Origin of the sequence: Slackia piriformis YIT 12062, assembly GCF_000296445.1 — a bacterium.
Classification (GTDB): Bacteria; Actinomycetota; Coriobacteriia; order Coriobacteriales; family Eggerthellaceae; genus Slackia; species Slackia piriformis.
In genome coordinates this window covers 662318-777660 of sequence record NZ_JH815198.1, presented here as the reverse complement: position 1 = coordinate 777660, position 115343 = coordinate 662318, and the positions used below count along the sequence as shown (strand labels likewise).

99 protein-coding genes, 1 tRNA gene and 2 pseudogenes (2 of these 102 running past the window's edge) are annotated in these 115343 nt (G+C 58.5%); 30 read left to right on the top strand and 72 right to left on the bottom strand.

Translation table 11 applies throughout. The features are described 5' to 3' along the window. From HMPREF9451_RS03430 to rpe, 9 genes are all read right to left on the bottom strand, one after another. Positions 1–1927, bottom strand: the 5' portion of a protein-coding gene (locus HMPREF9451_RS03430) for an ATP-dependent DNA helicase RecG (RefSeq protein ID WP_040626002.1). 251 nt of this gene lie to the left of the window's left edge; the window shows 1927 of its 2178 coding nt (coding positions 1–1927); the start codon lies at positions 1925–1927; the stop codon falls past the left edge of the window. An 18-nt stretch (positions 1928–1945) separates the two neighbouring features. After that, positions 1946–3574: a DAK2 domain-containing protein gene (locus HMPREF9451_RS03425; RefSeq protein ID WP_009138916.1), complete on the bottom strand. Its 1629-nt coding sequence runs from the start codon at positions 3572–3574 to the stop codon at positions 1946–1948. A 30-nt stretch (positions 3575–3604) separates the two neighbouring features. Beyond that, entirely contained in the window at positions 3605–3952 is a 348-nt protein-coding gene (locus tag HMPREF9451_RS03420; RefSeq protein WP_009138915.1) for an Asp23/Gls24 family envelope stress response protein, read from the bottom strand. A 150-nt stretch (positions 3953–4102) separates the two neighbouring features. Continuing rightward, a complete protein-coding gene (rpmB, locus tag HMPREF9451_RS03415; protein ID WP_009138914.1) occupies positions 4103–4294 on the bottom strand; it encodes a 50S ribosomal protein L28 in 192 nt (63 codons plus the stop codon). Between the two features lie 99 nt (positions 4295–4393). Beyond that, on the bottom strand, positions 4394–5128 hold the full coding sequence (locus HMPREF9451_RS03410; RefSeq protein WP_009138913.1) for a zinc ribbon domain-containing protein: 735 nt from the start codon (positions 5126–5128) through the stop codon (positions 4394–4396). A gap of 2 nt (positions 5129–5130) precedes the next feature. Beyond that, on the bottom strand, positions 5131–6060 hold the full coding sequence (locus tag HMPREF9451_RS03405; RefSeq protein ID WP_009138912.1) for a Nif3-like dinuclear metal center hexameric protein: 930 nt from the start codon (positions 6058–6060) through the stop codon (positions 5131–5133). A gap of 42 nt (positions 6061–6102) precedes the next feature. Further along, the gene (locus tag HMPREF9451_RS03400; RefSeq protein ID WP_009138911.1) at positions 6103–6912 is read right to left on the bottom strand and encodes a histidinol-phosphatase; all 810 of its coding nucleotides are present in this window, start codon (positions 6910–6912) and stop codon (positions 6103–6105) included. Further along, on the bottom strand, positions 6909–8096 hold the full coding sequence (locus tag HMPREF9451_RS03395; RefSeq protein ID WP_009138910.1) for a cysteine desulfurase family protein: 1188 nt from the start codon (positions 8094–8096) through the stop codon (positions 6909–6911). The genes HMPREF9451_RS03400 and HMPREF9451_RS03395 overlap by 4 nt, the downstream gene beginning before the upstream one ends. A gap of 3 nt (positions 8097–8099) precedes the next feature. Continuing rightward, on the bottom strand, positions 8100–8789 hold the full coding sequence (gene rpe, locus HMPREF9451_RS03390) for a ribulose-phosphate 3-epimerase (RefSeq protein WP_009138909.1): 690 nt from the start codon (positions 8787–8789) through the stop codon (positions 8100–8102). A 251-nt stretch (positions 8790–9040) separates the two neighbouring features. Here rpe and HMPREF9451_RS03385 point away from each other — a divergent pair, with 251 nt between their 5' ends. Next, the gene (locus tag HMPREF9451_RS03385) at positions 9041–9511 is read left to right on the top strand and encodes a methylated-DNA--[protein]-cysteine S-methyltransferase (RefSeq protein ID WP_009138908.1); all 471 of its coding nucleotides are present in this window, start codon (positions 9041–9043) and stop codon (positions 9509–9511) included. A gap of 128 nt (positions 9512–9639) precedes the next feature. Here the strand turns inward: HMPREF9451_RS03385 and HMPREF9451_RS03380 are convergent, their stop codons facing one another. The 5 genes from HMPREF9451_RS03380 to metK form a co-directional block, all read right to left on the bottom strand. Further along, on the bottom strand, positions 9640–11736 hold the full coding sequence (locus HMPREF9451_RS03380) for a transcription antitermination factor NusB (RefSeq protein WP_009138907.1): 2097 nt from the start codon (positions 11734–11736) through the stop codon (positions 9640–9642). After that, complete coding sequence (gene fmt / locus HMPREF9451_RS03375; protein WP_009138906.1) at positions 11737–12690, bottom strand: methionyl-tRNA formyltransferase; 954 nt, start codon at positions 12688–12690, stop codon at positions 11737–11739. 54 nt (positions 12691–12744) lie between these two features. Beyond that, the gene (gene def, locus HMPREF9451_RS03370; protein WP_009138905.1) at positions 12745–13284 is read right to left on the bottom strand and encodes a peptide deformylase; all 540 of its coding nucleotides are present in this window, start codon (positions 13282–13284) and stop codon (positions 12745–12747) included. 220 nt (positions 13285–13504) lie between these two features. Beyond that, entirely contained in the window at positions 13505–15658 is a 2154-nt protein-coding gene (priA, locus tag HMPREF9451_RS03365) for a replication restart helicase PriA (protein ID WP_009138904.1), read from the bottom strand. A 144-nt stretch (positions 15659–15802) separates the two neighbouring features. Further along, entirely contained in the window at positions 15803–17071 is a 1269-nt protein-coding gene (gene metK / locus HMPREF9451_RS03360; RefSeq protein ID WP_009138903.1) for a methionine adenosyltransferase, read from the bottom strand. A 287-nt stretch (positions 17072–17358) separates the two neighbouring features. On the opposite strand from metK, the gene HMPREF9451_RS03355 reads away from it, so the two are divergent. The 4 genes from HMPREF9451_RS03355 (at position 17359) to HMPREF9451_RS03340 (ending at position 22210) form a co-directional block, all read left to right on the top strand. Further along, the gene (locus tag HMPREF9451_RS03355) at positions 17359–18093 is read left to right on the top strand and encodes a lipoprotein intramolecular transacylase Lit (protein WP_009138902.1); all 735 of its coding nucleotides are present in this window, start codon (positions 17359–17361) and stop codon (positions 18091–18093) included. Between the two features lie 85 nt (positions 18094–18178). Continuing rightward, complete coding sequence (gene gltX, locus HMPREF9451_RS03350; RefSeq protein ID WP_009138901.1) at positions 18179–19654, top strand: glutamate--tRNA ligase; 1476 nt, start codon at positions 18179–18181, stop codon at positions 19652–19654. A gap of 96 nt (positions 19655–19750) precedes the next feature. Next, on the top strand, positions 19751–20815 hold the full coding sequence (locus HMPREF9451_RS03345; protein WP_009138900.1) for a 4Fe-4S dicluster domain-containing protein: 1065 nt from the start codon (positions 19751–19753) through the stop codon (positions 20813–20815). Positions 20816–20824: 9 nt separating this feature from the next. Then, positions 20825–22210 carry an ATP-grasp domain-containing protein gene (locus HMPREF9451_RS03340; RefSeq protein WP_009138899.1) on the top strand — a complete coding sequence of 462 codons (1386 nt, stop codon included), beginning with the start codon at positions 20825–20827 and terminating at the stop codon, positions 22208–22210. 927 nt (positions 22211–23137) lie between these two features. Here the strand turns inward: HMPREF9451_RS03340 and HMPREF9451_RS03335 are convergent. The 4 genes from HMPREF9451_RS03335 to HMPREF9451_RS03320 form a co-directional block, all read right to left on the bottom strand. Continuing rightward, entirely contained in the window at positions 23138–24328 is a 1191-nt protein-coding gene (locus HMPREF9451_RS03335; RefSeq protein ID WP_009138897.1) for an AlbA family DNA-binding domain-containing protein, read from the bottom strand. A 1-nt stretch (position 24329) separates the two neighbouring features. Continuing rightward, positions 24330–25595, bottom strand: a complete 1266-nt coding sequence (gene dcm / locus HMPREF9451_RS03330) for a DNA (cytosine-5-)-methyltransferase (protein ID WP_148508493.1) — start codon at positions 25593–25595, stop codon at positions 24330–24332. 71 nt (positions 25596–25666) lie between these two features. Continuing rightward, positions 25667–26356 (bottom strand): Eco47II family restriction endonuclease, encoded by a 690-nt coding sequence (locus tag HMPREF9451_RS03325; RefSeq protein ID WP_009138895.1) that lies wholly within the window; start codon positions 26354–26356, stop codon positions 25667–25669. A gap of 393 nt (positions 26357–26749) precedes the next feature. Beyond that, entirely contained in the window at positions 26750–27598 is an 849-nt protein-coding gene (locus HMPREF9451_RS03320; RefSeq protein ID WP_009138894.1) for a hypothetical protein, read from the bottom strand. A 110-nt stretch (positions 27599–27708) separates the two neighbouring features. On the opposite strand from HMPREF9451_RS03320, the gene HMPREF9451_RS03315 reads away from it, so the two are divergent. Beyond that, positions 27709–27978 carry a hypothetical protein gene (locus HMPREF9451_RS03315; protein ID WP_009138893.1) on the top strand — a complete coding sequence of 90 codons (270 nt, stop codon included), beginning with the start codon at positions 27709–27711 and terminating at the stop codon, positions 27976–27978. Between the two features lie 76 nt (positions 27979–28054). Here HMPREF9451_RS03315 and HMPREF9451_RS03310 read toward each other — a convergent pair whose 3' ends face one another. Further along, the gene (locus HMPREF9451_RS03310) at positions 28055–28912 is read right to left on the bottom strand and encodes a class I SAM-dependent methyltransferase (protein WP_009138892.1); all 858 of its coding nucleotides are present in this window, start codon (positions 28910–28912) and stop codon (positions 28055–28057) included. A 38-nt stretch (positions 28913–28950) separates the two neighbouring features. On the opposite strand from HMPREF9451_RS03310, the gene HMPREF9451_RS03305 reads away from it, so the two are divergent. Further along, positions 28951–30768, top strand: coding sequence for an elongator complex protein 3 (locus tag HMPREF9451_RS03305; protein ID WP_009138891.1), 1818 nt, complete (start codon positions 28951–28953; stop codon positions 30766–30768). A 13-nt stretch (positions 30769–30781) separates the two neighbouring features. Next, positions 30782–31315 (top strand): LOG family protein, encoded by a 534-nt coding sequence (locus tag HMPREF9451_RS03300; protein ID WP_009138890.1) that lies wholly within the window; start codon positions 30782–30784, stop codon positions 31313–31315. A gap of 758 nt (positions 31316–32073) precedes the next feature. Here HMPREF9451_RS03300 and HMPREF9451_RS03295 read toward each other — a convergent pair. Genes HMPREF9451_RS03295 through HMPREF9451_RS03280 form a run of 4 tightly spaced genes read right to left on the bottom strand, consistent with a single transcriptional unit; the run spans position 32074 to position 36644 of the window. Then, a complete protein-coding gene (locus HMPREF9451_RS03295; protein ID WP_009138888.1) occupies positions 32074–32460 on the bottom strand; it encodes a NifB/NifX family molybdenum-iron cluster-binding protein in 387 nt (128 codons plus the stop codon). Between the two features lie 45 nt (positions 32461–32505). Continuing rightward, positions 32506–33417: a plasmid pRiA4b ORF-3 family protein gene (locus HMPREF9451_RS03290; RefSeq protein WP_009138887.1), complete on the bottom strand. Its 912-nt coding sequence runs from the start codon at positions 33415–33417 to the stop codon at positions 32506–32508. A gap of 42 nt (positions 33418–33459) precedes the next feature. Then, a complete protein-coding gene (locus HMPREF9451_RS03285) occupies positions 33460–34962 on the bottom strand; it encodes an ATP-binding protein (protein ID WP_009138886.1) in 1503 nt (500 codons plus the stop codon). Next, positions 34959–36644, bottom strand: coding sequence for a vWA domain-containing protein (locus HMPREF9451_RS03280; protein ID WP_009138885.1), 1686 nt, complete (start codon positions 36642–36644; stop codon positions 34959–34961). Before HMPREF9451_RS03280 ends, HMPREF9451_RS03285 begins: the two co-directional genes overlap by 4 nt. Positions 36645–36897: 253 nt before the next feature. Between HMPREF9451_RS03280 and HMPREF9451_RS03275 the strand changes: the two genes are divergently transcribed. Then, positions 36898–38592, top strand: coding sequence for a leucine-rich repeat protein (locus tag HMPREF9451_RS03275; RefSeq protein WP_187364029.1), 1695 nt, complete (start codon positions 36898–36900; stop codon positions 38590–38592). 96 nt (positions 38593–38688) lie between these two features. Here HMPREF9451_RS03275 and HMPREF9451_RS03270 read toward each other — a convergent pair whose 3' ends face one another. Further along, entirely contained in the window at positions 38689–39432 is a 744-nt protein-coding gene (locus HMPREF9451_RS03270; RefSeq protein WP_009138883.1) for a glucosaminidase domain-containing protein, read from the bottom strand. After that, positions 39432–43049 (bottom strand): transcription-repair coupling factor, encoded by a 3618-nt coding sequence (gene mfd / locus HMPREF9451_RS03265; protein ID WP_009138882.1) that lies wholly within the window; start codon positions 43047–43049, stop codon positions 39432–39434. The genes HMPREF9451_RS03270 and mfd overlap by 1 nt, the downstream gene beginning before the upstream one ends. A gap of 198 nt (positions 43050–43247) precedes the next feature. Here mfd and nth point away from each other — a divergent pair, with 198 nt between their 5' ends. After that, positions 43248–43910, top strand: coding sequence for an endonuclease III (gene nth / locus HMPREF9451_RS03260; protein ID WP_040625997.1), 663 nt, complete (start codon positions 43248–43250; stop codon positions 43908–43910). Between the two features lie 94 nt (positions 43911–44004). Here nth and coaBC read toward each other — a convergent pair whose 3' ends face one another. From coaBC to HMPREF9451_RS03240, 4 genes are read right to left on the bottom strand one after another with little or no spacing between them, the layout of a single operon-like run. After that, positions 44005–44541 carry a bifunctional phosphopantothenoylcysteine decarboxylase/phosphopantothenate--cysteine ligase CoaBC gene (coaBC, locus tag HMPREF9451_RS03255; protein ID WP_009138880.1) on the bottom strand — a complete coding sequence of 179 codons (537 nt, stop codon included), beginning with the start codon at positions 44539–44541 and terminating at the stop codon, positions 44005–44007. A 52-nt stretch (positions 44542–44593) separates the two neighbouring features. Continuing rightward, the gene (locus HMPREF9451_RS03250; RefSeq protein ID WP_009138879.1) at positions 44594–44932 is read right to left on the bottom strand and encodes an AzlD domain-containing protein; all 339 of its coding nucleotides are present in this window, start codon (positions 44930–44932) and stop codon (positions 44594–44596) included. Between the two features lies 1 nt (position 44933). Then, positions 44934–45644: an AzlC family ABC transporter permease gene (locus HMPREF9451_RS03245; protein WP_009138878.1), complete on the bottom strand. Its 711-nt coding sequence runs from the start codon at positions 45642–45644 to the stop codon at positions 44934–44936. Positions 45645–45678: 34 nt separating this feature from the next. Next, positions 45679–46743, bottom strand: a complete 1065-nt coding sequence (locus HMPREF9451_RS03240) for a deoxyguanosinetriphosphate triphosphohydrolase (RefSeq protein ID WP_009138877.1) — start codon at positions 46741–46743, stop codon at positions 45679–45681. On the opposite strand from HMPREF9451_RS03240, the pseudogene HMPREF9451_RS10235 reads away from it, so the two are divergent. Both HMPREF9451_RS10235 and HMPREF9451_RS10080 read left to right on the top strand, forming a co-directional pair. Further along, positions 46733–47921, top strand: a pseudogene (locus HMPREF9451_RS10235) (cation:proton antiporter domain-containing protein). The gene HMPREF9451_RS03240 and the pseudogene HMPREF9451_RS10235 overlap by 11 nt on opposite strands. A gap of 36 nt (positions 47922–47957) precedes the next feature. After that, positions 47958–49358, top strand: coding sequence for a TrkA C-terminal domain-containing protein (locus HMPREF9451_RS10080; RefSeq protein ID WP_009138873.1), 1401 nt, complete (start codon positions 47958–47960; stop codon positions 49356–49358). 75 nt (positions 49359–49433) lie between these two features. On the opposite strand, the gene HMPREF9451_RS03230 is transcribed toward HMPREF9451_RS10080, so the two are convergent. From HMPREF9451_RS03230 to HMPREF9451_RS03220, 3 genes are all read right to left on the bottom strand, one after another. After that, entirely contained in the window at positions 49434–51395 is a 1962-nt protein-coding gene (locus HMPREF9451_RS03230) for a carbohydrate-binding domain-containing protein (RefSeq protein WP_009138872.1), read from the bottom strand. A 2-nt stretch (positions 51396–51397) separates the two neighbouring features. Then, on the bottom strand, positions 51398–51916 hold the full coding sequence (locus HMPREF9451_RS03225) for a DUF4956 domain-containing protein (protein ID WP_009138871.1): 519 nt from the start codon (positions 51914–51916) through the stop codon (positions 51398–51400). Between the two features lie 165 nt (positions 51917–52081). Then, complete coding sequence (locus HMPREF9451_RS03220) at positions 52082–52906, bottom strand: polyphosphate polymerase domain-containing protein (protein WP_009138869.1); 825 nt, start codon at positions 52904–52906, stop codon at positions 52082–52084. A 308-nt stretch (positions 52907–53214) separates the two neighbouring features. On the opposite strand from HMPREF9451_RS03220, the gene HMPREF9451_RS03215 reads away from it, so the two are divergent. Beyond that, the gene (locus tag HMPREF9451_RS03215) at positions 53215–53883 is read left to right on the top strand and encodes a response regulator transcription factor (protein WP_009138868.1); all 669 of its coding nucleotides are present in this window, start codon (positions 53215–53217) and stop codon (positions 53881–53883) included. Here HMPREF9451_RS03215 and HMPREF9451_RS10075 read toward each other — a convergent pair. After that, the gene (locus HMPREF9451_RS10075) at positions 53872–54654 is read right to left on the bottom strand and encodes a hypothetical protein (protein WP_009138867.1); all 783 of its coding nucleotides are present in this window, start codon (positions 54652–54654) and stop codon (positions 53872–53874) included. The two genes, HMPREF9451_RS03215 and HMPREF9451_RS10075, sit on opposite strands and share 12 nt — an antisense overlap. A gap of 124 nt (positions 54655–54778) precedes the next feature. Here HMPREF9451_RS10075 and HMPREF9451_RS10065 point away from each other — a divergent pair, with 124 nt between their 5' ends. After that, the gene (locus HMPREF9451_RS10065; RefSeq protein ID WP_009138866.1) at positions 54779–55303 is read left to right on the top strand and encodes a sensor histidine kinase; all 525 of its coding nucleotides are present in this window, start codon (positions 54779–54781) and stop codon (positions 55301–55303) included. A 9-nt stretch (positions 55304–55312) separates the two neighbouring features. Here the strand turns inward: HMPREF9451_RS10065 and HMPREF9451_RS03205 are convergent, their stop codons facing one another. The 5 genes from HMPREF9451_RS03205 to HMPREF9451_RS03185 all read right to left on the bottom strand — a co-directional run bounded on the left by HMPREF9451_RS03205 (position 55313) and on the right by HMPREF9451_RS03185 (position 60703). After that, the gene (locus HMPREF9451_RS03205; RefSeq protein ID WP_040625995.1) at positions 55313–55561 is read right to left on the bottom strand and encodes a hypothetical protein; all 249 of its coding nucleotides are present in this window, start codon (positions 55559–55561) and stop codon (positions 55313–55315) included. A gap of 82 nt (positions 55562–55643) precedes the next feature. Further along, positions 55644–57362 carry an AMP-binding protein gene (locus tag HMPREF9451_RS03200; protein ID WP_009138864.1) on the bottom strand — a complete coding sequence of 573 codons (1719 nt, stop codon included), beginning with the start codon at positions 57360–57362 and terminating at the stop codon, positions 55644–55646. A 12-nt stretch (positions 57363–57374) separates the two neighbouring features. Beyond that, entirely contained in the window at positions 57375–57953 is a 579-nt protein-coding gene (locus tag HMPREF9451_RS03195; RefSeq protein ID WP_009138863.1) for a helix-turn-helix domain-containing protein, read from the bottom strand. A gap of 192 nt (positions 57954–58145) precedes the next feature. Further along, on the bottom strand, positions 58146–59975 hold the full coding sequence (locus tag HMPREF9451_RS03190) for an AMP-binding protein (RefSeq protein WP_009138862.1): 1830 nt from the start codon (positions 59973–59975) through the stop codon (positions 58146–58148). Between the two features lie 131 nt (positions 59976–60106). Then, positions 60107–60703, bottom strand: coding sequence for a helix-turn-helix domain-containing protein (locus HMPREF9451_RS03185; RefSeq protein ID WP_009138861.1), 597 nt, complete (start codon positions 60701–60703; stop codon positions 60107–60109). A 160-nt stretch (positions 60704–60863) separates the two neighbouring features. Here HMPREF9451_RS03185 and HMPREF9451_RS03180 point away from each other — a divergent pair, with 160 nt between their 5' ends. The 12 genes and pseudogenes from HMPREF9451_RS03180 to HMPREF9451_RS09800 form a co-directional block, all read left to right on the top strand. Then, positions 60864–61544 (top strand): nucleotide-binding protein, encoded by a 681-nt coding sequence (locus HMPREF9451_RS03180; RefSeq protein ID WP_009138860.1) that lies wholly within the window; start codon positions 60864–60866, stop codon positions 61542–61544. A 266-nt stretch (positions 61545–61810) separates the two neighbouring features. Beyond that, entirely contained in the window at positions 61811–62017 is a 207-nt protein-coding gene (locus HMPREF9451_RS03175; RefSeq protein ID WP_009138859.1) for a 4Fe-4S binding protein, read from the top strand. Positions 62018–62022: 5 nt separating this feature from the next. Further along, the gene (locus HMPREF9451_RS03170) at positions 62023–63093 is read left to right on the top strand and encodes a 3-methyl-2-oxobutanoate dehydrogenase subunit VorB (protein ID WP_009138858.1); all 1071 of its coding nucleotides are present in this window, start codon (positions 62023–62025) and stop codon (positions 63091–63093) included. A 2-nt stretch (positions 63094–63095) separates the two neighbouring features. Further along, positions 63096–63914, top strand: coding sequence for a thiamine pyrophosphate-dependent enzyme (locus HMPREF9451_RS03165; RefSeq protein WP_009138857.1), 819 nt, complete (start codon positions 63096–63098; stop codon positions 63912–63914). Between the two features lie 8 nt (positions 63915–63922). Continuing rightward, positions 63923–64459, top strand: a complete 537-nt coding sequence (locus HMPREF9451_RS03160; protein ID WP_009138856.1) for a 2-oxoacid:acceptor oxidoreductase family protein — start codon at positions 63923–63925, stop codon at positions 64457–64459. Between the two features lie 85 nt (positions 64460–64544). Then, on the top strand, positions 64545–65096 hold the full coding sequence (locus tag HMPREF9451_RS03155; RefSeq protein ID WP_009138855.1) for a helix-turn-helix domain-containing protein: 552 nt from the start codon (positions 64545–64547) through the stop codon (positions 65094–65096). A gap of 12 nt (positions 65097–65108) precedes the next feature. Further along, complete coding sequence (locus tag HMPREF9451_RS03150) at positions 65109–66785, top strand: AMP-binding protein (RefSeq protein ID WP_009138854.1); 1677 nt, start codon at positions 65109–65111, stop codon at positions 66783–66785. 2 nt (positions 66786–66787) lie between these two features. Beyond that, positions 66788–67585, top strand: coding sequence for an amidohydrolase family protein (locus tag HMPREF9451_RS03145; RefSeq protein ID WP_009138853.1), 798 nt, complete (start codon positions 66788–66790; stop codon positions 67583–67585). A 585-nt stretch (positions 67586–68170) separates the two neighbouring features. Beyond that, a complete protein-coding gene (locus tag HMPREF9451_RS03140; RefSeq protein ID WP_009138852.1) occupies positions 68171–69040 on the top strand; it encodes an IS1249 family transposase in 870 nt (289 codons plus the stop codon). Between the two features lie 115 nt (positions 69041–69155). Further along, on the top strand, positions 69156–70394 hold the full coding sequence (gene istA / locus HMPREF9451_RS03135; RefSeq protein WP_009138851.1) for an IS21 family transposase: 1239 nt from the start codon (positions 69156–69158) through the stop codon (positions 70392–70394). Next, positions 70391–71179 (top strand): IS21-like element helper ATPase IstB, encoded by a 789-nt coding sequence (istB, locus tag HMPREF9451_RS03130; protein ID WP_009138850.1) that lies wholly within the window; start codon positions 70391–70393, stop codon positions 71177–71179. Before istA ends, istB begins: the two co-directional genes overlap by 4 nt. A gap of 102 nt (positions 71180–71281) precedes the next feature. Then, a pseudogene (locus HMPREF9451_RS09800) lies at positions 71282–71414 on the top strand (IS256 family transposase); the annotation flags it as partial. Between the two features lie 291 nt (positions 71415–71705). Here HMPREF9451_RS09800 and HMPREF9451_RS03120 read toward each other — a convergent pair. The 12 genes from HMPREF9451_RS03120 to rpsO form a co-directional block, all read right to left on the bottom strand. After that, positions 71706–71782, bottom strand: a tRNA-Trp gene (locus tag HMPREF9451_RS03120). 15 nt (positions 71783–71797) lie between these two features. After that, a complete protein-coding gene (gene ppdK, locus HMPREF9451_RS03115) occupies positions 71798–74515 on the bottom strand; it encodes a pyruvate, phosphate dikinase (RefSeq protein WP_009138848.1) in 2718 nt (905 codons plus the stop codon). Positions 74516–74561: 46 nt separating this feature from the next. Further along, positions 74562–75467 carry a pyruvate, water dikinase regulatory protein gene (locus tag HMPREF9451_RS03110; RefSeq protein ID WP_009138847.1) on the bottom strand — a complete coding sequence of 302 codons (906 nt, stop codon included), beginning with the start codon at positions 75465–75467 and terminating at the stop codon, positions 74562–74564. Between the two features lie 195 nt (positions 75468–75662). Further along, positions 75663–77747, bottom strand: coding sequence for a glycine--tRNA ligase subunit beta (gene glyS / locus HMPREF9451_RS03105; RefSeq protein WP_009138846.1), 2085 nt, complete (start codon positions 77745–77747; stop codon positions 75663–75665). 1 nt (position 77748) lies between these two features. After that, a complete protein-coding gene (locus HMPREF9451_RS03100; RefSeq protein WP_009138845.1) occupies positions 77749–78660 on the bottom strand; it encodes a glycine--tRNA ligase subunit alpha in 912 nt (303 codons plus the stop codon). A 2-nt stretch (positions 78661–78662) separates the two neighbouring features. After that, positions 78663–79232, bottom strand: coding sequence for a signal peptidase I (gene lepB, locus HMPREF9451_RS03095; RefSeq protein ID WP_009138844.1), 570 nt, complete (start codon positions 79230–79232; stop codon positions 78663–78665). Between the two features lie 43 nt (positions 79233–79275). Then, a complete protein-coding gene (gene trmD / locus HMPREF9451_RS03090; protein WP_009138843.1) occupies positions 79276–80007 on the bottom strand; it encodes a tRNA (guanosine(37)-N1)-methyltransferase TrmD in 732 nt (243 codons plus the stop codon). Positions 80008–80011: 4 nt separating this feature from the next. Continuing rightward, positions 80012–80575: a ribosome maturation factor RimM gene (locus tag HMPREF9451_RS03085; protein ID WP_009138842.1), complete on the bottom strand. Its 564-nt coding sequence runs from the start codon at positions 80573–80575 to the stop codon at positions 80012–80014. A 1-nt stretch (position 80576) separates the two neighbouring features. After that, positions 80577–80834 (bottom strand): KH domain-containing protein, encoded by a 258-nt coding sequence (locus HMPREF9451_RS03080; protein WP_009138841.1) that lies wholly within the window; start codon positions 80832–80834, stop codon positions 80577–80579. A 2-nt stretch (positions 80835–80836) separates the two neighbouring features. After that, the gene (gene rpsP, locus HMPREF9451_RS03075; RefSeq protein ID WP_009138840.1) at positions 80837–81082 is read right to left on the bottom strand and encodes a 30S ribosomal protein S16; all 246 of its coding nucleotides are present in this window, start codon (positions 81080–81082) and stop codon (positions 80837–80839) included. 132 nt (positions 81083–81214) lie between these two features. Next, positions 81215–83437, bottom strand: coding sequence for a polyribonucleotide nucleotidyltransferase (locus HMPREF9451_RS03070; RefSeq protein WP_040626396.1), 2223 nt, complete (start codon positions 83435–83437; stop codon positions 81215–81217). A gap of 125 nt (positions 83438–83562) precedes the next feature. Continuing rightward, positions 83563–83850 (bottom strand): 30S ribosomal protein S15, encoded by a 288-nt coding sequence (gene rpsO / locus HMPREF9451_RS03065; RefSeq protein ID WP_009138838.1) that lies wholly within the window; start codon positions 83848–83850, stop codon positions 83563–83565. Positions 83851–84426: 576 nt separating this feature from the next. Between rpsO and HMPREF9451_RS03055 the strand changes: the two genes are divergently transcribed. Then, positions 84427–84837: a peptide deformylase gene (locus tag HMPREF9451_RS03055; protein ID WP_040625991.1), complete on the top strand. Its 411-nt coding sequence runs from the start codon at positions 84427–84429 to the stop codon at positions 84835–84837. A 121-nt stretch (positions 84838–84958) separates the two neighbouring features. Here HMPREF9451_RS03055 and HMPREF9451_RS03050 read toward each other — a convergent pair whose 3' ends face one another. The 3 genes from HMPREF9451_RS03050 to ileS are packed head-to-tail and all read right to left on the bottom strand — an operon-like array spanning position 84959 to position 89314. Continuing rightward, entirely contained in the window at positions 84959–85915 is a 957-nt protein-coding gene (locus HMPREF9451_RS03050; RefSeq protein WP_009138836.1) for an RluA family pseudouridine synthase, read from the bottom strand. Further along, the gene (gene lspA / locus HMPREF9451_RS03045; RefSeq protein WP_009138835.1) at positions 85908–86462 is read right to left on the bottom strand and encodes a signal peptidase II; all 555 of its coding nucleotides are present in this window, start codon (positions 86460–86462) and stop codon (positions 85908–85910) included. Before lspA ends, HMPREF9451_RS03050 begins: the two co-directional genes overlap by 8 nt. A gap of 5 nt (positions 86463–86467) precedes the next feature. Then, positions 86468–89314: an isoleucine--tRNA ligase gene (ileS, locus tag HMPREF9451_RS03040; protein ID WP_009138834.1), complete on the bottom strand. Its 2847-nt coding sequence runs from the start codon at positions 89312–89314 to the stop codon at positions 86468–86470. Positions 89315–89594: 280 nt separating this feature from the next. Between ileS and HMPREF9451_RS03035 the strand changes: the two genes are divergently transcribed. Next, positions 89595–90464: a DegV family protein gene (locus HMPREF9451_RS03035; RefSeq protein ID WP_009138833.1), complete on the top strand. Its 870-nt coding sequence runs from the start codon at positions 89595–89597 to the stop codon at positions 90462–90464. Positions 90465–90515: 51 nt separating this feature from the next. On the opposite strand, the gene dut is transcribed toward HMPREF9451_RS03035, so the two are convergent. The 3 genes from dut to HMPREF9451_RS03020 all read right to left on the bottom strand — a co-directional run bounded on the left by dut (position 90516) and on the right by HMPREF9451_RS03020 (position 93026). Beyond that, positions 90516–90962 carry a dUTP diphosphatase gene (dut, locus tag HMPREF9451_RS03030; protein WP_009138832.1) on the bottom strand — a complete coding sequence of 149 codons (447 nt, stop codon included), beginning with the start codon at positions 90960–90962 and terminating at the stop codon, positions 90516–90518. 140 nt (positions 90963–91102) lie between these two features. Next, positions 91103–91555 carry a transcriptional regulator NrdR gene (gene nrdR, locus HMPREF9451_RS03025; RefSeq protein ID WP_009138831.1) on the bottom strand — a complete coding sequence of 151 codons (453 nt, stop codon included), beginning with the start codon at positions 91553–91555 and terminating at the stop codon, positions 91103–91105. Positions 91556–91730: 175 nt separating this feature from the next. Then, the gene (locus HMPREF9451_RS03020; RefSeq protein ID WP_009138830.1) at positions 91731–93026 is read right to left on the bottom strand and encodes a dicarboxylate/amino acid:cation symporter; all 1296 of its coding nucleotides are present in this window, start codon (positions 93024–93026) and stop codon (positions 91731–91733) included. 673 nt (positions 93027–93699) lie between these two features. Here HMPREF9451_RS03020 and lexA point away from each other — a divergent pair. After that, positions 93700–94383 (top strand): transcriptional repressor LexA, encoded by a 684-nt coding sequence (gene lexA, locus HMPREF9451_RS03010; RefSeq protein WP_009138828.1) that lies wholly within the window; start codon positions 93700–93702, stop codon positions 94381–94383. Positions 94384–94485: 102 nt separating this feature from the next. On the opposite strand, the gene hflX is transcribed toward lexA, so the two are convergent. From hflX to HMPREF9451_RS02935, 15 genes are all read right to left on the bottom strand, one after another. Continuing rightward, on the bottom strand, positions 94486–95787 hold the full coding sequence (gene hflX, locus HMPREF9451_RS03005) for a GTPase HflX (RefSeq protein WP_009138827.1): 1302 nt from the start codon (positions 95785–95787) through the stop codon (positions 94486–94488). 89 nt (positions 95788–95876) lie between these two features. Further along, on the bottom strand, positions 95877–96839 hold the full coding sequence (miaA, locus tag HMPREF9451_RS03000) for a tRNA (adenosine(37)-N6)-dimethylallyltransferase MiaA (RefSeq protein WP_009138826.1): 963 nt from the start codon (positions 96837–96839) through the stop codon (positions 95877–95879). Further along, positions 96832–98187 carry a tRNA (N6-isopentenyl adenosine(37)-C2)-methylthiotransferase MiaB gene (gene miaB, locus HMPREF9451_RS02995; protein ID WP_009138825.1) on the bottom strand — a complete coding sequence of 452 codons (1356 nt, stop codon included), beginning with the start codon at positions 98185–98187 and terminating at the stop codon, positions 96832–96834. The genes miaA and miaB overlap by 8 nt, the downstream gene beginning before the upstream one ends. A 70-nt stretch (positions 98188–98257) precedes the next feature. Next, a complete protein-coding gene (locus HMPREF9451_RS02990) occupies positions 98258–98548 on the bottom strand; it encodes a stage V sporulation protein S (RefSeq protein ID WP_009138824.1) in 291 nt (96 codons plus the stop codon). A gap of 86 nt (positions 98549–98634) precedes the next feature. Further along, positions 98635–99720: an ATP-binding protein gene (locus tag HMPREF9451_RS02985; RefSeq protein ID WP_009138823.1), complete on the bottom strand. Its 1086-nt coding sequence runs from the start codon at positions 99718–99720 to the stop codon at positions 98635–98637. A gap of 127 nt (positions 99721–99847) precedes the next feature. Continuing rightward, complete coding sequence (gene rny / locus HMPREF9451_RS02980) at positions 99848–101380, bottom strand: ribonuclease Y (protein ID WP_009138822.1); 1533 nt, start codon at positions 101378–101380, stop codon at positions 99848–99850. Between the two features lie 215 nt (positions 101381–101595). Continuing rightward, complete coding sequence (locus tag HMPREF9451_RS02975) at positions 101596–102123, bottom strand: regulatory protein RecX (protein WP_009138821.1); 528 nt, start codon at positions 102121–102123, stop codon at positions 101596–101598. 38 nt (positions 102124–102161) lie between these two features. After that, entirely contained in the window at positions 102162–103187 is a 1026-nt protein-coding gene (gene recA / locus HMPREF9451_RS02970; protein WP_009138820.1) for a recombinase RecA, read from the bottom strand. A gap of 218 nt (positions 103188–103405) precedes the next feature. Beyond that, positions 103406–104542 (bottom strand): CDP-diacylglycerol--glycerol-3-phosphate 3-phosphatidyltransferase, encoded by a 1137-nt coding sequence (pgsA, locus tag HMPREF9451_RS02965; RefSeq protein WP_009138819.1) that lies wholly within the window; start codon positions 104540–104542, stop codon positions 103406–103408. Further along, complete coding sequence (gene rimO / locus HMPREF9451_RS02960) at positions 104532–105881, bottom strand: 30S ribosomal protein S12 methylthiotransferase RimO (protein ID WP_009138818.1); 1350 nt, start codon at positions 105879–105881, stop codon at positions 104532–104534. Before rimO ends, pgsA begins: the two co-directional genes overlap by 11 nt. A 14-nt stretch (positions 105882–105895) precedes the next feature. Continuing rightward, positions 105896–106393, bottom strand: coding sequence for a YajQ family cyclic di-GMP-binding protein (locus HMPREF9451_RS02955; protein ID WP_009138817.1), 498 nt, complete (start codon positions 106391–106393; stop codon positions 105896–105898). 115 nt (positions 106394–106508) lie between these two features. Then, entirely contained in the window at positions 106509–107795 is a 1287-nt protein-coding gene (locus HMPREF9451_RS02950; protein ID WP_232204106.1) for a helix-turn-helix domain-containing protein, read from the bottom strand. Between the two features lie 23 nt (positions 107796–107818). Further along, positions 107819–110662, bottom strand: a complete 2844-nt coding sequence (locus HMPREF9451_RS02945; protein WP_009138815.1) for an FtsK/SpoIIIE family DNA translocase — start codon at positions 110660–110662, stop codon at positions 107819–107821. A 54-nt stretch (positions 110663–110716) separates the two neighbouring features. Next, positions 110717–112696, bottom strand: coding sequence for a ribonuclease J (locus HMPREF9451_RS02940; protein WP_009138814.1), 1980 nt, complete (start codon positions 112694–112696; stop codon positions 110717–110719). Positions 112697–112941: 245 nt separating this feature from the next. After that, complete coding sequence (locus HMPREF9451_RS02935) at positions 112942–114744, bottom strand: ABC transporter ATP-binding protein (protein ID WP_009138813.1); 1803 nt, start codon at positions 114742–114744, stop codon at positions 112942–112944. Positions 114745–114894: 150 nt separating this feature from the next. Between HMPREF9451_RS02935 and HMPREF9451_RS10185 the strand changes: the two genes are divergently transcribed. Continuing rightward, entirely contained in the window at positions 114895–115017 is a 123-nt protein-coding gene (locus tag HMPREF9451_RS10185; protein WP_009138812.1) for a hypothetical protein, read from the top strand. A gap of 107 nt (positions 115018–115124) precedes the next feature. Here HMPREF9451_RS10185 and HMPREF9451_RS02930 read toward each other — a convergent pair whose 3' ends face one another. Then, on the bottom strand, positions 115125–115343 hold the end of the coding sequence (locus HMPREF9451_RS02930; protein ID WP_009138811.1) for a sodium-dependent transporter. The gene runs 1206 nt beyond the window's last position; only the last 219 of its 1425 coding nucleotides appear in the window; the start codon falls outside the window, past its right edge; it ends in the stop codon at positions 115125–115127.

Sequence of the window (115343 nt, the reverse complement as noted above, 5' to 3'; positions counted from 1 at the left end):
TACGCTCCATCGCCGAAAGGCGCTCCATGGCCTCAGCGTCGGAAGACGATGCCACCAAAAACGCCTGGCCGGGCTTCTCGCCGCGGCCGATGCGCCCTCGGAGCTGATGAAGCTGCGCAAGGCCAAAGCGGTCGGCATCCTCGACGATCATAACCGTGGCGTTTGCGACGTCCACGCCCACTTCGATGACGGTGGTGCTGACCAGCACATCGATATCCCCCGCCCTGAACCGCTCCATGACTTCGCGTTTTTCCGCGGGCTTCATTCGTCCGTGCAAAAGACCGACGGTGTATTCAGAAAAGGTTTTGGCCTGCAAAAACGCAGCCTCCGCCTCAGCTGCTTTCGGGTTGTCGTCGAGCATGTCGTAGTCGGAGTCGATGTAAGGCTCAAGCTCCTGCCCTTCGAAAGGCTCGGAATGACCCCCGCGGAAATGGGAAGGTCGCACGGCCTCCTGCGGGCGTTTCTTGCCAACCAGCGGGCAAACCACATACGCCTGCTCTCCCCGCCTGCACGCCTCAAGAGCCGCATCGTAGGCAACGCCTCGCTGTCTGAACCCCACGACGCTTGTCGTGCGGCCAGCCGCACCTCCCGGTTTCTGACGCACGTAGGAAAGCGCTGTGGCCCCGTAAAGCGCCAAAGCGAGAGAGCGAGGAATAGGCGTTGCCGTGAGCGAGAGGTAATCGGGATTGAGTCCTTTCGCGCGAAGCGCGTCTCGCTGCCCGACGCCGAAACGCTGTTCCTCGTCGATGACGACCAGCGTGCAGGACTTGCAGACGACATCGCTCTCGAGCAAGGCGTGCGTTCCGAACAGGACGCACAAATCACCTGAAGCCAGAAGCGCAAGAAGCCTCTGACGCTCTTCACGCGGAGTGGAGGCGCACAGCAACCCCCAGGAAATGCCCGACTGGTCAAGCAGCGGCCCCAAAGAGGAAGCGTACTGCTGGGCGAGCACTTCGGTCGGGCCCATCATCAAAGCCTGGGTTCCCGAGTCGGCGACGATGGCGAGCGCGAAGGCGGCAACGATGGTCTTTCCCGTGCCGACATCGCCCAACACCATGCGGTCCATAGGACGCTGGGCCGCCATGTCGCAGCCGATATCCTCTATCGCGCACAGCTGGTCGTCCGTGGGCTCGAACGGAAGGGCGGCAAAAAGGCGATCGAAGCACGGACCTCCCGGCATGTGGGCGCAGGAAGGCTTGCCCGACACGCGCTCTTTCTGCTCGCGCATCAGGTGCAGCTCGAGCATCAGGATCTCTTCGTAGACCAGCCTTCTTCGAGCCTGGCGAAGCTCTTCATTCGACCGGGGGAAATGGATGGCTCTTGCCGCATTCGTTCGAGACATAAGCCTGTAGCGGCTGCGAAGCTTCAAGGGCAGAGGATCGTGTTCGCCGGCGGTTGCCGAAAGGGCATTCAGAATCAGACGGCGAATCTGGCCCGCAGGAAGTTTCTCGGAAGCAGCGTGCACGGCAACGATGCGCCCGAAATCAACCGAGTCGCCCTCGTCGAGACGGTCCAAAAACGGCATGGTCATGCGCTTGAAGCCGTAATTGAACTCCACGACGCCTGCGACGCTTACTCTCATGCCGGGAGAAAGAGTCTTCGCAAGCCACGCTTGGCGAAAGAACGTCGCGATAAGCGTGGAGGTTCCGTCCACAAGAGTCACTTCGACAAGATCGAACTTCGGCTTGGGATGCTTGAGCTTGACCTCGTGGACCTGGGCGACAATCGTGGCCGGCTTGCCGATGACGGCATCGGCAATCGTGGCAAGGGCGGACATGTCTATATAGCGGCGAGGGTAATGGCGAAGCATGTCACGCACGCTTTGTATGCCCATATGAGATAAAGCCGCCGCTCGGGCGGAACTGACCCCTGCAATGGAGCTTGCAGGGGATTCCAGCCTTAAAGCGGCGGCAAGTCTGTCGATCATAGCGGGAAAGACGGCGTCTTATTCGAGCGAGAACACGACCGGGTACAAGGCCTGTTCGCCGCGATGGGGGTCGATCTCGATGTCTTCGTAGGCCTCTTCGATTCGGGCGACGAGAGCATCGAGCTCTTCGTCGGACATCTGCTCGCCCGCCAGGATGGTCATGGTGTCTGCATCGTCGGCGTCCATGGCCTCGAGCAAAGACATCACGACAGAAGCAACGTCGGAACCGACGCTTTCGATGGAGCCGTCGGCGATGCCGATGATGTCTCCGTCTTTGATCGGGTTGCCATGAGCGTCTTTTGCATCCTTGATCGCCTGGGTAACCTCGCCGGTCTTCACGTCAGCGAACGCCTCCGTCATGGATTCGACGTTGGACTCGAGATCGGCCTCGGGATCGAACCCGAAAAGCGCCGAGAACGCCTGAGGAACGCTCTTGGTGGCCACGACGGCGCAGGGTTTCTCCGAAACGTCTACGCATGCCTGGGATGCCATGATGATGTTCTTGTTGTTGGGAAGGATCAAGACCGCGTCTGCGTTGACCTTGTTGACAGCCGCAAGAATGTCCGCCGTGGACGGGTTCATGGTCTGCCCGCCCGAAACAACCACGTCGACGCCGAGGGACTCGAGAATCTTGGCGTTGCCGGAGCCGGGGGCGACAGCCACGATGCCGAGGGGCTTGCGCGCCTCTTCCTTTTCATGCTCAAGCTTTTCGGTGCGCTCTTCGCTCTGGAGCTGCATGTTGTGGATGTGGACCTCGGAAATCTGGGAATCATGGGTCAAAAACCATGCCAGAACCTGGTCGGGGCGGTTGGAGTGCACATGCACCTTGAAGTTCGGGTGCATGCCGACCATAAGGTCGCAATCGCCCATGGTGGGAAGGAACTCCTTCGCCGCGTCAACATCGACCGAATCGGAATGAACGAGGAACTCGGTGCAGTAACGGTAGGCGGAACCCTCCCAGTCGTTGATCTGCTCGATCTGGACCTTCGGAGCGGGACGGGCGAACGACATAGCATCGCCCACGAAGCCGTCTTTACCGGTAATGGAGGCGGCAAAGGCATCGATCAGGATGGCAAGGCCGAAACCGCCCGCATCCACGACGTTGTTCTCCTTCAGGACGGGAAGGAAGTCCGGCGTGCGCTGGACGGAAGCATACGCCTCCGCGACAACCGCATCGAGTGCCTCTTCGAGGGAAAGCTTCTTCTTGCGCGCTTTCTTGGCAGCGGCGGCCGCATCCTCGACCACCGTGAGAATCGTGCCTTTGACGGGCTTGCGTACGGCCTGGAAGGAGACTTCCACTGCACGAGCGAAGCACGAATCGAGCGCAACGGTATCGAAGACGTCGTGTCCCTCGTAGCCTTCGCACAGTCCACGAAGAATCTGAGAGGTAATGACGCCGGAGTTGCCGCGTGCGCCCATGAGAGCGCCCGTCGTTATTGCCTTGCGAATCTCGGCGTTGGACGCGCCGATGGAAAGCTTGGCAAGATTGTCCACCACCATCTGCATGGTGAGCGACATGTTCGTTCCCGTGTCTCCATCGGGAACAGGGAACACATTGAGGCGGTTGACCTCCTCTTTGCGCTCAGACAGAGCGTTGGTGGCGGCAGCTACCGCGTTGAGGACGTCGTTGGTCGTAGGATTACTCATGAGTATGTATATCTCCTTGGAAAGCCAAAGTTACTTTCGGACTTTGATGCCCTGGACATGAACGGCAACGCCTTCGACGGGAACCTGGGCGTGCTCGGTCAGTTCGTAGGTAACGTTGTCGATGAGGTTCTGAGACACGGCGTTGATGTTGGTGCCGTACTCCACGATGACGTACATGTCGACGTGGATGCCTGCCTCCTTGCCCGTCACGACGATGCCGCGACGAAGGCGGTTGGCGGGCAGGATGTTCGCGAAGCCGTCCGAGGCAGTGGGAGAAGCCATGCCGACGATGCCGTAGCAGCCCAGAGCGGCATTGCCGGCAAGATCGGCGAGAACGTCATTCGAGACATGGAGATTTCCGGAAACCTGCTGCGTCATGAATCCATTCCTTTCTCACGACTGCATTAGCAACCGTAAAGTATAGCCCTCATTGCGGGAAATGCGCTCGAAACGAAGGCGTAAAAGGCCTCCCTGTTCAAATGAACACAAAAAAGCCCGCATAAGCGGGCTTTCGGCTCATGGTAAAGACTATGCGCGGGTAACCTTGCCAGCCTTCATGCACCTGGTGCATACGTTCTTCTTGCAGACTTTGCCGTTCTTCTCGACGACGGTGATCTTCTGGATGTTCGGGCGGAACATACGATTGGTCACACGATGAGAGTGGCTGATGGAACGACCCGCAACAGGAGCCTTACCGCAAATTTCGCAAACCTTCGACATAATTCTTCACTCCATTACTATCAGATGTTATTTATCTGGGTGTAAGCATAAAGCCCGACTACTATATCATGCGATTTTGGCTATGACAAGAAAGTTTTTCTAACCTGCATAACGCTTATCGATGACCATAAGCCTTCCGCAGTGCGGACAGAACGAGAGCGGGTAGTCCATACGAAGCGAAAGAACCCTACTCTGGTCGAACGAGGTGCGACAGGTATTGCATGCGCCCTCGTTCAGATGGGCCAAGGCAACACCCTGCTTCGCCTTGGCGATGCGATTGTAATGGCCCATGATCTGCTCACCAATCGCGTCGGCGAGCGCTTCGCGCTCCTCCTTCAAGGACGCAACCTTGGCGAGGAGCTTGCCTCCCTCCTCTCGATACGAGACAATGAGATCCTTTTCCTGCTCGGAAAGACGAGCGAGCATCGTCTCGACCTGAGGCTCGAGAGACGAAATCTCCAGAATCTGCGTCTCTGTCGAGGAAATGCGCCCGCGAAGCGCCTCCAGGTCTTCGGCGTAGGTCGAAAGAGCCTCGCTGCTCGAAGAAACCTCTTTATAATCGGATGATGCGGCATTGATACGCTGCTGGGCTTCGTCCTGCCTTTTCACAAGATTCCTCTCCTCTTCGAGAAGAGATTCGAGATTCAGTTCGAGGTCTTTACGGCCGCCGATAAGAGCACGCTGCTTGCGCTGGATGGCGGACTGCTTCTCTTTCAGAGCGGCAAGGGTCTGCTTTTGAGGCAAGTCGTCCACCTGGCGCTCAATGTGCGCGATGGTCAAGTCGGTATGCTGGAGCCTGATCAGGCTCATAATCTGTTCGGACGTCGCTTGCACGCTTACACCCTCCTGCTCTCCGGATGATTCCAATTGCCGTCTTGAGAAAGCGGCACGATATTTTCTCGAGAAACGCCAAGCCTTGCAACGGCCTCTGACAAAACCGCCACAAACGGCAGCTCGGAAACGTCGTGCCCGAGCTCGATGATGCAAAGACCGCGCTGTGATGCATCGAGGGCCGCATGGTATTTCACTTCCCCGCATACCAGCACGTCTATCCCGCGCGCAAGGCAAAGCTCGCAGGCATCTCCCGCCGATCCCGTCCATGTTGCGATGCGGCATGCTTCTTTGTCCATATTGCCCCAGACCCGGGGAGCACGGCCGAAGACCGATGTACAGCGAAGCGCGAGGTTTCGAAGCGTCATGGGCGCGTCTTTCCGGGAAAGGACGCATACTTGTCCGTAGCCCCGCTCTCCATCGTAGGAAAGCGGCTCGAGAACCCCCACCCTGTCAAGCCCGAGAAGCCCGGGAAGCATGCGCTGCGCCTGGGCGCTCACATCAAGCGTTGTGTGGTAGTTCACCAAGGCTACGCCGCTGCGAACAGCCTCGAAAACAAGAGCGCCGCCCACCGATGCCCCGGAAGAAACGGGGGCGATACAAGAAGGCGCTTCGAGAAAGGCAGGATGATGCGTCAAAAGAACATTCGCCCCGTAATGCCTAGCCTGCTCAAGAGCCTCAAGAGTGGGATCGAGCGCGACGGCCACCCCGGACAAAGGCCATGAGGCGTCTCCCGCCAAAAGCCCGGTTCTATCCCACGACTCCGCATCCGAAGCGGGAAACATGCGCGACAAAGACGCCACAAGATCGCCCACCGTTTCGGGGAAATCGTCAGGGGTGTGCGCTAGAGGACCGCGATCGAAGGCGCGCAGGCCGTTTTCTCGCACGTCGGCCTCGTAGGTTCCTTCGACGGGTTGCTCATGTTCGAAATCCATGGAATCACGCTCCTTCTTTCGTATGCAGCGCAGCAACGCCCGCTACAGATCCAGGTAGCTCACGTCTCCCCCGATACGGGGAACAGCGACACAGCGATAGCCCGCATGGCGCATGTAGTCATACGCCTCGCGCACATCGCGAGCGATATGCGCAGCTTGATGCGCATCCGTGCCCACCGTGCAATCGACCCCGGCCCGCGCGAACACCTCGAGCATCTCAGGCGAAGGATAATACTGGGCGCACGGCGCGTATTTGCCCGAAGTGTTGACCTCGATCATTCGATTTCCTTCGCGAGCCGCTTCGGCCATGCGCTCGTAATGGGGAAGCAGGTCGAAAGACGGATAGAATCCGAATTTCTTCACCACGTCGGGATGCGACATGACCGTGAACGGCATCGAGCTTGCGGCGGCGTCGCACCACAAATCGATGTAGCGCCTCCATACGTCGTCGACGCCCACCTCTCCCCAGCGCTCCTTCGTGCGGGTGCTGTTGATGAGCCAGCCATCGACGAAATGCACCGAGCCCAAAACGATGTCGAAGCGGTCGAAGTCCTCGGCGGAAAGATTTCTGTCTTCATCGTCGCCGAGCCAATCGAGCTCGCAACCCAGCAGAATTTCCATTTCAGGATGCCGGTCGCGCTCTTCCAAAACGGCCTGGCAATACGGCTCGAGCCGTTCGAGGGGCATGCTTGCATGCTTGAACGGATCGAAGCGCTCGTTTACCGGATAATGCTCGGTCGCGGCCATCACGCGCACACCGGCGCGCGAGGCGGCATCCACCATCGCGTCCAAAGGGTCTTTCGCATGGCCGCAGAAGGTGGAATGGGTATGCAGGGTGATAAGGTCCGTCATGACACCACCTCCTTGAACGCCTCGACAAACGATGCCACGTCGGCTTCGTCCGTTATCTCCCCGAACGATATACGCAAGGAGCCCTGGGCAAGGTTGCGCTTCACGCCGAGAGCCGAAAGCACATGGGAGGGATCGAGCGAGTTGGAAGAACACGCCGACCCACCCGAAACGCAGAAGCCGCGCAGGTCGAGCTGCAAAATCATGGTCTGGCTCTCCATACCCGAAACGCAGACATTGACGATGTGCGGCGCGAATTCGCCCGATTCAAGCCGAACGGTCGCAGACACCTTCGGCAAGGAGCAAAGCTCCTGGTAGAGGGAGTCGCGAAGCTTCGTCGCACGTTCGGCGAACGCGGGCTGCAACGCCACGGCATGCTCGACGGCCGCGGCGCACCCCAAGATGCCGGCAATGTTTTGAGTTCCGCTCCTCATGCCGCGCTCCTGGCCACCGCCCGTCATATACGCAACGAACGGAGTGCGCGTCTTCAGATACATTATGCCGACGCCTTGCGGGCCGCCCACCTTGTGCGAGGAAAACGATGCGGCATCCACGCCGAGCGCCCCCACGTCGAAGGGAATCTTTCCCAGCGCCTGCACGGCATCTACGTGGAAGAGCGCCCCGTGCCGATGGGCCGTCTTGGCAAGGGCGGCAGTGTCGAGAACGGTTCCTACTTCGTTGTTGACCGCCATGATGCTTACGAGCACCGTGTCTTCGCGCATAACGCGCTCTAGCGCCTCCACGCCGATATGGCCCGATGCGTCGTTATCGACGAAATCGACCTCGAAGCCAAGCCTTTTCAGCATGGCTGCGCTGTGAAGGACGGCGTGATGCTCTATGCGCGACATGACCACACGCCCCAAAGCGGCGTTTCCACGCAGGCGCCTGCGATCGCGCTCCGCTAGAGCCATGCCTATGATGGCGGCGTTGTCCGCCTCGGTCGCCCCCGAGGTGAACACGATTTCGTCGGGACGTTGAGCCCCGAGCGCCCGGGCGACACGCACACGCGCGTCCTCAAGCTCCGAAAAGGCCTCGCGCCCGATGGAATGCAGCGAATTCGCGTTGCCGAACGCGCCGTCGGGAGCCGCCTTCATGTAAGGGGCCATAGCTTCTGCGGCCGCGTCGCACAAAGGAGTGGTGGCCGCGTTGTCCAGGTAAATGTAAGTACGATTCGAGCCGAACAGCATAGGTTACGCCTGAGCCTCTTGCGCAACCTTCGTCATGGCGGCAATAGCCGCCGCGCGGTCTTCGGCGCCGAAAACGGCACTTCCCGCAACGAACACGTCACATCCGCTTGCCGCAACCGCACGCGTCGGGTCGTTGGCGCCAAGGCCACCGTCGACTTCGATAAGGGGCGAAACGCCCGCTGCACGCGCCATCTCAACGACGCGTGCAACCTTGTCCTCGGTACCTTCTATGTATTTCTGCCCAGAGAACCCCGGATACACGCTCATGGCCAAGACCATGTCGAGCTTGCCGATGTAGGGCTTAAGAACGTCAACGTCCATATCGGGCTTTAAGGCGATGCAGGCCTTGGAGCCGGCTTCATGAATCATGTCGATCGCGCGGTCGAATTCGCCCGCGGATTCATCGAGGGCCTCGGCATGAACGGTCACGATATCAGGCTTGCACTCGAGGAACCACGGAAGCTGGTACAGCGGGTTGGAAATCATCAAGTGCACGTCGAGCGGAAGGTCGGTGATGCGCTTGAGCTGCTTGACGAAGGGAACGCCCAACGTGAGGTTCGGGACGAAATGACCATCCATGACGTCCACATGAACGAAGCTTGCTCCGCCTTGCTCGATCACGCGAATATCGCGCTCCATGTTCATGAAGTCGGCCGACAAAATGGACGGGGCTATTTTAGGGCTGGTAAACATGGGACTGCCTTTCGTGCGTACGCAATACGGTGTCATTGAACACGTCAGATTCTAACGCATGCATGCACACGGAGGGAGTTCGCGCGAAACCTCGTAGGAATTCGGGACGAAACCGCCAAAATCCGACTTCGAAGCCGGCAAGCACGGCGCTACGACGAAGGCGTACTATAATCAGGAGCAAGCGCTACGCAGAGCGCGCGCACGCGGTCGAGAGGCCGCGATGCGAAACGCCGAGCCGCGAAAGGACCGCCATGAATCATTTCGTCTACCCCATGCCGCTCGGACGCCTCACTATCGCCGCACACGAAAAAGGCATCGTCTCCATTCATTTCGGAGACGTCGAACTGGACATGCCTCGCAAACCAAGCACCCTTACCAACAAGACCGCAACTCAAATCCAGGAGTACTTCGCCGGCAAAAGACGCGAATTCGACCTGCCCCTCGACCCGAAAGGAACCGATTTCCAGCTCACGGTATGGAAGGCGCTGCAAACGGTTCCTTACGGCGAAACAAGAACATACGCCCAGATAGCGGAAGCAATCGGAAAACCGCACGCGTACAGGGCCGTGGGCATGGCCAATAACAAAAACCCCATCCCTATCCTCATCCCCTGCCACCGCGTCATAGGGGCGAACAACGCCTTGGTTGGCTATGCCGCAGGCGTCAAAATCAAACGCTATCTTCTGGGACTCGAGGGCGTGGACACGTCGAAGATGAGGTGACGGGCTCAAGCAAGCACAGCCCCTCTCCTGCTGAAGGAATTCAACTCGCGGCAAAAACGCCCGACACAAGAAAAAGCGGGCCCGACGGCGTGTCGGACCCGCTTGCATTGTGCGGCTTCGAAGCGTGGTTATCGGACGCGACGCAGGCGAACTGCGTAATGCGCGTCGGGGCCGGAAGCGCTCAGCGTGGTGGAAAGCGTCTCTTCGACCTCGAACGATTCGCCGAATTTGGTCTTGCGGAACCGTTCCACGACGTTTTCGTTCTCTTCGGCGAACACGGTGCAGGTGGCATAGGTAAGCGTACCGCCCGGCTTCACCATTTTCGCGGCCTCGGCCAGAATGTCGTATTCAACCGACGACATGTCCGTAATCTGAGCGGCGGTCAAGCGCCAGCGGATTTCGGGATGGCGGCGCAGCGTACCGACGCCCGTGCACGGAGCGTCTACGAATACGGCGTCGAAAGATGCCTCGGGAAGCTTCTCGGAAAGCTTGCGTGCATCCATGGTGAGCGGACGAACCGAATTGATGCCATATGCAGCAACGCGCTTTTCGAGCAGATCGCCTTTGAATGCATGATCGTCGACCGAAACCATGGGAATCGTGCGACCGAAGGCGCGAACAGCGTTGCTCTGCAGAAGGATGGTCTTCGTCCCGCGGCCCGCACCTATTTCAAGGAAGGCCTCGACGTCTTCCTTCGGGCAGGCAAGCGCGGCAATGGCCTGGGCGGATTCATCCGAAACGCAGACGCTGCCGTTTTCGAACAAGGCGCGCACCTCGGGCTTGCGCAGCACGCGCGCATCTTCCACAAGGTAACATCCTGCAACCGTCTCAGACTCCTTCATGAGGCTGCCGGCCTGGTCGAAAATCTCGACCACGTCTTCGTCTTTGGCCTTGATGGCGTTGACGGCGATGTAGACCGGCGCATCGGCGTTCGACGCGCGCATGAACGCGGTGGCCTGCTTCAAGCCCATTTCATTCATCAGGCGCTTCGCGAGCCACAGAGGGAACGCCTGCGAACGGGCCAGAACCTGAAGGCTCAAGTCGGGATTGCCGTAAGGAAACTTCTTCGCGCTCGTGGCCATCTTGCGCAGAACGGCGTTGGCAAGGCCGGATGCCGCGGGCGCGATAGAACGAACAAGCTCGACGCCCTGGTCGACGGCTGCATAATCGTCTTTTCCGAGGAACAGAAGCTCATAAGCGCTGACGCGCAACGCATCGCGTACCTCCGCACCGATATCGTCGGGAGACTTGAGGTTACGATCGATAAATTCGTCCAACGTGCCGATCGTAGCAGTGACGCCGCGGGCTATTTTCGTAGCGAACGCCGCATCCTCGGGAGAGATGCCCTCGAACGTCGCGAGAACGCTAGGGGTGATTTCCGCGGTAAAGGCATCACGCTCGCGAACGGTCTTGCCGATTGCGCAGGCCGCAGCACGACCGGGAGACAGACGCGGCTTATCCGAAGACTTCGGGCCACGACGATCGCCGCGAGGTCCTCGAGCGTCGCGAGGCCTGCCGCCGGCACGTTCGTCGCGACGAGGTCGGCCGTCGCGCGAAGCGGGTCGCCCGTGTTCGTCAGAAGCGGAGGCGTTGTTAAAAGAGGCCTCTTGACCAGCGGCCGCATCGTTGACGTTATGAACCTGAGCGTCGGCATCTACGCGACGTTCGGCATCGTTGAATTTGCGGCGGTCGAACGAACCGTCACGCTTGCCGTCGAAACGGCCCTGGGAGGAAGAGCCAGGCCCGCGCTGGCCGCCGTCGTATTTCTTGAACGGCTTGCCGCCGCGAGGAGCACCTCTGCGCTCGCCCGAGCGAGGACCGCCGAACGATTTACCATCGCGGGAGCCGTAGCTTTTACCGCCGGGCTTGCGGTCGCCGTACGGCTTGCCATCGCGGCTTCCGTAAGGCTTGCGATCTCGCTCGCCAGAGGGCTTGCCGTCGCGATTACCGTAGGGCTTGCTGCCGGGTTTTCCATAGGGCTTGCCGTCGCGGCCGCCGTAGGGCTTGCCGCCAGGCTTGCGGTCCCCATAGGGCTTACCGTCGCGTTTCGGCCCACCGTACGAGCCGCCTTTGCCGTCTTTACGATATCCGCCTTCAGAGCGGTCATAACGTCGCTCTCCGCGGTTTCCGCCGGAACGCTTGTCGAATCCGCCCTGACGAGGCGCGCGCGAATTGCCGCCACGACCCGAGCCGCCCTGATATCCACCCTTATGCTGGTCGGTCATTTATACCTGCCCCCATGTCTTCGTACCTGATTTGATATCTTGCACGCCGCTTGCAAACGATGCGGCGTCCATTTCCTTTTTTCCGTCTGGCTTTATCATGCAGACCTCAAGTGCTCCATCCGCGCATCCGATGAAGAGCCTCTTGCGAACGAACGCAACAGAACCAGCCTGTATATCCCTGATTCCGACCTCTTCCGCATCGTCGGAAGAAACCATGCTCGTGCGAATAAGCGTCGCCGTCTTGCCGGCGAGGGAGCATCGGCTCGGATGAGCGCTGCTCGATGCCTGGACGCGACGCTGGTTGGCGAACACCGTGGCGCTCGGGTCGAGGTTGAGCTCGCCTTTTTCAATCTTCGGCGCATACGTGGCGTCGTCATCGTTCTGCTTGGTCCAGCGAACCTGGCCCTGCTCTATCTCATACAGGGCGGACATGAGCGCACACGCCCCCTTGTCGGCAAGCTCGTCGGTGAGACGCTCGCTTGACATATCGCCGATTTCGCACGAACGGCTGATGCAGTAATCGCCCGTATCCAGGCCGGCCTCCATCCTCATGATGCAGATGCCCGCCTCGCGCTCTCCCGCGAGAATCGCGCGTTCGATTGGAGCCGCGCCCCTGTATTTCGGCAGAAGGGACGCGTGAACGTTCAAGCAGCCGTACCGAGGGATGTCAAGCACTTCCTGCGGCAGAATCATGCCGTACGCTGCAACGCAGATAGCGTCCGGCGCAAGATTCCGAAGCCGCGCAACCTCCTCTTCGCTGCGAAGCGTCTTCGGCTCGAAGACGTCGATGCCCGCTTCCAGGGCGACTTTCTTCACCGGCGATGCGAGCAGGGCTTTTCCCCGCCCTCTCACGGCGTCGGGACGCGTGTAGACCGCAATGACATCATGCTGCTCCTTGAGCTCCATGAGGATGTTCGCAGCAAAATCCGGCGTGCCCATAAAAACGATACGCATGCGTATCACCATCCTTACCGCGCGACCCGCAGAAGCGTCCGCGCGCAATCGACGCTAAATGCGGGTATCGCCGGGCTTCGCGCCGGCGGCTTTCGCTTCTTCGTAATCGTGAAGTGCCTGGATTCGGGCGGAAAGATCGCATGATTCGAACAGGGTCTTGCCGTCGAGATGGTCGATTTCATGCTGCAGGCAGCGACCAAGCAGGCCGTCGCCTTCGATTACCCATTCCTCGCCGTTAAGGTCGGTGTAGCGTACCACGGCGTATTCTTTGCGACGGATGGGGACGGAAATGCCAGGGCATGAAAGGCATCCTTCTTCGTCCACCACTTCGCGCCCGCGCGTTTCGAGAAGAACGGGATTGAGCATCACAATCGGATTCTGCTCGCCGTCTTCCTGGTCGCAATCGACCACGATGATGCGTTTGAGCACGCCCACCTGGGGTGCCGCCAGACCGCAGCCGTTGTTCTTGTACATGGTCTTGGCCATCTGACGAGCGAGCTTTTTGAGCGACTTGTCGGTGACATCGCACACCTCGCACACCTGGCGCAACGTAACGTCGGGGTACGTGACCACCTTGAACGTATCGAATGCCATTTCTAAACCTCTATCCGTATTGTCAATTCGCGTTAAAAATCGACCGAGAGTATATCAGATCGCAAAGCGCGCATGACCAGGCAAAGGCAACCCGAGGCAGCGGACGCGCGAAACAGCGGAATTCCACCATAAACGCACGACGGCAGGCTGCGAACCGCAATGGCCGCAAGCCGCACAACAGACGAACGACCCCAAAAGACCGTGTGCGGCGAACGAGACGCTACAGCAGGCTCACAGGGTCCACATCGCATGCGACGTTGACGCTTTTGTGCGCGCGCCTCTTGCGAATAACGGGCGTGATCGCGGCCGAGATATCGGCATCCGCAGGCGCCTTGATAAGAATATGCCAACGATAGTGCCCGCGCAGGCGCTCGATGGCGCACGGTGCGGCGCCCAAGCTTTCCCACTGCTGGCCCACCACGTCGCGGATGACCTCGTCGACCCGCGCGGCCAACGCCTGGGCAACCTCGCGCACCTCCGAAGAAGAATCCCCCCACACGAGGATATTGGCCAGACGCGCATAAGGCGGATAACGCAGGAGCTTGCGTTTCGGCAGCTCATCAAGGAGAAAACGCTTACGGTCGTAGGCGGCCGCGGATTGAATCGCACAGCTTTCCGGCAAGTAGGTCTGCACAAGCACGCGCCCTTCGAAATCACCCCGACCGGCACGCCCGGCAACCTGCTCGATAAGAGCGAACGTCCGCTCCGCGCTGCGGAAATCGGGTAGCTTGAGCTGGGTGTCGGCATTAATCACGCCCACTAGCACCACGTCGTTGAAATCCAGGCCCTTCGCTATCATCTGGGTGCCCAGCAGCACGGCTGGGCCCGGCTTCCCGAACTGCCTTAGAAGCCTCTCGTGCGCATCGCGCGTGGCCGTGGTATCCGCATCCATGCGGATGATATCGGTCTGAGGCCTGTCCTCGAGCAGCTTGCGAAGCTCCGTCTCCACCCGCTGCGTGCCCGCGCCGAACTTCTTTAAATAGGGGCTGCCGCATACGGGGCAGGTCGGCATGGCCGGCGTCTGCCTGCCGCAATGATGGCACACGAGCTTATTGCCCCGTTCGTGATAGGTGAGCGAGACGGAGCACGTGGGACATTCAGGCACATAGCCGCAATCGCGGCACAAGACGAAGTTCGCGAAACCACGCTGGTTCAGCAGCAAGACCGCCTTGCGTCCTGCATCGAGCGCGGCGAACAGCGCCTCGCTCAAAGAGCGCGAGAACATGGAGCGCGAGCCCTTCGAAAATTCCTTTGCCATGTCTATGACGTCGACCTCAGGAAGGGGCTTGCCGTTCGCCCGCTCGGGCAAGGCGATGCGGTGCCAAGAAGGATCGGCCTTGCAACGACAGAGCGATTCAATCGAAGGCGTGGCGCTGCCCAGCACGAGCGCGGCACCGCGGCGCTTCGCCATCCACGCCGCGACATCGCGCGCGTGGTAGCGCGGCGCGCTTTCTTGCTTGTAGGTGTTCTCGTGCTCTTCGTCGATGATGATAAGGCCCAGGCGCTCCATCGGGCAGAACAGCGCACTGCGCGCGCCCACCACGACGCGCTTATCGCCCTGGCGGACCGCTTCCCATTGGTCGAAACGCTCGGCGGCGGTCATCCGCGAATGCATGACGGCGACCGTACGCCCGAAGCGCCCTTCGAAACGCAAAACCGTCTGCGGGGTGAGCGCTATCTCGGGCACGAGGACAAGAGCGCCGCATCCTTTCTCCAGGCATGCGCGAATGGCGCGAAGATACACCTCGGTCTTGCCCGAACCGGTCACACCGTCGATGAGGGCCACTTCTCCGCAGCCGCGATGGAGGCATTCCGACACAAGCACGAAGGCCTTCGCCTGCCCCTGCGTGAGCTCGAACGATTCTAAGGCGCGCGCCCTGCGCGATATCTCCTCGTCGGAAAGCGGCGTGAAATCTTCGGCATCCTTCTTACGACGGCGCGCCGGCTTTTGCAGCTCCCACGAATCGCCTTTTTTCTGAACCTTCGGCGTGCGACCCACGGGCGTGAGCAGGTGAACGCACGCGCTCAGAGGAGCGATGTAGGTGGTTGCGATGTATTCGATAAGCGCCGCACCGTCTTCGTCGAAATACGGTGCGGAAAGCACAGCAAGCACGGGCTTGAGCTTCGAAGAAGCCGAGGCGTCGGCGGAGCGTTCCCCCTGAGCGTCCGCAGCCCCCGAGAACACGGCGTCCTCCTCCAGGCTGAAATCTTCTTCACGGACTTCCATGACATAGGCCACCGCGCGACGACGGCCGAACTCGACAAGCACCGCGCACCCGACGGCGACATCGTCCATCTCTTCGGGGACGACATAGGTGTAGGACGAATCCAACGCCTGGGTCTGTATGTCCAAAACAACCGAAACGGTGCGCATGCATTTCCTTCGAACGATCACGGTGGCCAATGAAAAGGCGCCCTTCGGAACAAGGCCGAAAGGGCGCCTGAAGTACGGCAAGCATACGCCATCTTGCCGCGAAAGACGAATTCGTCGTTTAGCGACAGAGGCCCTCTTACCTGGTTACGCGATACCGCATGCCGCGCGCAATGCGTCCACACGATCGGTGCGCTCCCACGTGAACTCGGGAAGCTCGCGGCCAAAATGGCCGTAGTTGCTGGTAAGACGGTAAATGGGACGACGCAGGTCGAGCGCGTCGATGATGGCGCCGGGACGCAGGTCGAAGACTTCGTTCACCGCACGCTCGATAGCATCCACGGGAACGTGGTTGGTACCAAACGTATCGACCAGGACCGAGACCGGATGCGCCATGCCGATGGCATAGGCAATCTGCACTTCGCAACGCTCGGCCAAGCCCGCAGCAACCACGTTCTTGGCAACCCAACGGGCGGCATACGCTCCCGAGCGATCCACCTTCGTGCAGTCCTTGCCGGAAAACGCGCCGCCGCCGTGGCGACCCATGCCGCCGTAGGTGTCGACGATGATCTTGCGGCCGGTCAGGCCTGCATCGCCCATGGGGCCGCCCACAACGAAACGACCCGTGGGGTTGATGTGGATGCCGGCGTCTTCGGAAAGCTGCACGCCCTCGGCGGCCATGACAGGTTTGATGACATGCTCCACGATATCAGCACGCAGGGTTTCGTTCTCAACATCTTCGGAGTGCTGCGTAGACACGACCACGGTTTCCACCGCGGTGGGAACACCGTCCACATAGCGCACGGAAACCTGGGTCTTTCCATCGGGGCGCAGATACGGCAACGTGCCGTTTTTGCGCACCTGGGTCAGACGCTCGGACAAACGATGCGCCAGATAGATCGGCATGGGCATGAGCGTGGAAGTTTCGTTGCAGGCATAGCCGAACATCATGCCCTGGTCTCCCGCGCCGACGCTTTCGTACGGATCGGACTCGACGTCTGCGCCGTGCTGGGCCTCCCACGATTCGTCAACGCCCTGGGCGATGTCGGGACTCTGCTCGTGGATGGCATTCATCACACCGCAGGTGCTGCCATCGAAGCCGTATTTGGCACGGTCGTAGCCGATGTCGGTCAGCACGCCGCGCACGATGTCCTGCACGTCCACGTACGCCTGGGTGCGAATTTCTCCGGCAACCACCACAAGGCCGGTGGTGACCAGCGTCTCGCATGCGCAACGAAGCTGCGTAGGGTCGGCAGGCTGGCCGGAAGGGGCGATGTAGCCCTCCTTCGCAAGATCGATTTCCTTCGCAAGGATGGCGTCGAGGATGGCATCGGAAATCTGATCGCAGATTTTGTCAGGATGGCCTTCCGTCACGGACTCGGACGTAAAGACGTAGTTTGAACGGGTATCAGTCAAGATTCCTCCTTCATCGCTGTTGGCCGGACCACCTTGGCTGATGCGCCAGGTTGGTGTCGGGATCAGCAAGCCAACCCTCTCCCCCGACTCTGGATAAACGGTCATTAATATGAAAGCGAATCAGCTGGACGAAACTCCAAATGATTCTCAAACTCCGAAAGAATATCGAAAATGCGACCCGAGAACAAGACAGAGCAATCCCTCCATGGAATCGCCAGAGGAAACCCGTACAATACGGGTTTTCGGCACAACGCCGCCAATCCACGTCCGCATCACGAAAGGCACTCATGAACGCATTGAACGCCCTAGCCCGCATCGTCGGGACAATCACCCTTTGCGCCCTGCTTATCGGCGCAGGGCTTTTCGCCTGCTGCCTGCGCCCCGCCACAAGCCTCATTGCCCAGGCAACGAGCAACCACGACGATTCTCCCTATTCGCAAGAAGCGCTGGTGGGCCTGGCCACGCTGACGCGCGACTACACCGTGGACGGCGGCGAGCGCACGGCCATGCTCGACACCATAGCCCAGGCAGCCTCCGACGCCTCCCCCGCGCTCAAAGGCGCAGCCGACAAGCAGGCCGCACTGGCCTCGTTGGGAGAGCGCTACACCTTGACCGACGATGCCCTGGACCATCTTGACGACGTCAACCGCGTCATCGGCGCAACGCGCATCGCCTTCGCCGTCATTGGCATCGCATGCGTGGCGGCACTTGCCCACGTGCTCGTGCGCTGCGGGAAGAAAAGCCTCGGCGGGGTGCTCATGGCATCCGGAGGCGCCGTCATAGCGGTCTTCGCCCTGTTGGCGTTGTGGGTGATGATCGATTTCAATGGATTCTTCGCGGCTTTCCATTCTTTGTTCTTCAGCGCAGGAACGTGGACGTTCAGCTACGATTCGCTGCTCATCTGCATGTATCCGCCCGATTTTTGGATTTCCATGGGCATCCTATGGCTGGTAACCACGCTTGCGGGATGCCTGATATGCCTTATTATTGGTAGGCTATTGAGAAAACGAAGCGCCGCATAGCGCTTCTTGCCAACCGGCGCCTGCACGCCGCTTTGCCGTCGCTCGCGCCGCAACCGAGTCGAAAAGACCTACGAGGAGTATCCGAATGACCGACACCGTACGCGTTCGCTTCGCGCCTTCGCCCACCGGAAAGCTTCACATCGGCGGCGCCCGCACCGCCATCTACAACTGGGCGTTTGCCCGCGCCATGGGCGGCAAGTTCATCCTGCGCATCGAAGACACCGACCCCGAGCGCTCCACCGAGGAAAACACCCAAATCATCCTGCGCGCCATGCGCTGGCTGGGTCTGGATTGGGACGAAGGCCCCGAAGTAGGCGGCGAATTCGGCCCGTACCACCAGACCGAGCGCTTCGACACCTACGCCGCAGCGCTTGAAACCCTCAAAGAGCGCGGCGCCGTGTATCCGTGCTTCTGCACCAAAGAAGAGCTCGACGCCAAGCGCGAGGCTGCAGGCGAATCCTACGCCGGCTACGACCGCACCTGCCGCAATCTCTCCGCCGAAGAGGCGCAGGCGCGCATTGCCGCGGGCGAGCCGCATGTCTGGCGCCTGAAGGTTCCCGAGAACCACGGCCCGATCGAATTCGACGACGCGGTATACGGCCACATGAGCTTCCCCGCCGACGTCATGGACGATATGATCCTGGTTCGCACCGACGGCACCCCCACCTATAACTTCGCCGTTGTCTGCGACGATGCCAACATGCAGATCACGCACGTCATCCGCGGCGACGACCATCTGTCCAACACCCCGCGCCAGATCCTGATCTACGAGGCGCTGGGCCTTGAAGCGCCCACCTTCGCGCATCTGTCCATGATCTTGGGCGCAGACGGCAAGAAGCTCTCCAAGCGCCATGGCGCCACCAGCGTGGAAGAATACAAGGCACAGGGCTTTTTGCCCGACACCATGGTGAACTTCCTGGCGCTTTTGGGCTGGAGCCTTGACGGCGAAACCACCATCATCAGCCGCGACGTGCTGTGCGAGAAGTTCAGCCTGGACCGCATCACCAAAAAGGACGCCGTCTTCGACGAAACGAAGCTCGAGTGGATGAACGGCCAGTACATCAAGGCCATGAATCCTGCACAGTGGGTTGAGCTCTCCCGCCCGTGGCTGATCGAAGCGGGCGCCACCGCCGAAGACATCGACGCGCGCCCCGAATGGTACGCCAAGCTCTACCCGCTGCTCGCCGAGCGCGAAACCAGCCTGACCGACGCTGCGGAAAAGCTGCCCTACATGTTCTGGGGAGCCAACGTCACGCTGGATGAGAAGAGCGTGAACAAGGTTTTGAAGAAGGAAGGCGCCCGCGCCGACGAGGCCCTGCGCGCATGCCGCGATATCCTGGCCGACGAAAGCCGCGCCTGGGAATGCGAAGGCCTGCAGCAGGCATGCCGCGACCTGTGCGAGCCCATGGAGATCAAGCCGAAAAACATGTTCCAGCCTTTGCGCGTGGCCGTGTGCGGCAACATGGTTTCGCCCCCGCTGTTCGAGAGCATCGAGCTGATGGAGCGCGCCGACGTCCTTGCCCGCATCGACGCCACCATGAACGAGGTTTTCGCCTCCTAGACCGCAGAACCACCGGGCGCCCCGTGTAAGCACATGCGGGGCGCCTTCGTATGAACGGGCCAAGCCCCACCGCAAGCAGACCACAGGAGCACCGCAATGGACATCATGACGATAGGCGAATACTGCGTACGCCCCCACGGCGGATCGTGCGAACGCTGCAAAATAGCCTGCCCCGCGCAGGCCATCTCCTTCGAAAACAAATCGGCCATACCGTCCATCGACACACAAGCCTGCACCAAGTGCGGCGTTTGCATGGGCGTCTGCGACGCGTTCACATCGTCCACCACCACGACGCTGCGTCTGTATGAGCATCTTCGCCGCGTTGCCATGCGCGGAGAAATCGTATACCTCACTTGCAAGGAAAATATCTTCCCCGATTTCCAGCCGGCGAAAAACGTCACGGTGCTTCCCTGCCTTGCCTGCATGCCGCCGGAGCTGTGGGCATTGCTTCTGGCGCAAAACGCCCCGCTGTGCATCGCGTGCGATCTGAAATACTGCGAAGACTGTCCCCGCGCAACCGGCCGCGGCGAGCTGCTATTCACCCGCGCGGTGGAAATGGCAGAGGCATGGAGCGGCGGCGGCGTACGCTTCGACCGCGAAATACCAGAGCTGGAAGAAAGCACCCACACCGTGGCACGCGATCAGTTCGGACGCCGCGAGGCCTTCGACAGCGTGAAAGACGATGCGATCGACATCATTTCCGGCAAGCGCCGCCTGAAGAACTCCGACACGCTTAAAGACGTCTACCGCAAAAAAGAACGCAAGCGCATGCAGGACATGCTCAACCTCACCGAAGGCGACGTGATCAACGAATTCGCCGAAAGCGGACGCACGCGCCAGACCATGCCGCCGCGCAGACGCATGCTGCTCGAAGCGCTGTGCGCCAAACCCGAGATGGCGTCCAATGTTGACCTGGTGGTAAGCGCCACCAACCACGAAACGTGCGTCGAGTGCCTGGACTGCACGAAGAGCTGCCCCACGGGCGCGCGCACGATCAGCGCAGAAAACGGTAGCCTGTCCTACGACGCGCGCTACTGCATAGGCTGCGGAATCTGCGTGGATACGTGTCCCACGCACTCGATCGACCTTGTGGAAGCCAATCTTGCTGATATGCTGCCGCAAGGACCGGGAACGCCCGCCATCGAACCGACCATCGCATAGGAGAGACGCATGAACGCGAACAAAGCCTATACCGACGAATATCTGCAGCACGTAGCGGCGCTTGACGGCGATGTGCAAGGCATGAAAGCCGCGCGCAATCATATGGAGCATTCCACCGCGATCTATCACGGCACCGTGGTGAACTCCTCCTACGTGCCGCGCTTCTTCGACCAGAAGACCTACGACTACTTCAAATACGCCTCCGAAACCACGCACCGCATTCTGGTGAAGGTCATGCGCGAGTATCTGGAAAACCCCGAATACCGCCATGTATACGACATCGACGAGCGCCTGGTTGATTTGATCCTGCTGTCGCGTGACTACGATGCCATTCTGCCCTTCGCTCGCGTGGACATGTTCCTGGACGAAGACGCCATGACCGCGAAGTTCTGCGAGTTCAACGCAGACGGCTCCAGCGGCATGAACGAAAACCGCGAGATCACGGCAAGCATGCAGGGCTGCGGTGCCTACCAGGCGTTTGCTGAGCAGCACAAGCTTGCCACCTGCGATAAGGCGCTGTTCCCCGGCTGGGTGGACGAGTTCCTTTCGATTTACGACACCTATGCGTTCAAGGTGGAAAACCCGCACATTGCCATCGTGGACTTTTTGGAAAACGCCATTACCGAAGAGTTCAAGATCTTCTCCAAGCTGTTCGCCGAGCGCGGCATTGAATGCTCGGTCTATGACGTGCGCGATCTGGCGTATGAAGACGGTCGCCTCATTGGCCGCAAGGCGTTCTACGGCCGCGACAATGCACCAATCGACGCCATTTGGCGCCGCAGCGTGACCAACGACATCATCGACAACTGGGAGGCTTCGCAGCCGCTGATCGAAGCCGTGCGTGCACGCAAGGTGGCGCTGATCGGCAGCTTCGCGGGGCATCTGGTGCACGACAAGCAGATTTTCCAGGTGCTGTTCAAGCCCGAGACAAAGGCTCTTCTGACCGACGAAGAGAACGCCTTCGTGGAAGCCACCGTGCCGTTCACGGCGTTTCTGAACGATAATGAAGTGGACTTGGATGCCGTAAAGCGCGACCGCGAAAACTGGATCATCAAGCCCGTGGATGCGTACGGCAGCAAAGACGTGTATGCGGGATTGGACTTCTCCGACGAAGAATGGGCGCAGATCATAGACCGCTACGCCAACGGCGCGGCCGGTGCGCCGTTTATTGTGCAGCATTACTGCACCCCGCACCGCACCATGGCACTCCCCCTGCGCGGCGAAGAGGGCGATTACACGGCAGAGCCGCAGCCCTACGCCAACCTGTCGGGCCTGTACCTCTACAACGGCCGCTTCACCGGCGTCTTCAGCCGCCTGGGACCCGAGCCGGTGATTTCCAAGAAGACCGGCGGGATTACCGCTGCGACTATTTGGGTTGATGCTGAAATCGATTAAGGCTTGACCGCCAGATAGCACAGGATTTAACAAGGGCGCTGGAAGACCTCCGGCGCCCTTTCTTTGAGAAGCTTCAGCGAGTTTCCGCTCGACTCAACGCTAGCTATCTTTTCAGCAGCGTACCTTCATCTAGTGGGAGCATTACCACCTTGGTAAATATCCTGAAAACCAAAATTATTATTGGAAAATGCCACTATCTGTGGGTCGGACAAGTAACAGGACAACTCCCCCTCGTCGCCTATAAACATCTTCGCAATTGATTCGAACGAGCGTTCGCTAAGTGTTGGCATCGCCCCGTTCTCCTTGCCTTATTGTTGACTTACCTGCCACTTGAACAAGTGCCGCCAGGAGTATTTGTCGCTTACAGTTTTCGATAGGACTATGCCCAGCGCCATCGCGTCATTCAGAGAGAATGCCAAATCCGAACCTATCTAATCTCATTTACAATCTTCGCGGTGCCCTCGGGCGCCTTTATCCCCAGCAAACAAAGCTTCACACATTCTTTCCGCAGAATCGCCGGCAATATCAGAAAAAACGCGCCTCGATCGAATCGAGCAGCGGGAAATCGAGGATTGAAATACAATAGCATCTTTTCCGACATGATCGTTCATGCGCAACCACGGAGTCGTTCACGATGCCGTCTTAGACAACGGCTCAACCCCTTCGTTAATCCCGATGAATGTCGCCCACGCATTCGCTTCAACGTATACCTAATGATGATACCCTCTTCGGCGGATTCCGTTCACAAAGCAACCTGAATCAAGCTTTTCGCGCTTTTCAAATCAGTGTTGACAAACATGCTTACGAACCTGAGGGAATAAAACACTGAGAATCGCAAGAGAAGAGCGCATCTCCCTTAAGTCTCCGAATGCCGTAACGCACCACCTTCAACTCTAGCGAGCAAATGACGAAAATCGATATGCCCGCTTATGCAAGGCTTCGATACTCGGTTAGAAAGTCTACAATTGTTGCTGACATTTTCGCCTGCCTCACAAGATCTTTCCCATAGTCATTTTTAAGTTCAGGAAATACAGTATCCTGAACATCCCAGGAACAGCGGAACCTATCCCATTCAGAACAAAGCCACGACTCGAAGCCCGTACGCTCCTCTTCAGATCTGAATACCGGAATCATACGCAGCAGTCTATCCCGAACCCATGCTAATGAATGCCCTTCTTTACCCAAATCAAACTCAAGCATTTTGATTTCTATTGAATCCTGACAATAGAATCCATAATTCGGAGGAAGCCATCCATCACTCCATTCCGACCTAGGAGAGCTCAACATACTTGCCGTAGGAATGGGAATGTAAAGATGGTCGGAGTAAGCCCCGTGGATTTCGCGCAACATCGTCTGATGATAATAAAAACGCGTCGTCCACCAAGAAGGTTCCCTGAAATAAGGGCTAGCAAGCATGAAGTATTCATAGGCATCCCTATCCTCATCAGGAGTTCTGGCGATAGTAAACTCAGGATAGTCCCTGTGATAAAAACAGCTTGCGAATGCGATGTCGTCATGAATACAAGACGGAGAGGTTTTCTCCCATTTTTCAGGATTGCTCATCAAGCAGGCAATCCGCTGCAATGGTGTTTTGTCCAAGCCAAACCTATTTCGCCACAATCTTTCGGCAACTAAAGCAGGAGCAGTTTCGTTTTTCCCAACATTTACGTCTTGAGACCTTGAATAAATCGCGCCCGCACGAACAGTCTGCTTCCCTCTTCCGAAATCCTTTATCAAAAAATATGGCAAGATATGCCAATCTGGATCAATCGTTATGATGTCGATATTGCGGCAAGCCAGATGCACCGTAGTAACTTCAACCCGTGGATAAGTTTCTGCCCAAATGGCCGAATGCAACGTGTCTATGAGCTGCTGAGTGTTCTTTCTTTTGCTTGCGTTTTCATTGATGCCCACTATTTGATAGCTTTCATCATCAACACCAAAAATCAAATAAGCTCTACGGGCTTCAGGGTTATTTGCCAAGCAGATAACATCGTGAACAAGATCTCCGTTGTCATGATGCCATTCAAGCTTGAAATCCCAGTAGGATCCTTCTTTTCCTGAGGCAATCAAATCGTTTACCAGGTCAACCAAAGAATTAGACGACGTGTTGTTCAAGCTATCTTCCTTCATGATTCAGCACAATGGGACAAACCTGCTCCATGTCTTCGGTGCGCTCAATGTAACCGAGTGATGCTAGGACGCAGCGACCAATGTGGTACCCAAGATTAACCGGAACGGCATTGCCAATCTGCTTATACTGGTCTGATATTCCACCAGTAAATTCCCACTCGTCAGGAAAAGTCTGTATCCTGGCATATTCACGTATATTTAACGGTCTCGTCTCTGAAGGATGACATCTCTCGGTTTGCTTTTGAGCTGGTGAGCAAGTCAGGGTTAAGCTGGGATAATCCCACGAGAGACGTCGTGCCATACCCGTCTTGCCACCCCCCAGATAATAGCTGCCGCCCATATATTCCCTCGCAATGTCGTCAGGCAAATCGCGCCAACAGCCACCTTCGGGAACCAAGTCCATAACCGCTTTTTTCTTTTCCGGATATTGCTGCCCATCTGAAGCGGGACAATCTTTTAAAGCCTCGCGAAGAGAAATGAAGTAATCCTTTTCCCGAGGGAAAAGGATAGGACAACTCAAATCCTTCCTAACGGCAAAGATAATCAAACGTTCACGTTTCTGGGGAACATCGAGATACTGGGCGCGTAACACTCGGTAATTTACATAATACCCAAGCTCATCAAGGGTATTCAGCATCGTTTCCAGCGTACGACCTTCATCGTGCCTCAAAAGACCTCGCACATTTTCACCAATGGCAATCTTAGGACGAACCTCTTCGATCGCACGTGCAAATTCAAAAAACAAAGTTCCTCGAGTGTCATTAAATCCTCGAGATTTTCCAGCATAGCTAAACGCTTGACACGGAAATCCCGCCTGGATCACTTCGGCCTTCATCCCTTTAAATGAGACATCTCTAATATCTCTATCGTCAACATTCCAACCGAGATTTTGCTTTTTGCTATTATTTCTTAGGGTTGCAGCTGCTTTCGCATTGAACTCATTCAAATACACGTGAGATAAACCGGCGTTTGCGAAGCCAAGCGCTGTTCCGCCTGCACCCGCAAACAAATCAATGCAAGTAGCTTTTTCAATAGCACTATCTTCTTTAAGAACCCTAAATGAAGCTTCTTCACCTTCGCCATTCAGTTTACGCTGCAGGCGCTGAATTTCTTTTAGGTTAAAAAGCCTTTTCCCGTTCTTGTCACGCGTTGCCTTAATAAGTCCGAGCTTATTCCATCTGCGAATCGTATCGGCCGAAACGTCAAGAGCCTTTGCTGCGGCGGTAACACTTACGAACTGCAATTGCATCATTCACCTAATATAATAACCTTTGCCTATGTAAAGGTTATTATATTATCAGATAGATACTAAGATAAATGAGATTAAGGCATACTTATCGAGTAATACTTCATCATTCCGCTTTTATCGTAGTCGCTATGAATAACATCGCTCAATATGTCAGGAAAGACATCATACAGTTCCTCGAGAGCGGTCTCCCGACCGAAGGCCCACGTATATGCCGTAGCTCCATCGCAACACCGTACGTTATCGCGCTCGGGACGTCCCGAGACCCTCCACGGCTTGTCGTACCTAACGGGGACTTTTGGCACAATTTGAACCAGATAAGAAACGCTTGCATTTGTTCGCGCGAGCATATCTAGCTTATCCCATATATCCTTTTCATCGGAAGCTTTGATGGTGTTGTATCTATTTTTCACCTCAACGTGAACAGGCTTCGAATAGGGAGTTTCATGCACGATTAAATCAACGACACCGCCATTCGAGCCAAGATTATCCCACCCGTCCGCTAAACCAAGGACGCTCTGATGAAGATTACCAACCGCATTGGAAATGGTTTTGTTTACACCCCTAAGTTTCTCGAAAGCCATCATGCTATCCGCTGGCTGTCCAAATAAAACTGCCTGAGCAGCAATGGTGAACGGATCGGGTGGAGCGGACAGCTTGGATGACTTCGCCTTCTCAATCGAATTTTCAAAAACATGCTTAACAACTTCATAAAGCGCGTCTTCGTCAATCCAATCGAGACCGTAACCGTGGTGAATGTCGGACATACAGGGACTCCCTAAACAGGTTTATAAATGCATCTTCAAAATATCACATCTTAAATACCGACTTAACTGCATAGATGATTTACGAAGCGAAACCGGCAAGAAACCTGACCACATCCAAAATTCCATACCCACACAAAGTGTGCGATTCTTGTCGCGGATAGCGCTCTTCGCATCCCTTGCTAGAAAGGCATTTACACCCATAAATTCCCATTTGAGACCTTACGAAAAATTGCAGTAAACCCCAATGCACCCTTCCCTTACAGCGCGGCCTTAGAGCAATAATTCTCAAAAAGTTGGCCGTGCGGTTAAGCATCATCAGATGGGTCAATCGGAACTTGATAATCATTTGTACGAGAGATCAAAGCGCCTGCAATTGATGGCATCAATGAGCCATTAACACCACCGAATCGGGTTTCCCGTCTCCACGGACGCAACCAGAAGCGACCTGATACGCTCCGCCCTGTAGTAACGCCCCTCGTACATGAAGGGAGCCTCCCGAGGTTCCACCCAAAACTCTCTGGCTACTTTAGGTGCGCCATGTGGACCAATCGAATCGAAAGAACGAATACGCTCCCCCGTTTCATGGAGCGTGATCGCCATTTCCTGAGAGCCATTCTCTCCCTCGAGTCCTATTGGGTCTTGCCTGAATCTTCGGCTCTTCAACGTGCGGCCCTTGCCGTCCACGAAATACGCCGCATTCCCCTCCATGCCCATTTCGAAACCAGGACCCATCAAGATAGGATGAGACGCATGATCTGCGCAGGACCAAATTGGGCTTTCCGAATCCTCGCAAACCAACGAATTGAAGACGAGACCTCTTGCAGATTCGACCAAATCGTCAATCTCCTCTATTGCCTTTTTCGCAAGCTCCGCAGGAAAACACCCGCCGTTGCTATCGGGAATAAGGCCGCTGAGAACCGGGTATCTATCGTTGCCGCCCAACTCCTCGACGACAGATTGGAATTCCCTCGCTCCGGCCCAGTTACCCACCCATTCGCTACAATATTCGCCATCCTCATGCTCGCAGGCATGATCGACCCAATCGTGAAAGCGATCGTTAAGCGCGGCATGACGATCTATATAATCAGAGTAACCAAGACTTTTTCGCAAACTGTCCAGCATATGAGAGCAGAGGAAGCCTTCCTCGTCACGATACACATCGTCCATCGTGAAGGGCTCCGGCGGATTCGAAAGCTTCCCCTCCTCGAAGCAATTGCAAGTCACGTACGCATCAAGACCCATTTCCATCATCCTCTCAACGTTCGCTGCGCATATTCTCCAATCAGCATTGATGTAATCCCGTAATTATGCGACATTCTGAAATAGCAAGACGTCGCATAAGAAGGAGAGCCATGCCTATTTGCGTTCCCATCAGGGACATGAAAGACGCCGCCGCGTTCGCCGAACCGGGGCATGCCGCACAAGCTCCCGCAATCGTAACGAAGAACGGGAAGGAAACCCTTGTTTCCATGTCTTCCGAAATACATGAAGGCCTGCGCCCCGAAGCTGCAAGGGCTCAGCTTTACGCCATCGTCGACAAAGGCATATCCGATATCGAATCCGGATGCTCAAGGGACGCCAAGACGCTCACCGCTGATGTAAGGAAGCAATATGACTTATGACGCTAGCATCGCCGAAGAGGCCACCAATGCATTTGCCAGGTCAGTCAAAAGTAGCCGCTCTTCGTCCGATAGCCCCTCAAATCCGCTGCAGCACCACATACCTGTTCATCGCGCCCGTACGGCCGTCGGCTTCGAAGGAATCAATAACGTGAGCACGGTTTGAAACCGCAGCGACCAATCGGCCAACTTCTTCGTCAGAAAAGTGATGACAATACCGCCAAGCACCCTCTACGTTTTTCCAGCCCAAAAGATAGTCGCCTTCGTCAAGCTTGCCCGGCGCAAGTCCAAGGGCTTTAATCGCTTGCGCATGCGTAACTTCGGCCTTTGCCGCCAGCGTGGAATTGTTCATGAACTGCCAGAGAGACACCGCCACGCAGCCTCCCGGACGCACGGCGTCTATCAGCCCTTCCAGCACACGCACGCGCAACTCTTCGCCCGGCACATGGTGCAAAAACCCGAAGGACACAGCCGCGTCACCTTGCGGCGCATGATGCAGGCAAGAGAGCGGCAAGCCCTCTATAAGGCCGCCAACGATGTCTGCGGATTCGTACGTCACAGGCGCGCTCGGCCCGTCGGCGGACGCGACCAGTTCGTCGCAGCTGTCCACCGCATAAATGCGCAGGCTGGCATCGGGCAGAGCCTCCTCAAGAAACCGCTCGAATCTCAGGTTGCCGCACGCAAGGTCGAAGACCGAAAACGCGGCGCACCCCGTCAAGACAGCGCCTTCGCAACCGGAGCCTTCGCCTGCCGAGAATTGAGTGCGGGCGTCGGAAGGCACACCGCGCCCTGCAACCCCAAGCGCCTCCGTCATCACGTCCACGCAGCGCGCCCAGCCGTGCCACGGCGCCGTGCGCGTAGCCGAAAACGACGCGGCCTGCGCGCGGTAGAAATCGGCGGTTGTCTTGCAGAGTATTTCAGCGGTCTTCGTATCCATAGTCATCCAGCCGATTCTATACGATAGACTGAACCGCTATGGATACTATTTTGCTTGAAATCATCGAAGAGATACGCCGCGGCACCGCCGTAGACCACAAGGTGCTCGCGCGCATCCTGCACGAACACAATAAGAACCTCAAAGACAACCGCGACCACTTCGCCAAAAAGCACCTGCTCCCCTACTACTTTAACGCGAAGAATACCAAGGAAGAGCCGTGGCGTTCGTGGAACGTGGACGAGCAGACCGAGCGCGCGCTGATCGCCGCGCTGCAGATGAAACCGCGTCGCACGGCATCGGGCGTGGCAACCATCACCGTCATCACCAAGCCCTGGTTCTGCGGAAGCGACTGCCTCTACTGCCCCAACGACGTGCGTATGCCCAAAAGCTACCTGCACAACGAACCCGCATGCCAGCGCGCCGAGCGCAATTGGTTCGACCCGTATTTGCAGGTGGCGTCGCGCCTGCGCGCGCTTTCGCAGATGGGGCACCCCACGGACAAGATCGAGCTCATTGTGCTCGGCGGCACGTGGGACGATTATCCCCCCGAATACCGCACCTGGTTCATGGCAGAGCTTTTCCGCGCCCTTAACGACGGCGACGTCATGGAAGAACACGCCGCGCAGCGCCGCGCGTTCTATCGCGAAGCCGGCATCTTGAACGACGAACAAGGACTCGCGTCGGCCGCGAAAGACCTGCAGGAAGCAGTCAACGACGGAAAGTCCTCCTTCGCCGATGCGCTGCGGGCCCTCTACGGGAACAACACGGCCTGGGCGAAAGCTTCCGCGATGCAGCACGCCACCCTGGAAGAAATAGACCGCCTTCAGGAGGAAAACGAACGCGCCCGGCACCGCTGCGTTGGTCTGGTGGTGGAAACGCGCCCCGAAACCATCACGGTGCCCAAGCTTGCCTTGCTTCGTCGCCTCGGCTGCACGAAGGTGCAGATCGGCATCCAGAGCCTTGACCAGAACATCCTCGACCTGAACAACCGCCATACCGACCCGCATGCCATTCAGGAAGCATTCGCCCTGTTGCGCCTGTTCGGCTTCAAGATCCACGCGCACTTCATGGTGAACCTCTACGGCGCAACGCCGGCGGGCGACAAGCTCGACTACGAAAAGTTCGTCACCGACCCGCATTATCTCCCTGACGAGGTGAAGCTCTACCCATGCGCCCTCGTTGAGGGAACAGGGCTTGTTCCTCACTACGAAGACGGCAGTTGGCGGCCCTATACCGAGGAAGAGCTCGTGGACGTTCTTTCCCATGACACGCTGATCACACCGCCCTATATGCGCATCTCGCGCATGATCCGCGACATTTCCGCGTGCGACATCCTAGTGGGCAACAAGAAAACCAACCTGCGCCAGATGGTGGAAGGGCATATCGAAAAGACAGGGCGCGCTGAGGACGTGCGCGATATTCGCTACCGCGAGATAAACAACCGAACGGCGGAGGCGAGCGACCTGACACTGCACGATGTTGAATACGAAACGGCGGTAAGCACGGAGCACTTCCTGCAATGGACCACCGAAGACGACCGCATTGCAGGGTTTTTGCGTCTATCGCTGCCCCGCCCAGACGCCCTGGCCGCACGTGAGAACCTGCCTATCGCAGCGGACCAGGCCATGATTCGCGAAGTGCACGTATACGGGGCTGCCGCAAAACTGCACGCCACAAGCAAGGGTGCCCAGCACATCGGCCTAGGCCGTAAGCTGGTGGAGACGGCGTGCGCCATGGCCGAAGAGGCGGGCTATGCATCCGTAAACGTCATCAGCGCCATTGGCACGCGCGAATACTACCGCAACCTCGGCTTCAACGATGCCGGCCTCTACCAGAACCGGCCTTTGCGCCAATAACGAAAGGAACCCCATGAACATCTGCGTGTTTTGTTCTTCTTCAAGCAATCTCGACCCCATGTACACCGAAGCCGCCGACGCGCTCGGTCGCGAAATCGCACGCCGAGGCCACGCACTCGTATTCGGTGGATACGACATGGGGCTCATGGGCGCCGTTGCTCGTGCAGCGGTCGAGGAAAGCGGCCGAGTTTTAGGCATTACCACCGAAGGCTTGAGCGCAAAAGGCCGCGCCGCGGTGGAAGGAATCGAGGAAGAATGCACGGTCGACCTCTCTGCTCGCAAAGAACGCATGGTGGAACTGTCCGACGCCTTCGTCTCTTTGCCTGGTGGTCTTGGCACCTTCGACGAGTTCTTCAGCGTCATCTCTCGTGTGAAAGCCGGCGAAATCGAGGCGAAGAGCGCGTTGTTTGACGTGGACGGCTTCTTCGCACCGCTTGCAGAGCTGCTCGATGATGCCACGGCACGCGGTCTGAACTCCACCGACTGGCGCGCACACTGCGGCCTCTTCGGCAATGCGCAGGAGTTGCTTGATTGGATCGAGGCCTAGATGAGCGCGCCCTCGCCGTACGAACGAGCGCTCGCTGCGAAAAAATGCCCTTCTGGAAGGCAGTTCTTCGCGAACCCAAGCTCCGCAAAAGGAATCGGTCCCAACAAAGCATGCGGCCACAAAGGCGGCATACGCAGACAGGGCTCGAAGCGAGGCTAAAGACCCTCGAGTCGCAACGCATCCCGATTCGGCAGCGCGTCAATCGTTGATGCTGCATCGAGGCATGTCGAAAAGCAACAAGGCCCTGCGACTTGGGCATGCTGACGGTACGCGCGCGTCCGTGGTGCGCGGGCCTATAGTGCGGCATGCCGCGCATCGTGCCCGACGAGCTGCGGAGACGCCTGGCATGCTGATGGTGCGTACGCCCATAATGCACGGTTTCACCCCCGCGGACTCGAATTTTGTACGAAACGTACCATCGACGAGGCTTCGCGAACCAAATGAGACAAAGATAATCTGCATAAATGCCTGCTCCGTTGATTAAGTCGGGGGTTTCGAACCTGTGCAGAGCCTCGATGCGCGGCGCTTTGATACATATCGTACAAAACTTGAGTTGTCAGCCACGTTTTCGTGCATTTTACCGCTTAGGATGCAGAATACCCAGGTTCACGGCTGCATGCGTTCGGCTATGCGGCCGCATGCGCTCATACAATATCAAGCACGCAAAAAAGGCCCGGAATGAAAATTCATTCCGGGCCCAGCATTCGAAGTCCGACTCAATGGTGAGGGTCTTCACTTACGCGAAGATGCCTTAATCCCTAATGACGGCACGCGTGCTCTGCGCCCATGACGGGAAGTTCCCCCGCTGCGGCCTTGAGCGCCACATCTTTCACGCTCGGGGTCTCGGCGTCGAAAAGAACCGTAATGCCCGCCTGCGCAAAGCCCTGCATCGGACGCATGCCCATGCCGCCTGCAACGATGGTGTCAGCGCCGGCATCGGAGAGAATGCCCACCGGACGCAGACAGCCGCCGCTTTCATGAGGGGGATTGTCGATAACGGAGACGTCCTTAATTTCGCCATCCTCGATATCCACCATGGTAAAGCAGTCGCTATGGCCGAAATGCGCCGAGCGCACCGCTTCGAGCCCACCTTCGCCCATAGAAGGAATTGCAAGTTTCATCTCTCCACCAGCTTTCTTCCTCATTGGATGATGCCTCTCCATGGTAGCGCTTTTGTTACCACCTCGGCATCATTTTTCCGAAGAGCTCGGCGAAACACCGTAAACGCCCGCCATAAAATCGGTTGTCATGCATGCGGCCGACGAAAGCTTCTCCGCCAGAAGCAGCTTGCACATCTCGCGAACGTCGGCCTCGTCTTCAGGTAGAAGCTCCGCCTCGTGCGAGTCGATCAGCTCGAGAGCGAACAAGCCGTTCATCTCGAAGATGTCGAAATGCTCGGGATCGAAACGACCCTCCGGCAAAAGGTCGTACCAATCCTGAGCCTCAGCGTGCAGAGGGTCATCGGGATGCGCCATCGCGTAGCAGAAATCCGTATAGCCAATCGCACCTCCCACTCCTTCAGGCGGAGAAAACCGCGCGCCGCCAAGCGCCACGGGCATGAACGGATACGGAGCCTCCTCGTCAGGGATATGACGCTCCACCTCTACCTTGATTTCCCAGTAGTCTTCCATGTCGTAGAAAAACGACATGCTCTCACCTGGCTTAAGAACCTCGTCGATGTGCTTCTCGCACGCGCCGACGTGGCGTTCCCCCTTCAAGCGCGGGATGTGCGCATGCTTTCGCTCAAGGTCGGGATCGTCAAGGAACAAAGCGTCCTTGCGGAAATAAAAGACCAGCTCTCCGCTCCAATCAAAGGCCACTAGAAGCGCATCGGCAAGCTGAGCGCACGAATCGTCCGCGGGAATAAGAAAACGACGCCAGATCGCAGGCTCGCAGTAGCAAAGCGTCGCCTTCACCTGATACACGCCGGGCGTGGAAAAACGCCCGGCGGCCGGTGCCTCCCCCTTTAACACGGTAGGTCTCGCGTCATCCGACGCGCCGGCTCCTGGCACGAAAGGACGAACGCCAGCGCCCGGCACACAGGAGCGAACGCGACCCGAACCGCCGCCCGCTCCTGGAAATTGAATCACGTTATTCGCCATGGGTATAACACCTTTCTTGGAAACCAAGGCCGCCTCGCAGCGCTACCGCTTCGCCATATCGCAAGCGCGTTCGCGCAAAGCCGCCCCGCGTTCTTCGAGCATGAGGTCTTCGCTATGCTCGAAGTAGCTCTGGCATCCGTAGCGGTTGATAAACGAAACCGCAGCCGGGTCGGCCGAGATGTCGGTGGTGAAGAGCAGAGTCTCCTTACCTGCCCCGAATGCCTCGTCGAGAAAAGCATAGGCGAAATCGACCATGGATGCGCAAGACTCTACCGAATTGTCAAGTTGGTAGGCGAAGTCGGCGAAGCGGGCCTGCTCTTCGGAAAGCGAGAGGGCAGCCGGCTCATCAGCCGCATCTCGCAGGAAATGCGCGGCGCTCGCAAGCGCTGCGCATTCGTCGGTGGACGCAAGGCGGCTTTCCCTCCCCTCGCGCGCCCGTTCGTCCAAACGCAAGGCGGCTGCGCCGCAGGCCGCGCGAACGTCCGATTCGTCCTGCTCTCCCGCATCGCAGCATCGGGATATGTCTCGCAGCTCTTCGTATGCGGCAGCGACTGACGAATCCAGCAGCATAACCTGGTGCAACTGCACAGAAATCGCGCTCACCAGAAGCCCCACCAACGCAAGACGCTCGTCAAAAGCGGCGGCCTTTGCCCTTTCGAACACGGCGCCGGGAGCTTCGCCCGCAAGGATGGCGTCCACGTGATAGTCCGCTCGGTACTTCTTGAACAGGTCGTAATACATCGCGAAACGTTTGGAGGTCCTTGGGTCTTGCACGTACTGGGCGATCAGCCGCTCCGTAACGGGAATGCCGCGGCTCTCGTACGCCCGTATGACGCGGGAAAGGTCGTCCCATCCACGGGCCGTGACGAACTGCTTGCCGTCAAGCGTCGTCTCAATGTGGTAGAAATCGTCCTTTTCAACGTCAAGATACGACGTGATGGCAGGATGCACGCGCGTAGCCAGGGCATATGCCTTCCATGCGCTGTAATCTGGGTCGACGTCTATCCGCTTCAAGCGATCCCACGTCGCAACGTCGAAATCATGCGTGCTGCGATTGAATTCAGACGGATTGCCGGCAGTGACGACCACCCAGCCTTCGGGAACCGCATGGCGACCGAATACCTTGTACTGAAGGAATTGCAAAATCGCGGGCGTAAGTGTTTCGGAGACGCAGTTGATTTCGTCCAGAAATAAAATCCCCTCTTTTCGCCCCGTACGCTCCATGCTTTCGTATATCGAGGCGATGATCTCACTCATGGTGTATTCGGAAACGCTGAATGTGCGATCGCCGAACGTGCGCTCGGCGATATACGGAAGACCCAGGGCGCTTTGGCGCGTATGATGCGTCATCGAATAGCTCACCAGGCCCACCCCCATCTCCTGGGCAACCTGTTCCATGATGGCCGTCTTCCCCAGCCCCGGCGCGCCCAGGAGAAACAGCGGCCGTTGACGCTCTACGGGAATGAGATACGATCCGTTGTCGTCTTTTGCCAAATACACCTCGACCGCATGGGCCACTTCCTCTTTTGCCTGACGAATGTTCATCTCTTATCCCCCTTCGATGCCTTGCGAAACTCCCCCGAATCAAGCTTGACGCGCATCGCCCACGGCGGCACGTCGGGCTCTTCGACATACGCCTCGTCCGTTAGCACGAAGGCGACGTCGTATTTCGGCTTGATGCGCGGATAAACCCCTTGGCCGTCGGTGAAATACAGAAGTCCCTTCAAATGGGCGAGCTCGCCCGATTCCACCAGCTCATCCACGTAGGAAAACACGGGGCGGAAATCGGTGCCGCCAAGCCCTTTAAGCTCCAGGTTTTCCAGATACGCATCGATGTCAGCCCTATTTCGAATGCGAACCACATCTTGGATCTGCGCGTCGCATTGGATCAGATAGATATTGAGCTCATCGGCAAAAAGACCCGATTCCTGCAAGATATCGTACGTGCACTCCACGAACGAGAACACCGTCTCGCCCTTCGTGGACGCCGAGGTGTCGATAGCAATCGCGAAATCTCGTATGCAGCCGTCGTCAGTATATTCCAGCGGCTCTATAAGCGGCATGTTCCCGAACACGTCCAGCCCGTAGCAGTAATACACGTAGTCGAATTCTTCGTCGTTTATGGAAAGCTGCTCGTCTCTGGAGACGAACCGACGAAGAAACTCCCCGTAGTCCACACGCTCGACGTTCGAACGCTTGAGCGCCAAGGAAAACTCGCCGCCGTGCGAGCCCCACAGCTGCGAGAAATCATCAAGCGACACATCTGCGCGCAAGGAAATCTCGCGCCACGTCTCGCGCATCGTTTCATCGAGGAAATCGTAAGACACCGGGCGTTTGCGCTGCTGAGGCTCAGGCCTTCCCGACGCCACCAGGTCGGGCGAAGGAACGCCCCCGTCTCCGCATCCATCGTGTACATCGCCTAAATCCTCGAGCCGACCGCCCGAAGAAAACGACATCAGCAGCGAAGCGAGCGCATCGTCGCTTTCAACAGGAGGAATCCTACCGTCGTCTGCCGGCGAATCCTCGGTCGCAGTGTCGTCGAGGCCACGAAAGTTGCTCCCTTGCGCATTTTGGCCGCCTGCTTGCTCGTTCGTCGGGGAAGCATCGCCCGCATCTCCCGAACCACCGAGCGACCCTTCGGGTCCGCGACCGCGAGCCCAGAAGGCATGGTCGTCAACAAAGAAGACACGCCGGGCGTCAATGGCATCCTGCTCCGTCATGCCTGCGTCCAAAAAACGGTAATACAGCGTTTCCGCAGTAACGTACGGCAACCCCTCCGACAGCCGCGCGTATGACGCCCTCTGCAACGATTCGCGGCGGCAGGACAGAGAACTCAGCCCAAGATCGCTCAGGCATCCTTCGACCGCCATGTCGCACGCCAAATCCCAATGAACGGCCGAAAACGACGGACTCGAAAACGGATGGCGAAAAAGGCAGTGAAGCACCATGTGCATGTAGTCGCGCAGGATACGCTGCGGCTCTTCGGCGAAAGAGCGGACGACGCTGCCTGCGTCGAAAAACAGCATAGCCCCATCTACGGCGAACAGGCTTCCAGGGTGCTCCTGTGCCTCTATCTGGGAAAACGCAGGCTCCAAAAAGCGAAGATCAACTAGCATCGATTCTCTCGCATGCTCGAGAATCCCATATGCCAACGCGCTCACGCCGTCTTCGTTTCCTCCCGCCGCACGATTGCGAGCATCTCCCCCGTATCCGATCTGCATACCCATGCGAACAGCCTCCCCTCAGCTTGCCGCGTCGTCCGTCCATCATACTCGCTGTCGCGCGTGATGGGCACTTCGAAACATCCTTGCATGCTCGGCTCGCGATACGCAAGATCCAGCGATGCCTGAAGCATCACGCGCCATCGCCCCTTCCTTGCGCTACCATAGGCCCCGATACACGCTCCGTTGCGAATCGCGGCGGAGGGCAACGAGTCCAGGAGAAGCAAAAGCGCGAAACGGAGGATCAATGGAAGCCCGCATGAGAAAGGCGCTTGAATCCGTGCTGTTCTTTGACGAGACGACGCCCGTGAAAGAACTCATAGGCCGCTGCGCGAACGAGCCGCTTCATCTTCTCGGAGAAGCCAGCACGCTGCTCGCCGGACCAGGCTCGATCTTTTCCCTGTGGCGCCAAGCGCAATCGTACTCCCTTCTTGCGGCCGACCTCCATTCGTTCGCGCGCGACGCAGGCCTGCCACGGTCGGGCCTTGTGCTGCGCCTGCCGAGCAGCATCGACGGGGTTCCTTTGACGCGCATATCGTCCGAGGCGTTTCGCTCCTGGCTTTCCTACGGCATATCGATCAGGATTCTCATCCTTCCCGAAGGTATGGAGGAAATCTCCGACGAGGCGCTTTCGCCGCTGTGCTTCGAGCATTGCCACCTGCCCTCTACGCTCGAGCGCTTCGGCGCACGAAACGTCCGCTGGAACAAGCTCACCTGCTACCCACGCCGCGTGCGCTATTCGGTTTCGGAAGAAAACACGTCGTTCTCGGCAAAAGACGGCTCGCTGCTCAGCGCCGACGGCAGAACCCTCGTGGCGCAGAGCTATCCCTTTTCCGACACCGTCTCCATCCCGGACGGTACCGTTGCGATCCGACCGGATGCGTTCATGCACACGCCCCGTCCTCCAAAAACCATCCTCTGCCCCGATTCTCTCGAAACGGTCGACGATTTGGTGGACGAATTCACGGTGTGGACGTGCAGACAGAACGGAAACCTTGCGCGAAGCATCCGCGCGCGAGGCGGCTACACCGTGTCCCAAGAAGGAGAAGAGGAAGACGGCATCGTGTACGACAAGGCGGGAGACACCGCTTCGCTTATCCTATGCCGCCCCGACCGTGACAAAACGACCATCCTTGACACGATCGACGGCGCAGCATTGCGCACTATCGGAGCGCGTTCGCTCAAAGGCGCGATAGAAACGCTCGCGCTGCCTGCGCACGTTCGCACCGTCGAGGACGGAAACGCCCCGCGCCCATGCCAGAAACTCGTCTTGAACGAAGGGCTTGAGATGATCGGGGACCGCTGCTTTTCCGAACTTGCCGCCGAAAGCCCCGTTCGCATTCCGCGCAGCGTTCGCACAATCGGCAAAGGCTCGTTTTCAGGGACGATGCTCGGCTTCGACGCGCTTGACGCCATTGTGGCCATTCCCGGCGGATCGCACGCCCTTTTTAAGCCCTGCCGATACCTTGAAAACGAAAAAGGCGAACTCGTATGTGCAGGGCCATGCAACAACGACAAAGAGGCCAAAGGGCCAAAACGCCCGGCATCGACGGAGAGCGAAACGCCCGGGCGTAACGCGTCCATCGTCCCCTTCGACATGAACGCCTACGACACTATGCTGCTTTCGGGCCGACACGTGAAGAACAAGAGCAAGGCGCTGCTCTTTCGCTTCGAAAGCGGCATCGCGCTTCCCGAGGCGTCTGCACGCGAGTTCGCGCGACTGCTTAGGGGCGATAACAAGTCGGTCCTTGAGCTTATCGCGACGGCAAGCGATGCGCCGCGAACGGTCAGACGTCTCGCGCAAGCGGGGTTCTACGATAACGACCTCGCCGAAAAGCAGTGCGAGATTCTTCGCCGCGCACGCAAGACAAAAGCACTCCATGTTCTGATGGAATGGATCGCGCAGCAATCGCCCCGCAAGCCCGAAAAGCCCTCCGCGCGCTTTGCGTTCTAACGCACGATGACGCACGACGGCACGTGGCCGAGCGAACGGAAAGCTCAGCCTGCGCCGCGCGCGATGCAAGAATAAGCACGGCGCGAACGAAAAGGACTATTCGTCGAACCGATACAAGTCGTACTGATCCATCAGCAAGACGAGATGCTCCGCGTACGAACTGTCAGTGGCCCATCCGGCATCTTGCAAGCCCCACGCCATCAGCGCAGAATTGCCCGTCTCGATCGCGCGTTTAATCGTGGGATTGTCGGCATAGGTGGAAGCCTGCAAAAACACGCTCGAACGAAACTCGATGCACGCTTTTTGGCTCTCGAAGCGGATGAACGTGCCCGTGATGGAGACCGTGGCGCCGTCGTACTCTTCGTTGGTGCCCCAATCAACCGGACCCACCACGCCGGGCTTGCCCTCGAAAGAAGCGGCCCATTTCATGCCGAACAGGTTGTTGTCCTGCTCGGCAAGGGCCGAAAGCCCCGTTCCCTGACCGCTTTCCTGAATGATTTGCGCCAACGTGCATCCGGCAGGATGGCCATACTGCTTCTGCATGTCCTGCGCGGTCTGCACCATTTCGTCGGTGATGTAGGAAGGCAGGCCGTCGGGGCGAAGCGCCGGAGTTTCCTTTTCGCCCTGCATGTTCGCAACCCCAAGAGCTGCAACAAGCACGAAGGCAAGCACGGCCAATGCGAGCAAGAAAGGCTTTGCGAAACGCCTCGGAGAAGACGCCCGAGCCGGCTTCGAGCGAGAACCCTGCGGGCTTTTCGACCTGGACCGAGACGAAGAAGTCTTCGACGCCGCTGCCTTTGCCTTGGACGAGCCCGTTCGCCCCGCTGCCGTCCGGACCATTATCGACCCCTCCTTGCAGAAGAGGGACGCGAGACATCCTTGCTCGGTGCAACGGTTCCTTCGGAAAGATTGACCAGGAACTCGTACGCGGCGGCAATGAGGCTCTCGTCCTCTTTCAAGCCGAAATACTTCAAAGGAAGCACAAGCTTGCCGCTTTGGGCGACATAGCGTCCGGAAGCGCGGCGCAGTGAAGCGAGGGCGTCTTTGGGCACGTCCACGGGTTCGACGGTCAGCTTGCCCGCCGACACGCCGACGAGCTTGACGCCGTGTTCGTTGGCCCAGGCGCGCACGAGCGATTTCGCGAACATGTTGGTGCAGGCCTGAGGCATGGCGCCATAGCGCTCGCTCGTCTGCTCCCGAAGCTCCTCGACCACCGAAGGCGTGTCGGCGCACGCGAGCTTTCGGTACAACAGCACGCGTTCGTCGGCATCGGATACGTATTCCTCGGGAATGTAGGTGTGCTCGGGGAAATTGACCGTGATGTCGGAAAGCGCAGGAGGCAGCACGGCATCTTCGCCGGAAGCCCCTTCGCGCGCGTTGGCGACGGCCTGGCTGAGCATCTGGGCGAACAAGTCGAAGCCGACGCCGCTCATGTTGCCGCTCTGCTCCGCTCCAAGCAGGCTGCCCGCGCCGCGAATTTCGAGGTCTCGCATGGCGACGCGCATGCCGCTGCCCAGATCGCGATGCTCGTTGATGGCGTCCAGACGCGCCATGGCCTCCTCGGTCAAGCTTACGTTGTCGGGGAACATGAAGTAGGCATACGCCTGCACCGAGCTACGTCCGACACGCCCCTTGAGCTGATACATCTGAGCCAGACCAAGACGCTGCGAATCCTCTATGATCAACGTGTTGGTATGGGGGTTGTCAATGCCGCTTTCGATGATCGTGGTGGCAACGAGCACGTCAATGGCTCCTGCGGAGAAGTCCTCCATAACGCGTTCAAGCTCCTCTTTCGTCATCTTGCCATGCGCCACGCCCACGCGCGCCTCGGCCGCGGCCGCACCGACGCGCTCGACCGCTTCGTCGATCGTGCGGACGCGATTGCTCACGTAATACACCTGGCCGCCGCGCTGAAGCTCGCGGCGAATGGCCTCGCTCACCACATCGACGTCCCATTCGCCCACATGGACCTCCACGGGGCGACGATTGTCAGGAGGGGTGAGTATCAGGCTCATATCGCGCACGCCCGACAAGCTCATCTGCATAGTGCGCGGAATAGGCGTTGCGGACAGCGTGAGCACGTCTATCTGCTCGCGGAGATTCTTCATCTGCTCTTTATGGCCGACGCCGAAACGCTGCTCCTCGTCGATGATGACGAGTCCGAGGTCATGCGGGTTCACGTCGCGCGACAACAGGCGATGCGTGCCCACCAGCACCTGCACCGTGCCTTTGGCAAACCCCTCGAGCGCAAGCTTCTGCTCGGCGGGGCTACGAAAGCGCGAAAGAACCTCAACGTGCACGTCAAAGGGGTCGAAGCGTTCTTTGAAGGTTGTATAGTGCTGCTGCGCCAGAATAGTGGTGGGACACAGCACCATGACCTGCTTGTTGTCCTGCGTGGCCTTAAACGCCGCGCGCAGAGCAACCTCGGTCTTGCCGAACCCAACATCTCCGCAGACCAGGCGGTCCATGGGCTTGGAAGACTGCATGTCGGCCTTCACCTCCGCGATAGCGGAGAGCTGATCGGGGGTCTCATCATAGGGAAACGCCTCTTCCATCTCGCGCTGCCAGGGAGTGTCGGGCGCGTAGCGGAAGCCTTGCACGCTCGCGCGGCGCGTGTAAACATCCACCAAGTCGAACGCAAGCTCCTTGGTGGCCTTGCGCGCCTTGGAAAGCGCACGCGACCAGTCGCTCGTGTTCAGGCGTGTACAACGAGGCGACGAGCCCTCGGGACCCACATAGCGCGTCACGCGATCGAGCTGTTCCACAGGGACGAAGAGCTTGTCGCCCTCGGCGTATTCGAGCAGCAGGTAATCACGCATCATGCCGCCGACGTCTTGGCGGACGAGGTCTTTAAACAGCGCGATGCCGTGGGCCGCATGGACGACGTAGTCGCCCGGGACGAACGGGAACGTGACCTCGGTCATGTCCACGCGACGGCGGTTGCGAATCTGCGCGTTGCGGCCCTGCGTGTCATGAACCGAAACCAGGCCGATCTTCGCCTTGGGCACGATCATGCCCAAAGGAACGTCCACATCCACCACGTTCACCACGCCGCGCTTAAGGCGGCGCACGTTGCGATGCCATTCGGGATGATCGGACCCAAAACGCGCCGAACCCCTGCGCGAGCGCCTCGTGCGCGTAGAAGCGCTATCGGAAGCGTCCTGCGAAGAATCATCAAGCTCGGCATCGAGCACCTCCACGACAGGCAGCGCGTTATCCACCAGAAGAAGCATCATGTCTTTACGGGCGCGAACGTCGGGAACGCTGAACACCGTGGTGAAGCGCTGGTCGACCAGGCTGCGCAGGCGGCCTATAAGCTTTTCCGCGCTGCCGGCGATCTCGGTGCGCTTCACCGGAAGCTGCTCGTCGATCATGCCGCCTACCTTCATGATGGACGAAAGCGTATAGCGCTGAGCGGACCCGAAATCGAGCCCGGTCGGAGGCAGGTAGAGCCCTTCGGGCGAAATATGGCTTCCTTCGGCGCGCTTGCATGCGTCGTCATATGTGCGGGAGGTATCGTCGAAGATGCTTCGCGGTTCGCTGAGCACCACGAGCGTCTGCTCGGAGGCGTAGGCGCACAGCGTTTCGGTTTTCGTGTAAAGAAGCGGCAGCAAGGCATCGGCCCCGGGAAAATCAGCCCCCGCTTGAAGACGGCCGAACATCTCGCGCCACACCGGATCGGTCTCGGCGCGTTTCGCCACCGTAGGCATAGCGCGCGCCACGCCCTTCTTCGTGAGGCGGTATTCACGCACCGGGAAGATTTCGACATCGGGAAGGGAGGTGATCGTCTGCCCGGTGGAGGGAACGATGCGGCGTATTTCTTCCACTTCGTCCCCGAAGAAATCAAGGCGAACAGGATACGGCACATTGCCCAGAAACACATCTATCGTTCCGCCGCGGACGCAAAACGACCCCGGGCCTTCGAGGGAATCGCCCGTATTGACGAAGCCGCGCGTCACGAGCGCATCGGCCACCGACTCGAAATCGAGCACCTCACCCGTAGAGGCATCGACCACTTCCGCCCCTTCGACCGCAACGATCGGCGCGAAGACCCTCGATGCGCACGGCGGAAGAGCGCGCACAAGCGAAGCCGCGGACGCCACAACGATGACGTCTTCGCCCGACTGAAGGGCCCAGGCCGCATGGGCCCGGCGGGCGACGAAGCGCGCATCGGGTTCTTTGGGGGCAAACGGATAATCGCAACGCATGGGGAAAACCGCGACGTGCGCATCCCCCACATACGCAGCGATGCTTCGGGCGAAACCGTCCACCGCATCTTCGCCCGGAATGACCGCCAGCATAGATTGCGGGTGCGCGGCAAAGCGCGCGGCAATCGCGAACGGGCGGGCGGAAGCGGCTATAGCCAGCGTTGCATCCTGGCCCGCGTCAAGTTTCTCGTAGACGGGCGCGAGCGCGCCGCTTTCTTCGATGGCGAACGCGAGCGAATCGATGAGCATACATTCCTCCATGAACCAAAAGCCCGCGCAGCATACGGGCGGAAAGACAAACACGACAAGGCCGCACAAGCGACCGGAATCTATCCGAATTGTAGCAAACGATTGTTCGCATTCTGCAATGCTGCGCACATTCTCGAAGAACCCACGAACCCGTCTTGGGCTACAATGCCGTCAAACCACCGTACGAAGGATGCGCCCATGCCACGCGAAAACCTGACCCAGAAACGAGAACGAGCGGCAGAGATAGAACGCCGCCTCTACGAATATTACGGCGAGGGCGAATGCTCCCTCGATCACGAAGACCCATTCACGCTCACCATCGCGGTAATTCTTTCGGCACAGTGCACGGACGCCGCCGTAAACAAAGTGACCCCGGAGCTTTTCTCGCGCTTCGGAACTCCGGAAGCAATGGCCCACGCCCGCGTAGAGGACATCGAAGCGATCATCCACCCGCTCGGGTTCTTTCGCTCGAAGGCGAAAAACATCGTGGCATGCGCGCAGACCGTGCTTGCAGATTTCGGCGGAACCATCCCCAACGACATCGACGCCTTGCAGACGCTTCCCGGCGTCGGCCGCAAAACCGCCAACGTCGTCATGTGCCAGGCATTTCGCAATCCGCAGGGCATCGCCGTCGACACGCACGTGTATCGCATAGCGCACAGGCTCGGATTCGCAACGCGCAACGACGATACACCGCAGAAGACCGAGGCCAAGCTCTTGAAAATCTACCCGCAGCACGACTGGCTGTTCATCAATCACCAGTGGGTGCATTTCGGGCGCGAGTTCTGCAGCGCACGCAACCCGAAATGCGAAATGTGCCTGATTAACGACTTATGCCCGAGCTGCGGAAAGGCGAAATAAGACCCCTTCGCAAAGCAAACACTCCGCAAAACGCAAAAGAGCGCGCAGCCGGGCTTGCGCGCTCTTTCTTTGAATCATTCCGAAGACAGACGGGCTACTGTCCAAGCGTCTCCATGATGGCGTCCACGATATCGTCGACCGGAGCAAGAACGCCCTTGGCAACGTCGCCGCAGGCAAGCTTGCCCACGCCAGGCCCGACAATCTTCATGCCACGCTCTTCGAGAATGCGCAAATTCGCTTGCGTGGCAGCATTTTCGTACATGTTGGTATTCATCGCAGGACACACCAACACAGGACACGTCGCCGCAAGAAACGTCGAAGACACCATGTCGTCGGCAATGCCGTGAGCCATCTTTGCCATGATGTTCGCCGTGGCGGGAGCGACGCAGAGCAAATCGGCCTCCTGCGCCAGAGAGATATGCTTGATGGAGGCGTCATAGGAATAATCGAAGGTGTCGGTGAACACCATATGCTTGGACAGGGCCTCGAATGTCAGAGGCGTGACGAACTTCGTAGCATTCTCGGTCATGATGACCTGCACATCGACGTTGCGCTTCGTGAGCTTGCTCACGATATCGCACGCTTTATAAACCGCGATGCCGCCCGAAACAGCCAGGAGAACCTTTTTCATCTTCCATTCCTTTCAGAAGAATCATCGACCCAATTGCCGAACGCGAGGCAAGCTACACAAGAGATGGGCCGTACATGAGAACGGCGAGGGAGCACACGCCTACGAGAATGCACCACGCGAGGGATTTCGTCTTCAGCCCGACACCCATGGTAATAAGCGCGGCAATAAGCGGCGCAAGCCACGACCACACATCGCCCGACGAAATCTTTGCGGGATCGAACAGGTCGTTGGCAACCAGAGCCGCGAATGCCGCGGGCGGAATGAAGTTCAGAGCACGAACCATGGTCTCGGGAAGCTTCTTGCCCTTCAGCAGGAATACGGGAAGGACACGACAAGCGAGCATGGTGAGTGCGCAGGAAACGAATACGATGAAGAAGTCAGAAATAGACACGCTACGCCCCCATCCTGATATCGGAATCGCCCGGCTCCTCCATCTTGAGGCTGAACGCAAGCGCAGCGCCGATGCCGATCAAGGCCCCGATCAAAATGGCAGGGCCGGAAAGGCCGATGCATTTACAGATTATGACGCCGAGAAACGCGCTTCCCGCCGCGACGAGGTTCGCGCGAGAAATTTTCTGCATGCACAGGAGGCAGATGAACAACGCCGTCATGGCAAATGAGGCCAGAGCCGTCGGAAGAGAAATCGCGGAACCTACCACGGCGCCCGCCACGTTGGAAAGCAGCCAGGTGGACTGGGAGAACAGATTCACGCCCAACGCCTTGCCGACCGACCAGTTGCCGTTGAAGAAGTTGGCGAGGTTCACGCCGAAGCTTTCGTCGGTGACCGTGGCGCCGAATATGAACGCCAGGCGCTTGCGGCACGTACCGCAGAACTGCGAGAGCGAGGCGCCGTAGAGCATCTGGCGCGTATTGACCAGAGACACGCTTGCGATGATGGCGGTGAGCGGATTGCCCGCCATGTACATGTTGGGAATCATGTACTGACCCGCCCCCGAATAGAACAGGGCGCACATGAGCGCGACCATCCAGACCTCCATGCCGGCGGCAGCGCAAAGGATGCCGCAAGGAAGCCCGAGCACGACGTAGCCCGCCATGATAGGCGCAGCCGCTTTGAATGATTCTTGCACGATCGATGTATTCATAGTTGCCCTATTATACGAAGATGCCCCCGCTTTTCTAGACGCTTTTACAAGCAGACGAGAAAAAGGCGGGCTGAGGAATGAAGAGGTCCTGATAGACCCTGGTAGCGTATCGGTCGGTCATGCCCGCGATATAGTCGGTCACCGCACGCACGACATCGCCTTCGGCGACGGCGAGGCATTCCGCCGGAACCGCTTCGGGATGCGATACGAAATAATCGAACAGCCCGGCAATCAGATGCTGGGCCTTGGCCACTTCGCGCAGAACGGGCTCGCTTTTGTAGACGGAATCGAAGAGGAACTCGCGCAACTCCCCCATGGCAGCAAAGGCCGAATCGCTCAGTCGTATATCGCCCGCCGCCGCAGAAGCCACGACCGCATCCGTGACGAGCGTCTCGATGCGCGCCGAGTGATCGGATCCAAGAACCGCATGGGTGCTTTCGGGCAGGTTTTTCTCTTCGAGAATGCCCGCGCGGATCGCGTCGTCGATATCGTGGTTGACGTAAGCGATTCGATCGGCCACGGCTACAATGCGCCCCTCGAGCGTTTCCGCGCGCACGGGACCTGTATGACAGACGATGCCGTCACGAACCTCCGAGGTGAGGTTGAGGCCTCTGCCTTCGTTTTCCACGAACTCCACTACACGCAGGCTTTGAACGTTGTGCCTATACAAATCAGCCACGCGCGAATCGTCCGCCGAAATTCCCCGATGTCTTCCTATGGCCGCCGCAAGAGCCTCCTCGCCGGTGTGACCGAAGGGAGTATGCCCCAGATCGTGGCCGAGGGCCACGGCTTCGGTCAAATCCTCGTTCAGGCCGAGCGCACGCGCGATCGTGCGGGCGATCTGCGCCACTTCGAGCGTATGCGTGAGGCGCGTGCGAAAGTGATCGCCCTCGGGAGCGATGAACACCTGCGTCTTGTGAGACAGACGGCGAAAACTCTTCGCGTGGATGATTTTGTCGCGGTCGCGCTGAAACTCGTTGCGCAGGAAATCAGGCTCGGCAGAACGCGCACGCCCTTCTGTCTCGCACGAGAGCATAGCGTCTTGAGAAAGACCGGCGCGCTCGCGCTCTACCTGGTTTTCACGTCGAATGATATGCATGCATGCCGCCTTTCCGCGTGCGATATACGCCACCGCAGTGTACCACGTTGAACCCTTCGCCCGGAAAAACATCGAAAGCAAACGAAGGCTGCTACAATCAAGCGGATACGCTATCAAGGAGGAGCCTGTGCAAAATCTTTCCCCGCTTGCCATAGGCCTCGCCCTCATCCTCGCTGTGGCCGCCATTGCCACCATCGTATGCAGGAGGCTTAAACAGCCCCTCGTGCTCGGCTACGTGCTGGCTGGGTTTCTGGTGAGCCCCGCCATCTCGTGGTTTCCCGACGTCTCTGACACCGAAAGCATCTCCGTCTGGTCCGAGATAGGCGTCATCTTCCTCATGTTCGGCCTGGAGCTGGAATTCAGCATCACAAGGCTCGCCACCGCGGGCCGCCCGCCATTCTGACGGCGCTCATCGAGATGGGGCTTATGATGGTCGCAGGATTCACGTGCTGCACCCTGCTTGGCTGGCCGCTTCTCACGAGCCTGTTTCTCGGCGGCATGATCGCCATCTCGTCGACGACGATCATCGCGAAGACGTTCGACGAACTGCACCTGAAAGACAAAGGGTTCGCAGGACTCGTTTTCGGCGTGCTTGTTATCCAGGATATCGCAGCCGTGTTTCTCATGGTGGTGCTCTCCACCCTTGCTGTGGGCACGAACATAGACGGCGCGGCCGTTTCGGTAAAGCTCGGACGCATGGCGCTCTACCTGATCGTCTGGTTCGTACTGACCGTCATCTTCGTACCCGTGGCGCTTCAGCGCATCGCGAGCTTCCTCACCGACGAAATTCTGCTCATAGCGTCTCTCGCGCTGTGCCTATGCATGGTCGCGCTGGCAAGCGCCATTGGGTTCTCGGCCGCACTCGGAGCGTTTCTCGCGGGCTCCATCCTTGCCGGAACCGTACAGGCCGAACGCATAGCGAAGCTCGTCAAACCCATTAAGGATCTTTTCGGAGCGGTCTTTTCGTCTCCGTAGGCATGCTTATATCCCCGCAGGCCATCGCCGACAACGCGGCCATCATCGCCATCGTCTCGCTGCTTGTCCTGGTGGGCATGCCTCTTTGCGTATCGCTCGGAGCGCTCGTCTCCAAGCAGTCGCTGAGAACCACCGTGAAATGTTCCATGAGCATGGCCCAGGTGGGAGAATTCTCCTTCATCATCGCAGCGCTCGGCTCCTAGCTCGGCGTCACCGAGGACTTCCTCCATCCCGTCATCGTGGCCGTTTCGGTGCTCACCACGTTCGCAACGCCTTTCTACATCAAAAGTTCCGATGCCGCATATCGGACCATCGTCCGCGTTCTTCCCCAGGCCATCCTCGATTCAATCGACAGAAGAGCCCAGGCTGAAGCGAAGGAATCCAGCCCCTCCTCCAAACTCTGGATGGGATATATCAAGCGCTGGGCGGTCAAAGTGGGCCTGATCGTGCTTGCCGCGATCGCATCCGTCGAGGTGCTCAACGCCATCGCCGGGCCCCTTCTGGCCCGATTCGCCCCCGACTTCGTCGCAGGATACGCGATCGCCGGAATATCCATTCTTATTACCAGCGCCTTTGTGTCCAATCTCTTCCACAGTGTCCGAAGCGGACGTAGGAACGAATTCAGCGTGCTTTGGATTAAGAGTAGGCGCAACCACCTTCCCCTTTTAGCGCTCGCGCTCTTTAGCACGCTTGTCTCGATCGCCGCCATCGTCTACATCGTCCACGCGTCGAACATCGGCCATACCGTATGGCCCTACCTTTTCGCCGTCTTAGCAAGCGTGCTTTTAGCGCGATCGAAGTCCGTCCATTCTTCCTTCCTGAGAATAGAGACACGCTTCATCCGGAATCTGAACGAGAACATCATCGCCGAGCGCCGCGAGAGCCTCAGCGACGAGGAGCATGTCCATTGGGTCGAAAAGCACCTCTACGTGACACGCGTCGAAACCAGCCGCATGCTCCAGGCAAAGCCGCGACCCCTCTCCCCCGAATCTATGCTGAAAATCGTGGGACAAAGCACCCTTCCCGGAGAATCGCAGCATTCGGCGGGCTTCCTTTTCGGCATGGCGCACGGACTAGACCTGATAGCCATCGAACGAGACGGTCGACGAATTGCAGGAGACACCCTCGCCCGGCTTTCGAAGCCTGACCTGTTGCGCAGAATCGGAGACGCCGAAGACCCGCTCTGCGTCAGGGAAGGCGACGTGCTCACCTTTGTCGGCACAGAAGACGAAGTGGATTCCTACCTGCAGCATCTTCTGAAAGACAACGTAATCGACGAGGACAAGGCGCTCGGCGAATCCCTCGAGGACTACCTCGCCAGCTCCCCTTCCTCCCCCGACATCACCTGCTTCTCGTTCGTGATTGAAGCGAAATCGGCCTTCGTCGGGCGCACGATTGCCAATATCGATTTCAAATCGGCATACGGAAGCCTCGTGGTCGCGATCGAACACAACCTTCTTCTGCGCATGAAGCCCTCGCGCAACACACGCCTCGCCGCCGGCGACAGGATTTGGCTCATCGGGGAGTCGGGTCTTGCGGGCAACCTCATCAACGCCGCCGACGCCGAAGTCATAGACCGGGGCACGCCGGAAGGGGTCGTTGCTCAGACCGACGGTCCCCTCGGACAAGGCGACCGCTAGCCCTTGGCATAGAAAAAGGTGAAGGCGCCCTGGCGACGCCTTCACCTTTAAAGGAGGAACGCAAGACTGCCTCTATCAGGGCTGCGCTCCCGGACCCTGCCTGACATCTCCCGCCATACCAGGCCCTGCGGCCTGTCCGTCGGCGCCCAGGCCGCCCAAGCCGCTTTGAGCGCTCGTCGAAACTACCAGTTCCATCGCATCGACCGCTGATAGCGTGCCCGAGCTCGCGTAGCCGTCTTCATTGGCGCCCTCGAGCGAATCGGCCGCCACGATGCCATAGACCTCACCATCCTGCATACCCGACACGCTTGCGACAACGGTGTCGAAGTCGTAGACCGCCGTGAACGAGCCGAGAACCGAGCCTTCTCCGTCCACGATTGCGACTGTCTTTCCGGCGCTGCCGGAAACGCTTGCCATGCCGAACGCCTGCGAACCGCTCGTGAGGTTCTGCGCCATCTCCCTGCCGCCAAGCGCAATGAGGGTTCCGCCGTCGATGGTTGCCTCGATGTCGTAGTCGAGCACATAATCGTCGGTATTGGGCGCGCCCTGAGCCAGAACTGTTCCGCCCGCGATCGCGATACTCCCGTTCGAGTCGAGCGTGTCTCCGCCCGACGTCAGAACGTAATACCCGCCTGAAATCTCTATCACGCAGGATGAATCGCCCATGCCGACGCCTCCTTCGGCCATACCGCTCTCGGGAGTTGCGCCGCGCACATCGGCCTCGCCCGCAGGCGCCCCGGCGGAAACGCCGGCAGCAGGCGCAGAGAAGGGGTCTGCCGCCGAAAGGGAGCCTTCGCCAACGGGGTCGGAAGAAGAAGCCACCGCTTCGGAGAACGACCCGTCGGCTGAAGACGAAGCGGCGTTGACCGCATCGTCGTCGGCCGTTACATGCACGGTTCCGCCGCGGAGATAGACACACTGGGCCTCGAGCCCTTCGTAGCACGAAACGACGCGCGCCGTGCCGTCGATTACCTCGAGCGTCGTCTCCGCATGGAAAGCGTCGTCGGCCGCCACGATATCGTACGTGCCGCCCGCAACGGACACCGACCCGTCGCTATGCACGGCGTCATCTCCCGAGTCCATCGAGAACTCGCCGCCCGCGAGCCTTGCATGCGTATACGCCTGGATGCCGTCGTCTTGCGCGGAGATATCAAAAGTACCGCCGTCTATGCTGACGAAGCCACGGGTTTCGTCTTCGTCGTTCGTCGAAACGAAGCCGTCTCCGCCTGCTTCGACGGTAAACGACCCGTCGGCTATTTTCACGCAGTCCTTTCCGCGGAATGCGTCTTCGACGGCGGAGACGTCATAGGTTCCGCCGGTGATAACGAGGTCGTCCTTCGAGCATACCGCATGCTGCCAATTGCCCTCGATGGAAAGCGACCCTGTCCCGTTCAGCGTCAGGTCGGCCTTGCTGTACAGCGCCGCATTCGGTTCGTCCGCCCCTTCCTCGAGCGTATAGGCAGACCCGTCTACAAGGGCATTCGTCGAATCCTGCTCGAGCGTGACGAAGCACTTGTCCGCCGAAAGGATCGAAATCGCAGGTCCGTCCTGGGAACAGACGGAGGCGTTCGAAAGCACGATCTGCACTTTGTCCTCGTCTCCCGCCTCCACCACGATTCTCCCATCGGCGATACTGCCGGATACAACATAGGTTCCCGCTGCGCTCACGCTCACCGTGCCGTCAACAGCCGTAGCGCCCAGACCCTGCACTTCAACGGAATCGTCCGACAGGCGGATATACGTCGCGTTTTCAGCATCATAACTTACATCCAAATCGCGCGAACTGTACGAGAAGTCCATGCCCGATTCGTCGGCTTCGGACTCAGACGACGTCGTCGCCTGCTCGGCCACCGAGCCGTCGGAGGAATCCTCGCTCGGGGTCGAATCGGCTCCGGAGGTGCATCCTGCGAGCAGAACAGCCGCCGAAAGGAAGAACATCACAATGACGGCCAAACAGAAGAGCCCACGGGATGCGACGTGTGCCGCTCGATGGCGCAGCGCGTCGTATTCGCTGCGGCCGGCGCCGAAATGCATCATCACTAGAGCACCTCTCTTCCGCCATAAAGACCAAGCGAGACCTTGAGATTGCCGTTGTGGCAGCGAATCTCGTCGAGAAATCTTTTCTGCCCCGCCCCTTCTTCGAGTTTCACCTTGTACTCGAGCTGATACAGACTCCCCATGTTCGACGTCTCCACCGAAACAAGTTCATGCTCCTTCGTGTAGCGCGCGAGCACGGTGTCGAAGGCGTTTTCATATTCGAAGTCCTCAGGAACGGTGATACGCAGCCTTTTCTCCTCGGCGTTACCCCGCCCGAACGGCGAAAGAACGTAAACGACGTTGGCCACGGCCACGATTGCAACGAACAGGACGGCCAGAAGAACGAACCCCATTCCCGTAGCCAAACCGACGGCCATAGCGAGAAAGACGCTGCCGATATCTTTGGCGCTGCCGGGAATCGACCGAAATCTCACCAGGTTGAACACGCCCATCACGGTGATTCCTGCGCCGATGTTTCCGTTCACCAGCATAATGACCATCTGAACGATAACGGGCAGCAAGGCAAGCGTTACGACGAAGTTCTTAGAATACGTGTGCGGAACATATAGATGACCGCAACGGCGGCGCCCAGCACGAGAGAGGCGACGCAGCAGGCGAGAAACCCCTCCGCCGAAACCCCCGTAACGCTCGATTCTGTCGCCGAAAGCATCGAAGAGAACAGAAAATCAAGCACAGACAGCCACCGCCTCTCTCTTGCCGTCGACGGGCTTCGAGCAGCGCTGCATGCAGCGCTTGTACGCCTCGCCGTATTTCGAGAAAGAGCACGGATATGCATTGCACTGAGCCAAAACGTCGGCAAGCCATTTCGGATACGACCCGCGCACCTTGATCTCCATAATCACCTCTTCGGGCCCTATCAGAGGCAGAAACGAAGAAGCACGCCTTTTCGCCCGCAGGTCGCAATATGCAAGCGACGAGTCGAACGTGATGCGAAGGCCGTCTTCCCCCGAGCAGCCGTAGCCGTCTTCGCCGATGGGACCGTACGCCGTGCGCACGCACGATGTAACGACCGACGCGCTCAGCGCGCCCCATCGCGACGCCAAGGCATCCACCTCGTGCGCCACCTGAACCTCTTCTTCATGCGAAGCGCAGGTGGTCTGCGACTCCCCTTTTGCAGGGAAAGCACGGCAGGCCTTCTCATACGGCATGCCGTCGAGGTAAGCGCGCGCCGCTGCGTAAGACATGCCTATGCGGCGCTTATAGACCACCCCATCGTATTTCTTCTTAATCTCGACGAATACCGTATCGTCTTTGCCCACGATGCCATAACCGCGCACGCGCAGCTTTTCCTTATAGAAAGGCTTTTCCAACGAACGGGCCACCATATCACGCTGCTCCGTGTCGAAGTATGCGCTTTTGACCACGGTGCTTCCGTACGCGTCGGGGGCAAGCCTGCCCTCCAATGCGTCAAGAATCGCGCGGTATTGATCGGCACTGAGCCTATATTTCGTCTCTTTGCGTTCGAAGACGCTCTGAACGTCGCGTGCCACGAGAATCTCCTTTCCATCCTGCGACAAGACAGCCGCATACGCTTCGTCTGGCTCGCAAGATAGGAAGCCGACCTGAAAAAAACCTGAAACGCAGCGTTCTTTTCAGGTTCGTGCGAGAGAGACTTTCAGAAAAGCGGTCGTATTTCCCTCAAAAGCGAATTCCAAACACGAGCAGAGCGGAAACGGAAAAGAAGAAAGAGGCAAAAGGCGCTTATGAATCGGCGCGCAAGAGGCCTACTTCCTTTCAGGTTTATTTCAGGCGGCGAATTACAATATCAGGAAAGACTTCTACCCTATGGAGGCATGCCATGAAGGTGCTCATTGTCGAAGACGACATAAAGCTCGCCCAAGCCCTCGGACGTATCCTCGAGGAAAGCGACTACACGGTCGATATGGTGCATGATGGCACAACCGGACGAGACTGGGCCGTCGTCGGAAATTACGACGCCATCATCCTTGACGTCATGATGCCCGGCATGGACGGCTACGAAGTCGTCCGAGAAATCCGCCACGCAAACATCGACACGCCCGTCCTGATGCTGACGGCGCGAGGCAGCGTGTCGGACAAAATCGCAGGGCTCGACCACGGCGCGGACGACTACATGACGAAACCCTTCTCGCCCGCAGAGCTCATGGCTCATCTTCGCGCACTCATGCGCAGGCAAGGGTCGGTCATCTTCGAGACCGTCGACGCGGGAGACGTCTCGCTCAAGCTCGACAGCCACGAGCTCGTACGAAACGGGAAAACCATCCATCTCAGCAAGACGGAATTCGCCCTGGCAAAGATGCTCATGTCCAACAAGGAACGTATCCTCCCCAAAGAGATGATCATCGAGAAAATCTGGGGCATCGAATCCAACGCCGCCGACAACAACGTGGAGGCCTACGTCTCGTTTCTGAGGAAGAAGCTTCGCTACCTGGAATCAAATGCGCGGATAGAAACGATCCGTAAGATAGGATACAAATTAGCCGAATAAAACACGGCAGTCGCGGCCGCGATCACGAAACGCCTCCTCGAGAAGGAACCCATGCTCAAACGACTCCGCATCAAATTCATCGCGCTCAACATGGCGACCATATTCCTTGTGATGGTCGTCGTGTTTGTCGGCATTTGCCTCAACGAGCGCCAGCAGAATTTCCAAGAGGTGCAATCCTCCCTCGGAGGGGCCATTTACAAAGCCGCCGAAACGGATCGGAAAGCAAAAGCCCAGGCAGAGTCGGGCCCGCAAGACGGCGCCGAGGAATCGCAAACCGCCCAGCAAGGTCCGATCGACGCATCGTCGTCCGACCCCCTTAACCGGGAGAGCCCGCAGGCGGCATCCGAAGAAACAGGCGGCATGGTCTTGGGAAGAGGCGAAGAGTCCCCCGCCATTCCCGTGGCCGTATACCGCCTTTCGCAAGACGGAAGCCTTACCGCCGCATTCCCCGAGCAATCCATCATCTCCATCGATGAAAGCACCATAGAAAGCGCGGCGCAGACGATTGCCCAAGCAGCCGATGGAACAGACGTCCTGTCGGATTACGGACTCGTCTACATGAAGCGAAGCATGAAAGACGGCACGTACGTGACATTCGCCGATTCCTCGTTCGTCGAGCGATGGGAATCCCTCGCGGCCTCCCTCGCGCTGGCCGGAGCCGGTGCGCTGACCGTCCTCTTCGCCATCAACGTCTTCTTCGCCCGCTGGGCTCTTCGCCCCGTCGAGGAAGCCTGGAAGAAGCAGAGGCAGTTCGTCGCCGACGCCTCCCATGAGCTCAAGACCCCCCTGACCGTCATTCTGGCAAACTCATCCATTCTGGAGAAACACCCTGAGACCCCTCTGCGCGAAAACATGCAATGGCTGGAAAGCACCCGCGAAGAGGCCGTTCGTTCGCATGCAAGAGCTCGTCAGCGACATGCTCTCCCTCGCACAGGCGGAATCGACGGAAACATACGAGTTCGCGCGCACGAACCTAAGCAGCATCGTCTCCAAAGAGGCGTTGCAATTCGAATCGGTCGCATTCGAGCGCAATGTGACCATCGAAGACGACATCGCCGAGGGCATGCACGTGCAAGGAAGCACCCGCGCGCTGGAAAAGCTCGTCGGCACGCTGATCGACAACGCCTGCAAATACGCTGCGGAAGCAAGCAGCGTGACGGTGCGCCTCTCCCGCCAGGGGAAGAAGGCCGTGCTTTCCGTGCGAAACCTGGGAAACCCCATCCCCCAAGAGTCCATTGAACATGTTTTCGACCGCTTCTACCGAGCCGACAAGGCCCGAACCCACGACGACTCGCGAAGCTTCGGACTCGGACTTGCCATCGCCCGAGGAATAACGGAATCGCATGGAGGAAGCATCAAGGTCAAAAGCTCCGCCGAAGACGGAACCGTATTCACAGTGGTTTTGCCGCTGTCGAAGTAGACACGCTTTTCACTTCGTCCCCGCAAGCACCACGCACCTGGTCGAGGTCCAGGTGCACAGTTCGTCCTTCGCGGCCTTCTCCGAGAATCGGGCGCCGCCTTCGGTCTTCACCGTAAGCGCCTGACTGACGGCATGTTCATTCACATAGGGACCGATTACATCGAACAGCTCGGAATCGACCGACGCAGAACCGAAGTCTTCGGATTCGGGCGCCTTTAGAGAAGAGTCTCCTGCCAGCGGAATGAGAAAGACAGGCAAAAGAAGGCGGCATATCGCCGCCTTCCTCTCTCGATTTTCGATTCGCCGCACGACCAAAGCAAACGCCCAGGCCCAAACAAAACTAGGCCCGATTGCGCTCCTCGAGCAGCTGCACCGCCATGTCGCGAAGCTTGAACTTCTGAATCTTCATGGAAGGAGTCATGGGGAATTCGTCCACGAAGAAGACGCGCTTGGGAACCTTGTAGCGCGCGATACGCGGAATGGAGTATTCACGCACGTCTTCTTCGGTCATGTCCTCATAACCCGGACGCGTGCGAATGAACGCACCGACGATTTCTCCGAGCTTCTCGTCGGGAATACCCACGACTTGGGCGTCGAGGACGCCGGGCATGCCCAAAAGGAAGTTCTCGATTTCCAGCGGATAGATGTTTTCGCCGCCGCGGATGATCATGTCCTTGATGCGACCGGTCACGCGATAGTAGCCGTCTTCGTCAACCATGCCCAAGTCGCCGGAATGCAGATAGCCGTCCGCATCGATTGCGTTCGCCGTGGCCTCGGGCATCTTGTAATAGCCCTTCATGACGTTATAGCCCTTGCAGCACAGCTCGCCCGGCTCGTTCGGACCGCAGATGTGGCCGTCTTCCGGATCGATGACGCGCACGGAAACCGGCGGATGCTTGAGACCGACAGTCTCGCATTTATGCACGATGTCATCATCGGCAGATGTCTGCGTGAATACCGGGCTCGTTTCCGTCAGGCCGTAGCAGATGGTGATTTCCTTCATGTACATGCGGTCCATGACTTCACGCATGGTCTCGGGAGGACAGGGGCTTCCCGCCATGATGCCCGTACGAAGGCTGGAAAGATCGTACTGGTCGAACTCGGGAGAATTCAATTCCGCAATGAACATGGTGGGCACGCCGTAAAGCGCCGTGGCTCGTTCCTTGTGAACCGCCTGCAAAACCAGGCTTGCGTTGAAATCCTCGACGATGATCATGGTCGAGCGGTGCGTAAGACTTGCCATAACGCCCAAAACGCAGCCAAAGCAATGGAAGAACGGGACGGGCAGCGTAATACGATCGTCCGGCCCGAGCTTCTGCCCCTCGCCGATATAGAATCCGTTGTTGATGATATTGCGATGCGTGAGCATGACGCCCTTCGGATAGCCCGTGGTGCCGCTCGTGTACTGCATCATGACAACGTCGTTGTTGTCGAACTGCGCCTCGGCCTTCTCAAGCTCCTCTTCGGGCACATGCTGGCCCAACAGCACAAGCTCGGGTACGCTGTAGAATCCGCGATGTTTTTCAGGCCCCATGTAGATGAGGTGCTTCAGGCACGGGAATTCCTCCGACTCCAGATGGCCACGCTCCTGCGTGAGCGATTCGGGCACCAATTCACGGATGATTTTGATGTAGTCGACATCGCGATAGGCGTCGATGATACAGAGGGCCTTCATATCGGACTGCTTGAGAACGTAAGCGACCTCATGGCCCTTGTACACCGGGTTGACGGTGACCATGACGACGCCGATTTTCGCTGTGGCGTACATAAACGTCAGCCAGTCGGGAATATTGCGCGCCCATACGCCAAGATGATCGCCCGGCTTCAGGCCGATGGCCAGCAGGCCGCGGGCGAGATTGTCAGTGCGCTCGTCGAAGTCTTTATACGTCCACCGAAGGTCGCGGTCGGGATAGACCACGAATTCATGGTCGGGGTCGACCGCCACCTGGTCGCGAAAATAGCGCCCGATGGTCTTTTCGGTATGCAAGGGGTAGTCGATATCCCCTGGCACGGGAATGCGCGCAGGCTCCGATGCGTTTTCGTTATGCTCTTCAGTCATTCTTGAAACTCCTTAGACCGGCGTGTAGACAACAGCCAAGAACTTGGCTTTCTGGTTGTCATAAGCGCGCACCTGATGCGGAACGATGGAATCGTAGTAGATGCTCTCGCCGGGATGCAGGACGTAGACGTCTTTGCCGTACTCGATTTCGATGCAGCCCTCCATGCCGTAGAGCCACTCCTCGCCCTCGTGGGCAGTGAGCACATGATCGGTCGCGCCCGAGGGGTCGACCGTAATGATGAAGGGATCCATATGGCGGGAAGGACGCCCGGCCGCCAGGGAGAAATAGCTCAGGTCGCCGGCGTCGCTTGCGGTCTGCAGGCTCTTAAGACGGGCCACCTCTTCCATCTGCTTCGAATCGATATACGCAGGCCCAAGCTGCTCGTCATCGTCCATGAGGGTACCGAGGCGCACGCCGAGCGCACGCGTGATTTTGATGAGCGGAGCAAGCGAGGCGGGAAGCTCCCCGTCTTCAAGACCGATGATGATTTCGACGTCGCAGCTGCAACGGTCGGCAAGGTCTTGCTGAGAAAGGTGGTGGGCTTCTCGAAGCGTGGCGATCTTATGACCAAGCTTGTTGGTGTCAGACATGGAATCCTCCGTCCTCATTGTCCTGCAGATAAGGCAAGGCCGGCTCGTCGCCGACCGTTCGCCTTAGAAAAGCCGCCGCCGATATCCTCGAGCGGCAGCTTTCAAAAGCGTTGATTGAATACTTTAGCCAACTAAAGTGCCTGTATCATTTCGCTTGCCAAAAATAACAAAGTCGAAATGAACGCAAGAGCGTTATACAAGCCCGTCGACGTTTTTGGGCTCAAGCGGCTCTTCGACGACCTTCGCCGCCGCCTCGTCTTCCGCGCGGATGATGCCGCGGCGAATCTTGCCGTTCACCGTACGGGGCAGCGTGTCGACATACTCGATGATGCGAGGATACTTGTAAGGAGCCGTCTGGTTTTTCACCCACATCTGCAGCTCCTTGGTCAAATCGTCGGAAGGCTTGAACGGCTCGGCAAGCACGACCGTCGCCTTGACCGCGTGGCCGCGCAAGGAATCGGGCACGCCGGTAACCGCGCATTCGCGCACCGCCTCGTGGTCGAGAAGAACGCTCTCGATCTCGAAAGGTCCGATACGATACCCGTTCGACTTGATGACATCGTCGTTGCGACCGACGTACCAGAAGTAGCCGTCCTCGTCGCACCACGCGGTATCGCCCGTGTGATACCAGCCGTCGCGCATGGCCGCAGCGGTCTTTTCCGGGTTGTTGTAGTAGCCCATCATGATTCCCGGAGGGACAACGGGGTCGATTTTGATGCAGATCTCGCCCGTCTGACCCGCTTCGCACGGTTCGTCGTCCTCGTTAAGAACGACCACATCATACATTGGAACAGGCTTGCCCATAGAACCCGAACGAGGCTTGGAGTTGACCAGATTCGCGATGGTGAGCGGAGTCTCGGTCTGGCCGAATCCTTCGTAGATGGTCAAGCCCGTGTGCTCTTTCCAAAAATCGAATAGATCGGGATTGAGCGCCTCGCCCGCCGTGGTCGAGTGCACAAGCGACGAGAGGTCGTAGGAGTCGACGTCTTCAAGCATGATCATGCGGTACATAGTGGGCGGGCAGCATAGCGTGGTGATCTTGTATTTGCCGATGAGGCTCAAGATCTCGCTGGCCGCAAAACGATCGAAGTCGTACGTGAACACGCATGCTTCCATGATCCACTGTCCGTAATACTTGCCCCACACGGCCTTGCCCCATCCGGTGTCCGCGATGGTGAAGTGGATGCCTCCGTCGCTTTGCACGTTGTGCCAGGGCTTCGCGGTGAGGATGTGCGCCAGGGCGTAGCCGCTGTTGTGCATGACCAGCTTGGGATTGCCCGTGGTGCCGGAGGAAAAGTACATAAGCATGGGCTCGTCGGGAGACGTTTCACGGCGCTCGAAATCAGCCGAGGCGTTGCGCACGCCGGTGTTGAAGTCGAGCCAGCCATCTCGCTTGACGGGAACCGCGCAGATGCCCTCGGGGCCGCTGAGCGCAGGACCTAAGTCCATGCCGCAGGTGGCCTCGGAGCCGGAAACGACGAAATTACCCTTCTCGTCATGAGGAGAAAGCCCGCCGCCGGCACCGTTCACGAGCATCTTGACCTCAAGGCCCGGGCATAACGCCTCGACGTTGTCCACCACGTCGGCGATCGTTCCTACGGACGTGCAGACGAGAGCTTTGATTTCTCCGAAATTGAGTCGGTATTCAAGATCGTGTTCTTTCAGCATGAAGGTGGCAGGAACCATAACGGCTCCGAGCTTGTGCAGGGCCGTGGCAACGAACCAGAACTGATAATGGCGGCGAAGAATGACCATGACCTTGTCGCCACGGCCGATTCCGTGCTCGCTGAAATAATTCGCGGTCTTGTCCGACCAATATTTCATGTCGGCGAAGGTGAACACATGCTCTTCGCCTTCGGGGTTGCACCAAACCATTGCGTTGCGGTCAGGGTCGTTCTCGGCGATGTCGTCGACGATGTCGTAGCCGAAATTGAAATCCTCCGGAACATTGACCTTGAACGTTTCGAGCTGTCCTTCGCTGTTGAAGGACTCGGTAAGATAACGCTGGTTGATATTGCGCATAACAGTAGTCTTTCTGACTTGTACGCCGCAATCGAACCAAAACTTATAGTGATTTTGTTTTTGATGAAGCGGCGGCAGGATGAACGAGAAGTGGAAGCGCGAACGGCACTGCCTATATAAAGGGGCAGTGCCTAAAGAATCTTCTCATCCTGCGGCTTCATCACAGACGCCAGAAGGACGCACGGCTCGCCGCCGATGGCGACCATGCCGTGGCCGCGTCCGCTGTCATAGAGGATGACGTCGCCTGCGGCAAGCTCCTCGACATGCTTTCCGTCGTAGACGAAGCGCAAACGGCCACTGATGATGTAATCGAGCTCCTGGCCTTCGTGGAACGAAAGGTGGATGTCTTCCATGGGAAGCCCCGCCTCTTCGTCGGAGTACGGGATGGTAACCACGAAAGGCTCGCAGAGCTTATTGCGGAAGCTGGGCGCCTTGTGAAGGTACTCGAATCCCTCATAACGTTTCACCGAGAGGCCTTCGCCTTTGCGGACGAGAGAATACCCGGTGAGATGCGGGCTTTCGCCCGTCAGGATATCGACCACGTCAACGCCGAATTTCTCGGCGCAGCGGTACAAAAAGGTGAACGACAAATCCTGTTCGCCGCTCTCCTGCGCCGCATACTCGGCAACGCTGCGTCCTGTAGCCTCCGCCATCTCCTGCATGGTGAGGCCCAGGTCCTCGCGCAGCGCGCGAACGCGGCTGACGATTTCTTTGATATTGGGCTCCATGATTACTTCCTTCGTAGGTTTGCAAACTTTTGCGTTCTTCTCCGTGTGTGCTATTGTACTTTAGCGTACGATAGTATTCTAGCGCAATCGGGAAATGATAACTTCATCCGATTTATCGCATTGGAAACAATCGAAACGAAAGCAAAACGAGAGGAGAACCATGAATGAGCTTCTGCCCCTTTCGCCTATTACCGTCATTGCCGGGCGCTACGGCGTCGGCAAAACCAATTTCTCCCTCAATCTCGCCCTCGCCGCGCAAGAGCGCGGACAAGAGGTCACTCTGATGGATGTCGATATCGTGAATCCGTACTTTCGCAGCAGCGACTACACGGATTTCCTCGAGAGCCGCGGCATACGCATCGTCGCTCCCGTATTCGCGCAAAGCATGCTCGACACGCCAAGCCTTCCCGGCAGCATGCAAGCAGCAATCGAACACGCAAGCGATACGCACCCTCTCATTATAGATATGGGCGGTGACGACGAGGGGGCCAAGGCCATGGGACGCTTCTCAAGCGCCATCAAATCGGGAAACTCGCCCTATACGATGCTCTATGTGATAAACGAGCGCCGAGAGATCGAATCACCCGAAGAAACGGCGCAGATGCTGAAGGATATAGAGCGGCGATGCAAGCTCGAGGCGACAGGCGTGGTGAACAACACGCACCTCTCCGAGGAGACGACGCTTTCCGTCGTCGAGGCATCGGCTCCTTTCGCGGAAAAGACCGCCTCCCTGCTCGGGCTTCCCATCGTGTGCACCACCGTACCCGCCCGCTATGCGCAGCAGGCGCATGTCGTCCGTCCATTCCCCGTTGATCGCCACGTGCGCATGCCGTGGGAATAGTTTCGGACACTTTGTCGGGACCGTCCAAAAAGCGTCGCAAGAAACGTTGCCAGAAGGTAAAAACTTGCACCCGCCCAACGGAAAAAGCCCCGTCACCTTGCGTTCAACGCCCATTGAGACGCTATTCTGAAGAGACTACCCTCAAAGGGCGCTTTGTACGAACCTTGAAGAGCCTGCCCCGTTTACGCCCCGTGCCGCGACGCCGGCCCCCGAGCTGATTCGGGCAGGAATATACCGCCGAGACGGCGTTAAGGAAAGGTTGGACCATGCCGAAAATCGAAGTAGACGACTCCTATTGCAAAGGATGCGGACTGTGCGTCGATTTTTGCCCTCAGGGCATCATCGAGCTCGACCAGGACGTCATCACCGCCAAAGGATGCCATCCTGCTCGTCTAGTCGACGAGAACAAATGCACTGGTTGTGCAAACTGCGCCACCATGTGCCCCGATGTAGCTATTAAAGTGTGGAGGTGATACATATGGCAGAAAAGAACAAGGTCCTCATGAAGGGCAACGAGGCCATGGGGGCCGCCGCCGTGGCGGCTGGGTGCCGGCACTTCTTCGGATACCCCATCACCCCCCAGACCGAGCTTGCTGCATACATGTCCAAAACCATGCCTAAAATCGGCGGAACGTATCTGCAGGCCGAAAGCGAAGTAGCCGCCATCAACATGGTCTACGGGGCCTCTGCGGCAGGCGCCCGCACCATGACGTCCTCAAGCTCTCCCGGAGTCTCTCTGAAAAGCGAGGGCATCTCGTATCTGGCAGGCGCCGATTTGCCGGCCGTCATCATCAACGTGCAGCGAGGCGGCCCGGGTCTCGGCGGCATCCAGCCGTCCCAGGCAGACTATTGGCAGGCCACCCGCGGCCTCGGCCATGGAGATTTCCACTGCGTCGTCTTCGCCCCGAGCTCTGTTCAGGAAATGGCCGATTACGTCTACAAGGCGTTCGACGTTGCCGATGAATATCGCACGCCCGTCTTGATTCTCGCCGACGGCATGCTCGGACAGATGATGGAACCCGTCGTGCTCCCTGAGCCCAAGACCGAACTCCCCGAAAAGCCCTGGGCCACCTGCGGCCACCACAACAAGCGTCCGCACAACGTCGCCAACTCCCTTTACCTGACTGCCGACGCCCTCGAAAAGCTCAACATCGAGCGTTTCGCACGCTATGCGCAAATCGAAGAGAACGAGCAGGCAGCCGAATGCATCATGACCGATGATGCCGATATCGTGCTCGTCGCGTTTGGCGCTAGCGCCCGCGTCACCTTGAGCGCCGTGAAGAAGGCTCGCGAGAAAGGCATCAAGGCAGGCCTCTTGCGCCCGATTACCTTGTGGCCGTTCCCGAAGAAGGCCATAGATGAAACCGCCAGCACCGCCAAGGCCTATCTGACCGTCGAAATGAACATGGGACAAATGGTCGACGACGTACGCCTTGCCGTGAACGGCCGCGTCCCCGTGGAATTCTACGGCCGCACGGGCGGCGTCATCCCCACGCCCGCCGAAATTCTGGCTCAGATCGAAGCCCTCGCTGAAAAGGTAGGTGAATAACGATGGCTGAAGAAAAGGTTGTTTTCCAGCGCCCCGGCGCTTTGACCGACGCGGTCACCAACTACTGCCCCGGCTGCGGTCACGGCATTGTGCAGCGCCTGGTGGCTGAAGTCATCGACGAGCTCGGGGTAGAGGGCACCAGCGTGGGTGTAGCCCCCGTCGGCTGCGCCGTCATGGCCTACGACTTCTTCTCCTGCGACATGATCGAGGCCGCGCACGGCCGTGCGCCCGCGGTCGCAACCGCCGTGAAGCGCGTTCATCCCGAAAATCTGGTCTTTTCCTACCAGGGCGACGGAGACCTTGCTTCCATCGGCATGGCCGAGACCGTCCATGCCGCAACGCGCGGCGAGAAGATCACCGTCATCTTCATCAACAATGCGATCTATGGCATGACCGGCGGCCAGATGGCTCCCACCAGCCTTCCGAACCAGATTACCCAGACGTCCCCCTACGGCCGAGACGTCCATGCCGCAGGCTTCCCCATCCGCGTTTCTGAAATGCTGCGCGAGCTCGACGGCGTGGCATACATCGAACGCGTCACCGTCGACAAGCCCGCCAACGTGCGCAAGGCCAAAAAAGCCATCCGTAAAGCCTTCGAGTATCAGCTCGAAGGCGTCGGCTACACCTTCGTCGAAGTGGTGTCGACCTGTCCTACCAACTGGGGCATGAGTCCGCAGAAATCCTTCGAGTGGATGCGCGAGAACATGCTTCCCTATTACCCCCTCGGCGTTTACAAGGACGTGAAGGCGGAAGGCTTCGCCGACGTCTACGAAGCGGCCGCAGCGCGCGCCGCAGAATGTCCGATCGCGAACAAGGAATAGGAGGAGCCATGTCTCAGGATTTCAACTTCGTGTTGGCGGGCTTCGGCGGACAAGGCCTTCTGTTCGGCGGCAAAGTCATCGCAACCGCCGGGCTGATCGAGGACAAAGAACTCAGCTGGCTGCCTTCCTACGGCCCTGAAATGCGCGGCGGCACAGCAAACTGCAGCGTCTGCCTCTCCGACAACCCCATCGGATCGCCGCTGGTCATGGAGCCTAATGGCATCATCGCCATGAACCAGCCTTCGTTCGACAAGTTCATCGATCTTGTATCCGACGGCGGCGTTGCCGTAGTGGACAGCACGCTCGTGCCCACCATGCGCTACCCCGAGAACGTAAAGGTCGTCGAAATCCCCGCAACCGCCATGGCCGAGGAGAACGGCCTCAAAGGACTCGCCAACATCATCTGCGTGGGCAAGCTCTTCGCCGAGACAGGATTCTGCAGCGAGGAGACGCTGTTCGCCGCCATGGAACGCTGCATCCCCCCGCGCAAGCAGCATCTGCTTGAGCCGAATCTGAAGGCGCTCAGGCTGGGAATCGAAGCGTAGCGCTTCACCATTCGTTACTGTCCTCCCTCGCGATTCCTCACCGAACGCGAGGGAATTTTCATTCTATCGAGACAAAGGAGCGGAAATGGAGACCGAATTCAGCGAAATCGGCATGCGCATCGCGGGATTGCGCGATGCGTGCAACGTCACCCAGGAAGACATGGCTGCAGAGCTCGGAGTCAGCCTTGAAACCTACCAGAATTGGGAGAAAACCGGAGCGGACGTCCCCATTTCCGCCATCTATCACATGGCGAATATCTTCGGCGTCGAATTCACCGAGATCCTCACCGGCACCGCCGCGAAGCTCAATACCTACCATGTGGTCAAAGCGGGCGAGGGCAAGGAGGTCGACCGTTATCCCGGCTATTACTACCAGGACCTGGCATGGCGCTACACCGGAAAGATCATGCAGCCTCTGCTGGTCTTTTTGGACCCGAGCGACGAACCCGCCAAATTGGTCACCCATCATGGGCAGGAGTTCAACTTCGTCCTCGAAGGCACCGTCATCGTGACCATCGAGGATAAAGAGTTCGTCCTCGAAGCCGGCGACAGCATCTACTTCAATCCGGAACAGCTTCATGGCCAACGGTGCGGCGGCGACACGCAGGCTCGCTTCGTCACCATCATCGCAGAGTAAGGACGAATACCCATGGCGAACCACCTGCTCAATACATTCTGTCCGCGCATCGATTTCGACTCCTACGAGGACTTTGCGGAAAACTTCCGCATAGATGTTCCTGAAAACTTCAATTTCGCCTATGACGTCGTGGACGAATGGGCCCGTGTCGAGCCCGACAAACGCGCTCTGCTCTGGTGCGACGATCACGACAACGAGCGAACCTTCACCTTCACCGACATTTCCCGCCTCTCCAACCGCATGGCGAACTCCTTCTCTGCGATGGGAATCGGCAAGGGCGACGTGGTGATGTGCATCCTCCGCCGCCGATGGGAATACTGGGTCACCGCCGTTGCGCTGTGCAAAATCGGCGCGACCATTATCCCCGCGACCCTGCAGCTCACGAAAAAGGACATCGTCTACCGAGCGCAAAGCGCCCATGTCAAGGCCATGGTCTGTGTAGACGACGATTACGTTTGCGGCGAGGTGGAAAAGGCGCTTCCTGAGTCTCCGAGCATTGAGAGCGTCATCGTGGCCGGCGGCACACGCGAAGGATGGACCTCCTACGAAAGCCTTCTCGAGGAGGGCTCCGAAGACTGGGTCCGCCCCGCCGGCGATAAGGCCACGAAGAACTCCGACATTATGCTGATTTACTTCACCAGCGGAACAACCGGCATGGCGAAGGCGGTCTGCCACAGTTTCGTGCATCCGCTCGGCCACATCATCACTGCGAAGTATTGGCAGCAGGTTCAAGAAGACCGACTGCATATGAGCGTCTCCGATTCCGGGTGGGCCAAGTTCGGCTGGGGAAAGATTTACGGCCAGTGGATATGCGGAGCGACGGTCTTCGCCTACGACATGGACAAGTTCGTCCCCGCAAAGCTGCTGCAGAAGATACAGGATTACAAGCTCACGACGTTTTGCGCTCCGCCCACTATGTATCGCTTCATGCTCCAGGAAGACGTCGAGCGCTACGACCTGTCCAGCGTCGCGAATTTCGCAACCGCCGGCGAGCCTCTCAATGCTGAGGTCACCTTGGCATGGGAGCGTCTGACGGGCAAGAAGATACGCGAGGGCTTTGGGCAGACCGAAGGCCCCGTCCTGCTTGCCACCTTCCCTTGGATCGAGCCGCGCCCCGGATCCATGGGCAAGCCGAGCCCGCTGTTCAATATTCGCCTGCTCGACGAAAACGGCAACGAGATGGACGACGGCGAAGAAGGGGCCATTTGCGTTACCAAGCTGAAGGAGGCCTACCCTCCCGGACTTTTCGTCGGCTATTTCCAAGATCCGAAACGCACCGCTGAAACGGTCGGCGGCGAATACTACAACCTGCACGATATGGCATGGCGCGACAGCGACGGCTACTATTTCTTCATAGGCCGCAACGACGACGTCATCAAATGCAGCGGCTACCGCATCGGTCCTTTCGAAGTGGAAAGCGCGCTGGTCGAACATCCGGCCGTCGTAGAAGCCGCCGTCACCGCTGCGCCCGACCCTGTTCGCGGCATGGTGGTAAAGGCCTCTATTATCCTTGCTAAAGGCTGGGAGCCCTCCGACGATCTGGTCAAAGAATTGCAGAACCACGTGAAGAAGACCACGGCGCCTTACAAATACCCGCGCATCGTCGAATTCGTCGATGAGCTCCCGAAAACGGTCGGCGGAAAAATCAAGCGCCGCGAAATTCGCAATGCAGACGGTATAGAAGGTTAACCATGACAATCATCGATATCCATGCACATATCTACCCCGACAAGGTTGCGCAACGCGCTTCTGAAAGCGTCGGAGAATTCTACAGCATCGCCATGCGGCACGACACCGGATCGGTGCAAAGATATCTCGATGCTCTTAAGCCGTCGCCTATCACGCATTCCCTCGTGCATTCCGTTGCCGTGAAACCCAAGGTCGTCGAAAGCATCAACGATTTCGTGGCCGCCACATGCAAAGAGCACGCAAACTTCATCGGCTTCGCCACCATGCACCAGGACTACGAAGACCCTGAGGCGGAGATAGACCGTGCGATATCGCTGGGACTCAAGGGAATCAAGCTTCACCCCGATTCCCAGCATGTTGATATGGACGATCCGCGGCTTATGAACGTCTACGAGATAGCACAGGCACGAAACCTGCCCGTCATGATTCATTGCGGAGATTATCGCCGAGACCATTCGCATCCGCGCAGACTCAAAAACGTCCTTCACGCTTTTCCCGACCTCCGCGTCGATGCGGCTCATTTCGGCGGCTGGTCGGTCTACGACCTTGCCGTGGAATACCTCGAGGACGAGAACTGCTTCTTGGACGTATCGAGTTCCATGACCTACCTCGGTACTCGCCGCACGAAAGAGCTCTGCAGGATATACGGATCAGACAGGATTCTTTTCGGGTCCGACTTCCCCATGTGGGATCCGGCCGAAGAGCTCGAGGTCTTCTCGTCGATCGATTTCACCGATGAAGAGTTCGAAAATATGACCTGGCATACCGCTGAGCATTATCTTGGGTTCAAGATCGGCTAACGGTCGCAACGCCTCCGATAAACGCACCCATCAATCAGAAAAGCCCTCGCCGGGTTGCCTCGAAAATCAAAGGCGACCCGGCGAGATTCGTTTGCAACTTCGAAGCAACCCCGAGAAAAGCCTTTGTTTGCGCGACCTCTGCGCAGCCATGCATCATTTCATCTTTACATGCACGAGCAGACGCCTTCAGTATCGATTTTTTCACGAAATGTATCAAACGAAGGCATACGGTGCGCAAATTAAGAAAAGCTAATCATCATTTTTTGCTCTTTTGTCTATTATTTCAGGAAAAAAGGCCCAACTTGCAACCACCGGTGGCGTTTCATTGATACACTTCGTGGCTTTTTCGATATTCAAACGAACAATTCGCGCAAAAAGCCTTGGCGGGCTCGGTTTTCAGGGTTATGTTTCAAAAAGTGTGTCCGATTTAACCCTATTTCTGCAGGTGAGATGGCGTAAATCCATCCTTCAAATTGAACCTCCCCAATTTCTAGGTGTTTCAAAAAGTGTGTCCGATTTGCACTTGACACGCCTGTTCAGACAGGCTTTTCCATCCAGGAAATTGCCAAGAGACGGGAACGGGGCGTGAACAATCCAAAATGCGGCTCCTGCGGGGCCAAGATGAAGGGGAACGGAAGGACCAAGGCGGGCACCCAGAGATGGCGCTGTCCCAAATGCGGGGCATCCAGCGTCCGCAAGCACGACAGCGGGGCGAAGCAGCTCGCGGCGTTCCTCAAGTGGCTGCTGTCGAAGGATGCTATAGCGGACCTGAAGACCAGCAGGGCGACGTTCTGGCGCAAGACGGCGTGGGCCTGGAGAATCTGGCCGATCGCCCCCGCCACCGGCGAGCTGCACGACGTCGTGTTCCTGGACGGCATCTGGCTGCGCAGGAAGGCGGTGGTGCTCGTGGCGGTCGCCGGCGGCCATGTCGTCGGCTGGCACCTGGCGCAAAGCGAATGCGGGTCCGCGTGGGCCGCGCTCATGCTGCGCATCCCGACCCCGAAGATGGCGGTATCCGACGGCTCTCCCGGCTTCGCCGCCGCCGTCAAGGCCGTCTGGCCGAACACCAGGATACAGCGGTGCACGTTCCACGCGGCCAACCAGGTCAAGCGGTGCACGACGCTGAAGCCCAGGTTGGAGGCCGGAATCGAGCTCCTGGGAATCGCCAACAAGCTCAAGGACGCCAAGGACGCCGGCTCCGCCACGGCGTGGCTGCTGGAATACAACGAATGGTGCACCAGGTGGGCGACGTTCCTCAAGGAGTACACGATCAAGGACGGCAAGAAGGCCTACACGCACGAGCGGCTCCGCAAGGCTAGGCGCGGCTTGAACAGGCTCGTCAAGGAGGGCACGCTGTTCACCTTCGTCGAGATGCAACAGGAGCACGGCGGGGAGTGGCCGTCGACCAATGTTAGCGCTACTGTAAAAACAACCAATTTCGCCATCGCACATTAGCCGATTCCGCCAACGTAATTTCCCCAATCGCGCCAACGCATTTTCACCATTTCCACCAACGCCGGGGCTTACGCTTCGACCGACAAGCGAACGATGCTTTCGGGAGGAGCGGGCCGTGGCAGAGAAGAACCTGATCGGAGAGTTGGACATGTACAGGGAAGCGGGCATAAAGCCCAACTTCAGCGACATAGCGAAGCGCTACGGCAAGGACAGGCACACCGTGGCGGCGTACTGGAGGGCCGAGGGCGGCCGGCCCCGCGACGGGCGCGCCGACAGGGCGGGCTCCTTCGACGCGCACATCGAGGAGGTGGCCGCCAAGGCGCAGCTGCCGGGGGTCACCAAGAAGGGCATCCACGAGTGGCTGCTGCACAGGTATCCCGGCGAGAACCTGGCCGGCTACAACGCCTTCACCCAGTTCATGCGCAAGAACGGCATCGCCGTCGGGGCCTCCGGCGGCCCGGAACCGCATCCGCGCTTCGAGACGCCGCCCGGGCTGCAGCTGCAGTTCGACTGGAAGGAGTCGGTCAGGATGGCAAACCGCGACGGCGAGCTGTTCGAGTTCAACGTGTTCGCGGCGACGCTGGCCCATTCCCGCAGGCACATATTCATCCGGTCGGGGACCAGGACGACCGACGACCTGGTCAGATGCATGTACGCCACGATCGCGAGGCTCGGCGGCGTGCCCCGCGAGTGGGTCACGGACAACATGTCCGCCCTGGTGGCGATCAAGGGCGGCAGGCGCCTCAAGGTCCAGCGCGCATACGAGTTCGCCAAGGCCGCCGGCTTCGAGCTGAAGCTGTGCCGCCCGCGCAGCCCCCAGACCAAGGGCAAGGTCGAGTCGTCGAACCGCTTCCTGTCGCGGCTCGCGGCCTACCAGGGCGACTTCGACGGCTGGGACGACATCGACGAGATCATCGCGCGGATCGAGGACGCCAGCAACTCCGAGCCCAACGAGACCACGGGGCTGCCGCCCTCCGCGCTGTTCATGGAGGAGAAGGACGCGCTGCTGCCCGTCGGCAACCTTCGCGCCCTCGAGGAGGCGATGGGCGACGTGGTGCGCGTGGCCAGGGTGCCGGCCACGATGCTGGTGAGCGCGCACGGCGAGCCCATGTCGGTGTCCAGGCGCTGCATCGGCAGGCCCGCCCGCATCGTCTGCATGCCCGGCGGCGCGATGGACTGCTACGTCGGCGGCGAGCTGGTGGCGACGCACGTGGCGGGCGGGCCGGCCTACGACCCGGCGCACTACGCCGAGGCCATGGCCGGGAAGCGCTGGTTCGGCGACGCCGCCGGCGACATCGAGGCGGCCGCCGCCGCCACCCTCGGGCTGCTCGACTCGATAGGGGGCTCGCTGTGAGCGCCGCCGTGCAGGCCAGCCCGCTCAACCGCCTGGCGGCCAACCTCGAGGAGCTGGGGCTCGAGGGCATGGCGTCGTCGGTGCCCGAGTACGTCAGGCTCGTCGCCGACGGGAGGAAGAGCCTGGTCGACGCCATGCTCGAGCTCACCGACGCCCAGATAGCCCTCAAGCGGCGTGCCGACGACGAGCGCCGCACGAGGATGGCCAACTTCCCCTACATAAAGACGCTGGCCGACTTCGACTGGGGTTTCCAGCCGAGCGTGCCCCGCGGGCTGGTCGAGCAGCTGGCCACGCTCGAGTTCATCGACCGCGGCGACAACGTCGTGCTCGTCGGCAGCCCGGGCGTCGGCAAGACCCACCTGTCGATAGCCATAGGCCACGAGGCGGTGATGGCCCGCAAGCAGGTGTACTTCGCCGACTGCTCGAGGCTGGTCGAGGACCTCAAGCACGCCTCGGCGAAGGAGGCGCTGACGCGCAGGATGCGGTTCTACGAGCACTGCAGCCTGCTGATAATAGACGAGCTTGGCTACCTCGACATCGGGAAGGAGGGCGCCGACCTGCTGTTCCAGCTGGTGAACAGGCGCTACGCGCTCAAGCGGTCGACGATCGTCACGACCAACGTGCCGGTCGGCAGGTGGGGCGACGTGTTCGGCAGCAACGTCACGGCCTCGGCGGTCGCCGACAGGCTCTGCCACCACTGCGCGATGATCAAGATAACGGGCCGGTCGTACCGCCTGAAGGACGTGTCCATCGGCGGTGAGGACGGGAAGGAGGACGGCGCCTAGACGCCGAAAGCGGCGCATCCGCGTTGGCGAATCCGGCGTATCCGCGTTGGCGCGATTGGCGAAAATGCGTTGGTGAAAATGGTGAAAAATATATTGACGCTAACAACCAACAATGCGGTCGAGAGCGTGAACGCCAGGCTCAGGGACATGCTGCGCCACCACCGCGGCCTGCCGCTCATGCACCGCATCAAGGCGATATTCTGGTGGTGCTACATGCACACCGAAAACCCGCTCCCGCCCGCCGAGATCATACGGGCCATGCCCACCGACGACGACGTGGACGGTCTGTTCGCCGCGGCTTCGCAAGGGTCCAAACGAGAGGATGGGGCCCCTGGCGAATACGGCACGGGGATAGTCTGGGAGGAGTTCCACATGCCTACGAATTACCGATGTTGAATAATTCAGGGGGACACACTTTTTGAAACATAACCCGGTTTTCACGTCAATTTAGCTAACGGCCTGAGAACAAAAAACGATCCGCTCAAAAGAGCGGATCGTTTACTTATGGCATCGCATAAGAGGAAGATGGCAGGCCAGGTAGGACTCGAACCCACAACATGCGGTTTTGGAGACCGCCGCTCTGCCAATTGGAGCTACTGGCCTGTGTTAGACACCCTCTTATTTATCAGCCAAAGCTGCCTGTGCGGCAGCGAGGCGTGCCAAGGGAACACGATAAGGGCTGCAGGAGACATAGTCAAGACCGATCTTATGGAACATCTTGACGGAGTCAGGATCGCCGCCATGCTCGCCGCATACGCCGCAGACCAAATCGGGATTGCCCTCATGACCCAATTCGACGCCCATCTTCACGAGCTTGGCAACGCCCGGATCGATGGTTGCGAACGGATTGTACGGCAGAAGCTTCTCAGCAAGGTACTGGGGAACGAACTCGGCCTCGACGTCGTCGCGGCTGAAGCCGAACGTGGTCTGGGTGAGGTCGTTGGTGCCGAAGCTGAAGAAGTCGGCCTGGGTGGCGATTTCGTCGGCGGTAACGGCGGCGCGAGGAAGCTCGATCATGGTTCCGACAGGAATATCGAGCTCGACGCCCGCCTCTGCAGCCACCTCGTTGATGGTGTCCACGGCGACCTTACGAAGCTTCTCGAGCTCCTTGACGGTGGAAACCAGCGGAATCATGACCTCGGGCTTGGGGTCGAGGCCTTCCTTTTTCAGGTTAGCGGCCGCAGTTGCAATCGCACGGACCTGCATGACAGGAAGAATGGGATACACGATGCCCAGTCGGCAACCGCGCAGACCAAGCATGGGGTTCGCTTCGCTCATAGCGTCGATCTGCTCCATGAGCTTGCGCTTTTCAGCAATCGTCTTGACATCGCCGCCCGTTGCCTCGAGCTTGGCGATTTCCACATCAAGCGCACGCGGGCTTTCGAGGAATTCGTGCAGCGGCGGATCGAGAAGGCGCACGATGACCGGCAGACCGTCCATAGCCTTGAACATGCCGTAGAAATCGCCCGTCTGCGCTTCGAAGAGCTCATTGACAGCCTTTTCGCGAACAGCGGGATCCTCATTGAGGATGAAGGTCTGGATGATCCGCTTGCGATCGCCCAGGAACATATGCTCAGTACGGTCGAGACCGATGCCTTCTGCGCCGAAGGAACGGGAGAGCTCCGCGTCGGCCGGGTTGTCAGCATTGGCGCGAACGCCAAGACGGCGGAATTCGTCGGCCCATTCGAGGATGACGTCAAGATCGCCAGAGAGCTCAGGCATAACCAGTTCGACAGCGCCCAGAACGACGATACCGGTGGTGCCGTCGATGGAGATCATGTCGCCTTCGTGGATGACGGTGTCGGTGCCGGAAACAACGGCTTCCTTCTTCTCCGCATCGATGCGGAGAGCCTCGACACCGCAGACGCAGGGAGCGCCCATGCCGCGAGCGATAACGGCGGCGTGGGAGGTCTTGCCGCCATGAGAGGTCAGAATGCCTTCGGCGGCAATCATGCCGGCGAGGTCGTCGGGGTTGGTTTCCCAGCGGACGAGCACGCATTTGCGACCCTCGGCCTCGGCCGCGACGGCGTCAGCGGCGGAAAAGACCGCTTCACCCACGGCAGCGCCGGGAGATGCGTTCAAGCCGCGTGCGAGCACATCGTATTCTGCGTTCTTGTCGAACTGAGGATGCAGAAGCTGGTCGAGCTGCTCGGGATCGACGCGGCAAACCGCCTCTTCCTTGGTGATGAGGCCTTCTTTGACCATCTCGATCGCAATATGCAAAGCAGCGGCGGCCGTACGCTTGCCCACACGAGTCTGCAGCATCCAGAGCTTGCCCTGCTCGATGGTAAACTCGATATCGCACATGTCACGATAGTGGTTCTCGAGGGTCACGAAGACCTCCTCGAGCTCGGCGCCTGCCTTCTGCAACCCGTCGACATGCTTGAGCTCTGCGATGGGGCTGGTGTTGCGAATGCCGGCGACGACGTCTTCACCCTGGGCATTGACCAGGTAGTCGCCGTAGAATTCCTTCTCGCCATTTGCAGGGTTGCGCGTGAACGCAACACCGGTAGCAGAAGTCTCGCCCTTATTGCCGAAGACCATGCACTGAACGTTGACTGCGGTGCCCAGATCGTCAGCAATCTTATTCTGCTTGCGATACAGAGTGGCGCGCGGATTGTTCCAGCTGCCGAAAACGGCCTCGATCGCAAGACGAAGCTGCGTGTCGGGATTCTGGGGGAAGCCCACCTTGCCGTCGACGACAAGAGAGGGATACTCCTCGGCGGAAACGTTCTCGGAAAAGATTGCCTTGAATTCCTCGACGAGCTCCTGCATGTCCTCCGCAGTGAGGTCCGCATCGCTTTTCACGCCGCGAACAATCTTCTTCGCATTGATGGCGTTTTCGAACAAGTCGCCATCGAGGCCCATGACCACGTTGGAGAACATCTGGATGAAGCGACGATAGCTATCCCAGGAAAAACGAGGATTATCGGTATGCTTGATCAATCCGTTGATGGACTGGTCGTTCAAACCGAGGTTGAGGACGGTGTCCATCATGCCCGGCATGGACATAGGGGCACCGGAACGCACGGAAACGAGCAGGGGATCTTCTGCATCGCCGATCTTCTTGCCGATACGACGCTCGAGGTCGAGACGATACTGCTCGATTTCGTCGAGAGCGCCTTCGGGCCAGGTGTTGTCGGCGTTGGCGTATTCCATACAGGTCTGACAGGTGATGGTGAATCCCGGAGGCACCGGAAGGCCGATTACGGCCATCTCGGCAAGGTTAGCGCCCTTGCCGCCGAGGATATATTTCATATCCTTGTTGCCCTCGGTAACGTTGTTGCCTTCGGCGTCCTTACCGAACGCGTAGACACGCTTGACGTCAGCAGTCACTGTATTCTCCTTCGCTGATAGATACCATACTGCATATAGGAAGATATTACTCGACTATGGTCTTTTGGAAGGGATGAGCAAGCTCATAGTAGCGTAAAATCTCCTGAGCGGTTTCTTCCACGGCTTTATTGTCCGTCCTCACGACGATGCAGCCCAGCTTGCGCATGAGGGCGCGGGCCTCTTCGAGGTCCTGGTACACCATCTCCGGCTCCGCGTAACTTGCCGCGACGCTCGCTGCGCCGCGCCCCGACCCCCCGAGCCTGCGTGTACGTATTCCCACCAGGATATCCGGCGTCGTCATAAGGCCGAAAATGCGAGAAGGGTCGCATTCGTATATCTCCTTCGGAGGCTCCACGCCGAGTGCCAGCGGAACGTTTGCGACCTTGTAACCCTCCATACCCATATAGATGGAAATGGGAGTTTTCGACGAACGGGACACGCCCAGAAGCACGATGTCCGCCTCGGTGAGGTCTTGGGGATTGCGCCCGTCATCGTGTTCGACGGTGAACTCCATCGCAGCAATGCGACGGAAATAATGCTCGTCGGTCGTGCGAAGCAACCCGGGGTTGTTGGAGGGCTGCAAGCCCGAAGCGTCCGCGAGCGCATGAATCGGCGTGCTCATGATATCCACGAAATGGATGCCTTTTTCCTTGCAGTAATCGCGAAGCTTGTGACGAAGGTCGGGATCGACGAGGGTGAAGAACACGACGATATCGTCACGCAACCCCGCTTCGCGATACATTGCCTGGTGAATTTCGAGAAAGTTGCTGATTTCTTCGAAATCGCGAGCTTTAGGAAGAACCTCGATGTAAGGCTCCGCGACGCCGAACTGCCCTGCCGCAGCGCGCGCAAGCACATGAGCGGTGGCGCCGAGGGAATCGCTGACGATGTAGATAGTTGGGAGTGGAGAATCGTTATGAACGCACATGTGATCGTGAATCGCGGTCGTCATGCATGCGCTCCTTTCCTTGAATCGATCTCATTGCGCAGAAGGCAACCGCTGCGCACGGTGCAACTCTGCCGCAATGCATCAATATACAGAACCGGCCCGCCGATTGACTCGGACAGGCCGGTTCGTTTTCAGAACGCACTATTTTTCAATGCGAGCGGCATTCATGCATCGACGAAAGGACAAGCACCCCTACGCCTATTTAGCAAGAAGCCCGAAATCGGCAACGCTGGAAAAAACATTGACAAAGCGGTTCAAGACCTTCAAGCGGTTCTCGCGAAGCGCCGCATCTTCGTCCATGACCATAATGCGCTCGAAGAACAGGTCGACCGGCTTGCGCAGAGAAGCAAGCTCGGCCAGGGCCGCAGGATAATCGTTGGCCTCGAGGGCGCGGGCTACGCGGCCTTCTGCCTGGACGATAGCGCACGTCAGGGCGTGTTCGACCTCGCACAGCAGAGATTCGTCGTAGTCAATACCGAGCTCGGGGTCGCGCAGGTTGTTCGCACGTCCGTAGGCGACCGCTAGATCGTTGAACGTGTCGGGGTCTTCGCGACGAGCATGCTCGAGCGCGACGACGCGTTTTGCGAACTCGAGGGGCTCGCGAACGCCCGCCGCCAAAACGGCGTCGATCGCGTCGGCGGAAACGCCGTTATCACGCTCCATGACCTTGGTGCGCGTGACGAAGAACTCGATAACCTGTTCGCGAACGGCTTGTGCGTCGAATTCGATGCCGTCGGCAGCATAGGCGGCCAGGGCGGCGTCGATGGCGGGCACAAGATCGAACTCAAAATCGTCGCCCGCGCAGAGCATGGTGACGATGCCGAGCGCGCTACGGCGCAGGGCGAACGGATCGGAAGAGCCGGTGGGAGCCTGGTCGACGGCGAAAAGGCCACAGATGGTATCGAGCTTGTCGGCGACAGCAACAACCTTGCCTACGCGCGTCGCGGGAGGGTTGTCTCCCGAGAAGCGAGGACGATAGTGGTCGGCGATAGCCTGGGAGACAGCGTCGGTCTCCCCCGCCGCCTTCGCATAGTAAGAGCCCATGATGCCCTGAACGCTCGTGAACTCCACGACAGCACCCGTGACCAGATCGGCCTTGCACAGATGCGCAGCACGCAGGATGTCCTCTTTTTCCTGGCCATCGATTTCCATGCTCTCGCACAGGTGGCCGGCAAGCTTGACGATGCGCTTGGATTTCGCGAGGGTCGTTCCGAGCTTCTCCTGGAACACCACCGCATCAAGGTCGTCCACATAGGCCTCGAGAGGCTTTTTCAGGTCTTCGTCATAGAAGAACTTCGCGTCGTAGAGGCGCGCAGCAACCACGCGCTGGTTGCCGTCGACGATGTTGCATTCGAACTCGGGATTGCCGTTCGAGGTAATCAGGAATTTGTTCGCAAGCGTGCCATCGGCGTTGAACAGCGGGAAGTAGCGCTGGTGCACAAGCATGGCGTCGACGATAATCTCCTTGGGAACCGTCAGGAAGAGCTCGTCGAACTCGCCCACCATGACCGTAGGATACTCGGAAAGGTTCACGACTTCAGCGAGGGTCTTCGCAGGAAGCTCGGCGGTCAGACCGGTCTTCTCTTCGGCCGCGCGAACCTGTTTGCGAACGCTTGCCTCGCGCTCGGCTTCGCTGGTCACGACATAGGCGCCGCGAAGCACATCGATCAGGCTGTCGGCATGCTCGACCGTATGCGGGCCGGGAGCCAGGAAACGATGACCGCAGGTCTTATTGCCGGCCTCGAGCCCCGCGAAACGCACGGGAATGACCTTGTCGCCCAGCAAAGCGACGATCCAACGGACAGGACGGGAGAAGTACTCGCTCGTCGTGCCCCATCGGCAGGACTTCGGCCAGGAAATGCCCTCGATGACTCCCTTAAGCGTTTCGGGAAGCAGTTCGGCAACGTCTGCGGAAGGCGTGTTCTTGACGGCGTAGACGTATTCGGCGCCGTCTTCGTCGCGGCGCTCGAGGTCAGCAACGTCGACGCCCTTGCCGCGCGCAAAGCCGGCCGCCGCCTTGGTCGGATTGCCCTCGGCGTCGAACGCGATGCGGGCAGCTGGGCCGCGGAATTCCTCCACGGAAGCCTCGGTGCGCTCCGGGACTCCCTCGACGATCGCCACGAGGCGACGAGGGCTCGAATACACCTTTACGTCGTCGAAGGGAACGCGCACGGAGCCGAGTGCGTTTGCGACGAGCGACGGAAGCTGCTCGGTTGCGGCGTGCAGGTCGAAGGCGGGCAGCTCTTCGGTGCCGATTTCGAATGCGAGAGTGGTCTTAGACATCCTATGCCTCCTTCTCGTCGACGTCGACGCCTACGACATGCTTCATATAGGACGCGCAGCACGCCTTCGCGATCGCGCGTACGCGCAAGATATAGCCCATGCGCTCGGTTGCGGAAATAACGCCGCGCGCATCGAGCAGGTTGAACGCGTGGCAGCATTTCAAAACGCTGTCGTACGCAGGCAAGGGCAGGCCCGCCTCAAGGGTGCGCAGGCACTCCGCCTCGCGGTCGTTGAACTCCTGGAAAAGGAATTCGGTATCAGCGACCTCGAAGTTGTAGCGGGAGTACTGGCGCTCGTTTTCGAGATAGACATCTCCATAGGTGAACACGATGCCGTCTTTTCCGCGGCTCCAGACGATATCGAACATACTGTCGACACCCTGGATATACATGGTGAGACGCTCAAGACCGTAGGCGATTTCCACGGGAACGGGATTGCATTCGAATCCGCCGACCTGCTGGAAGTACGTGAACTGGGTGACCTCCATGCCATCGATCCAGACTTCCCATCCAAGGCCCCATGCGCCAAGCGTCGGGCTCTCCCAGTCGTCCTCGACGAAGCGGACGTCGTGCTTGTCCGTATCGATGCCAATAGCACGCAGGCTACCCAGGTAAAGCTCCTGGATGTCGTCCGGAGAGGGCTTCATGAGCACCTGGAACTGGTAATAGAACTGGGTTCGGTTGGGGTTCTCGCCGTAGCGGCCGTCGGTGGGACGGCGGCAGCCCTGCACGTAGCACGTACGCCACGTGTCGGGACCCAGGGAACGAAGCGTAGTGGCCGGGGCGTTCGTTCCCGCACCCACCTCGTTATCGTAGGGCTGCAGCACAACGCAACCGAGGTCGGCCCAGTAGCGCTGCAGGGTCAGGATGATGTCCTGGAAGCTGAGCGCGTCGGGCTTTGCAGCTTGACTCATGATTAAAGCACTCCTATGTGATCGAGGGGCCAATAGATTACGACAGCGCGCCCGCTGACGGACGCTTCGTCGATAGAACCAAAATAACGGGAATCGGCCGAATTCGTGCGGTTATCCCCCATTACCCAAATCTCGCCTTGAGGAACCGTATAAGGATACGATATCTCCACGCCGGAAACGGGCGTAAGCGGCGCCGACGGTTTACCGTTGGTGTACGGCTCGTCAAGAGCCATCCCGTCCACGTACACAAGGCCGTCGACAAGATCTACGGTCTGACCGCCAACAGCTATCACACGCTTGATGAGCGTTCGACCGGCGATTTCGGGATCGTCGAAGGTCACAATATCGCCTTGTTCGACATCGCGGAAATAATAAGACACCTTTTCGGACCAGACGTTGTCTCCCACCTCTATGGTGTCTTCCATAGACCCGGAGGGAATGGTATACGGACAGACCACGAACGTCTGCAGGCCCCACACAAGCGCGAAAACAAGCGCAATGTAGAATGCCCAGGAAAGGACGCTTCTAAAGAAGCCGCGCGAACGCGGCGTGGCATGCTGCCCATAACCCATGGACAAATCCTCCTATGAAATGAAAAGGCGCCCCGAAGACGCCTTAGAGTGTGTCGCCGTGCAATGATAGCAAAAAAGCACGTTCGTCTTCGGTTATATTCGCAGACTTCAGCAAATCGGGACGCAAGCGGGCCGTACGCTCAACGGCCTGAGCCCTTCTCCATGCGGCAATTTTCGCATGGTTGCCCGACAAAAGCACCTCGGGAACCTCCATTCCGCGATAGCTCGCGGGGCGCGTATACTGCGGGTATTCGAGCAATCCGTCGTAGAAGCTCTCGTCAATGGCGCTGCCTTCATCGCCCAAAACGCCGTCGAGCAGTCGGACCACAGCGTCGATGACCACCATGGAAGCAAGCTCGCCGGAAGTGAGCACATAATCGCCCAAAGAGATGCAACGGTCGGCAAGCGCATAGACGCGTTCGTCTATTCCTTCGTAATGACCACAGATGAACAGCAGACGTTCCTGAGAGGAAAGCTCGGTTGCCATTCCCTGGTCGAAAGGCTCGCCGCAGGGCGTGAGAAACACCGTGTAAGGCGCAGGACCCGATGCGGAAATATCGTCGTACGCCTCGAAGATGGGCTCGCACTTCATCACGAGCCCCTGTCCGCCGCCGTATGGGTCATCATCGGTGGTACGATGGCGATCATGCGTCCAATCACGCAAATCGTAGGCATGGAAATCAAGCGCGCCGCAAGCCTGGGCGCGCTTCATGATGGATTCTCCCATGACCGAATCGTACATACGGGGAAAGGTCGATAACGTCTCGATTTTCATAGAGCTACGCGTCTTCCTTTTCGCTCGATTCGTCCAAAACGCCGGGATCGACAAGTCCGTCCGGCAAATCCATATACAAGACCCTCTCCGCATCGTCGAATTCGACGATGAAGTCCTCCACGAAGGGAACGAGCACCTCCCCGCCCGGAGCTGTTACGACAAGCAGGTCCTGAGCAGGCATTTCACGCACGTCGGAAATGGTGCCGATATCGCCTAAGACCTCGTCAACAACCAAAAAACCGGAGAGATATTCCGCCGAAGAGCGCACGATGTCCTCGAAATCATCAGGAAGATCGGCGCGGGCGACCAGACAATGACTGCCCGTTAGAAGCTCAGCGGTATCACGCTTCGAGACGCCGCTGAATTGCACCGCGTATTCTTGCGAACCGAGATGCTGAACGCTACGCACGCTGGCCGTACGAGGACCATCGAGCGTAGGCGGTACGAAATGAACGGTAAGCCCCTCATGCAGAAGGAAAGGAAGGCCGCGCACGGAACGTGCGACAAGCCTTCCTTTAAGACCTTGTGTTGCGATGAGCTCGGCTACGTCAGCCCAACGACGCGTCATATTAGTCCTCGACAAGCTCGACTTCGACGGCTCCGCCGTCGGTGCATGCTGCAGCACGTGCAAGCACACGAATGGATTTAATGACGCGACCCTGACGGCCGATGACCTTGCCGGCATCATCGGCAGCGACGCGAATTTCAACACGCTCTGTTCCGTCTTCAGAGAAGGAGGAGGTCACTTCGACCGCTTCCTTATCCTCGACGAGCGGATCGACTATTTCACGCACCAGGGCGACGATGTCGGATGACGCCCGGTTCATTGCTACTGAGCCTTTTTAGCGGCTTCGATGAGACGCTTGACGGTATCGGTCGGCTGAGCGCCGTTTGCAATCCACTTCTCAACCTTCTCAAGGTCAAGGGTGATCTCAGAGGGATCGGTGTTGGGGTTGTAGCGGCCAACCTGCTCGATATAACGACCGTCACGAGGGCTATGGGCATCAGCCACGACCACGCGATAGATGGGCTTCTTCTTTGCGCCATGGCGGGCGAGACGAATCTTAACTGCCATTTCGGTAGACTCCTTCATGTATACAAACTGCCATAAAAACATGCAAGTGGACATAATATAACGTGCCACTTCGTTTTTCAAGCGTCCGTGCCCCGAAGACTCGAAACATGGACGCTTTGAATCAAATAGTGCCTAGTGACGGCGACGAGGCGTGCGGCCATCACCCGAATTCGCCTCGCGGTTGGCGCGGCCGGGACGACGATCGGAGCGCTCGCGACGACCCTCGCCACGCGGAGCGCGAGCAGGCGCAGGAGCGCTACCCTCGGGAGCCTCAGGCTTGTCGAGGCGGTCAAGAGAAATCTTGCCGGACTTCGGATCGATCTCGATGACCTCTACCTTGACGGTATCGCCCACGTTGAGCACGTCCTCGACTTGACCGACGCGACCGTTGGCCACGCGAGAGATATGCAGCAAGCCGTCCTTAGAAGGCGTGAGCTTGACGAAGGCGCCGAAGGTCTGGATGCCCACGACCTGGCCCTCGTAGATTTCACCGACTTCGGGCTCTTTGACGATAGCCTCGACAGCAGCCCTTGCAGCGCGACCGGCCTCCTGCTCGACAGCCGCGATATGCACCGTGCCGTCTTCCTGGATTTCGATGCTTGCACCCGTGGAATCCTGGATGCCGCGGATGGTTTCGCCACCTTTGCCGATGACCTCGCGAATCTTTTCGACCGGAATATGGATGGTCTCGATACGAGGAGCGGTGTCGCGCAGCTCGGCGCGGGGCTCAGCGATTTCGCCGAGCATGGCGGAGAGGATGTGGGCACGGCCTTCCTTGGCCTGCTGAAGAGCACGACCGAGAATCTCGGTGGAAAGACCCTTGGCCTTGTTGTCCATCTGAAGCGCCGTGATGCCGTTGGCGGTGCCGCACACTTTGAAGTCCATGTCGCCGAGGAAGTCCTCGAGGCCCTGGATGTCGGAGAGAATGACGACGTCGTCGCCCTCTTTGATCAAGCCCATGGCGATGCCTGAGACGGGAGCCTTGATGGGCACGCCGGCATCCATCAGAGCGAGCGTAGAACCGCAGGTGGAAGCCATGGAAGACGAGCCATTGGATTCGAGGATTTCAGAGACCACGCGAATGGCGTAGGGGAATTCGTCCTCGGAGGGCAGAATCGGCAGAATCGCTCGCTCGGCCAAAGCGCCGTGACCGATTTCACGACGTTTGGGAGCGCCCATGCGGCCCACTTCGCCCGTGCAATACGGCGGGAAGTTGTATTGGTGCATGTAGCGCTTGGACTCCTGCGGATCGATGGTGTCAAGACGCTGCGCCTCGTTGAGAAGGCCCAAGGTGCACACGGATAGCGCCTGGGTCTGACCGCGCTGGAACAGGCCGGAGCCGTGGACGCGGGGCAGATATCCCGGGCGGATATAGAGCGGTCGGATCTCATCGGCGCTGCGGCCGTCGGCACGCTCGCCCGTCTCGATGACCATGGCGCGCATGGCCTGCTTCTCGAGGGCTTTGCAGGCGGCTGCGATGTCGCTCTTCCACGCTTCGCGCTCCTCTTCGGAGAAGTCGTTCTCCTTGATGGACGCCTTGAGCTCTTCGACCTTGCCCATGCGGGAAAGCTTGTCGGCATCTTTAAGCGCCGCGCTCATCTCGTCGAAGTGGGCGTTAACGCGTTCGGCGATGCAGGGATCCGCCGCATGAACGGGATATTCCTTGGGCTCGGGGGCGACCATGGCCAAAAACTCCGCCTGCTTCTCGCAGAAAGCGGCGATGGCCTGCTGGCCGAATTCCATGGCGGCGAGCATATCTTCCTCAGTCACCTCTTCGGCGCCCGCCTCCACCATGGAGATGTAGTCTCGGGTGCCGGCAATGGTGAGCTCGAGATCGGAATTCTCCTGCTCGGCATAGGTGGGGTTGACGATGAATTCGCCGGTTTCTTTGTCGCGGGCGATGCGCACGCAGGCGGCCGGGCCGTCAAACGGCGTACCGCCGCACAGAAGCGCTGCAGAAGCGCCGCCGACGCAGATGCAGTCGGGCGGGTTCTGGCCGTCGCACGCAAGCGTGGTGGCGACGACGTGGACTTCCTGCTTGAAGCCATCGGCGAAACCAGGACGGATAGGACGGTCGATCATGCGAGCAGTCAGCGTGCCTTTGTCGGAAGGCTTCGCCTCGCGCTTCAGGTAGCCGCCGGGAATGCGGCCGACGGCGTACATCTTCTCGATGAAGTCCACCGTCAGAGGAAAGAAGTCATAGTCCTTCTGTTCCTTGGATACGACGGCGGTCACCAGGCAAGTAGTTTCGCCCTGGGTGACCAGCACAGCACCGGTGGCCTGCTTGGCAAGCTCGCCGGTTTCGAGGCGGTACTCCTTACCGTACAGCTCGAAGCTCGTCGAAATTTTTTCCATAGAGTATCGTTCTTTCTCTTCTTCTTCGGGCCTTGCGCTTTTCACAGGGCCTCTCGAGCAATGCGGGCCCCTGCCCGCATCGACCGAAATATGCAAAAGCCCGCGCGAGCGGGCTTAATGCTTGGCTAGATGTTGTCGCGGATACCGAGCTTCTTGATGAGAGCGCGGTACTCTTCGATGTCGCGATTCTTGATGTACTTCAACATGCCGCGGCGCTTACCGATGAGCATCATGAGACCACGACGGGTGTGGTTGTCCTTCTTGTGGGTCTTGAGATGCTCGGTGAGGTTGCGGATGCGCTCGGACAGGATAGCGACCTGAACCTCTGCGCTGCCGGAATCGCCCTCGCCCTTGCCGAACTCCTTGACGAGCTCTGCGGTGCGCTCTTTGCTGATGCTGAGCTTGGTAGCCATAGTGCTCCACCTTTCCTGCGGAATACCTCCGCTTTACACGGCTGTTGCGCGCCGTTTTGCGAATACGCCCAAAGCTGCGATGCCATGCAGGTGGTGCGTGACAGCGAAGCCGCGGGTAAAAATGCAACTTTTGCAGTATAGCAGAGCAAGAGACGAATGCAATGACGGCTCCGAACTTCGGCGGAAAAGTCGCAAACGAGAAGACGAACGAGGAAGGGACCCCGCGGGGTCCCTTCCTGCCTGATGACGCTTTTCCATACGCGCTTTTGCTTGGCGCGATTGTATTTCGCATCGCCATGCGCGCCGTGGCCACATGCGTAACCGTTGTAGCGCGGCTTTTTCGCCAGCGTGGCCTCTTCGGCCGACAGATGCCAGACGGCACCCGTTTTCGGCACGCGGTTCGCGCGCTTCGTCTTCTTCGACACTCGCCTCACCTCCTTCGGTTTTTCCTTCGAGCCTTCTTCGCGTGAGCAGCAGTCGATACCGCCGCTCATCAAGCGATGGTACCATGGAAACGGCGCTGTACAAACCGTGCGCAGATGCCGCTACGCCAACGAAGGAAAGCGAAACGAACCGATGATCCGCCCCATTATGAAAAACGAATTCTTCCTGCAGCAACCGAGCGAGACGGCAACGTCTGCTGACCTGCCGATCGCCTACGACCTGCTTGACACCTTGGCGGCCCACACGCATGAATGCGTAGGCATGGCGGCCAATATGATCGGGCAGCGCAAGCGAATCATCGTCTTTGTGGACGACGGCGCGGCGCGAGCCATGATCAATCCCGAGATTGCAGAGGCGAAGACCCCTTACGAAACCGACGAAGGTTGCCTTTCGCTCGTCGGCCGCCGCAGCGCAAAGCGGTTCCGCACCGTTCGCGTTCGTTACCTCGACCTCTCGTTCAAAGAGCACGTGGAGACGTTTTCGGGCTTCACCGCGCAAATCATCCAGCACGAAATAGATCACTGCAACGGCGTAGTGATTTAACCGAACGGATAGACCGCGCACGGCCCGAAGAAAAGCACGTCTTGTCCGCATAACAAATCAGGCTCCGAGCTTCACCTCGGAGCCTGATTTCGCTCGCTTCTTCCTGCTTGCAAACCCGAAGCTATTCTCGAGCCTCGAGCTCGTCGATGACCTCCTGCAGGTCTTGCGGCAGGCTGTCTTCAAACTCGAGACGCTCCCCCGTTATCGGATGCGTGAAAGACAGCCGGTACGAATGCAGAAACTGGCGGTCGAGCCCCAGATTGTCCTTCTTCTGCCATCCGTATACCGGGTCGCCCACGCAAGGATGCTTGATGTATTCCATATGCACGCGAATCTGATGCGTGCGCCCTGTATACAGCTTGCAGTCAATCAACGTATAGCCGTCGTCATTTTTGCCGGGCTCGAAACGGCGTTTGACCTCGAACGTCGTGATGGAGGGTCGCGCATTGTCGCGGTCGGAGACCTTCATGCGCAGACGGTCGCGATCGCCGCGGGCAATCGGAGCGTCCACCAGGCCGGTCTCAAGGGGAATCCACCCTTGAACGAGAGCCAGGTAATGACGGTCCACATCGCGCGTCCGAATGTCCTCCATGAGCGCAAGCCCGACTTCGTTGGTTTTGGCGCACAGCATAAGACCGCTTGTATCCTTGTCAAGACGATGCACGATGCCAAGACGGTCTTGCTCGCCCTGCACGTCGCAAAGATGCTCGCGACCGCAGTGCGCAATCAGAGCGTTGACGAGCGTGTCGCCGAAATGCCCATCGGACGGGTGGCATACGAGCCCTGCCTGCTTCGATATCACCATGAGGTATTCGTCCTCGTAGCGAATATCGAGAGGGATTTCCACCGCCTCAAGAACGGGGGCATGAGGGTCGTCGTAGGTTTCGTATTCGAGCACGTCTCCCGCAGCGACGGTCGCGCTCTTGCGCGCAATGCGCCCGTTGAGCGCAGCGCACCCATCCGCTATGCACTTGGCGGCGGCAGAACGCGTGGGATACAGGCCCTCGGCGGCCATGAAGGCATCGAGACGCATGCCTGCGTACTCCGCAGCAACCTCGACGTGCGCGACATCAGTCATGATGCGCCTCCTTCCCTTCATCACAAGACGGCGTTGTCTCCTTGCGAGACGGCGGCCTCGTTGCCAGCAGATAACCTATGACGAGCAAAACGAACCCGCAGGTCACGCCGATATCGGCGATATTGAACACCGGAAAATCCATGAACGTCAGATCGATGAAATCGACGACGAATCCGTTGACGAAACGGTCGATGGCGTTGCCTATGCCCCCCGCGGCGATAAGCGAGAGAGCGCAGGTCTCGAGCGCCGTTGCCCGATGGCCGAAAGCCCGTTCGTAGAAAAGAAAGACCAGCACGACCGCGATGCAGACGATAACGGAAACCACGCCGAGAGCAAACGTCGAATCGCCGAACATGCCCCAGGCGGCGCCGGTATTGTGCACGAGGCGAAAGCGGAACAGCCCGAACTCCGAAGCGGAAACCTGTCCGAGCGTATATGCGTTTTGGAAGTAGGCCTTGGTCAGCTGGTCGAAGACGAGCCAAAGGGCGGCGACGCCCGCAAAGACGCCGCCGCTTTTCGCCAAAGAAGAATGTCGGCTTTCTACCATGGGTGCTATTCGCCCATGCTCTCGAGAACTTCGCCGCAACGCGCGCACACGTCGGGATGCGCTGCATTGCCGCCGAGCTCGCGATAGTTCCAGCAACGCGGGCACTTGTCCGCCGAGGTCTTCTCCACGGTCACAACGATATCTTCGCCCTCTGCGCGCTCGACAGCAACGCTCGCCACGATGAAGAGCTCTTCGAGGTCAGCCGCATCGGCGGACGAAAGAACTTCGAAGGCGGCTTCAGGCGCGGCGATGGTGAGCGCAGCCTCCTGGCTCTTGTTGACCGTCTTGGCGGTACGCGCGTCCTCAAGCGCCTTGGTCACCGCATCGCGGGCAGCGAGCAGCGAATCGAAGCGATCCATGAACGCCTGGGCCTCTTCGCCCTCGGGAAGCGCGGGTGCAAAATCGGCGTCGGTCGGCCAGCCGGCGAGCTGAACGTTTACGGGGCGGCCTTCGCGGTTGCGCTCCGCCTCGGGGTAATGCTCCCAGACTTCATCGCAGGTGAACGAAAGAATCGGGCTCATGACGCGAACCATGACCTCGAGGATGTTCATGAGCACGGTCTGAGCGGCACGGCGAGACACGGAGTTCGGCGCCTCCGCATACAGACGGTCCTTGATGACGTCCATGTAAACGGCAGACAGGTCGGTGATGACGTAGTCGTACAGCGCGCGGAAGACGGAATGGAACTTGTATTCGTCATAGCCGCGCTCGACCTCGTGAAGCACCTCGCGCAGACGAAGCATGGCCCATACGTCGATGGGCTTGAGGTCGGCGAAATCGACGCAATCGCGCTCCCAGTCGAATCCGTCGAGATTGCCGAGCAGGAAGCGGAAGGTGTTGCGGAAACGACGGTAGGCATCAGAGGTGCGCTGTAGGATGGTATCGCCAATGGAGACATCGACAGAATAGTCCGTGGAAGCAACCCACAGACGCAGCACGTCGGCGCCGTATTTATCGGTGACCTCGCGCGGGTCGATGCCGTTGCCCTTGGACTTGGACATCTTCTCGCCGTTTTCGTCGACGGTGAAACCGCAGCACATGACGCTCTTGTACGGAGCAGTGCCGAATGCGCCCACGCCGCACATGAGCGAGCTCTGGAACCAACCGCGATGCTGGTCGGAGCCTTCGAGGTACATATCGGCAGGCCAACGCAGGCCGTCCGCCTCGGCGCGATGCTTCAAAACGCCGACGTGAGAAACGCCGGACTCCCACCAGACGTCGAGAATGTCCTTTTCGGGGAGCACGTCTTCGCAGCCGCACTTCGGGCAGCACGTGCCAGCGGGCAGATACTCCTTCGGGTCCTTCGTGAACCAGGCGTCGGCACCCTCCGTGTTGAAAAGGTCGATGACGGCATCGAAGGTGGATTCGTCGGCAACGGTTTCGCCGCAGCTCGCGCACTTGAACACGGGGATGGGCACGCCCCAGCTGCGCTGGCGGGAAATGCACCAGTCGGGACGGTCGGCCACCATGGCGCCGATGCGGTTCTGGCCCCACTCGGGAATCCACTGGACATGGTTGCGGATCTGATCGAGAGCCGCCTCGCGCAGGCCGGTCTTCTCCATGGAGACGAACCACTGGTCGGTGGCGCGGAAGATGACCGGCTGGTGGCAGCGCCAGCAATGCGGATAGCTGTGGTTGATGTCGACGTGCGCGACAAGCGTTCCCTGCTCTTTGAGCCACTCGATGATCTTCGGATTGGCCTCATCGGTGTCAAGGCCAGCGAACAAGGGCACGTAGTCGGTGAAGCGGCCATCGTCATCGACCGGCATGATGGTTTCGATGCCGAACTCCTGGCCCACCAGGTAGTCGTCTACGCCGTGGCCGGGAGCGGTATGAACCGCACCGGTGCCGGCATCGAGGGTGACGTGGTCGCCCCAGATGATGCGTCCGACGTTGTCCTGGATGACCGGGCACACGTACGTGACGCCGCCGAACTGGTCGCCGTTCATGAGAACAGGCTCGCCGTCGGCTTCGACCACGCGATAATTCTCCCAACCGGCAACTTCGGCAACCTGCTCCACCATTTCATGGGCAAACAGCATGAACTTGCCGTCGGCTTCGACGAAGCAGTATTTGATTTCTGGGCCGAAGGACACGGCCGTATTCGCAGGAAGCGTCCATGGCGTGGTGGTCCAGATCAAGACGTACGCGTTGTCCGCATCGACGCCCGCGGCGACGAACGGCTCGGGAACCTCGTTGAGCTTGAAGTTCACGTAGATAGACGGAGACATCTCGTCGGCATACTCGATCTCGGCCTCGGCCAAGGCGGTGTGGCAATGCTTGCACCAATGGATGGGCTTACGGCCGCGATAGACGGCGCCGTCAAGGTACATCTGCTTGAAGACTTCGACGTTGGCGGACTCAAAGCTCGGCTGGAACGTCAGATACGGATGCTCCCAATCGCCGTTGACGCCAAGGCGCTTGAACCCCTCGCGCTGAACATCGACGAAGCGCTCGGCCCATTCGCGACAGAGTTCGCGCACTTTGGACTGCGGAAGTTCTTTCATTTTCTCGGTGCCGAGCTTCTTTTCCACCTCGTGCTCGATAGGCTGGCCATGGCAGTCCCAGCCCGGGATGTAAGGGGTGAAATAACCGCGCTGGGCATGCGATTTGACAACGAAGTCCTTGAGGATCTTGTTGAAAGCATGGCCGATGTGAATCGGTCCGTTCGCATACGGAGGGCCGTCATGCAGGATGAACGGCTCGCCATCTTTGTTCTTCTCCAAAACACGGTGATAGATATCCTGCTCGACCCACTTCTCCAAGCGCTTCGGCTCGTTCTCGGGCAGATTCGCGCGCATGGCGAAATCCGTCTTGGGCAGGTTCATCGAGTGCTTGTAATCGTTTCCCATCGTGTACTCCGATCCTTTCATTCAAATCGCACAGGCACTACAGCGCGGCGTATTGCGCGCAATTTGTCTATTATAGGGAAAATTGTGACATTCCACGCCATGTATTCGATAAAGTTTCGTACGGCCCCATCCACAAAGTCTATACTCTTTCCTATCCTGGCCGATTGCATGCCGCAAGTCGAAACGCGACTTAATCCTCGTTGCGCCGCAGGTGATGAGGAGCAGTCCGTTAAGGCGCACTCGACGCAATGCCGGCCCCGAGACAACAGAAGGAGAACTCATGGCTTACCGCATTGTGACCGACTCCGCCAGCAATCTCGTCGAAGAGATGATTGACGAATTCGGTCTGGAAGTTTTGCCGCTGACATTCATGGTGGACGGAATGGAGCACCGCAGCTATCTCAAGGGGGCGAAAACCGACCTCAAGCAGTTCTACACCATGATGCGAGAGGGCAAGGTAATCACCACATCCCTTCCCAACATGCAAGAGACCGAGGATACGTTGCGCGCCATTCTCGAACAGGGAGACGACGTTCTCTATCTGGGCTTCTCGAGCGCTCTTTCCGGAACCTACCAGGCAACGGCCCTTCTTATGGAGCAGCTCTCCGGAGAATACCCAGAGCGCACCCTGCGAGCCGAAGAGACGTTCGCGGCATCGGGCGGCCAAGGCATGCTCGTCTACCTCGCCTGCAAGAAAGCGCAAGAAGGAGCAACGCTCGACGAAGTCGGCGATTTCGTCGTTCAGATGCGAGACCATTTGTGCCACTGGTTCACCGTCGACGACTTGATGTTTCTGTTCCGCGGCGGACGCGTGAGCCGCACGAGCGCCTGGGCGGGCACGATGCTCAACATCAAGCCGGTGCTTCACGTTGACAACAAGGGCGCTCTTATTCCGATGGGGAAAGTTCGCGGACGCAAGAAGTCCATCAAGGCTCTTGTCGATCACATGGAGAAAACCGCCATCGATCCGGCGTCTCAAACCGTCTTCATCACCCACGGCGACTGCATCGAGGATGTCGAACTGCTCAAGCTGGAAATAACCGAACGCCTCGGCGTCACCGATTTTGTCGTCAACTACGTAGACCCGGTCATCGGAGCGCATTCAGGCCCGGGGACCCTGGCGCTTTTCTTCGTCGGAACGGAAAAATAACGAATCGGCGGATGCAGATGCATCCGCCGACCCCAGAATAGTCTCTGCTTTTTACGCCACGCCGCTCGAGCCGAAGCCTCCTTTTCCTCGCTCGGTTTCATTGAGCGAGGAAACCACATTCCAAACCACCTGTTCAACTTTTTGGATGACGAGTTGGGCGATGCGATCGCCCGGCTTGACCTGGAAGACGTTGTTTGGGTCGAGATTGATCAGCGCGACTTTGAGTTCTCCCCGATAATGACTGTCAATGAGACCCGGGGTATTGAGCACGGTTACGCCTTGTTTGATGGCAAGGCCGCTACGCGGCTGAACGAAGCCGGCGTATCCTTCCGGAATGGCAATGGCGATTCCGGTCGAAACCAAGGTTCGTTCGAACGGCTTAATCTCGAGGCTCTCGATAGAGCGAAGATCCATGCCGGCATCGCCGGGGTACGCGTAAGACGGAATTTCAACCCCGTCAACAAGGGCAGTCAAAGGTATGGATAGGGAATCGGTCATGTTCTACTCCTTCGTTGTGTGATAAACGCATGCGTGTTCGCCTAGAAAACCACGCATGCGACGTGGAGGCAATATGAAAGGGCGGCTGCAGCCGCCCTTTCATCAGCTTTAAGCAAAAGACGCTTCACCGTAACGGCCGGCTAGTCCTCGAGTCCTCGCAGCGCCTCTTGAAATTCCTCGATGGTTTGGAAGTCTTTATATACACTGGCGAATCGGATATACGCAACATCATCGAGCCCTTTGAGGTGCTCGAGGACGATATCGCCGAGGTCTTTCGAATTTATCTCCATGCGACCCGAGTTGCGCAATTCCGCTTCAATCTGGTCGATAATTTCGGATTTTTTCTCATTGGGGATATTCGGACGCTTTGCGCAGGCGATGCTGATGCCACGATAGAGCTTCTCGCGGTCGAAAACCTGGCTCGTACCGTCGGACTTGATAACAATGACGGGATTGTCGCCCATACGTTCGTAGGTAGTGAAGCGACTGCCGCATTTCAGGCATTCACGGCGGCGGCGAATGGAATTGAATTCGTCGGAAGGGCGGGAGTCTACTACCTTCGATTCTGGATGGCCACAAGCCGGACAACGCATGAAATCCTCCTTCTGCCGTATGGCAGGCTAATCAATACGGCGCCTATCATACACGCTTGAAACGAAAACTCAGAGCAGGGTGTGAAATTCGCACCTTCAAACAAAAAAGAGACGGCTTTGCAGCCGTCTCCTCCAAGATTACAAAAAACGTAAACGTCGCATTTGCTCCTGTACGTTACGCTTGCGCCTTCTGGGACTTCTTCTGCTTCTTGCGCTTGTCCATGGAATCGATGCAGATGCAGCAAGCGGAATCGCCCGTGATGTTGAGAGCCGTGCGCATCATGTCGAGGATGCGATCGACGCCCGCAACAAGGGCGATGCCTTCGACGGGCAGATTGACCGAGGTAAGAACCATAGCAAGCATAATCATGCCGGAGCCGGGTACGCCCGCCGTGCCGATAGAAGCAAGGACCGTCGTCAGCACAATAACGAGCTGCTGCTGGATGGTCAGGTCGATGCCGAAAACCTGAGCGATGAACACGGCACAGACACCCTGGTAAATCGCGGTGCCATCCATATTGATCGTAGCGCCGAGAGGCAAGACGAAGCTTGTCATTTCCTTGCTAGCGCCCATCTTGCGCGTGCAGTCCATATTCATAGGAAGCGTGCCGACGGAGCTTGCCGAAGAGAAGGCGAACAAGAACGCAGGTGCAATGCCGCGGAAAAACGCGATAGGGCTCATCTTTCCAAGAGCTCGAACCATTCCGGAGTAGACCACAACAAGGTGAGCAGCCATAGCCAGGTAGGCAACAAGGATAAGCCACAGCAGAGGAAGCAAGACGTCAGGACCGTTCGATGCAATAACCGGCGCGATGAGACCGAAAACGCCGAAAGGAGCAAAGCAAATGATGCCGTGTATGACCTTGAGGCAAACCTCGTTCATGCCCTCGACGAAGTGAACGACGGGCTCCGCCTTCTTGCCGGCTGCGATAATGCCGAAGCCAAAGACCAGCGCGATAACAATGATTTGGAGCATGGTCGCGTCAGCCATCGGCTGGAAGAAGTTCGACGGGAAGATATTGACGAGAGTATCGATGAACGAAGGGGACTCCTTCGCCTCATAGGTGAGCTCGGATGCGGGAAGCGTATAACCTCCGCCAACATGCAAGACGTTAGCGAACAGCAAGCCGATAACGACAGCGAACGCCGTGGTAATCATATAGAAGGCAACGGTCTTTCCGCCGATGGCGCCGACTTTCTTAATGTCCTGCAGCGAGATGATGCCCGTCATGATCGAGAAGACGACCAAGGGAACGACGATCATTTTAATGAGATTCAGAAAGACCGTTCCGATGGGCTTGATATAGGTATCGGCAAAATCAGGGTTCGACTGCAACCCCAAGCCGCACAGCACGCCGAGAACAAGCGCTATAAAAATCCAGGTAGTAAGCGAGAGACGCTTGTACCAGGGCTTCGTGGCGGCGGCTCGCTCCCGCTGCCCTTCTTCGTGATGCAAAGTTGTATCGGACATGATGGCAATCCCCTCTCATAGTTTTTAACGGGCAAATGGTACCTGTGGGCAACGTAGAACACGCACGAAAAGCCATCAGCGAACGAAAATAAGCAGCGAAAGGAGTTTACCCATCGCGCGATTGCCGAGCGTTAAACCGAAACCAGAGCAAAGCGCGAAAGCAGAAGAGAACCCGAACTAAACCAAGAGAACAAAAAGAGAAAAGGCGAAAAGAGCGAAGGAAAACCCCCATGACACACGTGGTGAGATGCGATATGCAGCGCTCCCTGCGGCGTTTCCCTGTTCGAACTCCTCATACACCTGAGAAACCCCGAGCGCGAGATATGCCGACTTGAGGTCTTGCGTGAAAGAAGACGACTCCCCTTCGCCCCGAAAGCGACGACAATTGGCCTCGGAAACCTGGGGACGCAACTGCGCATGTTTGTCGCGGGCGGCTGCAGACGAGGTTCGGTCTGCGCATTTGCCGAAATCAACACGCATAACGTTAGGATTTGACGGAGACTGGCGAGGTATTTCCAAAGCGGAAGTTCCCTGTACATACGTATATGCATTTCGATTGCTCACCGTATCCTCCAAACTCTTGCAACGAACCTTTGTTCGGATATATAATAAATCGCACAAAAGTTCGTGTCAACGTTTTTTCAAACGTTTGTTCGATATTTAAGGAGCCGTCATGACCGCCGCAGAAGCGAAGAACGCGAAGAAAATCACGAAGAAGCAGAAGGCCGTGCTTGATTTCATCGCGCAGACCATCGAAGAGACAGGCATCGCTCCCACCGTGCGCGACATATGCGTAGGGCTTGGTCTTTCTTCCCCCTCCACGGTGCATGTACACCTGAAAACACTCGAGGAAAAGGGGTACATCCACCGCGACCCCCTTAAATCACGCTGCATAACCGTCGTCGGCCAAGAGCGCAATGCATCCCCCGCCCCGGCCAATACGACAAGCGAGCCGCCCGTCGGCGTCGGGGAGTTTTCCAATATCGTCTCATTGCCTGTGGTAGGAAACGTCGCCGCAGGCCTTCCTATACTCGCCGAACAAAACGTCACCGAGACAATCCCCCTTCCGACAGAAATCGTCGGAGACTCCAGCTCGTTCCTTTTGAAAGTACGCGGAGACTCCATGGTGGAAATCGGCATTAACGACGGCGATTACGTCGTCGTCAAAGAACAGCCCACCGCTACAAACGGAGATATCGTAGTCGCCGTCATCGATGACGGCGCCACGGTCAAGCGCTTCTTCAAGGAACGCGACCATATTCGCCTTCAGCCCGAAAACTCCAGCATGGAACCTATTATCGTGCGGGAAGACGTCATTATTGCAGGCAAAGTCGTCGCGGTGTTTAGAAGGCTCTAGCGACTCGCGCCCGAAACAGGACGGGAGCCCCATTACGGGGCTCCCGTCTTAACCGCGCTCCATCTTGAACGGCGGACGCTTCGGCAAAGAAGCAACCTGGTCTTAGTCCGAAAGCGCATACCCTTCGAATAGGGCCGTAAGGTCGCTCGGCACGCGCACCGTAAGCGCCGTGCCCCTTTCGTCGTACGACTCGGCGAGGACCGAACACCGCTCGTGGGCGATGGAGACAACATCGCCTCGCGAATACGGCACGAGCACTTCCATAACCTTCTCGCTTGCGGAAGCGGCACGGGCAATGGCCTCTATCAGGGAATCAGCTCCCTCTCCCGTTTCTGCAGAAACAAGCACCGCTGAAGGAAAGCGCGCGGAAAGCGCCGCACGAACCGAAGGCTCAACGAGATCGATTTTATTGAAAACGAGTATGCGGGAAATACCTTGCGCGCCGATCTGTTCGAGCGTGCCTTCCACGGCGCGCATCTGGGCATCTCGCTCGTCGGAAGACGCATCGACCACATGAAGAATCAAGTCAGCACCTCGAATCTCATCAAGCGTGCTTTTGAAAGCTTCCACGAGCGTTGTCGGTAGCTTCTGAATGAACCCAACCGTGTCCGTAAGCGTAACCTCCCTGCCTTCGGGAAGAACGAGCTTGCGAGTGGTGGAATCGAGCGTCGCGAACAGCTTGTCGTAGCTGAGGACGTCGGAGCCCGAAAGCCGGTTGAGCAGACTCGATTTGCCGGCGTTGGTATAGCCCGCTTCGGCGACTTTGAAAACGCCCGATGCGTACCGAGCGCTGCGCTGCGTTTGGCGCATGCGAGACACCTGTTCGAGCTCGCGACGAATGGACGTTATGCGCTTGCGCACCATGCGGCGGTCGACCTCGAGCTGGCTTTCGCCCTCGCCGAATCGAGACCCTACGCCGCCGCCCATGCGATTGCTCGCAAGGTGCGCCCACATGCCACGAAGACGGGGAAGAAGATATTGATTCTGCGCAAGGCGAACTTGTAGCCTGCCCTCTTTCGTGGTGGCATGAAGCGCGAAGATATCGAGAATGAGCGCCGTACGGTCAATTACCTTGACATCGCGCGGCATGGCTTTTTCGAGGTTGCTCTGCTGCGACGGGGTCAGCTCTTCATCGAAGATGACGACATCCGCTGCGAAAGAGCGGCATAAATCGGCAATTTCTTCCGCCTTGCCCGACCCGACGAACGTTCGGGGGTTCGGAGCGTCAAGACGCTGCGAGACGGTTGCGACGACAACCGCGCCTGCCGTATCGGTCAGGCGCGCAAGCTCGGCAAGCGACGACTCGAGAAGCGATTCGAGAGCGTCTTTGTAATCAATGCCGACAAGAACAGCCCGTTCAGCGTCGCCCGTAAAACTTTCTTGAGACATATCAGCAAACGACACAGGTCCTCCTCCGGTCATCAATGAAATATCGCCTTCGCCATGATGGGGCGATTGCTCCAAAGCCCCGAAACGACACGAAAAACCCCTCGTCAGCCCTCGTGCGAGTCCAGAAGCGCCATCGCCTCATCAGCGATTCGAGAAACATCGGCATCGTCGGCATCGATCCATGCAATGCGACCATCCTTGCGCCACCAAGTTCGCTGGCGCTTCGCGTAGCGGCGCGTGGCAAGCTTTATCTCGTCGATCGCCGCATCAAGCGTGCATTCCCCTCGCAGTGCAGCAACGATTTCTTTGTACCCTATGGCCTCGCGCGCGGTGAGCGCGGATTCGAAACCCTGCGATAGCAAGAATTCGACCTCCTCGACAAGCCCACGTTCGACCATTGCATCGACGCGCGCGTCGATGCGGCGTTTCAAAATATCGGGATCAACCGCTAATCCGACAAAAACCGCGGGCACGAATTGAGCCATATGAGAGAACCCCTCATGCTGGCGGGCGTATGTCGTGCCTTCGAGCTCAATCATCTCAAAGGCACGTATGACGCGACGTGTGTTGTTAGGATGGATAAGGCCCGCACTCTCGGCGTCGATCTTGGCGAGCTCTTCCCAGAGAGCCTGCGCTCCATGCTCTTCGAGGAAACGCTGATACGCCGTTCGAACCGGGTTTTCGACCTGCTCGCCATAAGGAAAGTTGTAATCGTCAATTGTGGCTCGAACATACAGCCCCGTGCCGCCCGCCAGAACGCTGGTCTTCCCTGCGCGATCGGCCCTCTCGAACAGCTCACGCGCATATCGCTGAAACAAAGCGGCGGAATACGCCTCGCCCGGATCGCAGATGTCAATGCCGTAATGCACGACCTTGCGATCGGCAGGAAGAATCTTCCCCGTTCCTATGTCCATGCCGCGATAAATCTGCATGGAGTCGGCCGAGATGACCGAGGCGCCGAGGCGTAGGGCCATCTCCTGCGCAACGTCCGTTTTCCCCGAAGCCGTCGGGCCGACGACGCAGACGACGGGTCGCTCGATCGGGAGGGCGTATTCGGGATTAGTCACGCAGCATCGCCCCGGAAAGATACCATGCCTTTGCCTCATCGATACGAACAGGAACAACAGTTCCTACGATATCGTCGATACGCACCCCTTCGGGAAGCGGCGCATGCACGGTGATATTGTGCGGGCTATGACCGGCCAAAACGCGCTCATCGCGTTTCGAAGCACCCTCCACAAGCACGTCGACGGTTCTTCCCACGAACCTCTGATTCTGAGCGAAAGCGTTCTCCTGAACAAGGTCGACCAGGGAGTCGAACCTGCGCTGTATAACCTCGTGCGGCGTATCGTCTTGCATAGAAGCGGCCGGCGTACCCTCACGTCGCGAGTAGATAAACGTGAAGACTTGCGAATACCCTACGCGTTCGACCAGATCATAGGTCGCCTGGAAATCCTCTTCGGTTTCCCCGGGAAAGCCCACGATGATGTCGGTCGAAAACGAGATGTCGGGATTGACCTTGCGAACCTCTTCGATAAGTCCGAGATAGTGCTCGGCGGTGTAGCGACGGTTCATGGCCTTGAGTATCGCATCGCTTCCCGACTGAACCGGCAGATGAAGCGACGGCATGAGGTTGCCAAGAGAGCCGTAGAGCTCTATGACCTCGCGCGTCAGGTCCTTCGGATGCGACGTTGCGAAGCGAAGACGCTCCACGCCCGTTTCCGCCACGCCACGCAGAACGTCCGCGAAGCGAGGCTCGCCGTACAGGTCGCGACCGTACGAATTGACGTTCTGACCAAGAAGAGTGATTTCCTTCACGCCATCCGCGACAAGGCCGCGCGCCTCTTCGACCACGTCTTCGAGCGTACGAGAACGCTCGCGTCCGCGCACATATGGCACGATGCAGTATGTGCAGAAATTATTGCAGCCCACCGTGACCGGCAACCAAGCCGACCAAGGATGCACGCGCTTCGATGGAAGCTCGGTGGAAAATGACGTGGAAGAATCCAGCACCTCGACCTGGTGGCCCCCTTGGATGATGGCCGCTTCGATCAAAGATACGAGATGCTCGATATTCTGAGTTCCGAACACGACATCGACATGAGGAAGCGCCTCAGGGAGCTTTTCGGCATCGCGTTGCCCGATGCACCCGCCGATGCATACGATGCGCTTCGAAAGCTCGCTTCCCTGCGGAAGGGGAATGTTTTTAATGGATGCGACCTGGCCCATGAGGCGAACATCCGCCGCCTCACGAATGCAGCAAGTTACGAAGATGGCGATTTCTGCCTGCTCCACCGAAGAGACCTGCACCGCCCCGTGCGATTCGAGCATGCCGGCGATGCGCTCAGAATCATGCTCGTTCATTTGGCAGCCGTACGTATACAGGCAAAATGTCTTTTGGGAAAGCATGGACATAAGAGCTCCTTTTCAAGAGGCGCGCAGCCCCTCTATAAACGAGCATCGCCGGCGCAGAAACAAGAACGCGTCAGGAACGAGGCTCGACGCTGAAGCGAATGGCCGTGCGATACTCTCCGTCAATGACAATGTTGGCAAAAGAAGGCACGCAAACGATTTCGATGCCAACGGGAGAAAGAAAGCCGCGGGAAATGGCTATGGCCTTCACCGCCTGATTGACCGCGCCCGCACCGACCGACTGGATTTCGACGCACGAGCCGTCTTTTATCATGCCCGCAATCGCCCCGGCGACCGAAGCGGCGGATGATTTCGATGAAACTTTCAAACAGCCTATCTGAGGCTTCTCGTTTTCCAGAGGCATGTTAGTCCTTCGATACGATGTTTAAGGTGTGTTTGATGAGCCTATTGGCATGCCTTGCGACCTTGTAGTCGCGAAAAGTCATTGTACTACAGCTGCTTGCGTACAGGAAACGTCACATACAATCCATCGCGCGAAATCCGCACAGAGGGCTCTATATCCGATTCGAGAAAATAGGCTTCGGCCAGCGTCTTCCAAGCCTGGCAAAGGGAATGCTTGAACTCCCCCATGTCCTCTTCGGCGATCTTCAGCCCGCGAAAGTCTTGCGAAAGGTCCATAGCGGAGCCCTTCTTTTCAAGAGAACGGCCTTCTTGCTCCTTCGAAAGCGTTGCAAGGTAGGAATCGAGCGGAAAAACCTCGCCCTGCAGTATCCGATAGGCGCTACGCAAAGAAATATCAAGGCCGATCGACCGAGCGCTTTCCGCAAGGGATTCCGCATCGAAGCACAGCGAAAGCCTCTTCGAAACGGGGACATCCTGGGGTGCAAGCCCCTCGGCCACGGAAGAGCGAGCAAATCGCTCTCCGTACGCATACATGGTCGCGGCGATTTCGACCGCGCTACCGCAGAAGACCGTGCACGCACCCTGCGTCGAAAGGGAGAACTCGGCAACGCATCGCACGATGTTGTGGGGTCCTGAAGCAAACGTCCAGAGGCCGTCTTCGCCCCGAGTAAGAAGAGGCGGCGTGCTCTGGTCTTTCCGTTCGCGCACCGAAGCGGTGTCAAACACGACAGAAAAAGCCGTTCCCCCCTGCTCCATCGAAGCTGCAACGCGCGCCTCTTCGGCATTCTCCTTGATGGAATACAACGCCATACCGCGGCCGTGCACACCCCAGTTATCCGAGCTGAAGGAATCGAGCTTCGACGTGACGCGCGGCTCGAAAATCGCATCATGCATATCCGCAGGCAGACCGTCACCATCGTCGATCATGACAATGCGGCGAAGCGACCCGCTTTTGCTCGTAGCGAGGAAGATGGAACGGGCGTGGGCATCGCGTGCGTTGCGGAGCATTTCTATGACGGCATCCTCGACGCAGCGAATATCCTGCTTCGCCTGACGTCTTTCGGCCTCGGAAACCTTGAGTCTGACGAAGCCGTGTCCGAGGTCGCTCTCCACCCGAAAAAGCGATTTCGAAGTGACGCGCTCGACAAACGCCGCCAGATCGTTTTCAACCATCCGATGCCTACCTTTTCTCGTTGCCCCAAAGGACAGGATTCATTCCGCCGCAACTTCTCCCATCCTGCCGCGACCTTCGCTAATAAAAAAGCGCGCCCGCCGAAGCAGACGCGCTCTTGCAGCAAGATTATTTCGCGTAATCCACCGCGCGGCTTTCGCGAATGACAACGACCTTTACCTGGCCGGGGTACTGCATCTCGTCCTCGATCTGCTTCGCGATATCGTGCGCAAGGACGACAGCCGCAGCTTCGTCGACCTGGTCGGGAACGACCATGACGCGAATCTCACGACCAGCTTGCATGGCGTACGTGCGCTCGACGCCTTTGTGAGCATTGGCGATTTCCTCGAACTTCTCGAGGCGCTTGATGTAGCTCTCGAGGCTTTCTTTGCGAGCCCCAGGGCGAGCGGCAGAAACGGCGTCGGCCGCCTGAACCAAGACATCGAGAACGCTATTGGGCTCGACGTCGGCATGATGGGCCTCGATAGCGTGCACGATTTCAGGCTTTTCCCCGAAACGACGAGCAAGGTCGGCGCCGATGACGGCATGAGGACCTTCGATTTCATGGTCGATTGCCTTGCCGAGGTCGTGGAGCAAACCTGCGCGCTTGGCGGGAACCGGGTCGAGACCGAGCTCGGCGGCCATGACACCGCAGAGATAGGCCACCTCGAGAGAGTGATTCAAGACGTTCTGCCCGAACGACGTGCGGAAGCGCAAGCGACCGAGCGTACGGACAAGCTCAGGATGCAGGTCATGAATGCCCACATCGAAGGTAGCCTGCTCTCCAGCCTCCTGAACCTGCTGGTTTACCTGCTTTTCCGCTTTGGCATACATCTCCTCGATACGCGCAGGATGGATACGGCCGTCTGCGATGAGGTTCTCCATGGTGACGCGACCGACTTCGCGGCGAACGGGGTCGAAGCAAGAGATGGTGACGCACTCGGGGGTGTCGTCAATCAAAAGATTGACTCCGGTGAGCTGCTCGAACGAGCGGATATTTCGGCCTTCGCGTCCGATGATGCGGCCCTTGAGGTCGTCCGAAGGGATATGGATGGTCTTCACCGTTGTTTCAGCGGAATGATCGGCAGCGACGCGCTGGATGGCAAGGCTCAAAATCTCGCGAGACTTTTTGTCGGCCTCGAGCTTCGTGCGCTGTTCAGCCTCGCGGATGATGGCGGCACTTTCGTGGGTAACCTCGTCGCGAAGACTGTCGAGAAGCTCTCGCTTCGCCTCGTCGGGAGTCATGCCGGCAACACGCTCGAGCTGAACGTTGACCTCCTGCATAGCGCTTTTGAGGTCGCGCTCGCGACGCTCGACCTGTCCCTGCATGGAAGAGAGCTGATGCTCGCGAGCATCGAGGGACTCGACACGGCGATCGAGGGATTCCTCGCGCTGGTTGATGCGGTTCTCAGCGTTGCGAACCTCGCGCATACGCTCTTTGTTTTCGGCCTGAGCCTCCTGCTTCATCTTGAGGACTTCGTCTTTCGCTTCGACGACCGCTTCGCGACGCAGCGTTTCAGCCTGGCGTTTCGCATCGCTGACAAGCTGCTCAGCCTCTTCAGCGGCCTTTTTGCTCGAAGCGTTGACGAGGTAGCGGGAGATAACGAAACCGACGGCGACGCCAACAACGGCGACGACGATAAGCCATAGCATTTCGGGCATCGGCTTCCCCTTTCTTGTTCTTTTAGACAAAACCATATATCGGTGTACCGGAAATAAAAAAAGCCGGGCATAAACACCTGGCATGAGCGAAGCGCATGGAACGACAAAAGCATGCATATGCGATTGTTTATATCGAAAAGCATCGGACATTCGATGCGAATACACTCAAGCTTTCCCTATGATACACCGACACGTCAAAGAACGCGCCCAGTTCCTCAAAAAACTCCTTCATGTTTCGCATAGCGCCGCGCTGCAGCGAAGACCACATCCGGCGAATAGCCGCGAGCGGCAAGCTTCCGACATGCGGCGGCATAGGCGTTTTTCGAACGAGGGGGTTTGCGGCAGAGAAAGTCGAAAGCACGGTCTTCCTCGGAAACACCGTCGATGCCGAAGTATTCGTCTGGCCAGCCGGCAAGCCGGCGAGGGTCGATGCCGCAGCGATTCAGCTCCTCCTCTATGCCCGCGCGGCCTCTGCCCTGGGACACCCTCGAACGAACGAGGATGTCCGCATAGCGAAGATCGTCCACCATGCCGCACGAAACGGCGCGAGCGATGGCGCTCTGTGCGTCGCGCTCCGAGAATCCGTCTTGCACAAGGCGCTTCTCAAGCTCGCAAGCGCAACGCTCACGAGAGGCCACTAGACGGGAAATACGAGAAAAAGCCTTCTCCTCCTCTTCCGGCACGGCCGGGGCAAGAGGCTCGCGCACGAGCGTCGACAAAAATGCATCGTCTATAATCGGCATGATTCACCTCTTGCTTGGCCGGACGAACCGCAACCTCATTATTCGGCCTGAGAATCGCCAGGATGAGCGCTGGGAATACCGAAATGCTCGCGCACCTGGGCCTCGAGCTCGTCGCGCAGATCGGGATTGGTGCGCAAGGTCTCTTTTGCTGCTTCCCTGCCCTGCCCAAGACGCTGCTCGCCGCAGGTGTACCAGGCGCCGCTTTTCTTCACCACGCCGGCCTCAACGCCCATGTCTACGATGCAGCCCTCGCGAGAGATGCCCGTTCCGTACATGAGATCGAATTCAGCCTGGCGAAACGGCGGTGCGACCTTGTTCTTGACGACCTTGGCGCGAACGCGGTTGCCCACAGGCTCGTTTCCTTTGTTTTTAAGCGTCTCGATACGACGGATGTCGATGCGAACGCTCGAGAAGAACTTCAAAGCACGGCCGCCCGTCGTGGTTTCGGGGTTGCCGAACATGACGCCGATTTTCTCACGCAGCTGGTTGATGAAGATGCAGGTTGTGTTCGACTTCGAAAGAGATCCTGCGAGCTTTCGAAGAGCCTGCGACATAAGACGAGCCTGCAGACCCACGCTGCTGTCTCCGATTTCTCCCTCGATTTCGGCACGGGGAACAAGGGCCGCAACGCTGTCTATGACAATGGCGTCAATGGCATTGGAGCGCACAAGCATGTCGCAGATTTCAAGCGCCTGCTCTCCTGTGTCGGGCTGGGAAATGAGGACTTCGTCTATATCAACCCCAAGACGGGCCGCATAGGTAGGATCGAGTGCATGCTCGGCGTCGATGAAGGCGACGACGCCGCCGAGCGCCTGGGCCTCGGCGAGAATCTGAAGGGCAAGCGTGGTTTTACCGCTTGATTCGGGACCGTAAATCTCGACGATGCGCCCGCGAGGGACGCCGCCGATGCCGAGCGCCGCATCGAGAGGAAGAGCGCCCGTAGGTATGACGCCCACCTCGAGGTTCTGGCCCCCTTCCCCCAGCTTCATGATGGAGCCTTTGCCGAATTTATGCTCGATCTGGTCAGTGGTGAGCTTCAGCGATTTTTCTAAATCTTGGTTCATTGCCGCTCCTTGGTTCGGCCTTGCGACCGCATGATGTTGAGACCGCCTTATTATTGCGAACATTTGTTCTTGTGTCAATCATCCATGGCGAAACATTGCGAATGACTGCGCATTATCTAACCACGTCTTCCTTGGCGCCTTCACGGAGAAAACCCGCTTCCGCCTTGCGAGCTTAAGCGGATTTTCCCTCCCGAATCCAAACGGAATCTCATTCGATTCTAATTCGTCGCCCTCTCGAGCATTACGCAAAGCGCGGCTTCGACGGTCTGAGCACGAACGGCATCCCTATCGCCTTCGAAATGATGAAGCTGGGCCTCCGTGCCTTGCGCGCACGATACGCCGACCCATACGGTGCCGACGGGTTTACCGGGAACCGCACCGCCAGGACCTGCAATGCCCGTCACGGAAACCGCGATATCGGCGCCGAACGCTTCACGCGCCCCTTTCGCCATCGCGCACGCGGTCTGCTCGCTCACCGCTCCGTGCTTGCTCAAAACTTCCTCAGACACGCCGAGGGAGTCGCGCTTGACCTCGTTCGCATAGCTGACGATGCCGCCAAGCACCGCCTCAGAAGAGCCGGGGACATCGGTCAACGCGGCCGAGATAAGGCCGCCCGTGCAGCTTTCGGCCGTCGCCAAGGTCAGAGAGCGTTCACGGGCCGCATCGATCACGCGCTGGGCCACGCTCGCCTCGTTTTCAACGATATCTTCGGACGCGGTGCGCTTCGGCCTGAACCCGATCAGATGACGTGCCTTCGAAACGTAGTCGACCATGGAGACCACGGTAAGGACGAGGGCGATGAGCATGACGAACCAGCTCAGGGCGTATACGGCAAGATAGACGGATTCGGAAGCATCATGCAAAACCGGGCTTTCCTTGACCACGAAAAGCACGATGGCGATCATCTGGAAGACAGTCTTGAACTTGCCGTACCACGAGGCGGCGATAACCTCCCCCTTGCTTGCGGCTACCATGCGCACGCCCGAGACGATGAATTCGCGGGCCACGATGAGCAGGACGACCCAGCTCGGCAAAGCCCCCAGCTCAATCAGCACGAGCAAGGCCGCCGTCACCAGAATCTTATCTGCCAAAGGATCCATGAACTTGCCGAAGTCGGTCACCTCGTTACGCTTTCGCGCCAGATAGCCGTCAAGCCAATCCGTGCACGAGATCACGACGAAGATTCCCGCCGCAATCCATGCCTTCCACACGTCGAGCTCCGCAAAGCCGATCCACTCGGGCCAGGGACTGATGATGGCAACCACAAAAACGGGTACGAGGCAGATGCGAACCATGGTGATGATGTTCGCCGGAGTCATGATGGACTCGGCGGATTTAGGAGCGTTATTCCCCATGAACAACCTCCCCTTCCATCTCGTAGACAAGCGTATCTTCTATGCGCACCTTGACGATATCTCCGACGGTGCCCTCTTCGAGATACACAACGCCGTCCACTTCGGGAGCCTGGCACATCGCGCGACCGAAAAGCTGACCGTCCTCTTCGCGACCAAGCACCAAAACATCCATGGTCTTGCCGATGCGTGCGGAAACATGAGATTCCCCGATAGCGTCGCTTATATCCCTGATACGCTGAGCACGTTCGATTTTGACCTCTTCGTCAACTTGACCGGGAAGATCCGCCGCACGAGTGCCTTCCTCCCGAGAGTACGGGAACACGCCGACGTAATCGAATTCGACCTCTTCGAGGAATTCGCAGAGTTCCTCGAAATCCGCCTCCGTCTCCCCCGGAAAGCCGGCTATAAGAGTCGTGCGCAACGTGATGTCGGGCACGCGAAGGCGGATGCGCTCGATGAGCTCTCGATGGGATTTCGCCGATCCCCGGCGATTCATGGCGCGAAGCACGCTTTCGCTAGCGTGCTGCAACGGAACATCCAGATACGAGCAGACGTTGTCGTGGGCGGAAATGACGTCGAGCAGCTCGTCGGTGACGCCCTGCGGCTCTATGTACATCAGCCGGAACCACGTATCGGAGAACTCAGAAGCGAGTCCGTCAAGCAGACGAGCCGTGGTAGAGGGGTTTTCGAAATCCTCGCCCCAGCGCCCCGTATCCTGGGCGATAAGGGTGATCTCTCTCACCCCCTCGTCGACGCGCTCTGCGACGGCCGCACGAACCTCTTCGTAGGAAAAACTGTGGTAGCGGCCTCGGATATAAGGAATGGCGCAAAAGCTGCAAAAGCGGTCGCAGCCGTCGCTGATTTTGACGTAGGACGCGGCGGATACCGCATAGGGAGAGACGAACCCGTCGGAGGGGGTCTGAGGACAAACGCCCAAAACACCGCAGAGAACCTCGACGATATCGTCCTCCCGACTGCAGGGAACGAACGCCTGGGCTTCCTGCAGCTCGTCTTGAAGGTCGTCGCCGTAGCGGGCGGGCATGCAGCCCGCCACGATCAGCTTAGCGCTGCCGGACGAGAAGTTGTCGAGGCCGCAGATTTCGAAGATGACATCGATGCTCTCCTCGGTAGCGGCCTGGATGAACGAGCAGGTGTTGACCACCACGGCATCGGCCTCGGAGGCGTCATCGACCACGAGAAAACCGGCCGCTTGAACCTTCTTGGTCATCTCGGCGCTGTCTACTTCATTTTTCGCACAGCCCAGCGTAACGAAACAGACGGAGGGAGCGGCACTCCCCCCGTCTGCGCAATGCGCCGCTGTGACGTCGATATTAGTCACGAAAGAACTCCTTGCTAGCGATAGTTCACATACTGAAGCGGCTGGCCGTAATCCTGCCCCTTCAAAAAAGCGATGACCTCCTGCAACGCATCCCTCGAAGCAGAGCTCACGCGCAGCTTGTCGCCCTCGATGGTCACTTTGACCTTGAGTTTCTGAGCCTTGATATCTTTGTTGATCTTGCCTGCGGTCTCCTTGTCTATGCCCTCGACGATATCTGCGGTCTGACGAACGCTTTGACCTGCGGCAGGAACGGGGTCGCCCCATTTCACCGAAGCGAGGTCTATCCCTCGGCGGATGAGCTTGGTGCCAAGCACGTCAATGACCTGCTTGGCGACGAAGTCGCTCGGAGCGGACACGGTGAACTTGCGTCCCGCCTTGTCCAAAGAGATTTCGGCGCCCGAGTCTTTCAGGTCGTAGCGCGTAGTAAGCTCGCGCTTTGCCTGGCCGAAAGCGTTGTCCACCTCCTGCATGTCAACGGTGGAAACGACATCGAAGCTTGATTCTTTCGCCATAAAAATACCTTTCTCGTGAATAATGCGCTCGAAGACGAGGTCTGTTCGGAAAGCGCAGGACCGCCATGCGTTGCAGCCCTTGCGCGCTCATATCGTCAATGATTGCAGGTCCCTCCTACGAGGAAGCCCCAGCGTCGGGATGCTCTTCTTGCCATTTGGCGAGAACGTCAGCAAAATCGACCGAGACCTTCGCCACGCCGCCAGAGTTGGCATCAAGAGCAACCTCCGTGCCATCCTGGGTGAGCTTGACCCCGTCAGGCGGAACGACAACGAATTCGAACGTGCCCGTCACATCGTAAGACTGCGTTTTAGGACCCGTTATGTCGCCGCCATCGACGTATTTCCCGTCCACGTAAACCTCCATGTACGTGGTTACGCCGTCGGGAATCTCGTACGCCATAACCGTCTTGGTGGGAGCGACCTGCGTGTCGGAAGAGGATTGCTTGCCCTCGTCCTGGCTTTGCGAAGAATCCTCCGACGATTCGTCTTGCTGCTGGGAATCTGTCTGCTCCGACTGCGTCGTAGAGGAGCCGGGCAGACCCGTGACGTTCATGGGAGCGGGCTGGTTGTCGGCCGTCTCCGCACGGCCCATTCCGTTCGCGATGACCGCGATGAGAATGACAAGGAGCAAAATGATGACTCCGGCAATGATGAACGGAATCTTGTCCCGCCAGCTCGGAGGCCGCACGCCGATGTTTTTGGGGGCGGCGTACAGATTGGTGTAATGCTCCGCCGGCATGGTGGAACGACGGGCCCGATGAGTGCTATGGGGGTCATGGCGGTGAGAATCGACCGACTCGATACGACGGGTTTGATCGGCTGATCTGCGAGCGTTTCGCTGGGAAAGCCCCTGGCCGTACGCGTTGTATGAACCGACATGAACCGCCCCGATGCGATTCGTGGTTTCTTTCGGAGGCGCAATTGAAGCGTCTATATCGTCAAAGAGGGCATTGTCGAACCCGTCGGAAGAACGACGGGAGGGACGAGCGTCGTGACGAGTTCCCGTACCCGAGAGCCTGTCGGAGTAGCGACGCTCCCCCGCATTCGCGCGCTCGGAAGCGTGACCGTGCCGCGGCTCGTCCTGATGACGCTCACGAACGCTCTCCCTTCGCGTGGAGGGTATCTCGAAGCCCAACGGCTTGATGTTCTCCCGAGCATGCTCCACCTGATTGCGATACTGCGCATTCTGATACATCTTCACGATTTCGGTGGTGTTCAGGCCAAGGTAGCGCGCATACGCATTGATCATATTGCGAGAATACCCGCGCGGTGGCATGCTTTCGATATCCGACGCTTCGATGCGCTCGAGGATATCCGGGCGAATGCGGATGCGTCGGGCCACAGAAACCAGGTCTTCGCCGCTTTGCTCGCGAGCCTGACGCAGCACATCGCCAAAATTCATTTCGTCCACGCGCCAGTCCTCCTCTAGAATCCGGATTCGGCGGCATCCTGGGCTTCGAATGCCTTCAACGTTTCAAGTTCCATCGCATCGACGAGAACCTCTCGTGGTTTGCTGCCGTTCGGAGGGCCGACGATGCCTTTTTCTTCAAGCATATCCATTATACGTCCAGCGCGCGAGTAGCCCACGCTCAAACGGCGCTGTATGTTCGAGGTAGAACCCATGCCGCTCGAGACGACGATATCGGCCGCCTCCCAAAGCAGCGGGTCATCCGAAGTCGAAGACCCTCCCGACCCGTCGGGCATGGAGGCTCCGAGGCCGATAACGTTGGTCTGCAGAATCTCCTGATGGTAGTCGGGCTCGCCTTGCGCTTTGAGATGCTCGACCACCGCTTCTATCTCGTCCTCGGAGACGAAGCAGCCCTGGAGGCGCTGAGGCTTCGCATACTCGGGCTTGCTGAAAAGCATGTCGCCGAGGCCGATGAGGTTTTCAGCCCCAGGGGTGTCAAGGATGACGCGACTATCGATACCCGAAGCCACATTGAACGCGATACGGTTGGTGATGTTGGCCTTGATGAGGCCCGTCACCACGTTGGTGGACGGGCGCTGCGTGGCCACAATCAGATGAATGCCCGCCGCACGCGCAAGCTGAGCGATACGGCTGATGGACAGCTCGACCTCCTTGCCCACATTCATCATCAAGTCGGCCAACTCGTCGATGATGATGACGATATACGGCATCTTCTTCGTAGGCTCGGCGTCTTCGTCGTCGCAATCGTCAAGAACCCCGGACTCCACCTTGGCGTTGTATTGGCTGATATTACGCACGCCGACCTTAGACAAGACCTTAAGCCTTCGCTCCATCTCGGCCACACCCCACGCAAGCGCGCTCGCCGCCTCCTTGTTCTCGGTAACCACCGGAACGTAGAGATGCGGAATGCCGTTATAAGGCGTGAATTCGACGCGCTTGGGATCGATCATGATAAAGCGGACCTCGTCGGGGGTGGCGCGCATCAGAATTGACATGATCATGGCGTTGATGGCCACCGACTTGCCCGATCCGGTGGTGCCGCCGATGAGCAGATGGGGCATCTTGGCCAAGTCCGTAACGATGGAATGGCCCTCGACGTCTTTGCCGATCGCCATCTCGAGCGGCGAGCCCTTGGCGTCTTTGATGACATCTCCCAGCAAGACGTTCTGGCGCTTCTTGTTGGGGACCTCGATGCCGACGTGGTTCGTGCCGGGAATGGGGGCGAAAATACGCACACCCGGTGCGGCCAGGGCGAGAGCTATGTCATCCTGCAACGCCATAATACGGCTCACGCGCACGCCGCTCGGCAGGTCAACTTTGAACAAGGTAACGGTCGGGCCCGCAACCCAACCGACAACCGAAGCCATGATGTTGAAATCCTCGAGCGTGCCCTGAAGCTCTCCTGCCGTAGAAGCAAGCTCGCGTTCGTCCGCCTCTGCCGCATGTTCGGTATGGCGAATAAGACTGAAGGCGGGCAGCGTGAAACCCCCTCGCGTCTCGCCGAGATTTGCCCCCGTAGAAGAAGCGGGGCGCTTCTTGAGGACCTTCGTCTTCTTGGAGGAGGAATCGTCCGCAGGCTCTTGGGCGGCGACATGCGAGCGCTCGAGCTTGCGCGTCATAGGCTTCGCAGGCGACGCCTGGACATCCTCCAGCAGCACCGACGCATCGGCCGTGTGCATGTCGGCATCGTCGTCTTCCCAGGGAAGGCGATGCTTGACGCGCTTCTTCCGCTCGGGTTTTGCAACCGCGGAAGAAGGCGCGATCTGTGCGAATTGCTCGTCGGCGCTTGATTCGTCGACCTCGCGGGCGACATCGGAGACAAAGCTGCCCTCGACTACATCTTCCACGCCTACTACGCGCGTCTTCGCGGTTTCCATGGCGGAATTCTCGTCCACAATGGCTCGGGCTTCATCATAGGCGTAATCGGATGGCCAATACATATCGACCGATGTGGCGCGAGGTCCCCCTTGCGCGATATGAGAGCCTCCGAGAATCTGCGTATTGAGCGACTGCACCGCAGGACGAGGGCGCGAAAGATCGCGCGGCACGCGAGGAATAACGTCTGCCCGACGGATGCGGGCGGGCGCAGGTTCAGGCGCAGGAACGCAGGCCGGAGCATCCAGCGCCGTTCCTGCGGCGTCTTCGCGTTCCTCCTTGCGGCGAACGCGGCGCTCACGGATATCGGAGGCCTTCTCTTGCACGAGGCGCAAAGCCCCCGATATGGAAAAGCCTATGACAACAGCGCCGCCGCAGGCGACGCCCACCATGACAATGCAGCCGACGAGACGGCCGAGCAGCTCAAGCAACGCCCAAGAAACGCCCGCGCCGAGATACCCGCCGCGGGATACGAGGGATTCCTGGACAAAAAGCAGGCCGGAATCAGCATCCGCCCCAGGAGTGAACAGCGAAAGGATGGTCTCGAACGCGAAGAAGAGCATAGCCAGGCCGACGCCCATGCGCAAAGCGAACGAATCGGCATCGCTGCGTGCCAGAAAGCTCACGCCCACGATAATGAGAACGAACGGCAACACGTACGAACCTATGCCGAGAGCAAGATGAAGGCCGGTCGCAAGCGCCGAGGTGATGAACCCCGAAGGAGGCAGCACGGCCGTGACGAAGAGGACTACCGCCAGCACGGCAATCGCCACGCCCGTGATATCCCGCTTCGTGCGTTCATCGAAAATACGCGGCGAAACGCACACTTCCTCGACCTCGGGTTCGGCCTCTTTGCGCCGATTTTTGCCCTTGGCGGGAACGTCCTTCAACGCAACGCGGCCGTCCGAAGCCGCGTTCGTCGATTTCTTCGATTGTGCGTCGGTGGTTTTAGAACCGCGAGCCACGTATTACCTCTCTCCTCTTCCCCGCTTAAATCTGCAGCCTTCAAACGAAGGCTGTTACAGCTCGATGATGGACGAGACTACCATCGGACGCTGCTTGGTACGCTCCCACAAAAGGGACAGAAGCGCATCGCGGCAGGCTTTGTCGAGGTCTTTGCCCTTGGCGCCCTTGTCGAGCGCGCGACGCAGCGTGCCTTTCACCGTGTCGGTTGCCTCGCGGCGCAATTCCGCAACGTCTCCGCCGGTGATGCCGCGCATCTCGACGCGTACGACGCCCTCGATCTGCTTCTTGCGCGCGTTGACCGCCGCGGCGATGGTGGCAAAGCCGTAATTCGACAGCGCCTGGCGCTCCTCCAGAACGTCTTTGGAGGTGTCTCCCACAGAGAGACCGTCCACGTAGACGATGCCGCTTTCCACCGGGTCGCCAAAACGAACGCCCGACTCGGAAAGCTGCAGCGTATCGCCGTTCTCGCACAGGAAGATATTGCGAGCGGGGACGCCCGTCGCCTCGGCGAGGCGCGCATGGGCACGAAGGTGAGTGGACTCGCCATGCACCGGCATGAAATGCTTCGGCTGCACGATGGACAAGACGAGCTTGAGCTCTTCAGCACCCGCATGGCCGGAAACGTGCACCATGGCACGCTTCTTGTCATAGACTTCGCAGCCGATCTTCGCAAGCGAGTTCACCACGCGCGTCACCGCTTTCTCGTTGCCGGGAACCGGCGTTGCCGAGATGATGACCGTATCGCCCTCGTCGATCTGAATGGTGCGATGCTCGCCGTTAGCGATACGCGCCAACGCACTCAACGGCTCGCCCTGGCTGCCCGTGCACATGATGACGACCTTCTCCGCGGGCGTGCCTTTCAGGTCATACGCATCGATCAGGTCTACATCTTGAATCTTGAGATAGCCCAGCTTGCGAGCGATATCGGTGTTTTGAACCATGGAACGCCCCGTGACAACAACCTTGCGGCCGTTGGCCACCGCGGCATCGGCAATCTGCTGCAGGCGGTGGATATGGCTCGCAAAGCTCGCGATGATAACGCGGCCCTTGGCGTTTTCGATAATCTGACGCAAGGTTTTTCCCACCTCGGCCTCAGAAGGCGTGAAGTTGGGGTTCTGTGCGTTCGTAGAGTCGGACATCATCAAATCGACGCCAATCTTCCCAAAGCGGGCAAGCGCGCCGAAATCCGTATGAACGCCGTCGATGGGGCTTTGGTCGAGCTTGAAGTCGCCGGTGTGCAAGACGTTGCCTGCAGGAGACTGCATGAACACGCCCACCGCGCCGGGAATGGAGTGATTCACGGCGAAGAAGTCGACGATGAAACCGCCCAGCTTTATCTCGTCCCCCGCTTTGATCTCGGCGAGCTTCGCCTTGACGCGATGTTCGCTGAACTTGCCCTCGATCAATCCGAGGGTCATCTTGGTGCCGTAGATGGGAACTTTGCGAGAAAGGTCTTTCATCAGATACGGCAACGATCCCGTATGGTCTTCATGGCCGTGCGTGATGATGATGCCGCGCAGCTTATGCTCGTTTTCGAGCACGTAGGTGTAATCGGGCAGAATGAGATCGATGCCCGGATGATCGTCGTCGGGAAACATCAGGCCCGCATCGACCAGTAGCATGTCGTCGCCGCATTCGAATACGGTCATGTTCTTTCCGATGGCGTCAAGACCGCCGAGCGGGATGATTTTCAGCGTCGCAGAGGGGTTGCGCTTCACTGCCCCGCGACGACGAGACCCGGCCGTGCTCTTCGAGGCGTTGCGGGTGCGCGGCTTGCTGAAAGCTTCGACCTCGCCCTGGCCTTCGGGGGTTATCTGAGGACGCTTGTGCTCGAGGGTAACTGTCTTATGGCGCGTCGTACGACGATGAGAACGCGACGAGCGCTGCTCGCGCGATCCTTCGTTCGATGCCGCGTGCGACTGCGCCTGGCCTTGAGACTGACCACGGGAATTGCGGCGGTCGCCGTGGGAACGCGAGCCTTTGTCGGCTGCGGTGTCGGCGCCTGCTTCGCCGTTGATATGTTCGTTATTCAAAACTGTAATACTCCTTCGGTTCAAATGTGCCTTTGGGTATGCAAACGCCGCAACGCGCCATGGCGCGCCCGACGCTCCGTTCTATGCAGATAAAGCTCATACGCTTCGGCTTTGCGCAAGTTCGAGAAGCATATCCGCAACAAAGCCGCAAAAATTAAAAAGCCATTGTACTTCATAAGGGGCCGTTACTCAAAATCGGCATTATTTCTCCCGAGCGGGAGTAGCACTGCGGAAAGCAACCGCCCCTATTCCAGATAGGCCCCGGTCTGACGGTTCCAAAGGCGCGCATACGCCTCGCCCGCCTCGATGAGCTCGGCATGCGAACCGTCCTCCGCGATGCCGCCGTCATCAAGCACCACAATGCGGTCGAGACTCGCAACGGTGGAAAGCCTGTGCGCCACCACGATCGACGTACGACCGCGCATCAGCTTGGCAAGCGCGTCCTGCACCATCTTCTCGCTCTCCGAATCAAGAGCGCTCGTCGCCTCGTCGAGCACGAGGATAGGGCAATCGGCGAGCATGGCGCGCGCGATGGCGATGCGCTGGCGCTGACCGCCCGAAAGCTTCACGCCGCGCTCGCCAGTCACCGTGTCGAAGCCCTGCGGCAGTTTCTCTATGAATTCCAGGGCGTTCGCCCGACGCGCCGCCTCGCGGATCTCTTCCATGGAGGCATCGGGCCTGCCGTATGCGATGTTTTCCGCCACGCTGCGATGGAACAGCAGCGACTCCTGAGGAACGTAGGCAATGCTTCGTCGCAAGCTTTGCTGCGTACAAAGAGAAATGTCCTGGCCGTCTAGCAGGATACGCCCCTCTTGGATATCCGACAAACGCAGCAGCAGCTTCGTCAGGGTGGTCTTGCCGGCACCGCTCGCGCCCACGAGGCCTACGCGCTGACCGGCGGGGATATGGAGGTCGAGTCCGTCGAAGACCCGAGTGCGCACCGCGCCGTCGGTATACCAGAAACCGATATTCTCGAAGTCGATGCGCCCTTCGCGCACGTGCAGATCGGACGCGTCGGGCAGATCGGCCACAAGACGCGGCTCGTCAAGCGTGGCCGTCATGCCGGACGCATCGCCGAACGCTCGGTTGAAACGCTGCAGGCCGTTGTTGATGAAGTTGAACTGGTTGGTCACCGTGTAGGTGTAGGTGAACATCATTACGAGCGTGCCAGGCGTGATGCCATACCACGCATTGCCGCCCGCGATGAACACGGTAACCACGCTCATGATGACCACCGTGATACAGGCGGTGATGATGCCGCGCGTAAGCGATGCCCACATGCGCCTGGAATCACGCGCCACCACGTCTTTGTTCGCCGCATCGAAAAGGCTTCGCTCATAGGCTTCACGACCGTAGGTTTTCACCGCCAAGATGTTGGCCACCGAATCGGACAGCTCACCCGACAGGTGATTCTGCGCGCTTGCGGCCTTTTCGTTGAGATGAAGTATGCGCTTATACATATAGTAGGAAATACCCGCGTACACCGCGAGCAGCACCATGAGGATGGCCACGTACACGGGAACGCGCGGCGCCAAGATGGCGCAGGTGAAGACCACCGAGCACACCACGGGGAGAAACGGAAACGTCACCGTTTCAAGCAAGAGTTGATACGCGCTCATGAACTTCGTCGTCTGGCTGACGAGCGTGCCGCCGAAACGGTTGGAGTGAAAGCTCATGGACTGGTTGCACAGGGCGTCGAAGCTCATCGTGGCCAAATCGTACGATGCCGCAATCTGCAGCTTGTACATGGCGAAATCCTGCAGCTTGCTTGCCGCCTGGCCGAATACGTTGATGGCGATGAGCGCGATAATGAACGGACCGAACGTGGAAAACACCTCGTCCGAGGAAACGGGGCCGGCGCTCACCTTGTCCACGATCAGGCTCATGACGTACGGGTTGCCGTACGAAAGCAGCGCCACGAACAGAAACGTCGAAACCATGAGAAGGGAGAACAGGCCGAAATGCCTGCGTGTGACCTGCCAGTAGTAATGCAGCGTGCGGCGCGTGGTGGATGCCGTCGATTTCTTCGTAGCCTTCTCGGATGCCATGCATTCCCCTTTCGTCAGGCATCCGATTATGCCACAGCAAGCGCCCCGGCGCAGACACGGCAGACTCTACCGACGGTTCACCCGATTCTACCGATGGTCGGTTGCGCCGCGCGAACCGTCCGCGCCGTCTTGAAAAGCATAGGCCTTGCGATGGGCGTTGCCACGGTGGCGCTTTCGGCCCTTGGCGTGTTCGATGCGCGCGACGGCATCATGCTTCTCGGCATAGGACTCGCATGCGTTGGGCTTGTCGTTCTTTCGGGAGCCGACGAATAGACGGCCGCTTCGATGCCGGGCGACGAAGCGTTGGCGTAGGCATGCAAAAAGGGAGCCGAATCGGCTCCCTTCTACGTTGTATGGCTTTCGCATAAAGCGCCCAAAAGCTACAGGTCCAACCAGAGCGCCACCTTCGGCGCATAGCCCATGATGAAGATAATCACAATCAGCACGGGAATGCCCCACTTCACCCACAGGCGGCTCCATGCGGGAAACTTCATGCCCTCGCCTGCATCGGCCTCGGCAAGGAAGTTCTTCCAGCCCCAACCGAAACGCTGCGTGCAGAAGAGCACGAAAATCAGTGCGCCGAGCGGCAGCATGTTGTT

What these genes read in the sequence shown, in the direction of transcription:
- HMPREF9451_RS03420 (WP_009138915.1), bottom strand. Translation starts at nt 3,952, where the DNA reads ATGACGCAGCAGGTTTCCGGAAATCTCCATGTCTCGAATGACGTTCTC.
- rpsP (WP_009138840.1), bottom strand. Translation starts at nt 81,082, where the DNA reads ATGGCAGTTAAGATTCGTCTCGCCCGCCATGGCGCAAAGAAGAAGCCC.
- HMPREF9451_RS03315 (WP_009138893.1), top strand. Translation starts at nt 27,709, where the DNA reads ATGCCTATTTGCGTTCCCATCAGGGACATGAAAGACGCCGCCGCGTTC.
- HMPREF9451_RS03070 (WP_040626396.1), bottom strand. Translation starts at nt 83,437, where the DNA reads ATGGAAAAAATTTCGACGAGCTTCGAGCTGTACGGTAAGGAGTACCGC.
- lspA (WP_009138835.1), bottom strand. Translation starts at nt 86,462, where the DNA reads ATGGTAGAAAGCCGACATTCTTCTTTGGCGAAAAGCGGCGGCGTCTTT.
- lepB (WP_009138844.1), bottom strand. Translation starts at nt 79,232, where the DNA reads ATGGGTTATGGGCAGCATGCCACGCCGCGTTCGCGCGGCTTCTTTAGA.
- HMPREF9451_RS03215 (WP_009138868.1), top strand. Translation starts at nt 53,215, where the DNA reads ATGAAGGTGCTCATTGTCGAAGACGACATAAAGCTCGCCCAAGCCCTC.
- HMPREF9451_RS03380 (WP_009138907.1), bottom strand. Translation starts at nt 11,736, where the DNA reads ATGACCGACCAGCATAAGGGTGGATATCAGGGCGGCTCGGGTCGTGGC.
- HMPREF9451_RS03325 (WP_009138895.1), bottom strand. Translation starts at nt 26,356, where the DNA reads ATGTCCGACATTCACCACGGTTACGGTCTCGATTGGATTGACGAAGAC.
- HMPREF9451_RS03100 (WP_009138845.1), bottom strand. Translation starts at nt 78,660, where the DNA reads ATGAGTCAAGCTGCAAAGCCCGACGCGCTCAGCTTCCAGGACATCATC.
- HMPREF9451_RS03170 (WP_009138858.1), top strand. Translation starts at nt 62,023, where the DNA reads ATGGCAGAAAAGAACAAGGTCCTCATGAAGGGCAACGAGGCCATGGGG.
- HMPREF9451_RS03175 (WP_009138859.1), top strand. Translation starts at nt 61,811, where the DNA reads ATGCCGAAAATCGAAGTAGACGACTCCTATTGCAAAGGATGCGGACTG.
- pgsA (WP_009138819.1), bottom strand. Translation starts at nt 104,542, where the DNA reads ATGGGGAATAACGCTCCTAAATCCGCCGAGTCCATCATGACTCCGGCG.
- HMPREF9451_RS03285 (WP_009138886.1), bottom strand. Translation starts at nt 34,962, where the DNA reads ATGAACATTCGTCAGGCAAAAGAGGAAGTGGCCCATGCGGTCGAGGTG.
- HMPREF9451_RS03405 (WP_009138912.1), bottom strand. Translation starts at nt 6,060, where the DNA reads ATGGATTTCGAACATGAGCAACCCGTCGAAGGAACCTACGAGGCCGAC.
- HMPREF9451_RS03050 (WP_009138836.1), bottom strand. Translation starts at nt 85,915, where the DNA reads ATGACTGATGTCGCGCACGTCGAGGTTGCTGCGGAGTACGCAGGCATG.
- fmt (WP_009138906.1), bottom strand. Translation starts at nt 12,690, where the DNA reads ATGCGTATCGTTTTTATGGGCACGCCGGATTTTGCTGCGAACATCCTC.
- HMPREF9451_RS03240 (WP_009138877.1), bottom strand. Translation starts at nt 46,743, where the DNA reads ATGCATATCATTCGACGTGAAAACCAGGTAGAGCGCGAGCGCGCCGGT.
- HMPREF9451_RS03320 (WP_009138894.1), bottom strand. Translation starts at nt 27,598, where the DNA reads ATGGGTCTTGATGCGTACGTGACTTGCAATTGCTTCGAGGAGGGGAAG.
- HMPREF9451_RS03355 (WP_009138902.1), top strand. Translation starts at nt 17,359, where the DNA reads ATGAACGCATTGAACGCCCTAGCCCGCATCGTCGGGACAATCACCCTT.
- HMPREF9451_RS03145 (WP_009138853.1), top strand. Translation starts at nt 66,788, where the DNA reads ATGACAATCATCGATATCCATGCACATATCTACCCCGACAAGGTTGCG.
- HMPREF9451_RS03080 (WP_009138841.1), bottom strand. Translation starts at nt 80,834, where the DNA reads ATGAACCGGGCGTCATCCGACATCGTCGCCCTGGTGCGTGAAATAGTC.
- rpe (WP_009138909.1), bottom strand. Translation starts at nt 8,789, where the DNA reads ATGTTTACCAGCCCTAAAATAGCCCCGTCCATTTTGTCGGCCGACTTC.
- coaBC (WP_009138880.1), bottom strand. Translation starts at nt 44,541, where the DNA reads ATGAAAAAGGTTCTCCTGGCTGTTTCGGGCGGCATCGCGGTTTATAAA.
- HMPREF9451_RS10075 (WP_009138867.1), bottom strand. Translation starts at nt 54,654, where the DNA reads ATGGGAGGCGTCGGCGACGAACTGCCTCTGCTTCTTCCAGGCTTCCTC.
- gltX (WP_009138901.1), top strand. Translation starts at nt 18,179, where the DNA reads ATGACCGACACCGTACGCGTTCGCTTCGCGCCTTCGCCCACCGGAAAG.
- glyS (WP_009138846.1), bottom strand. Translation starts at nt 77,747, where the DNA reads ATGTCTAAGACCACTCTCGCATTCGAAATCGGCACCGAAGAGCTGCCC.
- HMPREF9451_RS03230 (WP_009138872.1), bottom strand. Translation starts at nt 51,395, where the DNA reads ATGATGCATTTCGGCGCCGGCCGCAGCGAATACGACGCGCTGCGCCAT.
- dut (WP_009138832.1), bottom strand. Translation starts at nt 90,962, where the DNA reads ATGACCGATTCCCTATCCATACCTTTGACTGCCCTTGTTGACGGGGTT.
- HMPREF9451_RS03195 (WP_009138863.1), bottom strand. Translation starts at nt 57,953, where the DNA reads ATGTCTGACACCAACAAGCTTGGTCATAAGATCGCCACGCTTCGAGAA.
- HMPREF9451_RS03180 (WP_009138860.1), top strand. Translation starts at nt 60,864, where the DNA reads ATGAATGAGCTTCTGCCCCTTTCGCCTATTACCGTCATTGCCGGGCGC.
- mfd (WP_009138882.1), bottom strand. Translation starts at nt 43,049, where the DNA reads ATGCTCATCGATTCGCTCGCGTTCGCCATCGAAGAAAGCGGCGCGCTC.
- HMPREF9451_RS03035 (WP_009138833.1), top strand. Translation starts at nt 89,595, where the DNA reads ATGGCTTACCGCATTGTGACCGACTCCGCCAGCAATCTCGTCGAAGAG.
- miaB (WP_009138825.1), bottom strand. Translation starts at nt 98,187, where the DNA reads ATGTCCATGCTTTCCCAAAAGACATTTTGCCTGTATACGTACGGCTGC.
- HMPREF9451_RS03340 (WP_009138899.1), top strand. Translation starts at nt 20,825, where the DNA reads ATGAACGCGAACAAAGCCTATACCGACGAATATCTGCAGCACGTAGCG.
- HMPREF9451_RS03295 (WP_009138888.1), bottom strand. Translation starts at nt 32,460, where the DNA reads ATGAGGAAGAAAGCTGGTGGAGAGATGAAACTTGCAATTCCTTCTATG.
- HMPREF9451_RS03055 (WP_040625991.1), top strand. Translation starts at nt 84,427, where the DNA reads ATGATCCGCCCCATTATGAAAAACGAATTCTTCCTGCAGCAACCGAGC.
- HMPREF9451_RS03020 (WP_009138830.1), bottom strand. Translation starts at nt 93,026, where the DNA reads ATGTCCGATACAACTTTGCATCACGAAGAAGGGCAGCGGGAGCGAGCC.
- HMPREF9451_RS02990 (WP_009138824.1), bottom strand. Translation starts at nt 98,548, where the DNA reads ATGCCTCTGGAAAACGAGAAGCCTCAGATAGGCTGTTTGAAAGTTTCA.
- HMPREF9451_RS02950 (WP_232204106.1), bottom strand. Translation starts at nt 107,795, where the DNA reads ATGAATTTTGGCGATGTGCTGCGTCAGGCTCGCGAGCAAAGCGGCGAA.
- HMPREF9451_RS03310 (WP_009138892.1), bottom strand. Translation starts at nt 28,912, where the DNA reads ATGGATACGAAGACCGCTGAAATACTCTGCAAGACAACCGCCGATTTC.
- priA (WP_009138904.1), bottom strand. Translation starts at nt 15,658, where the DNA reads ATGCGCACCGTTTCGGTTGTTTTGGACATACAGACCCAGGCGTTGGAT.
- HMPREF9451_RS03395 (WP_009138910.1), bottom strand. Translation starts at nt 8,096, where the DNA reads ATGCTGTTCGGCTCGAATCGTACTTACATTTACCTGGACAACGCGGCC.
- HMPREF9451_RS03155 (WP_009138855.1), top strand. Translation starts at nt 64,545, where the DNA reads ATGGAGACCGAATTCAGCGAAATCGGCATGCGCATCGCGGGATTGCGC.
- rpsO (WP_009138838.1), bottom strand. Translation starts at nt 83,850, where the DNA reads ATGGCTACCAAGCTCAGCATCAGCAAAGAGCGCACCGCAGAGCTCGTC.
- HMPREF9451_RS03275 (WP_187364029.1), top strand. Translation starts at nt 36,898, where the DNA reads ATGAGAAAGGCGCTTGAATCCGTGCTGTTCTTTGACGAGACGACGCCC.
- HMPREF9451_RS03345 (WP_009138900.1), top strand. Translation starts at nt 19,751, where the DNA reads ATGGACATCATGACGATAGGCGAATACTGCGTACGCCCCCACGGCGGA.
- HMPREF9451_RS03160 (WP_009138856.1), top strand. Translation starts at nt 63,923, where the DNA reads ATGTCTCAGGATTTCAACTTCGTGTTGGCGGGCTTCGGCGGACAAGGC.
- lexA (WP_009138828.1), top strand. Translation starts at nt 93,700, where the DNA reads ATGACCGCCGCAGAAGCGAAGAACGCGAAGAAAATCACGAAGAAGCAG.
- HMPREF9451_RS10065 (WP_009138866.1), top strand. Translation starts at nt 54,779, where the DNA reads ATGCAAGAGCTCGTCAGCGACATGCTCTCCCTCGCACAGGCGGAATCG.
- HMPREF9451_RS03200 (WP_009138864.1), bottom strand. Translation starts at nt 57,362, where the DNA reads ATGACTGAAGAGCATAACGAAAACGCATCGGAGCCTGCGCGCATTCCC.
- HMPREF9451_RS03425 (WP_009138916.1), bottom strand. Translation starts at nt 3,574, where the DNA reads ATGAGTAATCCTACGACCAACGACGTCCTCAACGCGGTAGCTGCCGCC.
- HMPREF9451_RS02935 (WP_009138813.1), bottom strand. Translation starts at nt 114,744, where the DNA reads ATGGCATCCGAGAAGGCTACGAAGAAATCGACGGCATCCACCACGCGC.
- HMPREF9451_RS10185 (WP_009138812.1), top strand. Translation starts at nt 114,895, where the DNA reads ATGGGCGTTGCCACGGTGGCGCTTTCGGCCCTTGGCGTGTTCGATGCG.
- HMPREF9451_RS03270 (WP_009138883.1), bottom strand. Translation starts at nt 39,432, where the DNA reads ATGGTCCGGACGGCAGCGGGGCGAACGGGCTCGTCCAAGGCAAAGGCA.
- HMPREF9451_RS03190 (WP_009138862.1), bottom strand. Translation starts at nt 59,975, where the DNA reads ATGCGCAATATCAACCAGCGTTATCTTACCGAGTCCTTCAACAGCGAA.
- HMPREF9451_RS03290 (WP_009138887.1), bottom strand. Translation starts at nt 33,417, where the DNA reads ATGGCGAATAACGTGATTCAATTTCCAGGAGCGGGCGGCGGTTCGGGT.
- HMPREF9451_RS03280 (WP_009138885.1), bottom strand. Translation starts at nt 36,644, where the DNA reads ATGGGTATGCAGATCGGATACGGGGGAGATGCTCGCAATCGTGCGGCG.
- HMPREF9451_RS03150 (WP_009138854.1), top strand. Translation starts at nt 65,109, where the DNA reads ATGGCGAACCACCTGCTCAATACATTCTGTCCGCGCATCGATTTCGAC.
- HMPREF9451_RS03385 (WP_009138908.1), top strand. Translation starts at nt 9,041, where the DNA reads ATGAATCATTTCGTCTACCCCATGCCGCTCGGACGCCTCACTATCGCC.
- HMPREF9451_RS02975 (WP_009138821.1), bottom strand. Translation starts at nt 102,123, where the DNA reads ATGCCGATTATAGACGATGCATTTTTGTCGACGCTCGTGCGCGAGCCT.
- recA (WP_009138820.1), bottom strand. Translation starts at nt 103,187, where the DNA reads ATGAACCAAGATTTAGAAAAATCGCTGAAGCTCACCACTGACCAGATC.
- HMPREF9451_RS03185 (WP_009138861.1), bottom strand. Translation starts at nt 60,703, where the DNA reads ATGGAGCCCAATATCAAAGAAATCGTCAGCCGCGTTCGCGCGCTGCGC.
- HMPREF9451_RS03165 (WP_009138857.1), top strand. Translation starts at nt 63,096, where the DNA reads ATGGCTGAAGAAAAGGTTGTTTTCCAGCGCCCCGGCGCTTTGACCGAC.
- trmD (WP_009138843.1), bottom strand. Translation starts at nt 80,007, where the DNA reads ATGAAAATCGAGACGTTATCGACCTTTCCCCGTATGTACGATTCGGTC.
- dcm (WP_148508493.1), bottom strand. Translation starts at nt 25,595, where the DNA reads ATGATGCAATTGCAGTTCGTAAGTGTTACCGCCGCAGCAAAGGCTCTT.
- HMPREF9451_RS02955 (WP_009138817.1), bottom strand. Translation starts at nt 106,393, where the DNA reads ATGGCGAAAGAATCAAGCTTCGATGTCGTTTCCACCGTTGACATGCAG.
- HMPREF9451_RS03300 (WP_009138890.1), top strand. Translation starts at nt 30,782, where the DNA reads ATGAACATCTGCGTGTTTTGTTCTTCTTCAAGCAATCTCGACCCCATG.
- rny (WP_009138822.1), bottom strand. Translation starts at nt 101,380, where the DNA reads ATGCCCGAAATGCTATGGCTTATCGTCGTCGCCGTTGTTGGCGTCGCC.
- HMPREF9451_RS03305 (WP_009138891.1), top strand. Translation starts at nt 28,951, where the DNA reads ATGGATACTATTTTGCTTGAAATCATCGAAGAGATACGCCGCGGCACC.
- def (WP_009138905.1), bottom strand. Translation starts at nt 13,284, where the DNA reads ATGGCATTCGATACGTTCAAGGTGGTCACGTACCCCGACGTTACGTTG.
- rpmB (WP_009138914.1), bottom strand. Translation starts at nt 4,294, where the DNA reads ATGTCGAAGGTTTGCGAAATTTGCGGTAAGGCTCCTGTTGCGGGTCGT.
- HMPREF9451_RS03400 (WP_009138911.1), bottom strand. Translation starts at nt 6,912, where the DNA reads ATGACGGACCTTATCACCCTGCATACCCATTCCACCTTCTGCGGCCAT.
- nth (WP_040625997.1), top strand. Translation starts at nt 43,248, where the DNA reads ATGCCACGCGAAAACCTGACCCAGAAACGAGAACGAGCGGCAGAGATA.
- HMPREF9451_RS03085 (WP_009138842.1), bottom strand. Translation starts at nt 80,575, where the DNA reads ATGACGCGTCGTTGGGCTGACGTAGCCGAGCTCATCGCAACACAAGGT.
- ileS (WP_009138834.1), bottom strand. Translation starts at nt 89,314, where the DNA reads ATGGGAAACGATTACAAGCACTCGATGAACCTGCCCAAGACGGATTTC.
- HMPREF9451_RS02985 (WP_009138823.1), bottom strand. Translation starts at nt 99,720, where the DNA reads ATGGTTGAAAACGATCTGGCGGCGTTTGTCGAGCGCGTCACTTCGAAA.
- HMPREF9451_RS03110 (WP_009138847.1), bottom strand. Translation starts at nt 75,467, where the DNA reads ATGACGACCGCGATTCACGATCACATGTGCGTTCATAACGATTCTCCA.
- nrdR (WP_009138831.1), bottom strand. Translation starts at nt 91,555, where the DNA reads ATGCGTTGTCCGGCTTGTGGCCATCCAGAATCGAAGGTAGTAGACTCC.
- HMPREF9451_RS03245 (WP_009138878.1), bottom strand. Translation starts at nt 45,644, where the DNA reads ATGAATACATCGATCGTGCAAGAATCATTCAAAGCGGCTGCGCCTATC.